Origin of the sequence: Pseudomonas khavaziana, assembly GCF_036704165.1 — a bacterium.
Lineage (GTDB): Bacteria > Pseudomonadota > Gammaproteobacteria > Pseudomonadales > Pseudomonadaceae > Aquipseudomonas > Aquipseudomonas khavaziana.
In genome coordinates this window covers 2024357-2139699 of record NZ_CP129946.1, presented here as the reverse complement: position 1 = coordinate 2139699, position 115343 = coordinate 2024357, and the positions used below count along the sequence as shown (strand labels likewise).

106 protein-coding genes and 1 pseudogene (1 of these 107 cut by a window edge) are annotated in these 115343 nt (G+C 57.8%); 36 read left to right on the top strand and 71 right to left on the bottom strand.

Going from position 1 to position 115343, the window contains the following annotated elements; all coding sequences use genetic code 11:
* The first annotated feature begins 82 nt into the window (after nt 1-82).
* The gene (locus tag QYQ93_RS09535; protein ID WP_338477246.1) at nt 83-2392 is read left to right on the top strand and encodes a hybrid sensor histidine kinase/response regulator; all 2310 of its coding nucleotides are present in this window, start codon (nt 83-85) and stop codon (nt 2390-2392) included.
* A 19-nt stretch (nt 2393-2411) separates the two neighbouring features.
* Here QYQ93_RS09535 and QYQ93_RS09530 read toward each other — a convergent pair whose 3' ends face one another.
* Both QYQ93_RS09530 and msrB read right to left on the bottom strand, forming a co-directional pair.
* The gene (locus QYQ93_RS09530; RefSeq protein WP_043050455.1) at nt 2412-2897 is read right to left on the bottom strand and encodes a glutathione peroxidase; all 486 of its coding nucleotides are present in this window, start codon (nt 2895-2897) and stop codon (nt 2412-2414) included.
* A gap of 155 nt (nt 2898-3052) precedes the next feature.
* A complete protein-coding gene (gene msrB / locus QYQ93_RS09525) occupies nt 3053-3451 on the bottom strand; it encodes a peptide-methionine (R)-S-oxide reductase MsrB (protein WP_043050456.1) in 399 nt (132 codons plus the stop codon).
* A gap of 202 nt (nt 3452-3653) precedes the next feature.
* On the opposite strand from msrB, the gene QYQ93_RS09520 reads away from it, so the two are divergent.
* Together QYQ93_RS09520 and htpX are read left to right on the top strand one after the other, a co-directional pair.
* Nucleotides 3654-4865, top strand: coding sequence for a pyridoxal phosphate-dependent aminotransferase (locus QYQ93_RS09520; RefSeq protein ID WP_043050457.1), 1212 nt, complete (start codon nt 3654-3656; stop codon nt 4863-4865).
* Between the two features lie 303 nt (nt 4866-5168).
* On the top strand, nt 5169-6056 hold the full coding sequence (htpX, locus tag QYQ93_RS09515; protein ID WP_043050458.1) for a protease HtpX: 888 nt from the start codon (nt 5169-5171) through the stop codon (nt 6054-6056).
* A gap of 54 nt (nt 6057-6110) precedes the next feature.
* Here the strand turns inward: htpX and QYQ93_RS09510 are convergent, their stop codons facing one another.
* On the bottom strand, nt 6111-6767 hold the full coding sequence (locus QYQ93_RS09510; RefSeq protein ID WP_043050459.1) for a thiopurine S-methyltransferase: 657 nt from the start codon (nt 6765-6767) through the stop codon (nt 6111-6113).
* Between the two features lie 103 nt (nt 6768-6870).
* On the opposite strand from QYQ93_RS09510, the gene QYQ93_RS09505 reads away from it, so the two are divergent.
* A complete protein-coding gene (locus QYQ93_RS09505) occupies nt 6871-7638 on the top strand; it encodes a class III extradiol ring-cleavage dioxygenase (RefSeq protein ID WP_338476794.1) in 768 nt (255 codons plus the stop codon).
* Between the two features lie 82 nt (nt 7639-7720).
* Here QYQ93_RS09505 and QYQ93_RS09500 read toward each other — a convergent pair whose 3' ends face one another.
* Nucleotides 7721-9394: a DEAD/DEAH box helicase gene (locus QYQ93_RS09500; RefSeq protein ID WP_043050461.1), complete on the bottom strand. Its 1674-nt coding sequence runs from the start codon at nt 9392-9394 to the stop codon at nt 7721-7723.
* Between the two features lie 410 nt (nt 9395-9804).
* Here QYQ93_RS09500 and QYQ93_RS09495 point away from each other — a divergent pair, with 410 nt between their 5' ends.
* A complete protein-coding gene (locus tag QYQ93_RS09495; RefSeq protein ID WP_043050462.1) occupies nt 9805-10596 on the top strand; it encodes a crotonase/enoyl-CoA hydratase family protein in 792 nt (263 codons plus the stop codon).
* A 333-nt stretch (nt 10597-10929) separates the two neighbouring features.
* On the opposite strand, the gene QYQ93_RS09490 is transcribed toward QYQ93_RS09495, so the two are convergent.
* Both QYQ93_RS09490 and QYQ93_RS09485 read right to left on the bottom strand, forming a co-directional pair.
* Entirely contained in the window at nt 10930-12105 is a 1176-nt protein-coding gene (locus QYQ93_RS09490; protein ID WP_338474990.1) for an IS481 family transposase, read from the bottom strand.
* Nucleotides 12106-12612: 507 nt separating this feature from the next.
* A complete protein-coding gene (locus QYQ93_RS09485; protein ID WP_043050813.1) occupies nt 12613-13368 on the bottom strand; it encodes a spermidine synthase in 756 nt (251 codons plus the stop codon).
* A 123-nt stretch (nt 13369-13491) separates the two neighbouring features.
* On the opposite strand from QYQ93_RS09485, the gene QYQ93_RS09480 reads away from it, so the two are divergent.
* The gene (locus QYQ93_RS09480; RefSeq protein ID WP_043050812.1) at nt 13492-14838 is read left to right on the top strand and encodes a class II 3-deoxy-7-phosphoheptulonate synthase; all 1347 of its coding nucleotides are present in this window, start codon (nt 13492-13494) and stop codon (nt 14836-14838) included.
* Nucleotides 14839-14856: 18 nt separating this feature from the next.
* Here the strand turns inward: QYQ93_RS09480 and QYQ93_RS09475 are convergent, their stop codons facing one another.
* Both QYQ93_RS09475 and QYQ93_RS09470 read right to left on the bottom strand, forming a co-directional pair.
* Nucleotides 14857-16068: a winged helix-turn-helix domain-containing protein gene (locus tag QYQ93_RS09475; protein ID WP_338476793.1), complete on the bottom strand. Its 1212-nt coding sequence runs from the start codon at nt 16066-16068 to the stop codon at nt 14857-14859.
* A 45-nt stretch (nt 16069-16113) separates the two neighbouring features.
* Nucleotides 16114-16320: a DUF1127 domain-containing protein gene (locus QYQ93_RS09470; protein ID WP_043050810.1), complete on the bottom strand. Its 207-nt coding sequence runs from the start codon at nt 16318-16320 to the stop codon at nt 16114-16116.
* A 70-nt stretch (nt 16321-16390) separates the two neighbouring features.
* Between QYQ93_RS09470 and QYQ93_RS09465 the strand changes: the two genes are divergently transcribed.
* Complete coding sequence (locus QYQ93_RS09465; RefSeq protein WP_217883248.1) at nt 16391-17272, top strand: LysR family transcriptional regulator; 882 nt, start codon at nt 16391-16393, stop codon at nt 17270-17272.
* Here QYQ93_RS09465 and QYQ93_RS09460 read toward each other — a convergent pair.
* The gene (locus tag QYQ93_RS09460; protein ID WP_338476792.1) at nt 17262-18011 is read right to left on the bottom strand and encodes a sulfite exporter TauE/SafE family protein; all 750 of its coding nucleotides are present in this window, start codon (nt 18009-18011) and stop codon (nt 17262-17264) included. The genes QYQ93_RS09465 and QYQ93_RS09460 overlap by 11 nt on opposite strands.
* A 108-nt stretch (nt 18012-18119) precedes the next feature.
* Here QYQ93_RS09460 and QYQ93_RS09455 point away from each other — a divergent pair, with 108 nt between their 5' ends.
* The 3 genes from QYQ93_RS09455 to QYQ93_RS09445 all read left to right on the top strand — a co-directional run bounded on the left by QYQ93_RS09455 (nt 18120) and on the right by QYQ93_RS09445 (nt 20344).
* Nucleotides 18120-19070, top strand: a complete 951-nt coding sequence (locus QYQ93_RS09455; protein WP_338476791.1) for a LysR family transcriptional regulator — start codon at nt 18120-18122, stop codon at nt 19068-19070.
* Nucleotides 19071-19150: 80 nt separating this feature from the next.
* Nucleotides 19151-19603 (top strand): MarR family transcriptional regulator, encoded by a 453-nt coding sequence (locus tag QYQ93_RS09450; protein ID WP_338476790.1) that lies wholly within the window; start codon nt 19151-19153, stop codon nt 19601-19603.
* 321 nt (nt 19604-19924) lie between these two features.
* Complete coding sequence (locus tag QYQ93_RS09445) at nt 19925-20344, top strand: organic hydroperoxide resistance protein (RefSeq protein WP_034126737.1); 420 nt, start codon at nt 19925-19927, stop codon at nt 20342-20344.
* A gap of 65 nt (nt 20345-20409) precedes the next feature.
* Here QYQ93_RS09445 and QYQ93_RS09440 read toward each other — a convergent pair whose 3' ends face one another.
* Complete coding sequence (locus QYQ93_RS09440; protein WP_003172723.1) at nt 20410-20982, bottom strand: elongation factor P; 573 nt, start codon at nt 20980-20982, stop codon at nt 20410-20412.
* A 49-nt stretch (nt 20983-21031) separates the two neighbouring features.
* A complete protein-coding gene (gene earP, locus QYQ93_RS09435) occupies nt 21032-22165 on the bottom strand; it encodes an elongation factor P maturation arginine rhamnosyltransferase EarP (RefSeq protein ID WP_043050805.1) in 1134 nt (377 codons plus the stop codon).
* Between the two features lie 131 nt (nt 22166-22296).
* On the opposite strand from earP, the gene QYQ93_RS09430 reads away from it, so the two are divergent.
* Nucleotides 22297-22665: a hypothetical protein gene (locus QYQ93_RS09430; RefSeq protein ID WP_043050804.1), complete on the top strand. Its 369-nt coding sequence runs from the start codon at nt 22297-22299 to the stop codon at nt 22663-22665.
* A gap of 5 nt (nt 22666-22670) precedes the next feature.
* Nucleotides 22671-23153: a GreA/GreB family elongation factor gene (locus QYQ93_RS09425; protein WP_043050803.1), complete on the top strand. Its 483-nt coding sequence runs from the start codon at nt 22671-22673 to the stop codon at nt 23151-23153.
* Nucleotides 23154-23270: 117 nt separating this feature from the next.
* Here QYQ93_RS09425 and cysB read toward each other — a convergent pair whose 3' ends face one another.
* The 5 genes from cysB to QYQ93_RS09400 form a co-directional block, all read right to left on the bottom strand.
* On the bottom strand, nt 23271-24245 hold the full coding sequence (gene cysB / locus QYQ93_RS09420; RefSeq protein WP_003189876.1) for an HTH-type transcriptional regulator CysB: 975 nt from the start codon (nt 24243-24245) through the stop codon (nt 23271-23273).
* Between the two features lie 104 nt (nt 24246-24349).
* On the bottom strand, nt 24350-24850 hold the full coding sequence (locus tag QYQ93_RS09415; RefSeq protein ID WP_043050802.1) for a universal stress protein: 501 nt from the start codon (nt 24848-24850) through the stop codon (nt 24350-24352).
* Nucleotides 24851-24898: 48 nt separating this feature from the next.
* Nucleotides 24899-25816, bottom strand: coding sequence for a 5'-nucleotidase (locus QYQ93_RS09410; RefSeq protein ID WP_043050801.1), 918 nt, complete (start codon nt 25814-25816; stop codon nt 24899-24901).
* A gap of 14 nt (nt 25817-25830) precedes the next feature.
* Nucleotides 25831-26793 carry a putative 2-dehydropantoate 2-reductase gene (locus tag QYQ93_RS09405; RefSeq protein ID WP_338476789.1) on the bottom strand — a complete coding sequence of 321 codons (963 nt, stop codon included), beginning with the start codon at nt 26791-26793 and terminating at the stop codon, nt 25831-25833.
* Nucleotides 26790-27176 (bottom strand): thioredoxin, encoded by a 387-nt coding sequence (locus QYQ93_RS09400; RefSeq protein WP_338476788.1) that lies wholly within the window; start codon nt 27174-27176, stop codon nt 26790-26792. The genes QYQ93_RS09405 and QYQ93_RS09400 overlap by 4 nt, the downstream gene beginning before the upstream one ends.
* Between QYQ93_RS09400 and QYQ93_RS09395 the strand changes: the two genes are divergently transcribed.
* On the top strand, nt 27175-27609 hold the full coding sequence (locus QYQ93_RS09395; RefSeq protein WP_043050798.1) for a PilZ domain-containing protein: 435 nt from the start codon (nt 27175-27177) through the stop codon (nt 27607-27609). The two genes, QYQ93_RS09400 and QYQ93_RS09395, sit on opposite strands and share 2 nt — an antisense overlap.
* Before the next feature lie 130 nt (nt 27610-27739).
* Nucleotides 27740-28816 (top strand): 3-deoxy-7-phosphoheptulonate synthase, encoded by a 1077-nt coding sequence (locus tag QYQ93_RS09390; protein ID WP_005786414.1) that lies wholly within the window; start codon nt 27740-27742, stop codon nt 28814-28816.
* A gap of 75 nt (nt 28817-28891) precedes the next feature.
* On the opposite strand, the gene QYQ93_RS09385 is transcribed toward QYQ93_RS09390, so the two are convergent.
* Nucleotides 28892-29173, bottom strand: a complete 282-nt coding sequence (locus tag QYQ93_RS09385; protein WP_003189869.1) for a GNAT family N-acetyltransferase — start codon at nt 29171-29173, stop codon at nt 28892-28894.
* 612 nt (nt 29174-29785) lie between these two features.
* Between QYQ93_RS09385 and oprI the strand changes: the two genes are divergently transcribed.
* A complete protein-coding gene (gene oprI / locus QYQ93_RS09380) occupies nt 29786-30037 on the top strand; it encodes an outer membrane lipoprotei OprI (protein WP_003172710.1) in 252 nt (83 codons plus the stop codon).
* A gap of 51 nt (nt 30038-30088) precedes the next feature.
* Nucleotides 30089-30214 (top strand): annotated as a pseudogene (locus QYQ93_RS09375) (outer membrane lipoprotein carrier protein LolA); the annotation flags it as partial.
* On the opposite strand, the gene QYQ93_RS09370 reads toward QYQ93_RS09375, so the two are convergent.
* The 3 genes from QYQ93_RS09370 to QYQ93_RS09360 all read right to left on the bottom strand — a co-directional run bounded on the left by QYQ93_RS09370 (nt 30210) and on the right by QYQ93_RS09360 (nt 32212).
* Entirely contained in the window at nt 30210-31175 is a 966-nt protein-coding gene (locus QYQ93_RS09370; RefSeq protein ID WP_338476787.1) for a L,D-transpeptidase family protein, read from the bottom strand. The pseudogene QYQ93_RS09375 and the gene QYQ93_RS09370 overlap by 5 nt on opposite strands.
* A gap of 79 nt (nt 31176-31254) precedes the next feature.
* The gene (locus tag QYQ93_RS09365) at nt 31255-31548 is read right to left on the bottom strand and encodes a hypothetical protein (protein WP_043050796.1); all 294 of its coding nucleotides are present in this window, start codon (nt 31546-31548) and stop codon (nt 31255-31257) included.
* 58 nt (nt 31549-31606) lie between these two features.
* Entirely contained in the window at nt 31607-32212 is a 606-nt protein-coding gene (locus QYQ93_RS09360; protein WP_043050795.1) for an arylesterase, read from the bottom strand.
* Nucleotides 32213-32222: 10 nt separating this feature from the next.
* Between QYQ93_RS09360 and QYQ93_RS09355 the strand changes: the two genes are divergently transcribed.
* Both QYQ93_RS09355 and QYQ93_RS09350 read left to right on the top strand, forming a co-directional pair.
* Nucleotides 32223-32906: an ABC transporter ATP-binding protein gene (locus QYQ93_RS09355; RefSeq protein ID WP_005786391.1), complete on the top strand. Its 684-nt coding sequence runs from the start codon at nt 32223-32225 to the stop codon at nt 32904-32906.
* On the top strand, nt 32906-35416 hold the full coding sequence (locus tag QYQ93_RS09350; protein WP_338476786.1) for an ABC transporter permease: 2511 nt from the start codon (nt 32906-32908) through the stop codon (nt 35414-35416). Before QYQ93_RS09355 ends, QYQ93_RS09350 begins: the two co-directional genes overlap by 1 nt.
* Before the next feature lie 37 nt (nt 35417-35453).
* Here QYQ93_RS09350 and greB read toward each other — a convergent pair whose 3' ends face one another.
* Both greB and QYQ93_RS09340 read right to left on the bottom strand, forming a co-directional pair.
* Nucleotides 35454-35933, bottom strand: a complete 480-nt coding sequence (gene greB / locus QYQ93_RS09345) for a transcription elongation factor GreB (RefSeq protein WP_043050793.1) — start codon at nt 35931-35933, stop codon at nt 35454-35456.
* A gap of 125 nt (nt 35934-36058) precedes the next feature.
* Entirely contained in the window at nt 36059-37123 is a 1065-nt protein-coding gene (locus tag QYQ93_RS09340) for a hypothetical protein (protein WP_043050815.1), read from the bottom strand.
* 242 nt (nt 37124-37365) lie between these two features.
* Between QYQ93_RS09340 and QYQ93_RS09335 the strand changes: the two genes are divergently transcribed.
* Genes QYQ93_RS09335 through QYQ93_RS09325 form a run of 3 tightly spaced genes read left to right on the top strand, consistent with a single transcriptional unit; the run spans nt 37366 to nt 40769 of the window.
* Nucleotides 37366-38292, top strand: a complete 927-nt coding sequence (locus QYQ93_RS09335) for an ABC transporter ATP-binding protein (RefSeq protein ID WP_043050792.1) — start codon at nt 37366-37368, stop codon at nt 38290-38292.
* Entirely contained in the window at nt 38289-39014 is a 726-nt protein-coding gene (locus QYQ93_RS09330) for an ABC transporter permease (RefSeq protein WP_043050791.1), read from the top strand. The genes QYQ93_RS09335 and QYQ93_RS09330 overlap by 4 nt, the downstream gene beginning before the upstream one ends.
* A 15-nt stretch (nt 39015-39029) precedes the next feature.
* The gene (locus tag QYQ93_RS09325) at nt 39030-40769 is read left to right on the top strand and encodes a Gldg family protein (RefSeq protein WP_338476785.1); all 1740 of its coding nucleotides are present in this window, start codon (nt 39030-39032) and stop codon (nt 40767-40769) included.
* A gap of 4 nt (nt 40770-40773) precedes the next feature.
* Here QYQ93_RS09325 and QYQ93_RS09320 read toward each other — a convergent pair whose 3' ends face one another.
* The 3 genes from QYQ93_RS09320 to QYQ93_RS09310 all read right to left on the bottom strand — a co-directional run bounded on the left by QYQ93_RS09320 (nt 40774) and on the right by QYQ93_RS09310 (nt 43302).
* Nucleotides 40774-41082: a hypothetical protein gene (locus QYQ93_RS09320; protein WP_043050789.1), complete on the bottom strand. Its 309-nt coding sequence runs from the start codon at nt 41080-41082 to the stop codon at nt 40774-40776.
* A gap of 259 nt (nt 41083-41341) precedes the next feature.
* Nucleotides 41342-41776, bottom strand: coding sequence for a DoxX family protein (locus QYQ93_RS09315; RefSeq protein WP_043050788.1), 435 nt, complete (start codon nt 41774-41776; stop codon nt 41342-41344).
* Nucleotides 41777-41880: 104 nt separating this feature from the next.
* Complete coding sequence (locus QYQ93_RS09310; protein WP_043050787.1) at nt 41881-43302, bottom strand: transglycosylase SLT domain-containing protein; 1422 nt, start codon at nt 43300-43302, stop codon at nt 41881-41883.
* Nucleotides 43303-43538: 236 nt separating this feature from the next.
* Here QYQ93_RS09310 and QYQ93_RS09305 point away from each other — a divergent pair, with 236 nt between their 5' ends.
* The 6 genes from QYQ93_RS09305 to QYQ93_RS09280 all read left to right on the top strand — a co-directional run bounded on the left by QYQ93_RS09305 (nt 43539) and on the right by QYQ93_RS09280 (nt 52228).
* Nucleotides 43539-44345, top strand: a complete 807-nt coding sequence (locus QYQ93_RS09305; protein WP_046071573.1) for a TatD family hydrolase — start codon at nt 43539-43541, stop codon at nt 44343-44345.
* Between the two features lie 95 nt (nt 44346-44440).
* The gene (locus tag QYQ93_RS09300) at nt 44441-45922 is read left to right on the top strand and encodes a methyl-accepting chemotaxis protein (RefSeq protein WP_338476784.1); all 1482 of its coding nucleotides are present in this window, start codon (nt 44441-44443) and stop codon (nt 45920-45922) included.
* Between the two features lie 234 nt (nt 45923-46156).
* Nucleotides 46157-50809: an RHS repeat-associated core domain-containing protein gene (locus tag QYQ93_RS09295; RefSeq protein ID WP_338476783.1), complete on the top strand. Its 4653-nt coding sequence runs from the start codon at nt 46157-46159 to the stop codon at nt 50807-50809.
* On the top strand, nt 50809-51198 hold the full coding sequence (locus QYQ93_RS09290) for a hypothetical protein (protein ID WP_043047417.1): 390 nt from the start codon (nt 50809-50811) through the stop codon (nt 51196-51198). Before QYQ93_RS09295 ends, QYQ93_RS09290 begins: the two co-directional genes overlap by 1 nt.
* Nucleotides 51199-51346: 148 nt before the next feature.
* A complete protein-coding gene (locus QYQ93_RS09285) occupies nt 51347-51751 on the top strand; it encodes an Imm50 family immunity protein (protein WP_338476782.1) in 405 nt (134 codons plus the stop codon).
* Nucleotides 51752-51865: 114 nt separating this feature from the next.
* Complete coding sequence (locus QYQ93_RS09280; protein ID WP_043047418.1) at nt 51866-52228, top strand: Mpo1-like protein; 363 nt, start codon at nt 51866-51868, stop codon at nt 52226-52228.
* Between the two features lie 3 nt (nt 52229-52231).
* Here QYQ93_RS09280 and QYQ93_RS09275 read toward each other — a convergent pair whose 3' ends face one another.
* From QYQ93_RS09275 to QYQ93_RS09265, 3 genes are all read right to left on the bottom strand, one after another.
* A complete protein-coding gene (locus tag QYQ93_RS09275; protein ID WP_338476781.1) occupies nt 52232-53029 on the bottom strand; it encodes a thioesterase family protein in 798 nt (265 codons plus the stop codon).
* Nucleotides 53030-53119: 90 nt separating this feature from the next.
* Complete coding sequence (locus QYQ93_RS09270; RefSeq protein ID WP_338476780.1) at nt 53120-53881, bottom strand: CHAD domain-containing protein; 762 nt, start codon at nt 53879-53881, stop codon at nt 53120-53122.
* Between the two features lie 41 nt (nt 53882-53922).
* Entirely contained in the window at nt 53923-54201 is a 279-nt protein-coding gene (locus QYQ93_RS09265; RefSeq protein WP_012722962.1) for a hypothetical protein, read from the bottom strand.
* Between the two features lie 216 nt (nt 54202-54417).
* Here QYQ93_RS09265 and QYQ93_RS09260 point away from each other — a divergent pair, with 216 nt between their 5' ends.
* Entirely contained in the window at nt 54418-55455 is a 1038-nt protein-coding gene (locus tag QYQ93_RS09260) for a patatin-like phospholipase family protein (protein ID WP_057013408.1), read from the top strand.
* A 129-nt stretch (nt 55456-55584) separates the two neighbouring features.
* Here QYQ93_RS09260 and QYQ93_RS09255 read toward each other — a convergent pair whose 3' ends face one another.
* The 6 genes from QYQ93_RS09255 to kdpF form a co-directional block, all read right to left on the bottom strand.
* A complete protein-coding gene (locus tag QYQ93_RS09255; protein ID WP_338476779.1) occupies nt 55585-56274 on the bottom strand; it encodes a response regulator in 690 nt (229 codons plus the stop codon).
* Nucleotides 56275-56414: 140 nt separating this feature from the next.
* Nucleotides 56415-59057, bottom strand: a complete 2643-nt coding sequence (locus QYQ93_RS09250) for a sensor histidine kinase KdpD (protein WP_338476778.1) — start codon at nt 59055-59057, stop codon at nt 56415-56417.
* 137 nt (nt 59058-59194) lie between these two features.
* On the bottom strand, nt 59195-59740 hold the full coding sequence (gene kdpC, locus QYQ93_RS09245; protein WP_338476777.1) for a potassium-transporting ATPase subunit KdpC: 546 nt from the start codon (nt 59738-59740) through the stop codon (nt 59195-59197).
* 186 nt (nt 59741-59926) lie between these two features.
* Nucleotides 59927-61984, bottom strand: coding sequence for a potassium-transporting ATPase subunit KdpB (gene kdpB / locus QYQ93_RS09240; protein ID WP_338476776.1), 2058 nt, complete (start codon nt 61982-61984; stop codon nt 59927-59929).
* Between the two features lie 15 nt (nt 61985-61999).
* Nucleotides 62000-63694 carry a potassium-transporting ATPase subunit KdpA gene (kdpA, locus tag QYQ93_RS09235; RefSeq protein ID WP_338476775.1) on the bottom strand — a complete coding sequence of 565 codons (1695 nt, stop codon included), beginning with the start codon at nt 63692-63694 and terminating at the stop codon, nt 62000-62002.
* A 10-nt stretch (nt 63695-63704) separates the two neighbouring features.
* The gene (gene kdpF / locus QYQ93_RS09230; protein WP_003218754.1) at nt 63705-63794 is read right to left on the bottom strand and encodes a K(+)-transporting ATPase subunit F; all 90 of its coding nucleotides are present in this window, start codon (nt 63792-63794) and stop codon (nt 63705-63707) included.
* A gap of 370 nt (nt 63795-64164) precedes the next feature.
* Between kdpF and eat the strand changes: the two genes are divergently transcribed.
* Both eat and QYQ93_RS09220 read left to right on the top strand, forming a co-directional pair.
* Complete coding sequence (eat, locus tag QYQ93_RS09225) at nt 64165-65529, top strand: ethanolamine permease (protein WP_338476774.1); 1365 nt, start codon at nt 64165-64167, stop codon at nt 65527-65529.
* Between the two features lie 112 nt (nt 65530-65641).
* Nucleotides 65642-65809 carry a DUF2897 family protein gene (locus QYQ93_RS09220; RefSeq protein ID WP_003172675.1) on the top strand — a complete coding sequence of 56 codons (168 nt, stop codon included), beginning with the start codon at nt 65642-65644 and terminating at the stop codon, nt 65807-65809.
* Between the two features lie 57 nt (nt 65810-65866).
* Here the strand turns inward: QYQ93_RS09220 and QYQ93_RS09215 are convergent, their stop codons facing one another.
* The 30 genes from QYQ93_RS09215 to mtnA form a co-directional block, all read right to left on the bottom strand.
* Nucleotides 65867-66715, bottom strand: a complete 849-nt coding sequence (locus QYQ93_RS09215) for an urea carboxylase-associated family protein (protein WP_338476773.1) — start codon at nt 66713-66715, stop codon at nt 65867-65869.
* A gap of 14 nt (nt 66716-66729) precedes the next feature.
* On the bottom strand, nt 66730-67374 hold the full coding sequence (locus QYQ93_RS09210) for a GntR family transcriptional regulator (protein ID WP_338476772.1): 645 nt from the start codon (nt 67372-67374) through the stop codon (nt 66730-66732).
* A gap of 139 nt (nt 67375-67513) precedes the next feature.
* Complete coding sequence (locus QYQ93_RS09205) at nt 67514-67846, bottom strand: ComEA family DNA-binding protein (protein ID WP_103451717.1); 333 nt, start codon at nt 67844-67846, stop codon at nt 67514-67516.
* A 147-nt stretch (nt 67847-67993) separates the two neighbouring features.
* Nucleotides 67994-69064: a hypothetical protein gene (locus QYQ93_RS09200; RefSeq protein WP_338476771.1), complete on the bottom strand. Its 1071-nt coding sequence runs from the start codon at nt 69062-69064 to the stop codon at nt 67994-67996.
* Nucleotides 69065-69066: 2 nt separating this feature from the next.
* Nucleotides 69067-69960 (bottom strand): glycosyltransferase family A protein, encoded by an 894-nt coding sequence (locus QYQ93_RS09195; RefSeq protein WP_338476770.1) that lies wholly within the window; start codon nt 69958-69960, stop codon nt 69067-69069.
* A complete protein-coding gene (locus tag QYQ93_RS09190) occupies nt 69950-71212 on the bottom strand; it encodes an O-antigen translocase (protein WP_338476769.1) in 1263 nt (420 codons plus the stop codon). Before QYQ93_RS09190 ends, QYQ93_RS09195 begins: the two co-directional genes overlap by 11 nt.
* Nucleotide 71213: 1 nt before the next feature.
* The gene (locus tag QYQ93_RS09185) at nt 71214-72341 is read right to left on the bottom strand and encodes a DegT/DnrJ/EryC1/StrS family aminotransferase (protein ID WP_338476768.1); all 1128 of its coding nucleotides are present in this window, start codon (nt 72339-72341) and stop codon (nt 71214-71216) included.
* Nucleotides 72342-73274, bottom strand: coding sequence for a GNAT family N-acetyltransferase (locus QYQ93_RS09180; protein ID WP_338476767.1), 933 nt, complete (start codon nt 73272-73274; stop codon nt 72342-72344). It lies immediately after the preceding gene.
* A complete protein-coding gene (locus QYQ93_RS09175; RefSeq protein ID WP_338476766.1) occupies nt 73267-73731 on the bottom strand; it encodes a GNAT family protein in 465 nt (154 codons plus the stop codon). The genes QYQ93_RS09180 and QYQ93_RS09175 overlap by 8 nt, the downstream gene beginning before the upstream one ends.
* A 4-nt stretch (nt 73732-73735) precedes the next feature.
* The gene (locus tag QYQ93_RS09170) at nt 73736-74137 is read right to left on the bottom strand and encodes a sugar 3,4-ketoisomerase (RefSeq protein WP_057013419.1); all 402 of its coding nucleotides are present in this window, start codon (nt 74135-74137) and stop codon (nt 73736-73738) included.
* A 577-nt stretch (nt 74138-74714) separates the two neighbouring features.
* Nucleotides 74715-76292 carry a hypothetical protein gene (locus QYQ93_RS09165; RefSeq protein ID WP_338476765.1) on the bottom strand — a complete coding sequence of 526 codons (1578 nt, stop codon included), beginning with the start codon at nt 76290-76292 and terminating at the stop codon, nt 74715-74717.
* Between the two features lie 343 nt (nt 76293-76635).
* On the bottom strand, nt 76636-78630 hold the full coding sequence (locus tag QYQ93_RS09160; RefSeq protein ID WP_338477245.1) for a nucleoside-diphosphate sugar epimerase/dehydratase: 1995 nt from the start codon (nt 78628-78630) through the stop codon (nt 76636-76638).
* A gap of 89 nt (nt 78631-78719) precedes the next feature.
* The gene (locus QYQ93_RS09155) at nt 78720-79742 is read right to left on the bottom strand and encodes a glycosyltransferase family 4 protein (RefSeq protein ID WP_338476764.1); all 1023 of its coding nucleotides are present in this window, start codon (nt 79740-79742) and stop codon (nt 78720-78722) included.
* 31 nt (nt 79743-79773) lie between these two features.
* A complete protein-coding gene (locus tag QYQ93_RS09150; protein ID WP_338476763.1) occupies nt 79774-80748 on the bottom strand; it encodes an SDR family oxidoreductase in 975 nt (324 codons plus the stop codon).
* Entirely contained in the window at nt 80745-81875 is a 1131-nt protein-coding gene (locus QYQ93_RS09145) for a glycosyltransferase family 4 protein (RefSeq protein ID WP_338476762.1), read from the bottom strand. The genes QYQ93_RS09150 and QYQ93_RS09145 overlap by 4 nt, the downstream gene beginning before the upstream one ends.
* Entirely contained in the window at nt 81872-83833 is a 1962-nt protein-coding gene (gene asnB / locus QYQ93_RS09140) for an asparagine synthase (glutamine-hydrolyzing) (RefSeq protein WP_338476761.1), read from the bottom strand. The genes QYQ93_RS09145 and asnB overlap by 4 nt, the downstream gene beginning before the upstream one ends.
* 173 nt (nt 83834-84006) lie before the next feature.
* Complete coding sequence (locus QYQ93_RS09135) at nt 84007-85032, bottom strand: NAD-dependent epimerase/dehydratase family protein (RefSeq protein ID WP_338476760.1); 1026 nt, start codon at nt 85030-85032, stop codon at nt 84007-84009.
* Between the two features lie 53 nt (nt 85033-85085).
* On the bottom strand, nt 85086-86363 hold the full coding sequence (gene tviB / locus QYQ93_RS09130; protein ID WP_274358183.1) for a Vi polysaccharide biosynthesis UDP-N-acetylglucosamine C-6 dehydrogenase TviB: 1278 nt from the start codon (nt 86361-86363) through the stop codon (nt 85086-85088).
* A 572-nt stretch (nt 86364-86935) separates the two neighbouring features.
* Nucleotides 86936-88282 carry a Wzz/FepE/Etk N-terminal domain-containing protein gene (locus QYQ93_RS09125; protein WP_338476759.1) on the bottom strand — a complete coding sequence of 449 codons (1347 nt, stop codon included), beginning with the start codon at nt 88280-88282 and terminating at the stop codon, nt 86936-86938.
* A gap of 421 nt (nt 88283-88703) precedes the next feature.
* Nucleotides 88704-88946 carry a LapA family protein gene (locus tag QYQ93_RS09120; protein ID WP_338476758.1) on the bottom strand — a complete coding sequence of 81 codons (243 nt, stop codon included), beginning with the start codon at nt 88944-88946 and terminating at the stop codon, nt 88704-88706.
* 24 nt (nt 88947-88970) lie between these two features.
* Nucleotides 88971-89267 (bottom strand): integration host factor subunit beta, encoded by a 297-nt coding sequence (gene ihfB, locus QYQ93_RS09115; protein ID WP_003189779.1) that lies wholly within the window; start codon nt 89265-89267, stop codon nt 88971-88973.
* Nucleotides 89268-89398: 131 nt separating this feature from the next.
* Nucleotides 89399-89683 (bottom strand): lipoprotein, encoded by a 285-nt coding sequence (locus tag QYQ93_RS09110; RefSeq protein WP_043047442.1) that lies wholly within the window; start codon nt 89681-89683, stop codon nt 89399-89401.
* Between the two features lie 158 nt (nt 89684-89841).
* Complete coding sequence (gene rpsA / locus QYQ93_RS09105) at nt 89842-91527, bottom strand: 30S ribosomal protein S1 (RefSeq protein ID WP_043047443.1); 1686 nt, start codon at nt 91525-91527, stop codon at nt 89842-89844.
* A 119-nt stretch (nt 91528-91646) separates the two neighbouring features.
* Nucleotides 91647-92336: a (d)CMP kinase gene (gene cmk, locus QYQ93_RS09100; protein ID WP_338476757.1), complete on the bottom strand. Its 690-nt coding sequence runs from the start codon at nt 92334-92336 to the stop codon at nt 91647-91649.
* Entirely contained in the window at nt 92333-94543 is a 2211-nt protein-coding gene (locus tag QYQ93_RS09095; protein WP_338477244.1) for a bifunctional prephenate dehydrogenase/3-phosphoshikimate 1-carboxyvinyltransferase, read from the bottom strand. The genes cmk and QYQ93_RS09095 overlap by 4 nt, the downstream gene beginning before the upstream one ends.
* A 28-nt stretch (nt 94544-94571) precedes the next feature.
* Nucleotides 94572-95684, bottom strand: a complete 1113-nt coding sequence (gene hisC / locus QYQ93_RS09090; protein WP_338476756.1) for a histidinol-phosphate transaminase — start codon at nt 95682-95684, stop codon at nt 94572-94574.
* A gap of 9 nt (nt 95685-95693) precedes the next feature.
* The gene (gene pheA, locus QYQ93_RS09085) at nt 95694-96788 is read right to left on the bottom strand and encodes a prephenate dehydratase (protein WP_043047445.1); all 1095 of its coding nucleotides are present in this window, start codon (nt 96786-96788) and stop codon (nt 95694-95696) included.
* Nucleotides 96788-97873 carry a 3-phosphoserine/phosphohydroxythreonine transaminase gene (serC, locus tag QYQ93_RS09080; RefSeq protein WP_043047446.1) on the bottom strand — a complete coding sequence of 362 codons (1086 nt, stop codon included), beginning with the start codon at nt 97871-97873 and terminating at the stop codon, nt 96788-96790. Before serC ends, pheA begins: the two co-directional genes overlap by 1 nt.
* Nucleotides 97874-98084: 211 nt before the next feature.
* The gene (gyrA, locus tag QYQ93_RS09075) at nt 98085-100739 is read right to left on the bottom strand and encodes a DNA gyrase subunit A (protein ID WP_046071543.1); all 2655 of its coding nucleotides are present in this window, start codon (nt 100737-100739) and stop codon (nt 98085-98087) included.
* 372 nt (nt 100740-101111) lie between these two features.
* The gene (gene mtnA, locus QYQ93_RS09070) at nt 101112-102182 is read right to left on the bottom strand and encodes an S-methyl-5-thioribose-1-phosphate isomerase (protein ID WP_338476755.1); all 1071 of its coding nucleotides are present in this window, start codon (nt 102180-102182) and stop codon (nt 101112-101114) included.
* A 109-nt stretch (nt 102183-102291) separates the two neighbouring features.
* On the opposite strand from mtnA, the gene QYQ93_RS09065 reads away from it, so the two are divergent.
* The 4 genes from QYQ93_RS09065 (at nt 102292) to QYQ93_RS09050 (ending at nt 105960) form a co-directional block, all read left to right on the top strand.
* Nucleotides 102292-103623: a TRZ/ATZ family hydrolase gene (locus QYQ93_RS09065; RefSeq protein ID WP_043047449.1), complete on the top strand. Its 1332-nt coding sequence runs from the start codon at nt 102292-102294 to the stop codon at nt 103621-103623.
* 64 nt (nt 103624-103687) lie between these two features.
* Complete coding sequence (gene ubiG / locus QYQ93_RS09060) at nt 103688-104386, top strand: bifunctional 2-polyprenyl-6-hydroxyphenol methylase/3-demethylubiquinol 3-O-methyltransferase UbiG (protein ID WP_003172645.1); 699 nt, start codon at nt 103688-103690, stop codon at nt 104384-104386.
* 4 nt (nt 104387-104390) lie between these two features.
* The gene (gene mupP / locus QYQ93_RS09055; protein WP_043047450.1) at nt 104391-105062 is read left to right on the top strand and encodes an N-acetylmuramic acid 6-phosphate phosphatase MupP; all 672 of its coding nucleotides are present in this window, start codon (nt 104391-104393) and stop codon (nt 105060-105062) included.
* Nucleotides 105063-105219: 157 nt separating this feature from the next.
* Nucleotides 105220-105960: a YciK family oxidoreductase gene (locus QYQ93_RS09050; protein WP_338476754.1), complete on the top strand. Its 741-nt coding sequence runs from the start codon at nt 105220-105222 to the stop codon at nt 105958-105960.
* Between the two features lie 136 nt (nt 105961-106096).
* Here QYQ93_RS09050 and QYQ93_RS09045 read toward each other — a convergent pair whose 3' ends face one another.
* From QYQ93_RS09045 to QYQ93_RS09020, 6 genes are read right to left on the bottom strand one after another with little or no spacing between them, the layout of a single operon-like run.
* On the bottom strand, nt 106097-107611 hold the full coding sequence (locus QYQ93_RS09045) for an ABC transporter substrate-binding protein (RefSeq protein ID WP_338476753.1): 1515 nt from the start codon (nt 107609-107611) through the stop codon (nt 106097-106099).
* Nucleotides 107612-107643: 32 nt separating this feature from the next.
* On the bottom strand, nt 107644-108615 hold the full coding sequence (locus QYQ93_RS09040) for an ABC transporter ATP-binding protein (protein ID WP_338476752.1): 972 nt from the start codon (nt 108613-108615) through the stop codon (nt 107644-107646).
* Nucleotides 108612-109568: an ABC transporter ATP-binding protein gene (locus tag QYQ93_RS09035; RefSeq protein WP_338476751.1), complete on the bottom strand. Its 957-nt coding sequence runs from the start codon at nt 109566-109568 to the stop codon at nt 108612-108614. Before QYQ93_RS09035 ends, QYQ93_RS09040 begins: the two co-directional genes overlap by 4 nt.
* Nucleotides 109565-110422, bottom strand: coding sequence for an ABC transporter permease (locus QYQ93_RS09030; RefSeq protein WP_338476750.1), 858 nt, complete (start codon nt 110420-110422; stop codon nt 109565-109567). Before QYQ93_RS09030 ends, QYQ93_RS09035 begins: the two co-directional genes overlap by 4 nt.
* Nucleotides 110419-111366: an ABC transporter permease gene (locus tag QYQ93_RS09025; RefSeq protein WP_043047456.1), complete on the bottom strand. Its 948-nt coding sequence runs from the start codon at nt 111364-111366 to the stop codon at nt 110419-110421. Before QYQ93_RS09025 ends, QYQ93_RS09030 begins: the two co-directional genes overlap by 4 nt.
* Before the next feature lie 3 nt (nt 111367-111369).
* A complete protein-coding gene (locus QYQ93_RS09020; RefSeq protein WP_043047457.1) occupies nt 111370-112257 on the bottom strand; it encodes a proline iminopeptidase-family hydrolase in 888 nt (295 codons plus the stop codon).
* Between the two features lie 183 nt (nt 112258-112440).
* Here QYQ93_RS09020 and QYQ93_RS09015 point away from each other — a divergent pair, with 183 nt between their 5' ends.
* Both QYQ93_RS09015 and QYQ93_RS09010 read left to right on the top strand, forming a co-directional pair.
* Nucleotides 112441-113205 (top strand): LuxR family transcriptional regulator, encoded by a 765-nt coding sequence (locus QYQ93_RS09015; RefSeq protein WP_043047458.1) that lies wholly within the window; start codon nt 112441-112443, stop codon nt 113203-113205.
* 91 nt (nt 113206-113296) lie between these two features.
* A complete protein-coding gene (locus QYQ93_RS09010; RefSeq protein ID WP_043047459.1) occupies nt 113297-114229 on the top strand; it encodes a proline iminopeptidase-family hydrolase in 933 nt (310 codons plus the stop codon).
* A 100-nt stretch (nt 114230-114329) separates the two neighbouring features.
* On the opposite strand, the gene QYQ93_RS09005 is transcribed toward QYQ93_RS09010, so the two are convergent.
* Nucleotides 114330-115343, bottom strand: partial view of a nucleobase:cation symporter-2 family protein gene (locus QYQ93_RS09005; RefSeq protein WP_124377003.1) — the 3' portion only. The gene runs 489 nt beyond the window's last position; the window shows 1014 of its 1503 coding nt (coding positions 490-1503); its start codon lies off the right edge, out of view; the stop codon is at nt 114330-114332.

Below are 115343 nucleotides of genomic sequence, written 5' to 3'. Positions count from 1 at the left end.
ATTCATGCCGGGCGAGCCAGAGCTTGTGGATGTTCAGCTATGCTTGCCGGGCGAAGGGAAACGTGAAGTGGTTCAACACTCGATGGATATCAAGTTCGCCCACCGCTTGTCTTATAAACAAGCCAGATTGACTGTGCTGGTCGGTTTCGTCTTGGGAACCTTGCTCAGCCTGATCCAAATCGGCATTGATTATGCCAGTGAAGACGCATCCATCAACCGTGAAATACGCTCACTGATCGAAATCAGCCATAACCCCGCCTCACGCATCGCCTACAACATCGATGCCGAACTCGCCCAGGAACTGGCCCTGGGGCTGCTGCACTCCCCTGCCATCACCCGGGCGCAGTTGATCGACAATAATGGCGTGGTCCTGGCCGACGTCGATCGCCCGCGCAAGGAAAGCAACTACCGGCCCCTCAGTGATTTTCTGTTCAGCGCCAACCGTCAATTCGAGGACCGGCTGTACCTTGGCCATATGCCGGACGAATCGCTTGGCGTGCTGCGCCTTGACGTCGATACCTACACCTTCGGCAGCCGTTTCCTGCATCGTGCCGAGATTACCTTGCTTAACGGATTCGTCCGCAGCCTGCTCCTGACCGGGATTCTGCTGGGCTTGTTCTACGTGATGCTGACCCAGCCGTTGGTGCGCATTATCCGAGAGCTGAGTACACGCAAACAGGCGCGCCTGGATTGCCCACCGGGGCACGAAGATGACGAGATCGGCGTGCTGGTCAACGTCGCCAACCAGCAATTCGAAAACATGGAGACCGAAATCCAGCAACGGCGCCACGCCGAGGACCGCCTGACGGAATACCTGGGCCAGCTGGAAAATATTGTTTCTGCACGCACCCTTGAACTCAAGGCCAGCAACCAGCGCTTGAGCCAGTCCAATGATGAACTGGAAGCAGCGAAGACCACTGCACTGGCCATGGCCCAGGCAAGGGCGGCCTTCCTGGCTAATATGAGCCATGAAATCCGCACACCGCTCAACGGACTGCTGGGGATGATTGCGTTGTCACTGGACAGCCCGCTGAATGCCGAACAACGACAGCAACTGTCCATCGCCCATGATTCAGGCAAAGTACTGGTCGAATTACTCAACGATATCCTCGACCTGTCCAAATTCGACGCCGGCCAGCTGGAACTGGAACATATCCCGTTCGACCTGGGCTCGCTGGTGGAAGACACCGCCAACCTGCTGTCCCAAAACGCGGCGCCAAGTGTGGAGCTGACCTGCCTGATCGATCCACAGTTTCCCGCCCAGGTCATCGGCGACCCGACTCGTGTGCGGCAAATCGTCAGTAACCTGCTGTCCAATGCCCTGAAGTTCACCCGCTTTGGACGCGTCGATGTACGCCTGCGTGCCGTGGAGGGCCGGGTCAACATTGAAGTGTGTGACACCGGCATCGGCATCGCCCAGGATGCCCAGGCGAAGATCTTCCAGCCGTTCACCCAGGCCGGTGCCGGCATCACTCGCCAATTTGGCGGCACAGGGTTGGGGCTGGCGTTGACCCGTAACCTGTGCGAAGCCATGCGAGGACGCTTGAGCATCAGCTCGGAGGTGGGCTTTGGCAGCCAGTTCTGCGCCGATCTGCCGTTGCCCACGCATTTGCCTGCTACCCGCTACACCCCACTCACAGGTGATGTGATTGCCATCACCCACGCCGGCGGCGGCTTGACGGAGTTGCTCACCACCCTGCTGCCTTCCTGGGGGCTGACACCACGCTGTTATTCCCAGGACGATGACTTGAGCGCACTGGCCCCGGACCTGCTGATCACCGATTGTCCGGAGTGCCTGTTTCGCTTGCGCCCTGGGATCCGCGCCCCGATTTTGCTGGTCACTGCCTACGGCAACTTCATGCCTGGCGAAGAGGTAGCGGCCCTGGCACCGCTGCAGCAACAAGCACGCCCATTGAGCCGCAACGCGCTTTACCAGATCCTGCAACGCAACCTGCGCAGCGACGTAGAACTGACCCTCGACCCGATTCAGATGGAATCCGCACCGCTTGCTCATCGGGCACGTATCCTGTTGGTGGAGGACAACCCAGTCAATCAACTGGTGGCCAAGGGTATGCTCAGCAAGTTGGGATGTGAGGTCATCGTGGCCGCCCATGGCGGCGAAGCCCTGACGATGCTTGAGGACCAGCGCTTCGACATGGTGTTGATGGACTGCAACATGCCGGTGATGGATGGCTACGAGGCCAGCCGGCAGATTCGCCGCAGCGGGCGCTGGCCAGACCTGCCCATCGTCGCCTTGACCGCCAACGCCCTGTCCGAAGAGCGAGAGCGCTGCCGGGCGGCGGGCATGAACGACTACTTGGCCAAGCCGTTTCGCCGCGAAGAACTCCATGCTCTGCTGGAGCTATGGGTACCGACGATCACAAGTCTCTGATCTGCCCACGCACTGCATTTCACTTGAGCAGGGCTTCGATCGCCTGGGTCAAGTCCTGAGGCTTGGTCGTCGGCGCAAAACGCTTGACCTGCTTGCCGTCACGGCCGATGAGGAACTTGGTGAAGTTCCACTTGATGTTCTTGGAACCCAGTAGCCCCGGGGCCTGTTTTTTCAACTGCACGAACAGAGGGTGGGCATCGCTGCCATTGACATCGATCTTCTTGAACAGCGGAAAACTGACGCCGAAGTTCAGCTCACAGAACTCGGATATCGCGTCTTCGTTGCCCGGTTCCTGCTTGCCAAATTGATTGCAGGGAAAGCCGAGCACCACCAGGCCTTGATCCTTATAGTGCTGCCAGAGTTGCTCCAGGCCCTTGTACTGTGGCGTGAAGCCGCACTTGCTGGCGGTGTTGACCACCAGAATGGCCTTGCCGGCGAAGTCGGCCAAGGTCTTTTGCTCGCCCTTGATGGTGGTGCAAGGGATGCTCAGCAGGGATTCGCTCATGGCAGAGCCTCAAGTCAGGGAAAGAAAGTGTAGGAGCGAGCCTGCTCGCGAAAAACTCACAGGCGCCGCGTTCATTCAGGAAGCACGCGTTATCTTTGACGTTTTTCGCGAGCAAGCTCGCTCCTACAGTGATCCGTGTAGGCCTGTTTACAGCTTCAAGCCTGGCGCGGCACCAGGTCCAGGCACACCGAGTTGATGCAATAGCGCAGCCCGGTCGGCGGCGGGCCGTCCGGGAACACATGCCCCAGGTGTGCGTCGCACTTGGCGCAGGTGACCTCGGTACGGATCATGCCGTGGCTGACGTCGCGGATCTCAATCATCGCGCTGTCGGCAATCGGCTCGTAGAAGCTGGGCCAGCCGCAGCCGGAGTCAAACTTGGCCCTGGAATCGAACAGTGGCTCGTTGCAACAGATGCAGTGGTAAACGCCATCGGTCTTGGTGGCGTTGTACTTGCCGCTGAACGGTCGCTCGGTGCCCTTGAGGCGGCACACGTTGTACTGTTCGGGATCAAGCATGGCTTTCCATTCATCAACGGTTTTCTGCAACTTTTCCATTGGTACACCTCGGCAACTGAAAAACCCTGATCTGTGTCTTTTCCAGGGATCAGGCGGCACGTATGATTGCGCCTCTTCAAAACGCCAGTCTGGCACCCGCGCCTCCGGCATTCAAACGTATTTATGGGCGCGAACCGCGCAGGATTCACCCCAGGGTAGTGCCTGCGCCGTCTGGATCGTTCATTTTCAGGATCACATCGCCATGCAGGTCAGCAAATCGAACAAGCTCGCCAACGTCTGCTACGACATTCGCGGCCCGGTGCTCAAGCACGCCAAGCGCCTGGAAGAGGAAGGTCATCGCATCCTCAAGCTGAACATTGGCAACCCGGCGCCGTTTGGTTTCGAAGCGCCGGACGAAATCCTCCAGGATGTGATTCGCAACCTGCCGACTGCCCAGGGCTACAGTGATTCCAAGGGCCTGTTCAGTGCGCGCAAGGCGGTGATGCAGTACTACCAGCAAAAGCAGGTTGAAGGTGTCGGTATCGAGGACATCTACCTGGGCAATGGCGTGTCCGAGCTGATCGTGATGTCGATGCAGGCGCTGCTCAACAATGGCGACGAAGTGCTGGTGCCGGCACCGGATTACCCGCTGTGGACCGCCGCCGTGACCCTGGCTGGCGGCCACCCGGTGCACTACCTGTGTGATGAAGGTGCCGACTGGTTTCCGGACCTGGCCGACATCAAGGCCAAGATCACCCCGAACACCAAAGCCCTGGTGATCATCAACCCGAACAACCCCACCGGCGCGGTGTACTCCAGGGAAGTGCTGCTGGGCATGCTCGAACTCGCACGCCAGCACAACCTGGTGGTGTTCTCCGACGAGATCTACGACAAGATCCTCTACGATGACGCGGTGCATATATGCACCGCGTCCCTGGCCCCGGACCTGTTGTGCCTGACCTTCAATGGCCTGTCCAAGTCTTACCGCGTGGCGGGTTTCCGCTCCGGCTGGATTGCCATCTCCGGCCCCAAGCACAACGCCCAGAGCTATATCGAAGGCATAGACATGCTGGCCAACATGCGCCTGTGCGCCAACGTACCGAGCCAACACGCCATCCAGACGGCCCTCGGTGGCTACCAGAGCATCAACGACCTGATCCTGCCCCAGGGGCGCCTGCTGGAGCAGCGCAATCGCACCTGGGAGCTGCTCAACGCAATCCCGGGCGTCAGCTGCGTGAAGCCCATGGGCGCGTTGTATGCGTTTCCGCGGATCGACCCGAAAGTGTGCCCGATCTTCAACGACGAAAAGTTCGTGCTCGACCTGCTGCTGTCGGAAAAGCTGCTGGTGGTCCAGGGCACCGCGTTCAACTGGCCGTGGCCGGATCACTTCCGCGTAGTGACGTTGCCGCGAGTGGATGACCTGGAGATGGCGATTGGTCGCATCGGCAACTTCCTGAAGTCCTATCGCCAGTAAGGGCATTGACGCTGTGCGGCCCGCTTCGGGTCGTACAGCGATTATCTGCAACACTTCTTTGTCGCTTACGTGTTGTGGTATTTCACTTGCCCCCCGCCCAAGGCGTACCCCCTATAATCACGGGGCGGCAAGGCAAACTCGTGTCGGCCATGGCTGACAATACAGGCCGGAAAATCCCTTCAAGCCTCTACATTCAAGCTGTAGGACACAGTTTGAAATAGTCGCTCGGTTGAATCACCCCATGCCGCACCTTATATACCCCGCAGTACGCGACATATTAAGCATGAGGAGAACCCTACAACCATGATGCGCATCCTGCTGTTCTTGGCCACTAACCTGGCGGTCGTGCTGATTGCCAGCATCACCCTGAGCCTTTTCGGCTTCAACGGGTTCATGGCGGCCAACGGGGTTGACCTGAACCTCAATCAGCTGCTGGTCTTCTGTGCGGTCTTTGGTTTCGCCGGCTCACTGTTTTCGCTGTTCATCTCCAAATGGATGGCGAAGATGAGTACCAGCACCCAGGTCATCACCCAGCCACGCACCCGGCATGAGCAATGGTTGCTGCAGACCGTCGAGCAGCTGTCCCGCGAAGCGGGTATCAAGATGCCCGAGGTCGGGATCTTCCCGGCCTATGAAGCCAACGCCTTTGCCACTGGCTGGAACAAGAACGACGCGCTCGTTGCCGTAAGCCAGGGCATGCTCGAACGCTTCTCGTATGACGAGGTGAAAGCCGTACTGGCCCACGAGATCGGCCACGTGGCCAACGGCGACATGGTGACACTGGCACTGGTTCAAGGCGTGGTGAACACCTTCGTGATGTTCTTCGCGCGCATCATCGGCAACTTTGTCGACAAGGTAATTTTCAAGAACGAAGAAGGCCGTGGCATCGCCTACTTCGTGGCGACTATCTTCGCTGAACTGGTACTGGGCTTCCTGGCCAGCGCAATCACCATGTGGTTCTCGCGCAAACGCGAGTTCCGCGCAGACGAAGCTGGTGCCCGCCTGGCCGGCACCGGGGCGATGATCGCAGCGCTGCAACACTTGCGCTCCGAACAGGGGCTACCGGTGCACATGCCGGACAGCCTGACCGCCTTTGGCATCAACGGTGGCATCAAGCAGGGCATGGCTCGCCTGTTCATGAGCCACCCGCCACTGGAAGAGCGGATCGACGCACTGCGTCGTCGGGGCTGATAACCCGGTAATACGAAAAGGGGCGATTGATCGCCCCTTTTTCGTGGCCGCGATTTACCTCTTGGTCAGCCGATAAACGCGCTCCTCAAGACGGGTGACGCCGTCCGCCATGAATTTGCGGCTCTCACTCAGTATGTCCCGCTCTTGCAACGTGGCCACGCTCCAGTACGAGCCCAGCAGCGAGCGCACTTCCTCATCCGGGACAGAAAACGGCGGCCCAGCCCTTTGTGCTTGGTCGTAGTCGACAGCGATCAGCAGGCCCTCACAGCCGCGGGCCAGCAGACTGTTGAGATGCTCGGTGTATTGCGGCCGCATCTGCTGCGGCAAGGCAATCAGTGCTGCACGATCATACAGCGCCTTGCAGTCGGCCACGGCCCCTGCGTCAAGGGCAAAGTAATCGCCACACCACACTTCGATCAGGCCCTTGTGATACACCTTGAACACGCCTCTTTGATCAATCTGCGGCGTGAGTGCCTGTTCGCTGAAAAACGCCTCAACCGCCTGCTCCGACACCTCCACACCCATCACACGATGCCCACGCCCCGCCAGCCACATCATGTCCAGGCTTTTGCCGCACAATGGCACGAAGACCTTCGAGCCCGCGGCCAAGGCCAACGTTGACCAATACTGCTGCAAGTAGGGATTAACCTCGACTTGATGAAAACCGATCTGATTGGTGGCCCAGCGTTCCTGCCAAAATTTTGCGTCCATGCACCCTCCTGATAAATCGATCAAAAGACACTAAAACTTATATTAGATCTAGATAAACATTCTGATTAAAGATAGCTCGATATTAACCTCCAGGACGCTTCCTATGCTCCCCAGCCTGTTCATCTCCCACGGCTCACCCATGCTGGCGCTACAACCCGGTGCCAGCGGCCCTGCATTGCAGCGCCTGGCGGCCGAGTTGCCACGACCGCAGGCGATCGTGGTGGTATCGGCGCACTGGGAAAGCCCAGCACTGCTGGTCAGCGGCGGCGCCGCGCCCGAAACCTGGCATGACTTTGGCGGCTTTCCTCGCGAACTGTTTGCCGTGCAATACCCCGCGCCGGGTGACCCACGATTGGCGAGCGACATTGTCGAGCTGCTGCAAGCAGACGGCCTGGACGCACGCCTCGATAACCAACGCCCCTTCGACCACGGCACCTGGGTGCCCCTGTCGCTGATGTATCCAGCAGCAGACATTCCGGTGGTGCAAGTCTCGTTGCCCAGCCACATGGGCCCTGCCCTGCAAACCCGGGTCGGGCATGCCCTTCGCAGCCTGCGCGAGCAAGGGGTGTTATTGATCGGTTCCGGCAGCATCACCCATAACCTCGGTGAGCTGGACTGGCGTGCCGGGCCGGAGACGATCACACCGTGGGCGCGTGAGTTTCGTGACTGGGTGGTGGACAAACTTGCGACCGATAACGAAGCCGCCCTGCATGACTATCGGCGCCAGGCGCCCCATGCCGTGCGCAGCCATCCCAGCGATGAGCATTTATTGCCGCTGTATTTTGCCCGGGCGGCAGGCGGGCAGTTTGGTTTGGCGCATCAGGGGTTCACGATGGGGGCATTAGGCATGGACATCTATCGCTTCGGCTGACGGAGACCGGTAATTCAAGGCAAAAAAAATCCCCGAACCAGTCGGGGATTTTTTATTTGCGATCAATCAGCCAAAGGGCGGATCAATCTTCGCGGTAGCGACGCAGCTTGAGCTGCTTACCGGCAACGCGAGTGTCTTTCAACTTGGCCAGCAGTTTTTCCAGGCCGTCTTCCGGCAGCTCCACCAGGGAGAAGCTGTCACGCACCTGGATGCGACCGATGGCTTCACGCGCCAGGCCACCCTCATTGAGGATAGCGCCCAGCAGGTTCTTGGCAGCGATACCATCACGCGCACCCAACGCGGTACGGCAACGTGCACGGCCTTCGGCCAATGGCACCGGAGCACGACGCTCACGATCACCACGGTCCGGACGGTCGCCGGAACGCTCTGGACGATCACCGCGTGGCGCGCTGTTCGGCACCAGTGGGCGCTCTTTCTCGATGGCGGCCAGGGTCAGGGCCTGACCGTTGGTGGCTTTGCGCAGCAGGGCTGCAGCCAAGGCACGTGGGGTGCAACCGATATCGGCGGTCAGGCGGTCCAGCAGGTCGCCGTGGGTCGATTCAGCGTCAGCCACCAGGGGGGCCAGGCTGTTGGTCAGTTTCTTGATGCGGGCATCGAGAACGGCCTGGGCATCCGGCAGGCGGACCTCGGCAACTTTCTGACCGGTTACACGTTCGATCACCTGCAGCATGCGGCGCTCACGTGGAGTCACCAGCAACAGAGCACGACCTTCGCGACCCGCACGGCCGGTACGGCCGATACGGTGAACGTAGGACTCTGGATCGTACGGCATGTCAACGTTGAACACGTGGGTGATACGTGGAACGTCAAGGCCACGGGCAGCAACGTCGGTCGCCACAACGATGTCCAGGCGGCCATCCTTGAGGGAGTCGATCACGCGCTCACGCTGGTTCTGGGCAATGTCACCGTTCAGCGCAGCGGCCTTGTAGCCTTTGGCTTCCAGGGCACTGGCCAGGTCCAGGGTCGCTTGCTTGGTGCGCACGAACATGATCAGGGCGTCGAAGTCTTCGACTTCCAGCAGGCTCAATACAGCCGAGGTCTTCTGGTCAGCGTGAACCAACAGGTGAGCCTGTTCGATCGCGGTAACGGTCTGGGTCTTGGTCTGGATCTTCACGTGTTGCGGATCGCGCAGATGGCGCTCGGCAATGGCACGGATCGACTGCGGCAGGGTGGCCGAGAACAGTACGGTCTGACGGGTTGGAGGCAGCGCCTTGAAGATGACTTCCAGGTCATCCATGAAGCCCAGCTTCAACATTTCGTCAGCTTCGTCCAGAACCAGGTGGTTCACGGTCGACAGCACTTTCTCGTCACGACGCAGGTGGTCGCACAGGCGACCAGGGGTGGCGACAACGATCTGTGCGCCATTGCGGATGGCTTTCAGTTGTGGGCCCATAGGCGCGCCGCCGTAAACGGCCACAACGGTCACGCCCGGCATTTGCTTGGCGTAGGTTTCGAAAGCGGTTGCTACTTGCAGCGCCAACTCACGGGTTGGCGCCAGGATCAGGGCTTGCGGCTCGCGCTTGGCAGGATCGATGCAATGCAGGATAGGCAGGGCGAACGCGGCGGTTTTACCGGTACCGGTTTGCGCCTGGCCAATCATGTCTTGGCCGGCCATGATGATCGGGATCGATTGCTGCTGAATAGCCGAAGGTTCTTCGTAGCCAGTCGCGATGACGGCAGCAAGAATGTTCGGGTTAAGATTAAAAGCGGCGAAGCCGCCGGTTTCCTGGGTCATGGGTCTGCCTCTAAGTGCATCCGCAAAGACCCATGCTCCAAAGCTGCGCATGCCGTGTTGAGACTCAAGAGTCGCCCTGGCTGCTTTGTCGGCGGGGATTTGCGAAAACGAATGAATGAAAAAGATTCGTCAAGGAAGAGTCCGCTGTGCGGACGTGCAGCCGAAGCTGACTTCGGGGAATTGCGCTACCTAAACGCGGCCCGGTTAAAGGCCGGCGCGCACTATACCGGAAATACTTGAAAAAGGGAGCTTTTTTTATCGCCAGGCACCGATAAACCGCACTGCGTCACGGTTTTTGCACATATCGGTGACAGGGTCTATTTTTCAAAAGCCCGGCCCTGTTGGTGATGACGCTTAATCGGTTCACCTTCCATTGGTCTGAAACCTTTCCCTGCCCGAGGGCAAACCCGATGAATCAAGCCAGCAGCAGCCGTGTCAGCCGTGAACTGCAGGGTCACGTCCTGCTTTTAGGCCTGGATCGAGTCGCCAAGCGCAATGCCTTTGATCTGGACTTGCTCAATGAACTGAGCCTGGCCTATGGCGAATTTGATCGACATAACGAAGCACGGGTCGCCGTAGTATTTGCCCACGGCGACCATTTCACCGCCGGCCTGGATCTGGCCAACGTCAGCGGAGTGATGGCAGGAGGCTGGCAACCGCCGCTGGGAGGTTGCGATCCGTGGGGCGTTTTCGCAGGCCCCAGGGTCAGTAAACCGGTGATCGTCGCTGTCCAGGGCTACTGCCTGACCATCGGTATCGAATTGATGCTCGCTGCGGATATCAATCTGTGCGCTAGTAACACCCGCTTTGCGCAGATGGAAGTGCAGCGTGGAATTTTTCCGTTCGGCGGCGCGACATTGCGCTTTCATCAGATCGCCGGCTGGGGCAATGCAATGCGCTGGCTGCTCACTGGCGACGAGTTCGACGCCCATGAAGCCTTGCGCCTGGGTTTGGTGCAGGAGGTGATGGCCAGCGAAGACCTGCTGCCCCGCGCCATCGAGCTGGCCAACCGAATCGCCCGCCAGGCGCCGCTCGGCGTGCAAGCGACGTTGATGTCGGCCCGCCAGGCACGCATGGAAGGCGAAGCCATCGCCGCCGCCGCGTTGCCGCCGATGGTGGATAAGCTGCTTAACAGCGAAGACGCCAGGGAAGGTATGCGAGCGATGGTGGAGAAGCGGCCGGGGGTGTTCAAGGGGATTTGAATATCAACAGCGATGGCCTCATCGGGGCATGGGTATCTACACAACTCTGACGTAGCAACTGTCAGTAACCACGATGCGAAGCGAGCCGCCGTTGATCTTGATCTGCTTTTGATCTTGATCTTAGGCGCCCCGTTAAACCACGCTGGCCGTAATTCGACAGGGATTTGGGGGGTAAACCGGCAGGGATGCCGGTTTAGCCGCCCCGCGCCATGGATGGCGCGTGGCGGCGCCCCCCCCCAAATCCATGGCGAATTACGGGCACACCGAGCCTGGGCGAGGTGCCGAGTGGTGGGGCATGTACGGGACAACCACATGGGTTACAAAAAAGTATCTCTACATAGGTGACACTTTTATCGAAACGTACCCGTTCTTTGCCTCTCTAGCATAGACCCGGCCTAGGATCACCGGACCGAAGATCACCTCCCATATATCCTCACCAATCATCTCCATTCCAATGGTCTGATGCTTAAGCACATTAGCGATGTAAATCCGCAGACCTGATCGATTGATAATTCCATTGCTGTCAGCCAGGTAACACTCTATGTGACTTGGATAACTCATTTCGGGTAGCTTTTCTGGGTAAGCCCGGGTCGAGGGCGAATAGCAGGAAGCAGGCGTTTTTTGATCAAGCGCCTCGTGCCCTCGCTCGTAATTGTAGTGCTGCATAAAACGGTTAAAGTGTTTCTGCTGAGCCTCCCAAGGAATCGCTGGCGGTTGTGGCAGGGTGCTTTTCAGCGTTCGGTGCATGCGTTCGTGACGCCCATTCTGATCTGGTCTGCCGGGTTCAATTCGCTCAGGAATAATCCCTAACCGCAGCCACCAGATCGACAGCTGCGATAAGCCGGCCTGGCCCGTACTAGCAAATGGCACGCCGTTGTCTGTCCTGATGCGTTCCGGTAAACCGTACTCGCGAAAAACCCGTTCAAAGGTCTGTTGAGTTTCCTTAAGGTTAGTGCTGGGCATGCTCTGACAGGCCAGTAGGAAACGGCTGGCGTGATCCATGATCGTCAGCGGATAGCACCACACCCCCGCGCCTGTCAGAAACTGGCCTTTATAGTCAGCGCTGAAAAGCTGATTGGGCGTTTCCGCCTTGCTCAAGGGTTTGGGGTAGACCGCTACACGCCGCCGAATGCGTTGGGGCGTAATCAGGTCAGCAGCTTTGAGGATGTTGTAGATGGTCGTTTTTGACGGTGGATCCTGATCCGGAAAACGCTTGAGCAAGTCATTCTGGATTTTCTTCGGTCCTGGAGTCGTTTCTCCGATAGAGCGAAGCTCAATGATTGCCTGCCTGACGGCGACGGGCACTACATAGCTCTGATTGTGTCGACAACGACTGCGCTCCTCAAGCCCGCCTGGCCCCTCAGATTCGTATCGTTCGACCCATTTGTAGCCAGTCTTTCGACTGATTTCATAGTCGCTGCACAGTTTACTAAAGGTGTGTTTGCCCTCCAGATAGGAGGCTATGAACATCACTTTAAGATCCATTGGTTTCAGCTCTTTCCAGGGCACGGTCAGATCCTCTCGAAGTCAACCGTGCTAGTTAATAACTGTTACCTATGTGCGTGAACTGATTTGTAACCCATGTGGGTGAGTCATACCGGGCAAGAGCGTTTTGGTTACTTTTGCGCTTTTCAAAAGTGACCCGCTGTAAAAGCGGAACCCTAAGTGGCCGTTGCCCAAATAACGGATATGTACTCAGTCTGATCCAACATCCTGGTCGGCTGTCAGGCCGCCATCGGGGGCAAGCCCTAATGCCAGTCAGTTAAGGCTTTTTTGTAGGAGCGAGCTTGCTCGCGAAAAACTTACAGGCGCCGCGTTCATTCAGCAAACACGCGTTATCGTTGACGTTTTTCGCGAGCAAGCTCGCTCCTACAGAAGGCGATGACCGCTTAACTGACTGGCATTAGGGCAAGCCCCCTCCCACATTTGACTGCATTCCAAATGGGTGTACGCGCGCACATGTGGGAGGGGCGGTGCGACGATTCGACTTGCCCCCGATGGCGCCAGAGCAGACAACTAGGTTGCCGGCCGAATAGCCTTGATCAATGGCTGCAACGAATAACCCAACCGTGGCGCCAAGGCTTCGGCACGAGCCGAAAGCGCCTCCAGGTCCAACACCTGGTCCAGCTCCGAAGGCACCAAAAGAATCACATTGCCCTCTTTCACCGGCAGCTCCCAATAGTGTCGGTGATACAACCCACGCAGCAACGCTGCGCCCAACGGCTTGCCATCATCGGTGGCCCACTGGTTGATCACCAGCCAGCCGCCAGGGTTGAGCTTCTTCTGGCAGTTTTCCAGAAAGGTCCAGGCCAAATGGCCCACGCCCGGGCCGACATCGGTATACAGGTCGACGAAAATCAGGTCGGCCGGCTCGGCGGTATCGAGCAATTGCAGCGCGTCACCGATGCGAATGTACAGGCGCGGGTCGTCGTCCAGCCCCAGATACTCAATCGCCAGGCGCGGTACATCAGGACGCAGCTCAATGGCCTCGACATCTTCCAGTGCCAGGAACTTAAGGCACGCCTGGGTCAGCGTGCCAGCTCCCAGGCCAAGGAACAACGCGCTCTCAGGTTGCTCATGGCATAACGCACCGATCAACATGGCGCGGGTGTAGTCGTACTCCAGCCAGCTCGGGTCGGCAGTGAACACGCAGCTTTGCTCGATGGCGTCGCCAAATTCGAGAAAGCGGTAATCGGCCACTTCAAGCACACGGATCATGCCGAAATCATCATGGACTTCAGCCAGCAGGCGCTCGACACGCTCCTCGGTCATCACTACTCCTAAAGGGTTTACCGCACGACAAAGGCGCGATTGTCGGCCAGCGGCCTCAGCAGGTCACGCACTAATTGCTGCTAACATTAGTGCCCGAACATCCACCCATCACACGAGTTCACGATGAGCCAACCCTGGAGCCCCGACAGCTGGCGTGCCTTGCCGATCCAGCAACAACCCCAGTACCCGGACGCTGCGCACTTGCTGCAAGTGGAGCAGAGCCTGGCCAGCTACCCGCCGTTGGTGTTCGCCGGGGAAGCCCGTGAGCTGCGGCGTCAGTTTGCCGAGGTGACCCAGGGGCGCGCATTCCTGCTGCAAGGCGGCGATTGCGCCGAGAGCTTTGCCGAGTTTTCCGCCGCAAAAATCCGCGACACCTTCAAGGTGCTGCTGCAGATGGCCATTGTCATGACCTTCGCCGCCGGCTGCCCGGTGGTGAAAGTCGGACGCATGGCTGGCCAGTTCGCCAAGCCGCGCTCGGCCAATGATGAAACCATCGACGGCATCACCCTGCCCGCCTACCGCGGCGACATCGTCAACGGCATCGGTTTCGACGAAAAAAGCCGTGTGCCGGACCCGGACCGCCTGTTGCAGTGCTATCACCAGTCCACCGCCACCCTCAACCTGCTGCGCGCCTTTGCCCAGGGCGGTTTCGCCGACCTGCACCAGGTGCACAAGTGGAACCTGGACTTTATCGCCAACTCCGCCCTGGCCGAGAAGTACAGCCAACTGGCCGACCGCATCGACGAGACCCTGGCCTTCATGCGCGCCTGTGGCATGGACAGCTCGCCGCAATTGCGCGAAACCAGCTTCTTCACTGCCCACGAAGCATTGCTGCTCAACTTTGAACAAGCCTTCGTGCGCCGCGATAGCCTGACCAACGACTACTACGATTGCTCGGCCCATATGCTCTGGATCGGCGACCGCACTCGCCAACTGGACGGCGCCCATGTCGAGTTCCTGCGTGGCGTGAACAACCCGATCGGCGTGAAGGTCGGGCCGAGCATGAACCCGGATGACCTGATCCGTCTGATCGACATCCTGAACCCGGACAACGACCCTGGCCGCCTCAACCTGATCGCCCGCATGGGCGCGGGCAAGGTCGGCGACCACTTGCCCCACCTGATCCGGGCCGTGCAGCGCGAGGGCAAGCAGGTGCTGTGGAGCTCCGACCCGATGCATGGCAACACCATCAAGGCCAGCAGCGGCTACAAGACTCGCGACTTTGCGCAGATTCTCGGCGAGGTGAAAGAATTCTTCCAGGTGCACCAGGCCGAAGGCAGCTATGCCGGCGGGATTCATATCGAGATGACCGGACAGAACGTCACCGAATGCATCGGCGGCGCACGGCCGATCACCGAAGACGGCCTGTCGGACCGTTATCACACCCATTGCGACCCACGGATGAACGCCGATCAGTCGCTGGAGCTGGCGTTCCTGATTGCCGAGACCTTGAAGCAGGTCAAAAGGTAGGAGCGAGCCAGCTCGCGCCTACACCAGTGCCGCCCTTAACCGGGCGGCACTGGGCCGCTGGCAATTGAGCTGGATCTGCTCCAGCCCCAGCCAGTCGGCCATCTGGCGCAGGTTCAAGGCCAGCGCCGACATGCCTTCGTCATCCAGGCCCAGCTCTTCCTCGTGCACCGCATGCACCGCCAGGCGCCCATGGGCACGCTCGGCCCGCAGGTCGACGCGGGCGGCGATCCGCTCATTGTGCAGAAACGGCAGTACGTAGTAACCGTACACCCGCTTGTCCTGTGGGGTGTAGATCTCCAGTCGATAGCGAAAATTGAACAAACGCTCCGTGCGGCTGCGCTCCCAGATCAACGAATCGAACGGTGACAGCAAGGCGCTGGCCGCGACTTTGCGTGGCAACTTCGGCACCGGCAGGCAGTACGCCGGTTGTTTCCAGCCCTGCACCTGGCACGCCAGCAGCCGCCTATCCTCGACCAACTCGGCCACGCGCTTGCGGCTGTCGGCGGGGTCGAGGCGGAAGTAATCGCGCAGGTCCTTCTCGGTGGCGACGCCCAACGCCGTTGCGCTATGCAACAGTAAGCCACGCTGAGCGTCGGCCTCGGTGATGACGGTTTGAAGAATCTCGCCGGGGATAACACGCTCCGGCAAATCATACAGTCGCTCAAACCCCCGCCGCCCTGCGACGGTGACCAAACCGGCGGCAAACAACCATTCCAGCGCGTGCTTTTCATCACTCCAATCCCACCAGGGCCCCGCGCGCTCCTCACGAGTCGACAAACTGCCCGCCCCCAGGGCGCCCTGCTGCTCGACAGTGTGCAGCACGCGCTGGATGGTCGCCTGCTGTTCACGGCCGAAACGCGCCATCTGCGCATAGATCCCCTGCCCCTGCCTGGCCCGCTCCATGCGCCAGCGCATCAGCGGGTAGAGCGACATGGGCAGCAGCGAGGCCTCATGCCCCCAATACTCGAACAGCGAACGCCGCCTGCCCAGGCTCCAGGCCGCTTGTTCAAGGATCAACGGGGAATAATGGCCCAGGCGGGAAAACAACGGCAGGTAATGGGAACGCACCAGCGCATTGACCGAGTCGATCTGCACGACACCCAAGCGGTCGATGAGCCGATTGAGGTGCGCGGCTTTTATCTGGGCAGGCGCCTGGCGCCCGGAAAAACCCTGGGCGACCAGCGCCACGCGTCGAGCTTGCTTGAGTGAAAAAGACAGGTCGGCGGGCATAGGGCTCTCCATGGAAACTCGCCCTCTACCCTACTGCATCCTGGCTTATTTGCGCAGCGGGTCTTCCCAGAAATGCCGATGGGTTTCCTGCGCTATGTCGGCACGGTTGAGCCCAATGTCCTTGAGCGCATCATCGCTCAAGGTCGCCAGCAACTGGCGCTCCTGATGCAGCATCTGCCAACGTGCAACCGTATGAAACAGGCCGGTAAACGGCCATTTTTGCAACAACACAGAACCTCTTTGACCTTTCATCTTCTCGCCCTCCAGTGGGGATGACGAAAGTGTGGGCCTGGCGCTATGATCAATCCAACGAATGTTTCTTATGCAATACATCTCTGAGATTGATCAATTGTCTGGCTACCCGAGCATCGACACCGAAGTGCTGCGCACCTTCGTCGCCATCGCCGACCAAGGTGGTTTTACCCGCGCCGGCGAGCTGGTCAACCGCACTCAATCGGCGGTGAGCATGCAGATGAAGCGCCTGGAGGAAGATGTACTGCAGCGCAAGCTGTTCGAGCGCGATGGAAGGCAGGTACGGCTTACGCCCGAAGGCCAGGTACTGCTGGGGTATGCGCGGCGCATCCTGAAGCTGCACAGCGAAGTGTTCAATACCCTGCGCGAGCCCCATATGGTGGGGCTCGTACGCATCGGTACGCCAGATGACTATGTGATGCGTTTCCTGCCGGGGATCCTGAAGCAGTTTTCCAAAGCCTACCCACTGATTCAGATTGAGATGCACTGTGAGGCGTCCTCCGTGCTGATGCAGCGGCGAGACCTGGCCCTGACCGTGATCAGCCGCGAGCCTGGCAATGATATTGGCGAGTTACTGCGCACTGAACGCATGGTCTGGGCAGCATCACCGTGCTTCTGCGTGGATGAGCATGACGCGCTACCCCTGGCGATTTCCGGCGATGACTGCCTGTACACCCATTGGGCGCGTGCCGCATTGGACGCAGCTGGACGCGATTACCGCCTGGCCTACCACAGCTCCAACGGAGCGGCGATCCAGGCGGTGGTCAGTGCTGGCCTCGCGGCGATGGTCAGCATGGAAAGCCTGGTCACCGAGGACCTGCGGGTGCTCGGCAGCGACGAAGGCTTTCCACCGTTGCCGTCAATGAACCTGCGCTTGCTGCGTAATCCACAGATGACGTCACCGATCACCGAATGCCTGGCCGAGTACATCGTCGAAGGCTTCAAACTTTAAACGTCAGCATCACCGCACACACCACTAGGAAGCCACAAAACAGCCCGCGCAACAGCCGCTCCGGCAATGCATGGGCCACTTTCACGCCCCAGCTGATACTGAGCAGCCCCCCCACCGCCAGCGGCAGGCCGATCATCCAGTCCACCTCGTGGTGCCAGGCGTAGGTGACCAGGGTCACGCCGGTGCTGGGCAGCGCCAAGGCCAGGGACAAACCCTGGGCCACCACTTGAGTGGTGCCGAACACGCTGGTGAGCACTGGCGTGGCGACTACCGCGCCCCCTACCCCAAATAATCCACCCATGGAGCCGGACGCTGCGCCCAACACGCCCAGCCAGGGCCAGGAGTAGCGCATCTGCGCCGTTGGCGGCGCGTTGCGGGTAAACATGCGCAGCAGGTTGTAGGCCGACAACGCCACCAGGAACGCAATAAAGCCGATACGCATTGCCCCGGCATCCAACCCCACTGCCCAGATCGATCCCAGCCAGGCAAAGCAAAAGCCCATCACGCCCAGCGGCAAGGCGTGGCGCAGCTCGATACGATTACGCTGGTGATAACGCCACAGGGCGAGCATCACATTGGGTACCACCATGACCAACGCGGTGCCCTGGGCTATTTGCTGGTCCAGGCCGAACAACACGCCGAGCACCGGAATGGCTATCAGCCCGCCACCGATGCCAAACAGCCCACCCACGGTGCCCAAAGCCGCACCCAATAACAGGTACATCACTAAATCCAACACCGCTCGCTACTCCGCAATCCCGAGGCTGACATGCTACGCAGTCGGCCCTGGCGCGGAAACGCATAGCAACGCACAATGGCTATGCCGATCCCGCACAAGCGCGCGTCTATGAACCCTAATACGCTGACCGATCAACTGAGCCTGTTTCTCGATGTGATGGAAACCGCTAGCTTTTCCGCTGCCGCACGGCGTCATCCACTGACGCCCTCCGCAGTCGCCCGTCGAATCGACAGCCTGGAACGTTCAGTGGGTAGCCGCCTGTTCCAGCGCAGCACCCACGCGGTGGTGCCTACACCTGCCGGCCTGGCTTTTGCCGAACGCGCGCGGCGGATTGTCAGTGAACTGCAATTGGCGCGGGCCGAAGCGGTGTCCCTGAGCCATGCGCCGGAAGGCTTGATCCGGGTAGATGCACCGGCAGCGTTTGGTCGCCGCCACCTGGCGCCGGTGATCGCGGACTTCCTGAACGTGTATCCAGGGCTGGATGTGCACCTGCACTTGATCGACAGCTTTGTCGACATGCAGGGCGCACACCTGGGCAAGGTCGACCTGGTGCTGCGCGCCGGGCATATCGTCGACACTCGCCGGATCGCTACACCCCTGGCGAGCATCGTGCGCATTGCCTGTGCCAGCCCGGCCTACCTGAAAAACCGCGGCACACCCACCCATCCTCGGGAACTGAACGAGCATGACGGCCTCGATTGGGATGGCCTGGCGCCGATGTTCGCCTGGCGCTTTGAACTGGACGAGCGCCGCACGACCTATCGCCCCCGGCGCATCCGCATGAGCGCCAATAACGCCGAGGCGCTGCTTTCGGGCGCACTGGCCGGGCTGGGCATCGCGCACCTGCCGACTTGGCTGGCCAGTGAATACCTGGTGCGTGGCGAGTTGTTGCCGCTGTTTTGTGAAAACGGCTTGCCCAGCCCGGAAACCGCCGGCATTTACGCGCTGCGCCTTGAACAACAGCCCAACGCACGTAGCCGGTTACTGCTCGAATACCTTAAATCCCGTTTCAGCCCGGTGCCGCCCTGGGATCTCGCATTGCAAAGCGGGTTAGTCTGACCATCCTTGCAGAATTACCTGGCGCATTAAAGATTGGCCCGCTAGATTCAGGTGAAGACATGCTTTTTCGAGGCGCAACCATGAGCAAAAACCCAGCCCCCTGTGAATCGCTGCTGCTGGATAACCAGCTGTGCTTCGCCCTGCACTCCACTTCGCTGTTGATGACCAAGGTCTACAAGCCCCTGCTCCAAGCCCTCGGGCTGACCTACCCGCAATACCTGGCCATGATGGTGCTGTGGGAAGAGGACGGATTGACTGTCGGCGAAATCAGCAGCCGCCTGCTGACGGATCCTGGCTCACTGACGCCGCTGCTCAAGCGCCTGGAAGCCGAAGGCCTGCTCAGCCGCACCCGCAGCCGCGAGGATGAGCGGGTGGTGGTTGTGGAACTGACCGACGCCGGCCGCGCATTGCAGAGCAAGGCCAAGGATGTTCCCCACTGCATCCTGGGCGCCAGCGGGATGCAGCTTGCGCAATTGCGCAAGCTGCAGGCCGACTTGATCGCGCTGCGCGGCAACCTGCAAAGCGCTATCTAAAGTGGGAGGGGCTTGCCTTAATGCCAGTCAGCCAAGGCTTTTTGTAGGAGCGAGCTTGCTCGCGAAAAACTCATAGGCGCCGCATTCATTCAGGAAGCACGCGTTATCGTTAACGTTTTTCGCGAGCAAGCTCGCTCCTACAGAGGGCGATGTACGCTTAACTGACTGGCATTAGGGCCCGCCTCCTCCCACATTGTTTCTCGCCATCCTCGAAAAATATTTATACATTTATATTGCGCGCTAAACATTAGCGCTACACATTGGCCTCACCAACTACTTAGCGCGCAAACATTTAGCGCTACAAACCAAGAGGAACGCCCCATGCAAACGCTCTATACCGCAGTAGCCACCGCCACTGGCGGCCGTGATGGTCGCGCTGTTTCCAGCGATAACATCCTCGACGTCAAACTCTCTACCCCCAAGGAATTGGGCGGCGCCGGTGGCCAGGCCACCAACCCGGAGCAACTGTTCGCGGCCGGCTATTCCGCCTGCTTTATCGGCGCACTGAAATTTGTTGCCAGCCAGACAAAACGCAAAATCCCGGACGATGCCTCGATCACCGCTCATGTCGGCATCGGCCAGATCCCCGGCGGTTTTGGCCTGGATATCGACCTGCACGTCAGCCTGCCGGGCCTGGCCCAGGATGACGCACAGAGCCTGGTCGATGCCGCCCACCAAGTCTGCCCGTATTCCAACGCCACCCGTGGCAATGTGGATGTGCGCCTGCATGTAACGGTCTGAAAAACAGCCGCGCACAAAAAAGCCCGACTCAAGGTCGGGCTTTTTTCGTATCGGTGGGGCCAGAATTACTTCTTGGCGCGACCTTTGTACGAACCACCTTCGCGGGTGTCGATCTCGATCAGGTCGTCGATTTCGATGAAATCGGCTACTTGCAGCTCGGTACCGTTGCTCAGCTTGGCAGGCTTCATCACTTTGCCCGAAGTGTCGCCGCGAGCGGAACCTTCGGTGTAGGCGACCTTACGCACGATAGTGGTCGGCAGCTCCACGGAAACCAGGCGCTCTTCGAAGAAAATAGCTTCGCAGACGTCTTCCATGCCTTCTTCGATGAACGGCAGAACGGCTTCGATATCTTCAGCGTTCAGCTCGTACATGGTGTAGTCAGTGGTGTCCATGAACGTGTAGGTGTCACCGCTGATGAAGGACAGGGTCGCTTCCTTGCGGTCGAGGATCACGTCGTCCAGTTTGTCATCGGCGCTGTAGACGATCTCGGTCTTGTAACCGGTCAGCAGGTTCTTCAGCTTGGTCTTCATGATTGCGCTGTTACGACCAGACTTGGTGAACTCAGCTTTCTGAACCAGCCAAGGGTCGTTTTCGAGACGGATCACTGTACCGGGTTTCAGTTCTTTACCAGTTTTCATTGCATATATCCGAAATTTGGATGGGATTTACAAAAATCAAGGTGGCGTATCATATCCAACTTTCATAAAACTGTACCAGCGCCGTCGCAAGATCGGCCTGCAAGCCTTGTTCCAGACACCAGTTCTCGGCGTGCTCATTCACCTCGGGCCAATGTTCCAAGAGCATTTTCCAGGCCTGCGCCATATCGCCCTCGGTGTTCCAGGCTTGCCAAAGTGCGATGACAGCCGCTTTGGCGGCCGGCGACAGTGCGACGGTGTACAGCGCCAGGAAGGCATCGAGCTTGTCGAGGTGGATGTCTTCGTCCTGGCGATAGATGTGCCATAGCAACGGCCTCCCCGCCCACTGAGCGCGCACGAAGGAGTCCTCGCCGCGCACCGCGTTGAACGCGCAACACCAGAGCAACCGGTCGTATTGCTCCTGGCGTACGAAGGCAATGACCTGCACCGTCAGCGCGCCGCGCACCTGGATGTCGCCCGCCGACAAGCTGCTCACGCCCAACCAACGTTGCACATCCCCCAGGATGCGCCCTTCCGGCACCAGCAAGTGAGTCGCGCACCTGTCTGCTGCAAGCACGTCCAACCAGCTGGCCAACCCGGGGTTCTCGTAAGCGAACAGCGACATCAGTCGTGCATCGGCCGCCGGCGCTACCCCCAGGGTTTGCAGGAATTGTCGCTGCGCGACGTCATCTAGCTGAAAAGCCTGGCGCCGCTCCAATAACCCGGCTTCACGCAACAAGCCGCCGGTGCCCGGGCGAAAGCCGGGAAAGAAAAAGTACTTCTGCACGCCCTTGAACTTCACCGAAGGCAAACGGTGACAGCCCACCACCCAATCTTCGGCGCTGAGATAGTCCAGGTTCATCCACAACGGCGGTTGCTCACGCTCGGCCATGCGCTCCATGTACTCCGGCGGCAGCTGGCAGGCGAACGCGGCAATCACCACATCGGCTGATTGCGCGCCTGACCATTGCGCAGGCCAGTGGCGCACTTCGACACCTTCCTGCCACTGCTGGCTCACCTGCACATCAATCTGCGGACACATGCGCTCGAAAGCCCGCAGGTCATCGACCCACAAGCGCACTTCACAGCCATGTTCCACTACCAACTGCCGGGCCAGGCGCCAGGTCACGCCGATGTCGCCGTAGTTGTCGACGACGCTGCAAAAAATATCCCAGCGGGCTTTCATTCCGGGCTCCATCGATCAAAGACTCGATTGTCCGCATAAATGCACCGATGCAGAAGGCTTGTTCGCGATTTTCTGCGTGGCGGCTGTGCGACAATCGCCATCACGCCGTTAAACCAAGCCAGGAGGCCATCATGTCGGACCGTCCGTTGTCGCTGCTCAAGCTCTGCCTCGCCATTGCAGCAGGCCTGTGGCTGGGGTTTATCGCCATTGCGCTGACCACATGGTTGGCGTCTCGCTACCTGTTCCCCCAGAGCCTGGCACCCGTGGCCCAGGCGGTTGAGCAACTGGGCAAGCCAGCCGCTGCTGTGCCGGAGCCGCCGAACCGCATGTTCGAGCAATACCAGCAGAACCTGCAAAAGCAGGAACAGCAGCAGGCCCTGGACCAGGCCCGGAATAATGCGCGCAACCTGTCCAACCCCAAATGCCAGTTCTGGCTGCAACAGGACCAGAACGCCCCCAATGAAAAGTCTCGGGCCAATGTCCTGCAATTCTGCGATTGAAGACCATGAATAAACACGCCGTCCTCCAGTTGATCCTGGAAAAACTCGCCGTCGACCTCGATATCGCCCAACGTGCCGCGCAGACTGCCTACGAAACCGCGACTCACGAAGAAAACATCGCCGAAAACAAATACGACACCCTGGGGCTGGAGGCGTCTTACCTGGCGGCCGGGCAGGCCAAGCGGGTCGAGGAAATCAAGCAGTCGCTGGCGCTGTGCCAGAACCTGCAGCTACGTGCTTTCGATGATCAGCGAGGTATAGAGATTGGCACACTGCTGGGCCTGGAAGACGAGGATGGTCGCCAGCAATGGCTGTTCCTGGCGCCGGACGCCGCAGGTTTGAAAGTCGCTGTGGTCGGGCAACCGGTGACCGTCATCACCCCGCGCTCGCCCCTGGGCAAAAGCCTGCTGGGCAAGTTTGAAGGGGATGAGGTGGAGATTCTGGTGGCAGGCGCCCGGCAACTTTTTACGGTTACCGAGGCCAAATAACGCCTGTAGGAGCGAGCTTGCTCGCGAAGAACGCATGGACACCACGTCAACCCTGGTGCCCCGCATTATCGTTGACGATTTTCGCGAGCAAGCTCGCTCCTACAGGGGCAAGCGTGATCAGTGAACCGGCAGCTCGACGCCGTCGAAGAGCTCTTCCAGCTCTTGCTTGTTGTGGCACTGGATCGCCTTGGCCATGACTTCGCGGGTCAGGTGGGGGGCGAATTTCTCGATGAAATCGCACATGAATCCGCGCAGGAAGGTGCCACGGCGGAAACCGATCTTGGTCACGCTGGACTCGAACAGTTCGCTGGCATCCAGCACCACCAGGTCTTTGTCGAGGTTGGTGTCGACCGCCATCTTGGCGACGATGCCCACACCCAGGCCCAGGCGTACATAGGTCTTGATCACGTCGGCATCAGCGGCAGTGAACACCACCTTTGGCGTAAGGCCACGGTGACTGAAGGCTTCATCGAGCTTGGAACGGCCGGTAAAGCCGAACACGTAGGTCACGATCGGGTATTCAGCCAGGGCTTCCAGGGTCAGCTTCGGCAGCTTCGCCAAAGGGTGACCTTGAGGCACGACCACGCAGCGGTTCCAGCGATAGCACGGCATCATTACCAAGTCGCCGAACAGTTCCAGGGCTTCGGTGGCGATGGCGAAATCGACAGTGCCATCGGCGGCCATCTCGGCGATCTGCATCGGCGACCCCTGGTGCATGTGCAGGGCCACGTCGGGGTATTGCTTGATGAAATCGCGGATTACCGGCGGCAATGCATAGCGCGCCTGGGTGTGGGTGGTGGCGATCGACAGGGTGCCTTTCTTCTCGTTGGAGAATTCCTGGGCAATCTGCTTGATGCTCTCGACTTTACGCAGGATTTCGCCGGCGGTAGTGATGATGCGCTCGCCAGCCGGGGTGACACGGGTCAGGTGCTTGCCGCTGCGGGCGAACACTTCGACGCCCAGCTCGTCTTCGAGCAGGCGGATCTGCTTGCTGATACCGGGTTGCGAGGTGTAGAGGCTTTGAGCGGTAGCGGAAACGTTGAGGTCGTGGTGCGCCACTTCCCAGATGTAGCGCAGTTGTTGAAGCTTCATATCAATCCCTCAAAGCAGATAGACGCCACGGGTATCAGCGACGGTATATAACTATATTAAAGGTAAGACGGATAAATCTAGAACTTTTTATCCTTTTCTACCGGTCAACTATCCTCACTGCGCCGATGTTGCAGCGACGGCACCAGGTAGACCGGCACCGGGGACAGCTGCAATACCCGTGCAGCGGTGCGCCCAAGGGGCACGGTCACCTTGGTTGCCTGGCTGTGACTACCTACGATCAGCAAGTCGACGGACAGTTTTCGCATCTGGTCGAGAATCACCTCGCAGGGGTCCCCCTGGATCACCCTGACCGAGCGAATCAATTGCAAGTCCTGCTCGCCCTCCCCCAACTCCTCGCGAAAGCTGTCCAGCACACGTTGTTCAATCGTCGCCATGACCGTGCTCAACCCCTGGCTCTGCCATTCACTCAGGGCCTTCTCATCAAGGTAGCTCTGTAGCACCGATTCGGCGAACAGCCCGATGGGCTCGACCACGTGGATCACGTAGAGGTCGGCTTTGAACGTCCGCGCCAGCGCCAGTGCATGTTGCATTACATACGGTGCATACAGACCCAGGTCCGTGGCGTACAGCATCGAACGAATCATAGAACCTCCTGGACTGCCAGGATGGCGGCGATTGAATGAGCTTAGCAGCTAGCTCTCGGTCTGGATTTTCAACTCATTACTGATGCCATGGGGCACGTGCCCGGTGGCGACCACCTCCCTGGCTTTCTCACAATGTCCGGCTTGGTCATCGAAAAATACATCGGCGGCGAAGGCTTCCAGGAACGCGGATTTTTCCAGGCCACCGAGGAACAGCGACTCGTCCAGACGGATATCCCATTCGCGCAACGTACGAATCACCCGTTCATGGGACGGTGCCGAACGGGCGGTGACCAGCGCCGTGCGAATCGGACAGGCGTCATCGACAAACTCGCGCTGCAACAAGTTAAGCGCTGCCAGGAAGCCCTTGAACGGGCCTCCGTGCAAAGGCTGGCGCGCCGACTCGCGCTCACTGGCCTGAAAAGCGACCAACCCACCGGCCTGATAAACGCGTTCGGACTCGTCGGAAAACAACACCGCATCGCCGTCGAATGCGATGCGCAATTCTTCACTCGATGCCCGACGTGCACCGCCCGACAGAATCGTTGCCGCCGCAAAGCCGGCGTCGAGCGCGCTGCGCACATCTTCAGCATGGGTTGAAAGAAACAGATGACAACCAAAGGCGGCCAGGTATGGGTAGGGACTACGCCCTCCTACGAAAGCGGCGCGGGAAATATCCAGCCCGTAATGCTGGATCGAGTTGAACACCCGCAGGCCGGTATCGGCGCTGTTGCGCGACACCAGCACCACCTCGACCCGGGCCCGACCCAGGCTGACGTTGAGGCTCAGCAGCTTCTTGACCAGCGGGAAAGCGTCACCCGGCTCAAGGGTTTCTTCCTCGTGCTCGATCTGGTACTTGCGGTAAGCCTCCACCCCTTCGGCCAGGTACACCTTGTGGCTGTCGCTCAGGTCGAACAGTGCCCGCGAAGAAATCGCCAGCACCAGCTTGTCACCCAATCCCTTTGCCATGGTGTGTCCCCCAATCAGCGGTTGTGCCGATCCATAAAACTCAAGGCCTGGTACAACGCCTGCATACGCGGCAGTTCGCAACCGGCCGCCCTGGCAGCGGCCAAGGGGCGGGCATAGATAGCCGCCAACTCCAACGGGCGCTTGTGCACATAGTCGTGGTACATGCTGGGCAGATAGTCGTCCATGGTTTCGGTCATGGCGAACATCTGCCCCGCATAGCTGGAAGGAATCTCATGGCCGCAGGCGCGGGCGCCCTGCACCACCTCGGCCATCAGCGCCTGGATCAATTCACGGCTGGACTCGTCAGCCATCATGGCCGTGGTGCCCGTGCCCAGCAAGACCGAAAGGCCGTTATAAGGCACGTTCCAAACCAGTTTATGCCAGCGCGCCTGATGCACATTGGCCATGGCCTGCGACTCGATCCCGGCGTGGTGGAACAGTCCGGCACCGGCTTCGACAATTGCCTTTTGCTGCGCCTCATCATTGGCGGCCGTACCGCTGTGATAACCCAGGTTGACCCGGCCCAGCGCCTGATGCTCGACCACCCCGGGGGCGGAGCGGTGCACACCGATGTAGCACAGCCCGCCCAGCAGGTGCAGCGACGGCGGCAGGTGTTCACGCAGGCTGTCCTCCACATCGAGGCCGTTTTGCAACAGCACCACCTTGGCCCCCGGTGCCGCGACCTGGGCGATGGTCGGGGCCAGGTCGACGTTGCCGGTGGACTTGGTACCGACCAGCAACCAGTCGCACGGCGGCATGTCGGCGGCACTGGCATAGGCCTGTACCGGGTGCAGATGCAGGTGGCCATGCACCGTGCTGTTGAGGTGCAGGCCATGCTCACTGACCGCTGCGTATTCGCTGCGCAACAGGAAATGCACATCGAAACCGGCACGCGCCAGCATCAATCCGTAGAAGCCACCAATGGCGCCGGTGCCGATGATGCCAATACGTGGCGACGGGGACGCAACTACTGTCATGGCAAATCCTCTGGTAGGCGGGTAAGCGCCTGGTTTACGCATTCGGCGAGGTCGGATACTGTAAGACGTGTCTGTAATTGCCCGAGGAACTGACCCTCGCACACCAGGAACAACGTCGGCAAATGAAAGATCTGGTAGCGCTCGACCGCACCGCCGTTGTCCCCGGCATCGACCCAGCACACACGGTCCACCGGCAAGCGCCAGCCCGGTACTTGCTGGCGCACCCAGCGGCAACTGGAACAACCGACACTGGTGAACACTACCAGCGAAATACCTGGCAATCCCAGCAATTGCTGGTCAATATCCAGGTCGGTCAATTCCAGTTCCTTCACTATACTGCTGCCACTGCCGTCAATTGGACGGCGCTCGGAGTCCGTGTACATGGGTCGTTTTTTACCTCACCCTGATGATGTCGCTGTCGAGTTGATCCAACGTCCCTCTCCTGCCTTGCCCCGCCAACGCCTGCACACTATCGGCCGCGGCGGCGTCGCCTGCAATTGGCCGCGGGCCTGGCGCCCGGGCACGGCGGTTGACCTGCATATCCCCTCCCTGGGGCCCAGCGCCCGTTATCCAGGCTACGTGGCATGGTGCCGCAAAGTCGAAGACGGTTATCGCATCGGCATTTGCTTTGCCGATGAACACGCCTTGTTCGGTGCCCGAATGGGTGAGCAAGTGTGCCAGATCGAACGTCATTGCCGCCTGCACGAAAACGCCGAGCCCACGCCGCAGCAACTTGAAGCCATGGCCCGCGATTGGGTGTCGCGCCACGCCGGCGAGTTCTCCCATGAGGCGGTTGTGCAGCCAGCACTGGATTAAACCGGGCTTTGCCCATTGTCGCGGGCCCGTGTAACGCGCTAAGGTTCCTCCCCCCTGCATTCAAATCATGCTGTGCCCGCCGCACGGGGATGGCTGGCGGCCGGCACCCGTGACCCTGGCGAGTAACACGATGGCTGATTTACCGATCAATGACCTTAACGTCGAATCCAACGAGACCCTGATCACACCCGATCAGCTCAAGCGCGAAATTCCCCTGAGCGACGCTGCCCTGCAGACCGTCACCAAGGGCCGCGAAGTCATCCGTGACATTCTCGACGGCACCGACCACCGCCTCTTCGTCGTGATCGGGCCCTGCTCGATCCACGACCTCAAGGCCGCCCACGAATACGCCGAGCGCCTCAAGGTGCTGGCGGCGGAGGTGTCCGACACCCTGTACCTGGTGATGCGCGTTTACTTCGAGAAGCCGCGCACCACCGTCGGCTGGAAAGGCTTGATCAACGACCCGTACCTGGATGACTCGTTCAAGATCCAGGATGGCTTGCATATCGGTCGTAAATTGCTGCTGGACCTGGCCGAAATGGGCCTGCCCACTGCAACCGAAGCCCTGGACCCGATTTCTCCGCAGTACCTGCAGGACCTGATCAGTTGGTCGGCCATCGGCGCACGCACCACCGAATCCCAGACCCACCGCGAAATGGCGTCCGGCCTGTCCTCGGCCGTAGGCTTCAAGAACGGCACCGATGGCGGCCTGACCGTCGCGATCAACGCCCTGCAATCGGTCTCAAGCCCTCACCGCTTCCTGGGCATCAACCAGGAAGGTGGCGTCTCCATCGTCACCACCAAAGGTAATGCCTATGGTCATGTGGTGTTGCGTGGCGGCAATGGCAAGCCCAACTATGATTCGGTCAGCGTCGCCCTGTGCGAGCAAGCGTTGAACAAGGCCAAGATCAAGCCGAACATCATGGTCGATTGCAGCCACGCCAACTCCAACAAAGATCCGGCGTTGCAACCATTGGTGATGGAAAACGTTGCCAACCAGATCCTGGAAGGCAACCAGTCGATCATCGGCTTGATGGTCGAGAGCCATTTGAACTGGGGTTGCCAGGCGATTCCAAAGGATCTGGCCGACTTGCAGTACGGCGTGTCGATCACCGATGCCTGCATCGACTGGGCGGCCACCGAAACCACCCTGCGCAGCATGCACGCCAAGCTCAAAGACGTACTGCCCAAGCGCAAACGCAGCTGAACCACGCACTTTTCCTGAATCAGGCATACACAAAAACGCCGGGCTAAGCCCGGCGTTTTTTTGGCAACAGATCAGCTACAGCTTCGCGGCATGGCGCTGGTGACGCTCCATATAGCGTTCGACATAGGAGCACGACGGGATCACCGTGTAGCCGGCCTCTTCGGCAAACTTCAGGGCTTCCTCGGTCAACGCGGCCGCAATGCCTCGCCCTCGCAGCGCGTTGGGCACGAAGGTGCGATAGATATCCAGGGTCTGCTTCCCGAGGTCCATATAGGTCAGATAGGCACGATGACCGTCCACATTGGTCTCGAACTGATGACCAGCCTGGTCATGGTGGATGGACAACGCCTCGCTCATCACTACTCCTCGCGGGTCTAAGATTGCGACCCCTACCTTACCGATGTTTTTCCGGCGAAGGAACATCTACGCCACCCCGTGCCGGTTTCGACAACGAGAAAACCGTGAGCGCTCACAACCAGCACGTAGGGAATAGTAGGCACCAAACCCGCAATTGCTCAAGGCGCACTCATCATTCCCTGCTCTGGGTGGTTATAGAAAGGGCCTCGATCAACCGGTGATCGATAGCCTGAACATTGCCGGCAGTTGAACCTTGAGACGAACTGCCGCTCTTAAAGTCACCTCTAGATGGGTAAAAGATGCCAGCCGGAGTAAAGCCACACAGAACGGAAGTGCCCGCTTCGTTATATAAAATTTCATCTGTTTACAAGGCTTCACACATGCGGGCCGGCCCTTTCAGCATGGATCCAATGCCTGTCGAGATAGAAAAAATTGGACAGTTTTTATACAGGCGTCCAAAAGATTAGCCAAAATAGATTCGGCACAGGAATTTTTTTTGCTTCTTGCGCAACGTCAGTTTACTTACTACAAGTAATGGGTAGTATGTACGCCGGCTATTAGCTCACCCTGAGACAGTAGCCATCTAATTGAAAGTCCTTGAAGGGGAACACGATGAACAACGTTCTGAAATTCTCTGCTCTGGCTCTGGCCGCAGTTCTGGCTACCGGTTGCAGCAGCGTCTCCAAAGAAACCGAAGCTCGTCTGACTGCAACGGAAGACGCAGCAGCTCGCTCCCAGGCTCGTGCAGACGAAGCCTACCGTAAAGCTGATGAAGCTCTGGCTGCTGCTCAAAAAGCACAACAGACTGCTGACGAAGCTAACGAGCGCGCCCTGCGCATGCTTGAAAAAGCAAGCCGCAAGTAATAATCCTTCGGGGTTGTTATCAAGCCGATCCATGTTTGGATCGGCTTTTTATTGCCTTTGATTTGGCGCGCGCCACCTGTAGGAGCGAGCTTGCTCGCGAAGTTGGTCAACGATGACGCGGGCGTGCTGAATTACCGCGGCGCCCTCAGGTTTTTCGCGAGCAAGCTCGCTCCTACAGCAGGTCGGCCGGCGTGGTGGAGGCCACCGGCGCCGCGCCCGGCACACCAATCTCAGTAGGTAAACCATCCTCGGCGGCAACCACGTCACGCACCTGGTCCCAGTTCACCCGCAGGTTATTGGCCAGGTCTTCACGCTTGAGCAAAGCGTTGATCACCGCCGTGTGCTTATCGACCACGGAAGGGGTGCCGTCATCGTTCAACGGTGTATGGGCCTCAAGGTAGACCTTGCCGCCACTGCTGCCGAACTTGTAGGCATCGTTGATGATGCGCACCGACGTGCCCACCGGCACCATGCCGGCCATCTCCAATACATTGTTATTGAACATGCGGAAGCAACCGTGACTGGTGCGCGTGCCGATACCAAACTTCATGTTGGAGCCGTGGATCAGATAACCCGGCGTGCCAAGGGTGAACTTGAACGGCCCCAGCGGGTTATCCGGGCCGGCAGGCACCACGTTGGGCAACGGGTCACCATTGGCCGCGTGCTCGGCCTTGATCGAGGCCGGTGGCGTCCAGGTCGGGTTTGGCGTCTTGGCGATGATACTGGTATGGGCAATCGGCGAGCCCCAGCCTTCCCGGCCAATGCCCAGCGGGAAAGTGTAGACGACGTCCTGGCCCTTTGGATAGTAGTAGAGTCGGTATTCCGCCAGGTTGATCACGATGCCTTCCCGTGGACCGGGCGGCAGAATAAAGCGTGTCGGTAGCACAATCTCAGTCCCCGCCCCCGGCAACCAGGCATCGACGCCCGGGTTGGCCGCGACCATTTCCGAATAGCCCAGGTCATAGGTGGTGCCCAGGTCGGCGAAGGTGTCTTCGTACTTGGCCTTGATCACCTGGACCTGGCCGACAATGTCCTCGCCCGGAGGCGGCAAAGGCAACTGCAAGGCTGCCGCCGAACCGGCCGCACAGAGCGCAGCGAGAGACAGGCAGCAGGTGACGACGGAAAGGCGCGACAACATCCGGAAAATCCTTCGCAAGACGACGGGTAGGTAAAAAATGATTGTATACGGCTTCGCGGCAGCAAGCTTCAAGCTGTTTTTATAGCTCGAAACGCAGCTCCGGCCAGATCGGCGGCGTACCACGCTTTTGCGATTCGAGGATCGCCCGGCACAAGGGGCACAAGCGCTGGTCCTGGAAAATCGAGCGAGTCACCGAGGACCAGCGTGGTTGCGCCGGCAGTAAAGTGCCGCAAAGCGTGCGATCGATCGAACCGCCCAACTCCAATTGACGCGCCACCAGATGCACCCGCACTTCCTGGCAGGCGAACAGATCCAGCTGCTCGTCCGGCTCGATCAGTTGGTAGTTAAACAGGGACCAGGCAGGGCGCGACATCGAGGGCTCCAGATCAGGGGGGCGCCACCTTAGCCGAAAGCCTGCCGGTAGAAAAGCGTCATAGCAGCGGTTTTAGCGTCGGCCAGACATTTTCCAGCAGCTTGTCCTGGGCGGCGACTGCCGGGTGCAGTTGATCAGCCTGCATCAGCTCCGGGTGACCACCCACGCCTTCGAGGAAAAACGGTACCAGCGCAATGTTTTTTTCCTTGGCCAGCGCACCATAGACTTCGGCAAACGCAGTGGTGTATCGCGGCCCGTAATTGGGCGGCAATTGCATGCCCAGCAGCAGCACCTTGGCGCCGCCGGCCTTGGACTGGTCAATCATCGACGCAAGATTTTGTTTCAATTGCGCTGGCGGTTGCCCGCGCAAGCCGTCGTTCCCCCCAAGCTCGATAACCACCACCTCAGGCTTATGCTCTGCAAGCGCCGCCGGCAGCCGCGCCAGGCCGCCTGCGCTGGTGTCGCCGCTGATGGACGCATTGACGACCTTATCGTCGAAACCCTCCTGCTTGAGGCGTTGCTCCAGCAGTGCGACCCACCCTTTGCGGGTATCCAGGCCGAAACCGGCACTGATACTATCGCCAACGATCAGGACTGTACCCGCCGCTGCGTTCTGGGCCATGCACATCAAGGCCAGGCCAGCACTCAAAAACCACATTCGCATCGGATTCTCCATGGGCGCAAGCATTCTCACCGCGCGGAACCTTAGCAAAGTGGTTCCCAGCGCGGAAGGTGAACTGACTATCCTGCACGAACTGAGCCTGGAACTGAACAAGGGCGATAGCCTGGCTATCGTCGGCAGCTCCGGTTCCGGTAAATCCACCCTGCTGGGTCTGCTGGCCGGCCTCGACCTGCCCAGCAGCGGCGAAGTCACTTTGGCCGGGCAAGCCCTGAGCACGCTCGACGAAGACCAGCGTGCGCGCATCCGTGCCGAGCATGTGGGTTTCGTTTTTCAATCTTTCCAGCTGCTTGACAGCCTCAACGCGCTGGAAAACGTGATGCTGCCGCTGGAACTCGACGGGCGCAAGGACGCCCGCGAGCGTGCCAGGCACCTGCTGGAACGCGTGGGCCTGGGCCAGCGCCTGACCCACTCGCCACGCCAGCTGTCCGGTGGCGAGCAGCAACGGGTCGCCATTGCCCGCGCGTTTGCCGCCGAACCGGACGTGCTGTTTGCCGATGAACCCACCGGCAACCTCGACAGCCATACCGGCGAGCGCATCAGCGACCTGCTGTTTGAACTCAATAAAGAGAGCGGCACGACCCTGGTACTCGTCACCCATGACGAGCGCCTGGCCCACCGTTGCCGACGCCTGATCCGCCTTGAAGCCGGCCTGATGGTCGCGCCCCTGGAGCCTTGATGGCACGCTTGCCGCTGTTGCGCCTGTTCAGCCTTGCCATGCGCCAATTACTGCGCGATGCCCGCGCAGGCGAACTGCGCGTGTTGTTCTTTGCCCTGCTGGTAGCCGTGGCTGCCAGCACCGCCATCGGCTACTTTGGCGCTCGCCTCAACGGTGCCATGCTGCTGCGCGCCACCGAGTTCCTCGGCGCCGACCTGGTGCTCGAAGGCAGCTCGCCGGCCCGCCCCGAGCAAATCAGGTCCGGCACCGAACTGGGCCTGGATCACGCCCGCATCGTCGAGTTCTCCAGCGTTATCGCCACGGACAACGGCATCCAGCTCTCCAGCATCAAGGCGGTCGACGAGCAGTACCCCTTGCGCGGGGAACTGAAAAGCAGCGCCGAGCCCTTTGGTACTGAAAGCCCTGGCGGCGGCCCCAAGCCTGGCGAAGCCTGGGTGGAGGCAAGGCTGTTGACGGCGCTGGACCTCAAGGTCGGCGACAGCATCGATGTCGGCATGAAGACCCTGCGCCTGGCACGCATCCTGACCTATGAACCTGACCGTGCCGGCAACTTCTACAGCCTCACGCCCAGGGTGATGATCAACCTGGCGGACCTGGACGCCACCGGAGTGGTCCAACCGGGCAGCCGCGTGAGCTACCGCGAGCTGTGGCGCGCCCCACAAGACAGCACCGCACTGCAAACCTATCGCGACCTGGTCAAGCCGGGGCTCGCTGCCAACCAGCGCCTGCAGGACTCCCGTGATGGCAACCAGCAGATCGGCGGCGCCCTGGGCAAGGCCGAGCGCTACCTGAACATGGCCAGCCTGGTGGCGGTGCTGCTGGCCGGTGTGGCCGTGGCGCTGTCGGCCAACCGCTTCGCCAGCCGACGCTTTGATGCCAGTGCATTGCTGCGATGCCTGGGTTTATCTCGACGCGAGGCCATGCTGCTGTTCAGCCTGCAACTGAGCCTACTGGGCCTGCTGGCGAGCCTGGTCGGCGCCCTGCTTGGCTGGCTGGCGCAATTTGGGCTGTTCTATTTTCTGCACGACCTGCTGCCAGCCGACGTGCCACCGGGTGGGTTGCTGCCAGCCGTCGCGGGGATCGGCACCGGGCTGGTCGCTCTCGCCGGCTTCGCCCTGCCCCCCTTGGCCGCGCTGGGTCGCGTACCGCCGCTGCGGGTATTGCGTCGCGATCTGTTGCCGATTCCCTCGAGCACCTGGATGGTCTACGGCGCGGCACTGTTTGCGCTGGGCCTGATCATGTGGCGCCTGAGCCTGGATCTGGTATTGACCTTCGCCTTGCTGGGCGGCGGCGTGGTGGCGGCATTGATCCTGGGCGGCTTGCTGCTGTTGCTGCTCAAAAGCCTGCGACGGTTATTGGCCCGCGCCTCCTTGCCTTGGCGCCTGGGTCTGGGCCAATTGCTGCGCCACCCATTGGCAGCGGCAGGCCAGTCCCTGGCATTTGGCCTGATCCTGCTATCCATGGGCTTGATCGCGCTGTTGCGGGGCGAGTTGCTCGATACCTGGCAAAACCAGTTGCCGAAGGACGCACCCAATTACTTCGCATTGAACATCCTGCCGGCCGACAAGGAGGCCTTCGGCAAACGCCTGCTGGACGTACAGGCGCAAGCGGCGCCGTTGTATCCGGTAGTGCCGGGGCGGTTGATCAGCATCAATGGCGAACCCGTGCAGGAAATTGTCAGCGAGGACTCCAGCGGCGACCGTGCCGTTCAACGCGACCTGAGCCTGACCTGGGCTGCCGAATTGCCACCGGGCAATGCCCTGACCGCAGGCGCCTGGTGGTCAGCTCAACCAAGCGATGACATCCCTGGCGTGTCGGTGGAAGCCAAGGTCGCCGAGAGCCTGAAACTCAAGCTCAACGACCATCTGTTGTTCACCATCGGCGGGGAAAATCGCGAAGCGCGGGTCACCAGCCTGCGGACCATCAACTGGGATAACTTCCAGCCCAATTTCTTCATGATCTTCCAACCGGGCACCTTGAAGGATTTACCCGCGACCTACCTGACCAGCTTCTACCTGGCTCCCGGTCATGACCAACAGATCGTCGATCTGTCACGGGCTTTCCCAGCCGTGACCATCCTGCAGGTAGAGGCCCTGCTGGAACAGTTGCGCAGCATCCTGGCCCAAGTGACCCTGGCAGTGGAATACGTGCTGCTGTTCGTGCTGGCGGCAGGCATGGCGGTGTTGTTCTCCGGCCTGCAGGCCACTCTGGATGAACGCATCCGCCAAGGCGCACTGCTACGAGCACTGGGTGCCGAGCGTAAGTTGCTGGTCAAGGCCCGGCGTATTGAATTCGGCCTGCTGGGCGCCGTCAGCGGCCTGCTGGCAGCACTGGGGACGGAACTGGTGACCTGGGTGCTGTACCGCTACGCCTTTGATCTGGCGTGGCACCCCCACCCGTGGTTGTTACTGCTACCCGTGATCGGTGCAGTGCTGATTGGCGCTGCCGGGGTATTCGGGACACGTCGGGCCCTGAATGCCAGCCCGTTGACGGTGTTGCGCGAAGGTTGAAGCCTGAAGGCTCGTGCTCTGCCCGGAGTGCGAGCCTTCAGGCCGGCTTCACGTATTCGATCTTGGTGATCCACCAACACACCTCGCCGCCGGGCGTCTGTACGATTGCCTCGTCGTCGACTTCCTTGCGCAACAGGGCCCGTGCCATGGGTGAGTCAATGGAGATGTAATCCATCCTCTCGTAAATTTCGTCATAACCGACGATGCGAAAGCGCTTGGTCTCACCCTGATCGTTTTCGATTTCGACCCAGGCACCGAAAAATACCTTGCCCTCCTGCTCGGGCATGTACTCCACCACACGCATATCTTCCAGGCGTTTACGCAGGTAGCGCACCCGTCGGTCGATCTCACGCAGCAGTTTCTTGTTGTACTGGTAATCCGCGTTTTCGCTGCGATCTCCCAGGGAAGCCGCCCACGTCACTTTGCGAGTGGTGTCCGGACGCTTTTCACGCCATAGGTAATCCAACTCTTTTTTAAGCGCTTCATGACCTTCTTTGGTAATCAGCTTGGTACTCAAACGCTTGCATCCCCAAACAGTGTCCACTGGTGCCGACACGCCAGGACATCATGACCTGGCGCCGGCTGGCTGGGCGTGATGATAAATGAACCCTGGAAAGTATCCAGGCCGACCGGTTCATTGGCTCACCCCTGCCCCTCCAGAACCTGGTCCAGCTCAAGCAGCGTACCTTGCATCCGCTGACGCATGCCTGAAAGCTGCAACATCATCATCGCCAGTTTTTCGGCCTTCTTGCTGACCTCAAGCCCTTGGTCCTGCAACTGTGTATGGCGCAGCTCCAACTCACGACTCTTTTCGTCCAATTGGCTTTGATGCTGCTGAAGACGTGCCTGCCACTGTTCGAGCATCGCTTCCTTTTCCAGGACTGCACATTTTTTTTGCGTCAACTCCTGGGCGACCTTGGCCAGATTGCTCAAAGCGCTGTCCATCTCGAGCAAAGAGGTATGTTCCAGTTGGGCAGGCGGCTTGGATGGCTGGGGTTCGTATGCCTCGAACTGAGTGTCGTTTTGTTCCACTGGGACAGGCGATATGCTGATCTCCTCCTGTACCTCCGGCATGGTGATCAATGACTGGACCGGCTCTTCTAGAGCCGACTCCTCCTGGGCCAATTCCTCTTGGGCCGACGCTTCAATGGGATCTTCATCCATAGGCTGCGGTGCCGCCTTCGGCGAACGCGGGTTGCGCGGGGGGGCAACCATTTGCGATGAAAAGCGAATCGACGGCACGATCACTGTATTGCTTTCGATCGCAGGCAGCGCCGGGGCCGACATACCCAAGGTAATCACCTTCATGACCAAGGCCTTCTTGATAATCACCGAGTGATGATCTTCCGGCCTGGCAGGTGGTAATCGACAGCCTTTCAGATCGATAAAATGAAAGGGAACCTTGGGGTCGGCAATCGGGCTGGTCTTCGAGCCCGTTGCTGCTGCCAGTATCAGAATCTGCTTGAAGACCTGCATCGCTGCCTGCAGGTCTTCTTTGGAATCAACTCCCCCCAGAAAATAGCGTTCGAGCTTTTTACGCAACTCTGCAATATAGACCCTGGAGTGACCAGGCTCGGCCTCTTCATCCAGGCTATACACAAGAAAGTTTGATTCTGTTTGAGCGACAGCAAACGCACACAGCAGCGCACCGTTAACAGGCTTGTCTTCATCATTACGTTCAAGAACAAGGGTACGTAGAAGCATCATGGTCATCAGGCCTCATTACAAAAAAGAAAACTTTATATAAACATCAGATAAACATCCGAGCATTAATAAGTCTTCATCACGAAAACAATTGTTTCAGTGCATGAACGGGGCGAACGTAGGATTCTTCTTATTAATACTCTATCGCGTTCCCAAGCACCGCCATTGAACGTACCCTTTTTAAAGCTCACTTACACACCGCCGGCGCCCCCTCACACGCCCTGCCAAACTTATTCGGTAAACAGATGATCGAGATAAGCAACCTGACAAGACACCTGGGCAGAAAACAAATAATCACAAACTTCTCATTCAGCGCCCAGGTTCAGGAATGTGTGGGCGTATTTGGCGAGAGCGGCGCGGGCAAGACAACACTCTTGAGTTTGATCGCCGGTGTAATCAAACCGACCTCCGGGCAAATCAATATCCAAGGTTTCAATACCCAGACCCACTCACTTCAAGCAAGAAAAGTGATCGGCTACCAACCTCAGGGCGGCCTGAGCCACCCTCAGATGACCGTCAAGAACCTGCTCAATTTCATTGCTGCCATTCGAGGTTTCAGGGGGACCGAGAAATGCAGCCAGGTGGGCATGGCAGCCGCGCGACTGGAGCTGTTACCTGTGCTCAATTGTCCCGTCGACCTACTGTCCCTTGGCGCCAAGCGCAGAGTTGCGATCGCCCAGGCCATCCTGCACTCCCCCAGCGTGCTTCTGCTCGACGAGCCCACGGAGGGACTATGTCCAGCTCAACGACTCAAGTTCAGGGGACTGATCCAGTCGCTGACCGAAGACATGACGGTCATCATTGCCTCTCGCCATTATGGCGAGCTCGCAGACATCTGCACCCGAGCACTGGTCATTGCCAATGGCAGGCTGATGGCTGACGCATCGCTATCGGAATTGCAACGTAGCTCCCGGCATTTCCGGGCCGTAACCCTGGCCACAGATGCGCCGCTCGACCTGCTGGCCATGGCGGTAATACCTGGCGTTGCGGGAATAGAAGAGGACCGGGACGCACCGGGCACGGTGACCGTCCTGGCCATGCCTGGGCACTCTATTTTCCCCTCGATCAACGCGCTCATCGCTCACCGCGGCTGGAACATAACATCACTGAATCTGGAGCCAGGTCGGCTAGACGATGTCGTTCATCATCTGAGCCAGGAGGCTTCATCTTGAGACTGCTGCCCATCGTATTCAAACGCCAACTCGCCAGCTTTGCCTCCTCACCCAGTACCTACCTGAGCGTGGCGGTTTTCCTGGTGCTGTGTGCCGCATTGGGATTGCATGCCAACCATTGGATGGAGCGTAACAGTAGCGACTTGCAGGCGTTCTTCGAGTTGCACCCGTGGCTCTATCTACTGTTGATACCCATCTTGTCGACGCAACTATGGGCAGATGAACGCGACACCAGTTTTGCCGACACCATGAACACCCTACCCGTCACCACGGTGGAACGGGTGATCGGAAAGTTCATGGCCGCGTGGGTCGTGTGCGGCATCGCCTTACTATTGAATTTCCCATTGGTGATCGCCGTCAACTACCTGGGCATGGCCGACAACCTAGTGATCACCTCACAATTTGTGGCCAGTTGGTTATTGGCAGGCAGTTATCTTTCCGTCGGCTGCTTCGTGTGTGCACTGGCACACCAACGTCTTGTCATTCTCCTATTGACGCTAGGTTTGCTGTCGACCGTCAGTGGTCTTTCCTCAATATTGGACGCACTTGAACATCAGGCCCCGCTCTGGGTCGTCGACAGTTTGATATCCCTTGATCCTATTTTCCGCTTCAGCATGATGGACAACGGTAAACTGACACTGCATGACAGCCTGTATTTTATAAGCGTGATCCTCGCTTTTCTTTCTGCGACGACCATCACACTCAATTACAAACACAGCTGAGAAGGAAAGCCACTGATGCGTTCCGCTCTCCGTGCTGGCATGACATTAATCGTCACACTGTTACTTTTCCTGGCCTTCAATCTGGTCTGGCTACCCAAGTTACCCGATAGTCGCTGGGACTTTTCACAACAAAAAATCCATACGTTATCACCCGCAACAAGGCAACTACTCAGAACCCTTGAAAGCCCGGTGGATCTATATTATTTCAATTCGAAGATCCCTCAAAAAAGTCATGCATTGAAACGATACGGCCAGCGCGTGGAGGACTTGCTCAAGGAGTTCGAAAAAGCGGCCAAGGACAAGATCAACCTACATGTCATTAACCCCTTCCCGTTCTCCGAAGACGCCTATAAAGCCAGCTTGTTTGGCCTTGACGACACCCTCGGGTTCATGGGTCTGATCGGCACGCGTTCCGGCCAGGGCACACAACGCATTGAAGCGTTCCGCCCCGACAATGAGGCGTTGCTCGAGTATGAAATCAGCCATCTGATTTATAAGTTAATGTACCCCGAACGCCCCACAGTCGGCCTGCTGTCGGGGCTGCCTCTGGCTGCACCTGCCGGGAACCTATTGGAGCAAATGCGCAGGCACTTCAATCTTGTAGAGCTGGCCCCGACGCTCGCTCAAGTGCCGGCGTCTATAGCCACATTGATGGTGGTACAGCCGTATGCCTTACCGGAGAGTGCCCTATATGCGATCGAACAATCTGTATTGAGGGGCACCAAACTGATGGTCTTTATCGACCCCGTGAGCGAGATCGGGGGCAGCGCCGGGTCGACAAATGCCCGGTTAAATGCACTGTTCAACGCTTGGGGAATACAGATGCCCGCAGACAAGCTTCTGGTGGACAACCTGTATGCTTCGTCGGCCAAGCCTGGCCCTGGAATGCCCACGGTACTGCACCCGGCGAGGCTCCAACTTCCGCGTCAGGCAATGGCCGCGGACGATGTCAGCACCTGGAAATTGAACTCGGTAACTGTGTCGAGCAGCGGTGCACTCTCCCGTGCTGCAAAGAGCCATACCTTCTTCACCCCGCTACTACAAAGCTCACCACAGTCCTCATTATTGGACGCGGAGCGGTTTGCATCGTCGACGGCGTTCGACGCCTTCGTTGAGGAAGCCTCCACGTCGGGGCAGCGCCATGTGATCGCCGCTCGCCTTGAAGGGCCCGTCTATTCGGTATTTCCCGACGGCCTCAAGGGGCAGCCCCCCGGCCGTCAAAAGGCGGAACAGGTCCAGGTAGTGGTCGTAGCCGACACCGACTTGCTTTCGGACGCTGTCAGCAATGCCCACCCCAATAGCAACGCGCTGTTTGTATTGAACACACTGGATAACCTGGCGGCGCCCGAGGCGCTTCGGCGTATTCAACCCCGCGCGATGACGCAACCCCTGCACCGGCTGGAACCCATGCGCGAGGCAGCCGCCCAGGCTTACCGGCAAGGCGCAGCCGAGTTGGAGCGACGACTTGAGCACACTGAACAGGCTTGGCAACGGTTGAACCCACCCTCGACAAGTCTCGGCACCCACGCGGTGCACACCAATATCCAGTTGCAGGCCCTCAACAAAGAACGCCTACGTCTGCCCATGGAATTGCATGCACTGAAGCTCCAGGCCTATGCATCGCTAAATCGCTTCGAACAGAAATTGGAATGGTTGATGGTCGTCCCGATGCCACTCTTGCTGTGCCTGATTGCCTGGGGGCTTTTTCTCTACCAGCAACGACGTCGAAGAATCGCAATAACAGTCGCCTGTTGAGCCCTCAGCGACGAGCAATCAGCCCTTGCCGGGCAATGCGCGTCAATTGACAGATCACCTCAGCGGCTTCGCCGGCACTCGGCGCCTGGATAACCGCTAGGTCGAAGCTATTATTGGCAAATCGAGCCAGGGACTCGCCGTCCTCGACAAACTGAATCAGGAATGCCGAAGGCCGGCCGCTGCGACGTGGCCAGCCGTCCAGGTAACGCAGCAGCGTAGGTTGGTGTTTGCCACCCAGGAGTATTTTCGGGTTGCGCTGGGTCAAGTCCGCGGTGATCGGAGCCAGGCGTATGAGAGGGCGTAGTGCATTCATCGTGTCGTGTCTCTGCCTCAAAAGTCTGCGGGCAGGTGAGAGGCAACACCGAACCAGCGCTTTAGCGGTATTTCGAAGTGCTCCCTGTGTGAAGGGTCATACTTCTGTCGGGATGCATTGAATCCCAGTGGCGCCCCGCAATTAGCTGTTTAAATCGGCGCATGAGCAGCATCCTAGAGAAGCCGGTGGGGCAGTGTCAAGAATCCTGCGCAACGAAAAGGCCCGCACATGCGGGCCTTTTCCGTAGCTTGTGAAGCGATCAGTTTGCGATCGCACGGTCGACCGAGAGTTTACCGGCGCCTTCCAGCAACACCGCCAGCGAGCCGCCGAGCAGGGCCAGTGCGAACTCATAACCGTTGTTAGCCATGAACAGACCGTTATGGATGTGCACCGAAAAGATCGCCACCAAAGTCAGGAAGGTCAGGCCCAATGCCGCTGGTCGCGCAAGCAAGCCAATGATCAACGCCAGCCCGGCGAAAAACTCTGTACCGCCCGACAACACCGCCATCAGGGTGCCCGGCGCCAGACCGATGCTTTCCATCCACTGTGCAGTGCCGGCCAGGCCACCGCCGCCAAACCAGCCGAACAGCTTTTGCGAACCGTGGGCGGCAAAAATGATGCCGACGAAAATGCGCAGAATAGTCAGGCCGTAACCGGCGCGGGTGGACAGAACACGGGTAATCATAGGGCTCATATAATAAATCCTTTTCCAGGTAGGGGTTTGGTTGGCCGCTATATTAATCAGTTTAAGCAATGTTAAAAGCCGAAGAATTGCCTAATCAATATCAATAAATTCGATCATTTGCGCGATGCAATTTTCGGCGTCGGCGGTTCAAGAGACTCTCGTTCCCGATCAAATGCCAAGTAATATTTATTGACGCTATTAACATAGCTGACGCCGCCCATTCCTACCTGCTCCATGGCAATGCGTTCAACCTGGAAGAACCACTGATTGGGGTTGAGCCCGCGTCGCCTGGCCTCGGTGCGCATGCCCTGTACGCGCTCCGGCCCCATGTTGTACGCCGCCAGCACAAAGGCCATACGCTCGCGCTCGTTGAGTTTGGGGCTGGAGAAAAACTTGCGACGGATCATCGCCAGGTAACGCGCGCCGGCTTGCACGTTGCTGTCGAGACTCTCGATATTGTTCACCCCTACCCGCTGCGCCGCCGAAGGTGTGATCTGCATCAGGCCGGTCGGGCCACCACTGTTGCGAGCGCCCGGGTCCAGGGACGATTCCTTGTACGCCAGTGCCGCCAGGTTCAACCAGTCCATGCCTTGCTCACGCGCATGTTTTTGCAGGACCGGGCGCAGTTTTTCCAGGCGTTGACGGTCGGCGCGCGCCAGCGGATTGCGCACCTGATAGAGGCGTCGATAGATACGCTGGAACGCCACGTCCTGGTCGGCAGGCGTCCGATAGGTCTTAAGAAATCGATCGATGCTGGCGCGCAGCATCGACGCGTCCTGGCGCACGAACCAGAACTCGTCGCCGGGTTCGCTGATCACGACCTGCTTGTCAAAGCGCAACTTGGGCAGGATTTTCGACCAGCGCTCGGCAATCGGCTTTTCAACGATAGTCAGGTGAAAGATCCCGGCCTGGACCATCTCCAGGACGTCCTCCACTGCCAGGCTCGGGTCGACCCATTCGATTTTCACTGGCGGGCGTTTGTGCAGGGCCAGTTTCTGATTGACCTGGCTGACGGCGTCCGCCGCCGCGCTACCGGTAGTCAGCGTCAACGTCCGCCCAGACAATTGCTCCAACTTGGTAAAACGTCGTTCGCCCTTGACGCCAACCAGCCACAGCGGCACGCCACTGGCAATCGGCGCGCTGGTACTGATCTTGTGTACGGCCTTCGCATCCAGCAACTCACCGGGCGCCACCAAGTCGCCCTCGCCACGGGCCAACGCGCCGAGCAATTGGTCCTTGGCCTTGGGGATGATCTTGAGGTTGATTTCCTGCCCATCGCGGGCATGGCCGTTGAGGTATTGCTCGAAGGCGCGCAAACGATGGTATTCGACACCGATGGCCTGGCCCTGCACTTCACCGGAACTGTTGCGGCTCTGATTGACCAACACACGCAGGGTGCGACTGGAACGAATTTGCGCCAGGTCACGCACCTTGCCGGGTTTGGTCACTTCCAGCGGCCCGTCCAGACGCGCGACCGCTGCCATGGGCAGCAGCAACGTCATGCACAACACAAGCAATGCCGAGGGTCGGATCATCCGCTCTCCGGAAAGAATACTGGCCAGCGCCATCGCGAATAACGAAGGGCTGGAGGTCAGAAACAGAGCGCTTCAAGCGCTGGCAAAGCGCACAACGGCGGCACAGTGACGGGCAACAGCCCGACCACAATGTCGCTTGCGACGTTCAAAGACAGCGATAACGCGTTGTAGTTCTTGGTTTTTCTTATAAATCTACAGCTCTGATATGCTTTCCGGCCGCAGGCGGAGATAGCACCATGCAACTCATTGATATTGGCGTCAACCTGACCAACCCCAGTTTCGACGAGAGGCACCAGGCCGTTCTCGAGCGCGCCTACGCCGCCGACGTGCAGCAACTGGTGCTCACCGGCACCAGCATCGAGGGCAGCGAACAGGCGCTGGAGCTGTGTGTAAAGCTCGATGAAAGCGGCCAGCGCCTGTTCAGTACTGCCGGTATCCACCCTCACTCCGCCAGTGACTGGAATGGCGACAGCGCCCAACGCTTGCGTGGCTTGCTAGGGGAAAGCCGGGTGCGCGCCGTGGGTGAATGCGGGCTGGATTTCAACCGGGACTTCTCCCCTCGCCCACAGCAGGAAAAAGTCCTCGAAGAACACCTGGCCCTGGCCAGCGAGCTGAAACTGCCGGTATTTCTCCACGAACGCGACGCCAACCAACGCCTGCTGGAGATCCTCAAGGATTACCGCGACCACCTGCCCGCCGCAGTGGTGCATTGCTTCACCGGCGAACAAGCGGCGCTGTTCAGTTACCTGGACCTCGACCTGCATATTGGCATTACCGGCTGGATCTGCGATGAGCGCCGTGGGACGCACCTGCATCCACTGGTCAGGGAAATTCCCCGCGGCCGTCTGATGTTGGAAAGCGACGCCCCGTACCTGCTGCCACGCACTCTGCGCCCCAAACCAAAGAATGGCCGCAATGAACCGGCGTACTTGCCTGAGGTATTGCGCGAGGTTGCCCTGCACCGCAACGAAACCATGCAAGATCTGGCAGCCCATAGCACCGCTTGCGCCCGTGCCTTTTTCGACTTGCCTGCCGTGGAGTGATGCGGCCCATTGACCCACGTCAAAACTCATCTCCTGGGTAGCGGCACAATAATGGCACCTTGCCAATGCTGTTTCCGCTATCAGAGAAAACCTTCATGGGTGCCTGGATTAGCAATATCTCGCTAAAGTACAAGTTCTGGGCCGTCAATGCGGTCGCCTTCGTTACCACCCTGCTGTTGGTGCTGTACGCCGTGCAGCTTGAACAACAGGCGCGCAGCCATGCGTCCCAGGCATCGGCCCAGGCCCAGGGCAGATTGCTCAGCGCTTGGCCGGCCGACAAAGCCCTCCCCACCGGCGAGCATTGGCTGGCCTATGGACAAGGGCAAATCCCACAACTGGCCGATCAGGATCTCCCGGCCCTGACCACTGCCAACGGTTGGGTCGAGCTCAATCACATGCCGTTGTTCGGCAAAAACCCACTGATAGGCGCCGAGGTGATCAGCCGCGCCGACGGTCAACACGTCGCCGTGCTGGCTTACGCGCCAAGCCTGAGCCAAGTATTCAGTGAACGCTTCGCCAACTACGCCGTCGCCGTGGCCATCCTGATGCTGGCCATGCTCGGAGCCTCGCAGCTGTTGATCCGTTTCCTGCTCAGCCAACTCAACACCCTCAAGGACGTAATGCTGCACGTTGAAAAAACCGGTGACCTGTCGGCGCGCGTGCCGTTGGCCTGCAAGGATGAAGTCGGCCAGATGGCCAGTGCGTTCAACGCCATGCAAGCCGGCTACCAGCGCGTGGTCAATACCGTGGCACGCACCGCCCGGCAACTGGATGACGGCGCAGCCCGCCTGGCCAGCAGCATGAACGAGGTACAGCACGGCATGCTCGGCCAGCAGAGCGAAACCGACCAGGCCGCCACCGCCATCAATGAGATGACCGCCACTGTCCACCATATCGCCCAGCACGCTGGCGCCACCCGCGACTTGTCCCAGACCGCCGATACCCTCGCCGGCAGCGGCCAGGACGTGGTCACCCGGGTACAGCGTTCAATTGCCGGGCTGTCCACTGGCGTGCAACAGACCGCCGAGATGATCCAGAAACTCGCCGAAGACAGCCAGAAAATCAACGGCGTGGTCGGGGTGATCCACAGCATCGCCGAACAGACCAACCTGCTCGCCCTCAACGCCGCTATCGAAGCCGCCCGCGCCGGGGACATGGGCCGAGGGTTTGCAGTGGTCGCCGACGAAGTGCGTAACCTGGCCAAGCGCGTGCAAAACTCCACCGACGAAATCACCCGCATGGTCTCGGCGCTGCAGGCCGGCACCCGCGACGCGGTGGACTTCATGCAGGAAAGCTCATTCAAGGCCGACGACTGTGTGCAACAAGCCCTGGAAGCCGGCGCCGCACTGGCTGAAATCACCGGTGCAGTGGCACAGATGCGCGAGAGCAACACCCAGATCGCCGTGGCCGCCGAACAGCAAAGCCACGTCGCCGAAGAGATGAACCGCGCCGTGGTAAGCATTCGCGATGTGACCGAAAACACCGTACAGCAAACCGTGGCGTCGGCGACCACCAGCAATGAACTGGCGACGTTGGCTGGGGAGTTGAGCAAGGCGATTGGGCAACTGAAGCTATAAGGCTTTTTCACCTGTAATCTAATTCCTACCACCAAGTCTCGGTTTACCTGAAGTTAAGGCGAAACTTCCTCGCCATTCTCGCGAATAACGCCGACTTCTTTTACCTAGGAACCCCTGCAAAGTCCCTCGCCTGATCAAACAGTGCGAGGGATTGCAGATGGTTTTTTTCGTTACAGCCCTGGTTGATAGGGCTGGCTCTTGATCCCGGCGTTTGCCAGCTTTGTGCTGGCGCCCATGGATCCCAAGGCCCCGGACGTCAGTCGGGTTTTAGCCGATTTTCGCACCTGCCTGAACACCTTCGATGAGTGGGCCGACAGCCTGTTGAGTGGCTCGGCACTGACTGTGGAGCAGGTGTTCAAGGTTGGGGAAGACGTCGCACTGGTCGCGCCGATCTCTTCCGACAAGCCCAGCCGCACGGTCGCTCAATGCAAAGCCCAGGGTGGGTTGACCCTGGTGCATCTGTTCGAAAGTACCCAGTTCGTTCCCATCGGCAACACCCGGGTGATGCTGCAAGCCCTGGCCACAGATGGCAGCCTGGTGGGCACGCCGATCCACCACACCATTGGCCCCACCGGCATTCTTGAAGTCAACGACTGCAGCCGCGACCAGCGCTACCAGATCACCTTTTACCCCAATGTTTCCAAGGATCACGTCAAGGCGCTGTATGCCTCCTACGGGTCAGTGATTGCCGGGCTGGAAGCTGAACTGTGCAAACAATGGGACGAGCGTTTCAAGCTGCAATGGGCAGACTTTGCCCAGGCGCCAGCCTACAAGCGCAGCGGCCTACAGGGCATTGCTTTTGCAACCGGGATTGGCAAGGCCTTCTACAACCTGTGGGACAACATCACCGAGCTGTATGACCTGCTCGCGAACCTCAAATTCAACAGCGAGAAACTGCTCAAGTACATCTCCCAGGCCGAACTGGACGAGTTGCTCAAGCTGGGCAAAGACACGCTGGCCAAGGGCTTGCTGGTGCTCAGTGATGAGCCGCTGTTGTTTATCTACCTGGCGGCAATGGTGGCGTGGATACGCATGCTGCCGCCGCCGCAGATGTATGAGCTGCTGGGTGAAATCACCGGCGAAGTCTTGATCAACCTGCTGCTGATCTGGGCCACCCGGGGCATTGGGGTAAAACTGCGCCTGGGTGCGCAGATGCTCAGTCGCGTCAAGTCCGGACAAGCGCGAGCGTTGCTGGAGTTGCTGGCCAAGCAGGCAACGGGGCCGCGGTTGGAGGCTCATGTAGAGGCGGCCAAGCCTGTGTTGCTGAGCAGTGCGGCGACGCCGGTCAAGGTGGTGCCGGCTGTACCGTTGAAGGCTGGGGATCAATTGGTTTCGAACCCGGTGCCCGCAGTGCGCAGCAAGGCCCGGCAGACGGTACTGGTGCGGCAGGAGCATGTCGATGATGCGCCGGCCATGGCGTCGAATCCCAAGGGGGATGCGACGGCGCCTGCGGACAAGACCGTCACTCATGGCTGCCCGGTGTCGATGGTCACCGGGGAGGAATTGCTGACCCTCACCGATGGTGCCCTGGACGGGGTTTTACCGTTTGAGTGGACGCGCTTGTATCGCACCAGTGCGGTGGAACTGGATTGTGGGTTGGGGTTTGGCTGGAGTCACGCGCTGGCGCACAGGCTTGCTGTGTCGGGCGATTCGGTGGTGTGGACGGACCATGAGAATCGCCGTACGCAGTTTCCGTTGCCCACATCTGCTCGACCCGCGATCACCAATAGCCTGGCCGAAGCGGCGATCTACCTGGGCTCGGCACCTGATGAACTGGTGTTGGCCCAGGCGTCACGGTTTTATCACTTTCGCGACGGGGTGCTGGTTTCGATCAGCGATGCGTATGACAACCGCCTGCGCATTGTCCGTGATCGTTCCGGGCGGATTGAGCGGTTGGATAACGGTGCCGGCCGTTCGCTGCTGCTGCGTTATGAAATGGATCGCATCGTGGCGGTGGACTACCAGGTTCATCGCGCCAAAGGTCGTGAACCCTACGTCTGGGAGACCGAGCAGAACGTTGTTTCCTACGCCTATGACGAAGATGGACGACTGGTTTGCGCGACCAATGCTGTCGGGGAAAGCGAGCGTTATCGCTACGACGATCAGCACGTCATTGTCGAGCGGCAGTTGGCCGGTGGGGCGAGTTTCTTTTGGGCGTGGGAAGGCTCCGGCAAAGCGGCACGCTGTGTCCGGCATTGGGCGAGTTTTTCGCAGATGGACACGCGTTATGCCTGGGGGGATGACGGCCGTGTCACGGTGCATAACGCCGATGGTAGCCAGGAAGTGTATGTCCACGATCAGTGTGCACGCCTGGTGCAGCGCATCGATCCGGACGGCGCCCAGCATTTCAAATCCTACGATGACAAGGGCCGGCTGACCGTCGAGCAAGACCCGCTGGGCGCGGTGACGGCCTATCAGTACGACGAAGCCGGACGCTTGGTGGCGTTGTTTCCGGGGGATGACGAGCCGACTTCCTACGAGCATGACAACGGTTTCGTACGGGTTGTCAGGCGCGGCGAGGCGGTCTGGAAATATGAGCGTAATAGCCAGGGCGATGTTACGCGTAGGACCGATCCTGACGGGCAGGTCACAGACTACAGCTACAACAAACGTGGGCAACTGACGGGCGTTTGGTACCCCGATCACAGTTGTCATCGGCTGGTGTGGAATGAGCGTGGGCAGTTGCTCGAAGAACAACTGCCCAATGGCGGGATCAAGCGTTATCGCTATGACGATTTAGGGCGGCAGATTGTCCGTGAGGATGAACACGGCGCACTAACCCAGTATCAGTGGGACAGCGTCGGTCGCTTGATTCGTCTCGTCTTGCCAGGCGGCGCCACTCGCGAATTCAGCTACAACCCCTATGGAAAAATCATCGCCGAGCGCGATGAACTCGGCCACATCACCCGCTACGAATACGCCGACGGCCTGCACCTGATCAGCCACCGCATCAATGCCGACGGCACCCAGGTCAAGTATCGCTACGACAACGCCCGGCTGTTGCTCACCGAGATCGAAAACGAAGTCGGCGAAACCTACCAGCTCGACTACCACCCCAACGGCCTGCTCCAACAGGAAACCGGCTTCGACGGCCAGCGCACCGCGTATGCCTACGACCTCAACGGCAATCTGCTGGAGAAGACTGAATACGGTGACGATGGCAGTCAGCTAATCACCCGTTACGAGCGCGACCACGCCGGACGCCTCGTACGAAAAACCCTGCCCGATGACAGCGTGGTCGACTATGCCTACGACCGCCAAGGCAACCTCCTCAGCGTCGAGGACGGTCACTGGGCTTTGGCCTACGAGTATGACCGCCAAAACCGCCTCACCGCCGAACACCAAGGCTGGGGCACCTTGCGCTACGGCTACGACGCCTGCGGCCAGCTACAAAAACTGCGCCTGCCGGACAATAACCGCCTCACCTTCAACCACGACAAAGGCGGCCACCTCGCCACCGTCGAGCTCAACGGCGAAGTGCTCACCTCTCACCTATTCCGCGCCGGTCGCGAACACCAGCGCCAACAAGGCCAGCTGCTCAGCCACTACCACTACGACGACCAAAACCGCCTGCACGCTCACGCCGTCACACAGCAGGAAAATTACCTTTACCAGCGCCAATACGACTACGACAAAAGCGGCAATCTCACCCGCCTGCTCGACACGCGCAAAGGCGAACACCGCTACCACTACGACCCCCTCGCCCGCCTGACCCGCGCCGACCATTCGCAGGACGTGCAGGAACGCTTCGCCCACAACCCGGCCGGCAACCTGCTCATGCAAGACCGCCCCGGCCCGGACATCGTCGCGGCGAACCGCCTGGTGATCCAGGGCGACCGCCACTACGACTACGACGCCTTCGGCAACCTGATCCGCGAACGACGCGGCAAAGGCCAGCAACTCGTCACTGAATACCGCTACGACTGCCAGCACCGGCTGATCAGCGTCACAAAACCGAACGGCGAAACCGCCAGTTATCGTTATGATCCGTTTGGGCGGCGCATCAGCAAGACCGTGGACGGCAAGACCACCGAGTTTTTCTGGCAAGGCGACAAGCTGATTGCCGAGCATCATGCGGACCGCCACCGCAGCTACATCTACGAGCCCGGCAGCTTCCGCCCACTGGCACTGCTGGAAGGCTTCGGCCCAAAAGCCACAACGCCCTACCACTACCAGCTCGACCACCTCGGCACACCACAGGAACTCACCGACACCGCAGGCGAAATCGTCTGGTCCGCCCACTACCGCGCCTACGGCCAGATCGCCCGACTCGACGTAGGTAAAATCGATAACCCGCTGCGTTTCCAGGGACAGTATTTCGATCAGGAAAGCGGGCTGCACTACAACCGCCATCGCTACTACAATCCGGATATTGGTCGTTATCTGACGCCGGATCCGGTGAAGTTGGCGGGTGGGGTCAATGCGTACCAGTACGTGCCCAACCCTACCGGGTGGATTGATCCGTTAGGGTTAGCTTGTTCGCCTTCAGACTGCCCTCATCCAAGCACAGGAAACAGTTGGAAACTTAACCCCGATGTCGATCTGGACTGGCGAAAACAAGCCGGGGATAGCTACAAGCAAATGCATAATGGTTTGGATGAAGCCTTTCGCAGAACAGGCATACCGAAGACTGAATACAGCGTATCGAAATGGGGAAAAGACCAATATGGCAAATCATTTCCAACGGAATGGCGTGTACAAAGCGGGCCCAATAGGGGAGCGGAAGTGAATATTGACGACCCTATGCTTGTGCCAAGTAAAGAAGGCCCGAAATCACCTCATATCGGCTATCAAACTCCTGGAAAGAGGGCCGGTGGAGGAGCAAAGAGAGGCCACATACTGCTCAAACTGGTTCCTGTTAGCCGCTCCAAAATAGGTATTCCTTGATGAGCTACTTGGAAGAGGAAATAGACGAAGCATGTAACACCTTAAAAATCAGCTCAAGGAAGCTAGATGCGAATGAACTCAATGCATTGATAAATTCTCTGACGAGAAAATTTTTCAAATCACAAAGCAACGCGCTTGACCCCACCGAACTGAACGAAAAATGCACGGAGCATAATCCTAACTTTTGGAAAGAGATACCTTATCGCATTAGCAAGAACGGTTTAGTTTTGCTGGTATTCGACTCAAAATATAGGGCATGGGAAATTGATAACGCACCAGTTTTATCATCTGTTTTAGGCGAAACCACCGGTTATCCATTTTGGATCACCGATAACAAACTGACGTTTTTAGTCCATATGGATGACCATGACTGTGTGATTTGGGCATGAAGAACACTCCACCTAAATTGTTACCTATCCCCCGGCCCAGACGGCATAGGAGACCAAAAAGCGCATTTCAATTTGCGACCGATGAAAAAACCTCGAAACGGACCCGTAGACGGCGGCAAAAAGAACATTACAACTTTAGGAAAAGTCGATGAAATACTGGAACGAACTTGATCAGAATATTTTTTTTGAAAAGATTTTTAGCATGCCTGTAGAAATCGGAAAAATTGCTCTTTTTTCTTTGCAGATAGAAAATGATCAACCTTCTGTAGGATTAGGGTTCGACATACCCGAGTTTCCAGACATTTTGCCAAAAAAATGGGAAGGGAAAGGCTACAACACCTGCAGAATGGGGATCGATTGCCATGGCATTCGCGAATTAAAAATACACAACATTCCCCTTAGGAAGGTGTTTTTTGTTTATATCACTAAAAAGAATGACCTGTTCCATTTCCAAGCAAGCAATGAAATTTCACTAATTGAATTCGAGGCTAAATTCATTTCACTTTGCGATCCGAATGTATACATAAATGGTTCAGATGATTATTTCTTCTAGATCGAATAAATCGCGTAGTCACTATGACCCCCATAGCCAGCCCCAATTCGCCACTCTGCCCACCTCGACCTAAACTCTGTTCAAGTCATTTCAACGGACAGAGGATTCACCATCATGGGCAAACGTCACCCCAATCTCCCCGCCTGGCAATGGCGTCACTACCCTCAAAACCATCAACACCCGACCAACCTGGCACTGCACCTGATTGCCGTGCCGCTATTTATCGTCGGCTTTCTGCTGATCGTTTCGGGGGTGTTCAGCCTGAGCCTGGCCAGCTTCGCCGTCGGTGTGGTGGGGATCGTGGCAGGCCTGGCGTTGCAGCGTCATGGTCATAGCCTGGAGGCCCAGGCCAGCGAGCCGTTCAGTGACCGTAAAGACGCGGTGCAACGGCTGGTGGTCGAGCAGTTCGTGACCTTCCCGCGCTTCGTGTTGAGCGGTGGCTGGTGGCGCGCCTGGCGGCAGCGTCACCGGCACTGAGGCTCAGGCGAACACCACCACGGTCTGGCGACTGAGGGCGATCAACTCGCCGGTCGGGCTCCACAGCGCAGCGGCCGCATGGCCGTAGCCGTCGCGGGCATGTTCGATGTTGACGTGGTATTGGCACCAATCGAGGGTGGTCAGGTCTTGCAGCGGCTGGATGAACTCGATGGTCCAGGTCAGGGTGCTGCCTGGCGCAGGCTTTTTCAGGTGCGGTAACAGGGCCGGCGGCCAGGCGTCGACCAGGGCGAGGATGTGCGCCTCGGTCAGTGGCTCTTCTTTCACATCCCCGCGCAACCGCACCCAACCGCCCATGTCGCGGGATTTGTTACCGGTGAACGGCAGGCCGCCGACGCTCCAGCGCATCGCCAGATGGCGCATGAATTCGGGGGTGACGCCCTTGATGTAGGGCAACTCCTGACACTCATCCCAATGTTTGAATACCGGCGGCGCTTCGCTTGCCACGTCAATTTCCGACGCTCGAGATGCGCCAAAGCTGGCCTGCACCAGAGTCGCCACTTCGCCGTTCTGCACCACGCGGCCGAGCAACTGGCTGACGGCCTTGCCTTCGCGCAACACTTCAACTTGATAACTGGCGGGCACATCCGGCGCGACCGGGCCGACAAAGGTGATGGCCAAGGAGCGCAGGGGGCGATCCGCCGGCACCTGGGCGCGCAGCGCCTCATATTGCAGGGCGGCGACCAGGCCGCCAAAGGTGGCACGGCCCTGGGCCCATTCGGCCGGGATGGTGATATCCAGCGGGTTGCTACGGGCAGCATCGAGCAAATCACTAAAGCGCATGGCGACCTCACATCAAGAAAATCGATGGAGGGATCTTAACCATCGAATCCGGCAGGCACAGCGCCTATTCCGGCCAAAAACCGGACCACTTCAAAAGCAATCGGCGCTGAGTTTGTCCAGCACGCGATCAGCGCGACCTTGCGCCTTGAGCATGGTGCGCTGCCACACCGCTACACAGGGTTGCAGGTCCGGCTGGTGCCCGGCCTGGGCCAGCCATTGCCAACAGTCATGCCAGTCACCCAGTGCGCCCTGGGCCTTCTTCAACCGCGACATGGCGTTGACGGGCAACTTTTCCAGCTCGGGATAAGCCTCGGCGGCGTAACGCACGCGCTTGATCAGCAACCGCAGGCGGTGGCGATCATGCTCGGGATCCTTCAGTGCTTCACCGAGTTTCTGCCATTGCTTGGCCAGGCGCTTCTCGATGCGCGGGCGCAGGCCCTTGAGCAGTTTCTGGTGCTGGGCCGCGCGGATAAATCGGGGGAAGGCATCCAGAATCAGCAACAGATGCGCCAACTCCGCGCTCTGCGCCACTTGGCGATAGGTCTCTGGTTGCAGGCGCAGACGCCGATCAGCCGCGTCGTGATATCCGTGCTGATGCAAATACGCCGCCAGGACCTCTCGGTCGCGTAGCGGCGTGGTCAGTTGACCCACCGCCTTGGCGGCCAACTCGAGTTGCTCGACACCTGGCAGGCCGCGCAAAGGGCGCAACAGGCTGCGCAGACGGCGCACGGTGGTGCGCAAATCATGCAGGGCTTCATCGTCGGTGACGGCGGCGAGGCGAGCCTGGCAGCTCAGTAACCCTACTTCCAGGCCAATGACCTGAGCGACTAACTGATTGACCAAGGCTGACATCCTGCCCTCACTTTGCGATGAATAATCCTACCCGCTACAGGTCAACGCCCGGCACGAGACTCTCGAATATAGAAACGCGCCTTTTCGGCTTTGTTGGAGCAGCCTTCAAACGCTTCGAATTGCTGCTGGGTCTTGGCACCGGTCAACAACGACAGGGCCTTGGAATAACTGACGGTGCCGGCGAAACCTTCAGCCTTGGCCAGGTCGAGTTCTTTCCAGGCGGCGTCCAGTTGCGAGCCGCAGCTGTCGCGGTAGGCAGTTTTGCCAGCACAACCGGCCAAGGCCAGCACGATCACAGGCACACACATCCAGGCTTTCATTGATGACACCTCAAAATAAGCAAAATCATTCGTAGCCTGTAGACGTTGCCCACAGGAAAAAGTGCCTTGTCCTTAGCCTGAAATCGGTAGTACCTATTGCCAGAGCATACCCGAGCACAAGGGTTATCCTCGAAAAATATCGCAGGCCCAGCCCAGGATTGAAGCCGCCCCCCTGATAGGTGCATTGTGGGCACCTGTTTTTCGAAGGATCTGGTCATGAAAAAACGTGTTGCCTTAGTGCTGGGTTCCGGGGGAGCCAGGGGCTACGCCCATATCGGGGTGATCGAAGAAATCGAACGACGCGGCTATGACATCGCTTGTATCGCCGGTTGCTCCATGGGCGCCGTGGTGGGTGGGATCTACGCCGCTGGCAAGCTCGACGAGTATCGCAACTGGATTGAAAGCCTGGACTACCTCGACGTGCTGCGCCTGGTGGATGTGAGCTTTCGCCTGGGCGCGATTCGCGGTGAAAAAGTCTTCGGGCAGATCCGCAAGATCGTCGGCGAGATCAATATCGAAGAACTGCGCATCCCCTACACCGCCGTTGCCACCGACCTTACCAACCAGCAGGAAATCTGGTTCCAGGAGGGCTGCCTGCACCAGGCCATGCGCGCATCGGCAGCGATCCCCAGCCTGTTCACCCCGGTGATGCAAGGCAACCGCATGCTGGTGGACGGCGGCCTGCTCAACCCGTTGCCCATCGTGCCGGTGGTGTCGAGCCACTGCGACTTGATCATCGCGGTCAACCTCAATGCCACCAACCAGAAGCATTACCAGCTACCGGTGATTCCACGTCCGCCAGCGTTCAAGAGCCGCTTCAACAGCCTGGCGAAGTCGCTGGGCTCGCACCTGCCGTTTCGCCGCAAGCAGGCCGAGCAATTGATGAAGCTCGAGCAGGAGGCCTTGCAGGCCCAGGCAGCGGAGATCAACCCATGGTTGGAGTCAGCCGAACCCGAATCCCAGCAACCCGCCGCCGCGCCGGAGAAAGCCGGCGCACCGAAGTCGGCGACGGGTTCGTTCATCATCGATAACGTCGGGCCTGCGTCGCTGCTGGACCTGATCAACCAGAGTTTCGAGGTGATGCAGACGTCATTGGCGCAATACAAGATCGCCGGGTATCCGCCCGATATCCTGATCAACGTGCCGAAGCGGGTGTGCCGGTTTTTCGAATTCTACAAGGCGCCGGAGCTGATCGCCCTGGGGCGGGAGATTGCCAGGGATACGCTGGATCGGTATGAGAGTGAGCAGCCCTGAAATTGTAGGTGTTGCGGATATAGGAAAATCAAAATGTGGGAGGGGGCTTGCTCCCGATAGCGGTGGGTCAGTAACAGATCTACTCACTGACCCACCGCTATAGGGAGCAAGCCCTCTCCGACAAAAAACTCAAGCATTCAGCAGTCGATACCCCACCCCCGCCTCGGTCACGATAAACCGTGGCTGGGTAGGGTCATCCGCAAGTTTCTGGCGCAGATGCCCCACCACGATACGCAGGTAGTGGCTGTCCTCGGTATGGGTAGGCCCCCAGATGTCCTTGAGCAACTGCTGTTGGGTAATCACTCGCCCAGGATGACGTGCCAGTTGCGCGAGCACTGCGTATTCCTTGCGGGTCAGCGCCACTTCGGTACCGTCCAGCAGTACGCGGCGATAGGCCAGGTCCACCGTCAGCGGGCCAAAATTCAAGGCGGCTTCCTGGGCATCTCCCGCCGGCGCCTGGCGCAACAACGCACGCACACGGGCGAGAAATTCCTGGATGCCGAAGGGCTTGGTCACATAGTCATTGGCGCCACCGTCAAGGGCCTCGACCTTCTGACCTTCGCTGGCGCGTACCGACAGCACCAGCACCGGCACGGTCGACCACTCGCGAAACTCGCGCAGCACTTGCTGGCCGTCCATGTCAGGCAAGCCCAAGTCGAGTACCAGCAAGTCCGGTTTGCCCAGCGCCGCCTGGGCCAGGCCCTCGCTGCCGCTGCCGGCCTCGATCACCTTGTAGCCCTGGGAGGCCAGGCTGATACGCAGGAATTTGCGGATCTGCGGTTCGTCATCAATGACTAGAATCGTCGCGGTCTGGCTCATGGTGTCTCATTAAAACCCATTAAAAAATCACCCCTCTGTAGGAGCGAGCTTGCTCGCGAAAAACCCATAGGCACCGCGTAAACTCAGGACGTCATCATTATCGTTAACGACCTTCGCGAGCAAGCTCGCTCCTACAAGGTTTATTCCAAGGCAGGCTGTGTCGGCAATGGCAGAAACAAAGTGATGCAGGTACCCCGCCCTTCAATGCCATCGGCCACGCTGATATGCCCGCCATGCGCGCCGACCATGCCCTGGCAGATCGCCAGGCCGAGGCCGGTGCCCTGCCCGCCCCGGTCGCCGCGGGCAGCGGTGTAGAACATGTCGAAGATCTTCGCACGCTCATCCTCGGGAATCCCCGGGCCCTCATCGGCCACGGCAAAAAACAGCTGGTTGTCGGCCACGCCCGCGCTCAACTGCAAGCGGCCCTGGGCTGGCGAAAAACGTGCGGCGTTTTCCAGCACATTGACCAATGCCTGTTCGATCAACGCTGCATGCACATACAACAACGGCAGTTCCGGCGGCACATCGGTATGCACCTGCAAGGGTGCCAGCACCGCGCGCAAGCGTGCGAGGGCACTGCCGACGATATCGCCGGGCGATACCCAGTCGCGCGCCAGCTTCAGCGCACCGTGGCCCAGGCGCGTCATGTCCAGCAGGTTCTGGATATAACGGTCCAGACGCTCGGCTTCGTCACGGGTGCCCTCGAGCAATTCGCGGCGATCCTCCAGGGGAATGGCCTCACCGAGGGCCAACAGGCTGTCGATGCTGCCGCGCATGGAGGTTAATGGCGTACGTAAATCATGGGACACCGAAGCAAGCAAAGCGCTGCGCAGTTGTTCGGTTTCCCCGTGCAGGCGCGCCGACTCCAATTCCTGCCCCAGCTGTGCCCGCGCCAGCGCCTGGGCCAGCGGTTGGCTCAATGCGGTAAGCAAGCGCCGACGCTGACCGCTCAACTCCAGGCCCGGTTTGGCACTGACACCGAGCAAGCCCAACGGCCCCTCTTCACCCGACAGCGGCCACCACCACCAACGCCCAAACGGCAAGGTGCCGGTGCCCATGCCGGCGGGCTGGTCATGCTGCCAGGCCCAATCGGCGGCAGCGCGCTCGGCTTCGTTGAGGGTCAATGGGCCACCGGTCTCGACCTTCCAGCCGCCCTGACCATCGCGATCGACCAGGCACAGATCGAGGTCGCTCCAACCTTGCAGATGATGGGCCGCGGCACTGATAACCGCTTGGCGATCGGTGGCGGCGGTGAGCTTACGCGACAGGTCGAGCAGCTCGCTGGTTTCTTCCTGGGTATCACGCAGCGCCTGCAACTGACGACGCTGACGTGCAGCGAGGTTACCGGTCAAGGCTGCCATCAGCAGGAAGAACAGCAGTGTCAGCACATCTTCTTCGCGCTGGATGGCGAAGGAAAAGTTCGGCGGGATAAACAGAAAGTCGTAGGTCATGAACGACAGCGCCGCGCACACCAGGGACGGCCCCAGGCTGCTGCGCACCGCCACCAGCAGCACGGCAGCAAGAAACACCAGCGAGATATTCGGCAGTGGCAGTAGGCTGGATACGGCCCAGGCCACGGCAGTAGCGACCACCGTGGCAACCACGGCCAAGGCGTAATCGAACCACACCAACCCGCGCACATTCGGCAGGCGCGGCGGTGCAGGCATGTCATCGCTGTCGAGGACGTTGATCTCCAAGCCTCGGGCATTGCGCAACAGGCGCGCGGCCAAACCGCCACCGAACAAGCGCCGCCGCCAGCGCATACGCGACTGTCCCACCAGCAACAAGCTGGCGCGGCGTTCAGCGGCATGCTGGATCAGCGTCTTGGCCACTTCCCCGGCGCGCAGCAGCACCACTTCTCCACCCAGCCGCTCCGCCAGTTGCTGGGCGTTCTGCAGGCGCAGGCGCGATTGCTCGTCCCGCGCCCGGCCGTTATCGACATGCACCAGGCTCCAGGGCAAATGTCGGCGCTGGGCCACCCGGCTGGCATGACGCACCAGGCGTTCGGCTTGTGCATCGCCATCTACGCCGACCAGCAAACGCCCGCGGACTGCCGGTGCGGCCTGGCCCAGTTGTCGGTAGCCCTGGGCCAGGTCGTCATCGACGTGGGCGGCGGCGGTTTGCATGGCCAGCTCGCGCAGCGCCATGAGGTTGGTCTGGGTAAAAAACGCATCGATGGCTGCACGCGCCTGTTCCGGTACGTACACCTTGCCGTCACGCAGGCGCTCCAGCAGCTCGCGGGAAGGCAGGTCGATCAGCAGCAGTTCGTCGGCTTCCTGCAGCACCCAGTCCGGCAGGGTTTCACGTACTTGCACACCGGTAATGCCACGCACCTGATCATTGAGGCTTTCCAGATGCTGGACGTTGACCGTGGTAAACACGTTGATACCGGCGGCGAGCAGCTCCTGAATATCTTGCCAGCGCTTTTCATGGCGGCTGCCGGGAGCGTTGCTGTGGGCCAGCTCATCCACCAGCACCAGCTTGGGCTTGGCGGCGAGCAGGCCGTCGAGGTCCATTTCTTCAAGCATTACGCCACGGTACTCGCTGCGTAACAGCGGTTGCTGCGGCAGGCCGCTGAGCAAGGCTTCGGTCTCGGCGCGGCCGTGGGTTTCGACCACGCCGGCAATCAGGCTTACGCCTTGGCGCAGCTGGGTGTGGGCCGCCTGGAGCATGGCGTAGGTCTTGCCCACGCCGGGCGCGGCGCCGAGGAAGACTTTGAGCCGGCCACGGCCGTTACGGGGCAGATCGGCTAACAGGGCGTCGGCGCGGCCGGAGTCGCTCATGCGGGTTCCTTCAGGCAGGTATTTTCAGGTCAATGAAGATCAACTGTGGGAGGGGGCTTGCTCCCGATAGCGGTGTATCAGCCACAGATATTTCGACTGAACCACCGCTATCGGGAGCAAGCCCCCTCCCACAGTGTTCAGAGTTGTTCCAGGGCCATGTTCAGGGCCAGGACGTTTACCACCGGCGGCCCCACCAACGGGCTTTCGATGTGCTCATCCAACAACCGCTGCAAGGTCGACACCGGTACATTCCGCGCTGCCGCTACCCGCGCCAGTTGATAGGCAATCGCCTGTGGTGGCAAGTGTGGATCAAGACCGCTGCCCGAGGTAGTCAGCGAGGCCAATGGCACCGGCCCCTGGCCAGGCACCGATTGCTTGCTGGCATCGTCGATTATGCGGGTCGCCAGGGCAGGATTGCTGGGGCCCAGGTTACTGGCACTGCTGGACACCGTCGCATAGGCTCCTGCTGATGGACGTGAGTGAAACCAACTGTCGCCGGTGAAATCCTGGGCGATCAGGCTGGAGCCGCGCACCTTGCCGCTGGCGTCACGCACCAGGCTGCCATTGGCCTGGTCGGGAAAAGCAACTTGCGCAACGCCGGTAACCACCAGGGGGTAGGCCACGCCGGTGATCAAGGTCATGAGCACCAGCAAGCTCAGGGCCGGGCGAATCATGTTAGACATTTTAAACTCCTCAAATTGACTCAATTAGATCGCTCCCATGCTCTGCGTGGGAATGCATCGTGTGACGCTGCGCGTCACCTGCGCATGGCTCTGGATACGCGCCGGTAATAGGACGCAAAGCGTCCCGGGCGGCATTCCCACGCGGAGCATGGGAACGATCAAATTCGGCAAACCAACGGGGCCAGTTCAAACCAGGTGCAGCGCCGTCAGCAGCATGTCGATGGCTTTGATACCCACGAACGGCACCAACAGCCCACCCAGGCCGTAGATCAGCAAGTTGCGTCGCAACAAGGCCGCCGCACTCGCGGCCTGCACCCGCACGCCGCGCAGGGCCAGGGGAATCAGCACGACGATAATCAGCGCGTTGAACACAATGGCCGACAGGATTGCGCTCTGCGGGCTCTGCAAGTGCATGATGTTGAGCACGCCCAATTGCGGGTAGATCGAGGCGAACAACGCCGGCAGGATCGCGAAGTATTTGGCTACGTCGTTGGCGATGGAAAATGTTGTCAGCGCGCCACGGGTCACCAGCAATTCTTTGCCGATCTGTACCACGTCCAGCAGCTTGGTCGGGTCGCTGTCGAGGTCGACCATGTTGGCGGCTTCGCGCGCGGCCTGAGTGCCATCGTTCATCGCCATGCCGACGTCGGCTTGGGCCAGCGCCGGGGCGTCGTTGGCGCCATCGCCACACATGGCAACCAGGCGGCCGTCGTTCTGCTCATGGCGAATACGTGCGAGTTTCTTCTCCGGCGTGGCTTCGGCCAGCACGTCGTCCACACCGGCTTCAGCGGCAATTGCGGCTGCGGTCAGCGGGTTGTCGCCGGTGACCATCACGGTACGGATCCCCAGCTTGCGCAGCTCGGCAAAACGCTCGCGGATGCCGGGCTTGACCACGTCCTTAAGATGAATTGCACCGAGCAACTTGCCATCGGCACACACCAGCAAAGGTGTACCGCCGCTTTGAGCGATCTTGTCGATTTCCCGCGACAGTGGCGGTAAAAGCTCGCTGCGTTGCTGGCCGATAAACGCCAGCAGCGAATCCACCGCGCCTTTGCGGAATACGCGGCCCTGGTAGTCGACACCCGACAAGCGGGTCTCGGCGCTGAAGGGTACAGCGGTCAACTCATCCAGGCTCGGCTCGGCCTGAGGGTGCAAGGCACGCAGGTATTCGACGATGGATTTGCCCTCCGCCGTATCATCGGCCAGCGACGCCAGCAGCGCGCCTTCGGCCAATTCCCGGCCACTGACGCCAGGCGCTGCGACCACTGCCGAGCAGCGACGATTACCAAAGGTGATGGTGCCGGTCTTGTCCAGCAGCAACACATGCACGTCCCCCGCCGCTTCCACGGCGCGACCGGACTTGGCGATCACGTTGAGGCGCACCAGGCGGTCCATGCCGGCAATCCCGATGGCCGACAGCAAGCCACCAATGGTGGTGGGAATCAGCGTCACCAGCAGTGCGACCAGGAACACCAGTGGCAAGCTGCCATTGGCGAAGTGGGCGAACGGTTGCAGGGTCACCACCACCAGCAGGAAGATCAGGGTCAGGCCGATCAGCAGGATATCCAGCGCGACTTCGTTGGGGGTTTTCTGGCGTTTGGCGCCTTCTACCAACGCAATCATGCGATCCAGGGTGGACTCACCCGGGTTGGCGGTGATACGGATCAGCAGCCAGTCAGAGACCAGCCGTGTGTTGCCAGTAACGGCCGAACGGTCGCCGCCAGACTCGCGAATGACCGGGGCGGATTCGCCGGTGATTGCCGCTTCGTTGACCGCCGCAATCCCTTCGACGACCTCGCCATCACCGGGGATCATTTCTCCGGCGGCCACGCGTACCACATCGCCATTGCGCAGGCTGGTGGCCGGCACCACCTTGAAGCTGCCATCGGCCTCCTGGCGCCGAGCGCTCAAGCCTTCGCTGCCGGCCTTGAGGCTGTCGGCGCGGGCCCTGCCACGGCCTTCGGCCAGGGCTTCGGCGAAGTTGGCGAACAGCACGGTGAACCACAGCCACACCGCTATTTGCACCGCAACAAAGGTCGGCACGGTGGTATCGGGCACAAAGCACAACAGGGTGGTGAGGATAGCGGTCAGTTCGACCACCAGCATCACCGGCGAGCGTTGCAGTTGGCGTGGGTCGAGCTTGACGAAGGCCTGGACCAGCGCCGGGCGCCATAGAGCCGAGATGGCGGTTTTGGCGGGCTCCTGGATTTTGACCGGAGCCGCGTTTTTTGCAGGCATATTCATTTTCATATCCCTTAACTAGAAGCCCATGCTCAGGTGTTCAGCGATGGGGCCCAACGCCAGCGTCGGCAGGAAAGTCAGGCCGCCCACCAGCAAAATGGTCACGGTCAACAGGGTCACAAACAGCGCACCGTGGGTGGGGAAGCTGTTCTGGCCAATCGGTGCGGCCTTCTTCATCGCCAGGCTGCCGGCCAGGGCCAGTACCGGGAGGATGTAGCCGAAGCGGCCGATCAACATGCCCAGGCCCAGCATCAGGTTATGGAACGCGGTATTGGCGCCGAGGCCGGCAAACGCCGAACCGTTGTTGGCACTGGCCGAGGTGTAGGCGTAGAGCAACTGGCTGAACCCGTGGGGCCCGGGGTTACTGATGGCACCTGCCGGGCCTGGCAGGCTGGCGGCGATGGCACTCAGCACCAGCACACCGACCGGCATCACCAGCAGGGTCACCACCAGCAATTGCACTTCCTTGGCCTGGAGCTTCTTGCCCAGGTATTCCGGGGTGCGGCCAATCATCAGGCCGGCGAGGAACACGGCGATCAACACGTTGAGCAACATGCCGTACATGCCGGCACCGACGCCGCCGAAGATCACTTCGCCGACCATCATGTTGACCAATGCCACCATCCCACTCAGGGGGCTGAGACTGTCCTGCATGCCGTTGACCGAACCGTTGGACGCCGCGGTGGTGGTCACCGACCACAGCACGGTGCCGGTGGTGCCAAAGCGGGTTTCCTTGCCTTCCAGTGGCGCGGTTTGCTCCACGGCCGGGTGGTTCAGGGTTGGATTGGGCTGGTACTCGGACCACAGCGACGTCGCGCCGCCGATCAGGAACAGCGCCAGCATGCAGGCGAGGATCGCCCGGCTCTGGCGCAGGTCCTTGACGTAATGGCCGAAGGTAAACACCAGCGCCACAGGGATCAGGATGATCGACGCTACTTCGAACAAGTTTGACCAGGCCGTCGGATCTTCAAACGGGTGCGCCGAGTTCACACCAAAGAAACCGCCACCATTGGTGCCCAGTTGCTTGATCGCAATCTGGCTGGCCGCCGGGCCCAGGGGGATGACCTGGTCCACGCCCTGCATCGTCACGGCATCAATGTAATGGGCGAAGGTTTGCGGCACGCCCTGCCATACCAGAAACAGCGCCAGCACCAGGCATAACGGCAACAGGCCGTAGAGGGTGGCGCGGGTCATGTCGACCCAGAAATTGCCCAGGGTCTGGGCAGATTTGCGACCAATCCCACGGCATAAGGCGACCAGGACTGCGAGGCCAGTCGCCGCACTGACGAAGTTCTGCACAGTCAGGCCGACCATCTGGCTGAGGTAGCTCAGGGACGCCTCACCGCTGTAGTTCTGCCAGTTGGTGTTGGTCATGAAACTGACGGCGGTGTTGAACGCCAGGGTCCATTCCTGGCCCGGCAGTTTTTGCGGGTTCAGCGGGAGGGAGCCTTGGAACAACAGGATCGAGAACAGCAGCAAAAAACCCGCGAGATTGAATGCGAGCAAGGCCAGCATGTACTTCTGCCAGCTTTGTTCCTGCTGTGCATCCACACCCGACAAGCGATAACAGGCGTTTTCCACCGGCCCCAGTACTGGGCTGAGCCAGGTGCGCTGGCCTTCCATCACCTTGTAGTAGAACCGCCCCAGGAACGGTGCCGGCACCAGTACCACGGCAAAGAAGGCGATGATCAGCCAATAGTCATAACTGTGCATAGCCCTGCTCCTAGTTCCGATCCGCGCGTAACAGCGCAACCAGCAGATAAATGAACAGCGCCACGGCCAATAGCAGTGACACCCCGTCCAGAACGCTCATGGAAGTTTCTCCGTTTAACGGCGAGTGCCGCGTGTGGGGCAATTGTCCGCAGGAGTGGTGTAAAGGAACGAGAGCGAGGGTGGGACCGGGGCGTAAAGATGGCGTAAAGAGTGGCTTTATGCGGGCTTTATACAGGGGTCAGACGTCCCGCAGGCGCGCGTTGGCAACGCGATCAAAATGTGGGAGGGGGCTTGCTCCCGATAACGCCAGCCCAGCCACCACCGCCCTCACCTGGTGCATCGCCATACAGTTTCAAACGCCAAACCATCCTGCCAGCGACACTCGCGCCGCTTTACGACAGCACTTTGGGAAATGGCATGTCCACTGCAACCCCCTGAATCATTCCAACCCCTTCAGGGAGCACCCCACCATGACTACACACCTCAAACCCACCTTGGGCACCCTGCATCTATGGGGTATCGCCGTCGGGCTGGTGATCTCCGGCGAGTACTTCGGCTGGAGCTATGGCTGGGGCGTGGCCGGCACCTTGGGTTTCCTCGTGACCTCATTGATGGTCGCCGCGATGTACACCTGCTTTATCTTCAGTTTCACCGAGCTGACTACCGCCATTCCCCATGCAGGTGGGCCGTTTGCCTACAGTCGTCGTGCCTTTGGTGAGAAAGGCGGCCTGATCGCCGGGTTGGCGACCCTGATCGAATTCGTGTTCGCTCCGCCGGCCATTGCCTTAGCCATTGGCGCCTATCTGAACGTGCAATTCCCGGCTCTGGACCCGAAACACGCCGCCGTTGGCGCCTATATTGTGTTCATGGGCCTGAATATCCTTGGTGTAAAACTTGCCGCTACCTTTGAGCTGGTGGTGTGCGTACTCGCCGTCGCCGAACTGCTGGTATTCATGGGCGTGGTCGCCCCGGCGTTCAGCTTCAGCAATTTCGCCCTCAATGGCTGGGCCGGTTCCGACACCTTCGGCGCGCCGGCAATTGCCGGGATGTTTGCTGCGATCCCCTTCGCCATCTGGTTCTTCCTCGCCATCGAAGGCGCGGCCATGGCGGCCGAAGAAGCCAAGGACCCCAAGCGCACAATTCCAAAGGCCTACATCAGCGGCATCCTGACCCTGGTGATCCTGGCCATGGGCGTGATGTTCTTCGCCGGTGGCGTGGGTGACTGGCGCACCCTTTCGAACATCAACGACCCACTGCCCCAGGCGATGAAAACCGTAGTCGGCGAAAGCTCCGGCTGGCTGCACATGCTGGTATGGATTGGTCTGTTCGGTTTGGTAGCAAGCTTCCACGGCATCATCCTCGGTTACTCGCGCCAGTTCTTCGCCCTCGCCCGCGCCGGCTACCTGCCATCTTTCCTGGCCAAACTGTCGCGTTTTCAGACGCCGCACCGGGCCATCATCGCCGGCGGCGTGGTCGGCATCGCCGCCATCTACAGCGACGGCCTGATCAACCTGGGCGGCATGACCTTGACCGCCGCCATGATCACCATGGCCGTGTTCGGCGCCATCGTCATGTACATCATGAGCATGCTCAGCCTGTTCAAACTGCGTAAGACCGAGCCGCTGCTGGAACGCACCTTCCGCGCACCGGGCTACCCCATCGTGCCGGGTATCGCATTGGTACTGGCGGTGGTGTGCCTGGTGGCAATGGCTTGGTTCAATGCGCTGATCGGGTTGATCTTCCTGGGCTTTATGCTGGCAGGCTTCATCTACTTCCAACTGACCGCACAAGACCGCGCCGATGCCCCGGCAGATGCGATGTTGACAGGACTATAGAGCCTGCGAGGCATAACGGGCCTACAATGAACTACTCAGAAAGCCCGTTACTCAAAGCAGTTATCACCGTAGGAGAATTCTTCGACGGTCATCTGCCTCAAGGAGAGCCCTTATGCCGTGGTATGCGTGGTTGATTATGGTGGTAGCGATCGGGTCGATCGTCGGTGGGCTGATGATGCTGCGTGACAGCGCCAACAAAGTGGAACTCACCGACGAACAACGCAAACGCGTGGCCGAGCGCAATGCCCAGGCAGATGCCAAGGATGCGCAAGATCGATAAACGCTTATTCCCCCGTGGCGAGGGAGCTTGCTCCCGCTGGGCTGCGAAGCAGCCCCCCTACTCCCACTCCGCCTTGGCAATATGCAACCCATGTTGCCCCTTATAGGCCGCACGCTCCGGCTGGCTCCAGCCACGGAGCAACTCATCCTCCAACCTGTAAATCTCAACCCCCAACGGACGACACACCTTCAACGGGTCCTGCGCCTCCGGCCCCCACATCGGCAACGACAAATCCCCACCCGGGCACGTCGACAATGCACACAGCAGATCAATCTCGGCAAAAAATTCCAGGTAATCGCCCTTCTGCGCCGGACAGGCTTTCATAAAGTACATGTCATCGTGATTGAGGCCCGTGCACTGGAAAATATTCAGCACGTCATGCACGTCGAACTCAGTCAGGCCATGGGGCAATACTGCACGGGTCAGGTTCGAGTGGCAGTGGTGATGGAAGTCCTCACCGGTCAGCATACGGTTCACATAAGGGTCGCAACGCGTGCCAAGCAAATCATGCAGGCGACCGCCGTGCTCATCAATGCCGTAGCTGGCCAGGCTGTCATCGGTAATAGTGACCAAGGGCCTTAGAAAAGGCAGGTTCGACCACAACCGGTCATGGGTGCTGACATGGGCGCCTTGCAGCTGTCGGGTGCGCGCAGCCCACAAGCGTTCGCGTGGGTCGTTGGCATTCCAGACGTTGAAGTCGCCCACCTGCGGTCCAACTGGTGTGGTCACACGGAACACGTGCCCGGCTGGTACTTTCCATGCCCTGCCCGTACGGATCGGTACCTCGAACTGTTCGATCAATGTGCGCTGATCCTGGCGATCGCGGATACGCTCATAGAACGCCTTGTTCACCTGCAATGCTGAGCCTTTGCTGACTTGATAAGCGGCGGGATAGTCTTTGTACATGGGGCAATCCTCCATCAAGGATGATCAAACAGAGCGAGGGAAAGGTGTTCGGAATCGTCCAGGTAAAGGCTCATCGCCTCGCTGGCGGCTGGTTTGTTGTGATCGGCTAATAAGCCGTATATTTCTCGATCGCGCTCCAGCCAGGGCGACTGGAAACGTTGCTCGTCAGGTGCAGCGCAGAACACCAGGCGTAACTGGGCAATCACCTGGGCGAAAAACTCATCGAACAGTGGGCTATGCATCAACGCGACGATCTGTTGATGGAACACCAGACTGTGGGTGGCCACTGCTCGCCAATCTTCACGCTCACGAGCCAGGGTGGTGGCCTCAATAGCGCTTTGCATACGCCCTGATTGAGCGTCCGTCAGCGGGCCGCTTTGGGCTATGGCCTGCAATTCCAGGGTGCGGCGGACTACGAAGAGGTCACGTACTTCTGCCCGCTCCAGGCGCCGAACCATTACGCCCTTATTGCGGACGTAGCGAGTAAGGCCCTCCTGGCCCAGACGATGCAGTGCCTCGCGGATAGTGTTGCGCGAGGCGTTGTAGGAGTTGACCAACTCCGCCTCGATCAGCGGCATACCAGGCAACAACCGGCCGCCGATTATGTCGGCGCGTAGTTCCAGGGCGATTTGATCAGCTAAAGACAAACCCAGTGTCATCACTGCCTCAGGATTGTTGAACAATCATTGAGGTGGATGTAATCACGTTTCATGCCAGTAGCGCTTAAGAATCTAAAGACGCAGCCTCCGACAAAGAAAAGGCCGGTCATTGACCGGCCTTCTGAGCTACTTCACATCCTCAATTGATAACCAACCTGTCGCGATTCTTCTCCAGCAGTGCCTTGCCGATGCCCTTCACTTCCAGTAACTCATCCACCGCCGTAAACGGACCGTTGCTTTCACGATAAGCCACGATTGCCTTCGCCTTGGAAGCCCCGATACCGAACAGATCACGACGCAGGGTTTCGGAGTCGGCGGCGTTGAGGTTGACCTTGGTGGATTGCTCGGTTTGTGTCATTTGCACAGAAATAGGGGATGGTGCTTCTGGTTTAGCGGAGGGAGCAGCAGTGGCAGCAACCGAAATGCTGGTGAGGAAAGCGAAGAACAGGGAAGAAACATACGTGTTGTACATTGATGAAGCTCCTTAACATCGTTGATGTGAAAGCAGCTATTCCAAAGCTGCTTTATCAATCTAGGCGATGTTGGAAAACTTTCAAAAATGAGAACGTTACAATGTGTGATCGGCGTAGTGTCGGGGCAACGTTTTGAACGTTTGACATCAAGCGCCTCCCCAATACATATAGGCCGATCGTAGGCCCATTACTATACCCGGGGCCAGAAGCAAGACAAGCAACGCACGTGAGGTCCCCTTGGCGGCGTTTAGAAACATCAAATAAATAAAAGGTATAATTATAAACGCAGGCTGCATGATCCTCATAAGATCTTGGTGAGAGTTAACAGATGTAACCGATAGCCCCAAGAAAAACAGGGCAATGCAAAGCATCCTATTCAGCATGGCATTCTCAACAGTTGAAAAATATAGATTAAAAAATTTTCGCCAGGCCGATAAAACTATCAAAGCCAATACAAACAAGAACACATACGCATAAACAAACAATCCAGCATTGGTCTCGCTTTCCCAATTGCCGTCACCTGAAACAACTACTTGCTTTAAATACCCGACAACCAAAGACCCCATCAATCCGACAAGCAACGAAATTGCATACTTTGTAGGAATTGAAAGCCTAGGGAAGCGATCAACAAAAATAAATATGGAAAAAACTACCACCGCCAAAATGCCACTGGAGTAATGAAATAAAATTGACAGGACTACGAATAATACCGCAACAATAAATCGAGAACTCAACATCCCCAGAAATAGCAATGTAAATGCCATGTGAGACCTCCATACCCATAGCACAGAAGCGTAGGAGGGGTACCACAACGAATATATTAAGACTGACAGAAGGACGAAAAACGCAGCTTGAAGGGCGTTTTTTTCAATCTTGCGTGCGGCGCAAAAAACAAATAACATCAAGAATGCAAATACTAAAGACATGGAAGCAAATGCAAAAGACTGCAGATCAACAATAATCGAGTTGAAAACAGTATAGACCGAAAGGTATATACCCAACTCGAACTTACCTGTTTCCTCCGTCAAGGTGGTGGCGAAACCCAGCACATCTTCTGAAAGCAACTCATTGTAGAAAAAATAATAAGCCCTGGCATCAGTAATGGTTTCATTATCATTTACGATAACTGAAAACAAATAAGCACAGCCCATCATGAGCATGAATGAGAGCAGCAACATGACAAACGCGGCGAGCGTGGTTTTCCGCACACTTAACATAACTACCACTTAAGAAAAAGATGGATTACACCTTGGTAAAAACGTATTTCTTTATAGGCACCAAGCGTACACGACAACTTCAAAAAATTACCCAGCGCTTCTTTCTTTCTAACGCTAGCAATATTTCTAAAACGTGTACATTCAAGTGCTGTGATCGCTGACGTATATTCCGGGCACTCACAGTAGTCCTGCAGAATTTTCATTTGGTGCTCATACATCAAATCTAGCTGCTTGAGGGTGTTCTCGGCGTGCTGCCGATATTCCGCAACCAACTCAGGAAGCGCTTGCAGATACCCGTTCGTGGCACTCGTCAACTTCAACCACATATCCCAATCCTCAACACGCGTATTGGTATTGAAACCGCCTACGCTGCGTAAGGTATCAAGCCTGAGCATGCCTGCGGCCGCCGGCACCTGCGCTTTAAGCATGATAACGTCACGAAAACTATACCTTCCAGACCCGATACGCGTGCTAGTACGGCGACTCTCATCGTCTATTAGGTAAATCGAACCAAACGCAGCTACGCAGTCTGGCTGACTTTCTAGATATTGAATCAGAAACTCAGTTTTTTCAGGCAGGATGCAGTCATCCGACGCCAATGCTGAAAAATACTTACCCTGGGACCATTCAAGAGCCGTATTTAGAGTCGTTGATAACCCTTGATTTTCTTGAGCTATATAGGTGAATCGTACAAATCGTTGCTCACAAAGCGGCAAAAGATCTTGAATGAAGCTTCTTGATAGGTCAGAAGACCCATCATCGATGATGATCAGCTCAATATTTGCATAGCTCTGATTTATGACACTTCTAATGCTTCTTTCTACAAATTTCTGATGATTATAAACAGGAATACACATACTAACTAACGGTCCAGCGCTTTCCTTTTCAAGCAACATGCGAAACTCCCAAATACCGTTCAAATACGAAGCAATACATCACAATCAAATAAATTAAATAATTCACTGCGTGCGCGATGGCAACGCCTTCAAAACCAAATACATTGAGAAAAATAATAGTGAGCAGATAGAAACTCAGCGAAAAGACAATCTCTGTAATTACGTAAAGCTTCACCAGAGGTTTGCTTAACATGATATAAGCCAGCAACCAACCGCAAGTTTTAAACAAGTCCCCTACCAACTGCCAAAAAAACAAATCACGCATTGGAGTAAATTTTTCGGTAAACAGCAGAGCGATGATAAGATCACGCAATACAAAAACGACTAGGCCACCTAATATTACTAGAGGAACGAGTAACTTAAGGCCAGAAAGCACTTCTCGCTTTAGTATAGCCTTGTTATTTTCAGCTGAAAGCCGCGGCAGGAAATAAACACTCAAGGTCGTGGTAATCAGTAAAAGATAAGCAGCGCTCAATCGCCACATCGCCTCCCAATACCCCGCTTCCACCCAACTCAAATTTTCTCCCAAATAGTTACGCACCAGAATATGACTGATCGGTACGCATAAGGCAGACGTCAACGCCATTAGCGTGTATTTAGCTAAATTCGCAGAGGTAGCATAATCAACTTTGCCGAACAGAAATTTGAATTTGAACCATGTCAAGCGGAAGCAAAATATTAAAGTAGCCAAGAAGCTCAGCGATTGATAAATGGCCAACCCAACCAGCGCACCATACAAACCAAGCTTCATCGCAAGCAGCGCTGTTACAATGAGCGAGAATAGGCTACCTGATATATTCGCTAAAACGTATCTGACAATTTCCCGTTTGCCGTTCAATATAGCTAGCAATAAGGAGTTTAACGAAAAAAACACTAAGGCTAATGAAAACCACACAAATACACCGGCAAAGCTGGCATCTTTGAGAAACCAAAGTGCCAGCTCTTCCGAGAAGATCAGAATCAAAATACTCAGAAAAATCGAAGCGCTGACGGAGATCGTGCCTGCGGTACGCCAAACAACTCTCTGTTTTTCTGAATCCGATTCATATTCAGCAGTGTATTTAGTAACTCCTGTGTTAATAGCGCCACTTGCGAATGTCGTTATCATTTGGACAGCATTTTGAAACTGCCCAACCGCTGCATACCCAGCAGGACCGACGTAAACTGCTAGTACTTTATTAATACCCAGCAGCGCTATCATCTTGATAAGTACCGCAACGCCATTCAGCAAACTGGTTCGTATAAGGTTCATTTCATCGATCGCTGAAGGAAAAGCTATTACACGCTTTGATAACAGCGTTGACGTCAGCCATTGTCATCGTCGGGCCGATAGGCAGGCTCAGGACCTGCTGATGAATCAACTCAGAGACTGGAAAACTTTTCTCATTCAACTGAGGGTAAGCGCTCTGTTTGTGTGGCGGAATAGGATAGTGAATTAAGGTCTGCACACCATACGCGGTCAAATGCTGCTGCAGCTCATCACGCTTATTGCTCCGAATGACGAATAAATGCCATACATGCGAATCGAAAACCTCGGCATCGACAGACGCCGATAACGGCAATTCAATATGAGGGTTCTTTATATTCTTCAGATAAGTATTTGCAATGGCCTTACGTTGTTGCGTGTGCTGATCAAGATAGCGGAGTTTCACGCCTAGCATCGCCGCCTGTATTTCATCCAACCGACTGTTAACGCCTTGGTACAAATTCTTATAACGTTCATGAGAACCATAATTGCGTAAAGCTCGTAACGTGTCTACCAGTTCAGCATCATTGCTGGTAATCGCACCACCATCACCAAGCGCTCCCAGGTTCTTCCCAGGATAGAAGCTAAAACCCGATGCATTACCCCAATTTCCAGCCTTGCGCCCTTGAATACTCGCACCATGAGCTTGTGCAGAGTCTTCAAGGAGCAATAAATTATGCTCTTGGGCAATGGTAAGAATCGCCGGCATATCAGCCAGCTGTCCATATAAATGAACGGCAATAATCGCTTTGGTTTTTGGAGTAATAGACTTCAAAATATGCTCGGGGCATAGGTTGAATGTCTGAGGGTTCGGTTCAACCAATACCGGAACTAGACGATTTTCTGTAATAGCCAAAATACTAGCAATATAGGTATTAGCCGGGACAAGGACTTCATCACCCTCTTTCAGCTTACCCAGCTCTTTCCACGCGCGCAGGGTCAGGATCAGTGCATCGAGACCGTTTGCTACCCCAACACAATATTTAGTACCACAGTATTCCGCAAAGGCCGACTCGAAGTCTTGCAACTCGTTACCGGCAATGTACCAGCCGGAGTCGATAACTCGCTTACAAGCCGCGAGTAGCTCCCCACTCATTTCGGAATTCACAGACTTCAAATCGAGAAAACTGATCATTTATAACTCCATTCGGTAGAAATCATGCACAACGGCTCGCGCACCAAAACCTTCTTTTTGCGAAACAAGCCCTTCATTGAGCACCTGGCCGCCATCTTCCGTAGAAATACCGAAGCTAAAATATTGTCGGTTAACGTACACATCGCTGATTAAATTATTCAAAACAAAATCCAAAGCACCTACTTGCCTGCCCACATCACTGGCTGCCAAATATTGAGTATGCACGATGTGTCCAAAATCAAAAACCATCGCAGCAGCCAACAGTTGACCTTCCAGCACAGCACCGAAGACCTTTATACTCTCTGGGAAGCGTGACATTAAAAGTTCAATTTCGGACAGCGAATGAACAGGCTTAGAGTCGAAGCGTTCCAATACTTTAGACAGAAGCGCATGAAAATCGGCAGTGCTCACCGAAGAACTGAACGTGACAGCATTTTTCTCGGCTTTCTTTATGACACACTTTCTAGAGTCAGAGAGCTTAGGCGCCCGAGCAATCTCTATCACTGACGAAACATCACGACGAAACAACTTCGCATTATTCCTGAACAACGCGTAAAGATCCTCTTCTGCGGGATAGCGCGTAAATACAGAGGGGATGCACTTGTATACCAGATCCACGGCACCGAGATCTTTATAGTGTGCCTTTAGTGCATCAAATATATCCAGCATTGCTTTGCAACCAACATCTTTCAGAAAAATAATACCGGCGTAGGTCAGGCCAGAGTGACTGAAAATCGTCGCTTCAATAATATTTGCTGGAAAAATCGCGACCACACGATTTTTCTTATAGATCAACACCGACACATCATTGAAACGAGCTTCATGATAGCGAAAGTACTGAGTCAAGTGGATAAAGTTACCATTCTTTGAATGCTCGACTACGTAATCCCAATCTTTACTCAGAGAGGCATCGTATCTCTTCAGTTCATACATCTGGCTTATTGCCTATATTGATTTCCATTACACATAGCCCATCCAAATGACCGGCCATTTCAAACCCTACTTTCTGATAAAGCTTTATCGCGCGAATATTATTAGGGCTAACCTTGAGAAATACGGATGACACACCGATGGAAAGCGCAAAGGCAAAGATCTCCGTTATTATCGATTGACCGAGACCTTTCCCCCACAATTCTTTTTCGCCAAGATAACCCCAGTACTCCGCACGCTGATCGATAATGTTCTTGAGACCTGCGGCGCCCACTTTTCGACCGAAATACTCTAAACCGAAGATCCTATAGTCCTCCCTATCTTCCAGTGAATTGAAAAAACCAATTTGCTGTTCATCCGTGAAGCTGGGCGTTTGCGTTAACTCTTTGATTTCAGGATCACGAAGCCACTTCCCGCTTAAAGCGAGATACTCTTCATTATAAGCGACCAGTTTGATCATGGCCTTATTCACTTATCAACTTACAAAATTCTGTATAATCTCTAATATAATCACTTTCTTCATAAGGTTCACTAGCGAGAACCAGAAGTACGCAATTTTCGCTAAAATCGTGCATTTCTCGCCAAGTAAGACCCTCAATTAAAATCCCCTTGGTGGGGCAATCGAGGACAACTTCTTCCCTGCTACGGCCATCGTCCAGCACCATCCTGCACTGACCAGCCATGCAAATTGCTACTTGCTTAAGATTATGGTGCGCGTGAAAGCCACGACTGACACCTTCGCCGGTATGGTAAATATAGTAGACCCGCTTAATTTCGAAAGGGATCAACTTCCCCTGTTCAATAGAGACCAAGCTACCTCGGTGGTCACCAAGTTTTTGAAATTCAATCCACTTAACTAGACTCACGCTGCCCCTCCATGCCATATCAGTGATAACGTAGTACACGTACTTCAGGTCCAACGCCGCGCTAAGCTTTACGTTACTTCTACTGATTGACCTATTGCTTGCCGGTCAAGCTCTGCAGTCGAAGATGCTTATTGCCAGACAAGTCTTCATCAGCGCCCTGTCGGTCGTAGATCTATTCGATCATGACCGTCCTGCCTCGGCAAGAACCATAGGCTACCGGGAGGCTCAGACATCATCCACTGGCCAACGTGCAGAAAACCTGAAAGCACTAATGCAGCCCCCTCGCCGCTCCCTGCTTGAAGCCCTCGCTCTAGCCTGGAAACACCAAACTTCCTTGCTGAACATACAGATAGCGGGTAAAAAACTGAGATTACTTTTTTGGACAGCGATTCTATCACTTGGATGGCACCAAGACATCCCTGGCTGGAGCACTTTCTTATGCCCCAATCCTGAACGCCGACGATTCGCTTTACTGTGGGGGCTGCTCAAGGCAATGCTCCTCTTGCAGGTGTCCGCCCTACGACTGCGAAGAAGCATTGAACAGACACAAAAAAACCCGCCGTAGCGGGTTCTATTTCTATTTCAATGTCATTCCTGACGGTGCTTGAGAGCCGTAAAACTTCAGCTCACCGTCCTGCCACCACGCTGCAAAATTTTCACCAATACCTCCTGGTTCAACCGCCTGGGTGGTATCTACAGCAAAAGGTTGACCTTGACTCGATACGGAAGGCAACGACAGAAAGCCCATAATGACGCAGCCTTTTGGAGAAACACCCGGCGCAGCATTGCGTCGTTCGAGTACCACAGACCCCAGCGACCAATCACCCGTCTGTTCAACGAATACGTTTTTAACGCGAACGTAGTCAACATCCGTGATCAGTACCGCCGAGTCTCCACAATCACCGTAAACGCCGTCAATTTCGACGTCATAGCTGCCGACGCCAAAAATATCCACTAGTTGACCCGTTACATTATCGCCAACGTTGTCAATGAATTTGTTGTTACCGTAGGACGTGACAAGCTCATAGCAGTCTTCTGGAGCGCCATCCACCCAACACTCTTTGATTGTCAGACCAGACGTCTCCCAAAATTCGCAGACTTCATTTCCTGCACTTTCCGAACCCTCGGTTTTCTGAAAGAAGCACTGCAACACCGTCACATCCGTCGTCCGGCGCCATTCAAAAAGGCGACGGTCCGCGACGTTGCCTTCGAAAGCGCAATGTTCAAATATGCATTTATCCGCGCCGTTACCGTACACAGCAGTTTGCGTTACTCCCGGAGTATAGGTAAAGCGCACATTTTTGAAGTGACTGTTTTTGATCATATTAGGCAGCTGGCTGTAAATGTTACCGCCGGGCTTCATATAGTTGAGATCACCAATGCCAACTGCACAGCCGGAAATCAAGGTATCCCGCACGACGCCGTACTCGATCGTCCAGCCGTTACCGACATGCCAGTGAAAATGGCTGGATGTAAATGCACAACGATCAACTTCAACCTTAAATTCGCCCGCCCCGTAAGCATAGAAAACACCATTGGTTGAGGAACTCTTCGCAATACCCGACACGATGCAGTCCGTCAGCTTGACATTCTTACCTGCAGTACCGGCCCCAAAGAAACAATAATTCGATACACCTGCGATCTCGCAGCCATACATCTCCAGCGATCCGGAAGTGAGGTAGGCAAGCAGCTCATCAGCAGCGCCGTCAGCGCCCTGGAACTTGCAACGCTCAAATACAACCGGCGTACCGAAACCAACCAGATTAATTATTGACGAGCCATTGGAAGATCCCGATGCAAGTACATTATAAAAACGCACATGGTAGGTCGCCGATGGATCATTGAGAACAAAGCCTGGCTTACCACTAGCGAAGGTAATATCTTTATCTCTTATAATGTAGGGGTCTGACTGAGTGCCCGTCCCGCTGTACGCGAGTGCGGAAGCCGCCGCTTCAGAGTTAATCGTTACCTCAGCAGCTGTGGTGCGAATATCAGACGTCACACCAACTTCAGATAGGTTAGCTGGCCCTGGCTTGATCCAACCTTGGATACCGGCATTGCGGCGTACTGCCTCTGCCTTGAACATTGCTTGCACCCGTACCCCCTCGACAGAGATATCATCCAGCGAAGCGCTATTTTCGTTATTGGAAGTCATAGTTACCCTCTAAATTACCCAATCAAGTGGGCTATCAATTTCCAAGCCAGGTTGACGCGGTTACCGCGTAATCTGGCCTTTTAATACCACGTGGCATAATTTTGCCTTAACCGCTTCGCAACGCTCTTCACCATTCCAGCGATCCCAATGGCTTGCATACATGATATGCACAAACGCATTAAAAATCAATGCATTTATGCATACCCAAAAATGGGCTAGTCCAGGTACCCGAGCTCTCGCCCTCCAGGCCCCCTGAGCAACACGCTTTGAGCCGCCCTCGCGCGCAAAAAAAAGACCAATCAGAGACTGGTCTTTTCGTTCAAGCTTGATGCCGTATTTCAGCTCAAGGCTCTAGTCGACGCTGTTGGTAAATCCAGTCGACAATTTCACCGTCTGGCGCGTAGCCACTGACTGTATCGCGGAGTAATTTACGCACTTGACTGTAATCATCTTGATCTACCGCTGCCAGCAACTCGGCCAGCTTAGCCTTGAGTACATCCCAAGGCAGGTGATCTTCATTGGCGCTCATAATCATCGGATGCGGGGTGGCAACAACGTTATCCCCTATCAGCAACTCTTCATACAGCTTTTCGCCAGGACGCAAACCGGAAAACTCAATAGATATATCTCCATGAGGGTTCTTGTCCGAACGAACACTGAGCCCGGAGAGGTGGATCATTTTCTCAGCTAGCTCAACAATTCTCACCGGCTCACCCATGTCCAACACAAACACATCGCCCCCAAGCCCCATAGAGCCCGCTTGGATCACTAACTGTGCGGCCTCCGGAATGGTCATGAAATAACGTGTAATCTTTGGATGGGTCACGGTCAATGGCCCCCCGGATTTGATCTGCTTGTGGAACAACGGGATAACCGATCCTGAAGAGCCCAGTACATTTCCGAAGCGCACCATTGTGAAGCGTGTTTTGTTGACGTGGGATACGTTTGATTTATCCCCAAACAGCACCGGCGCTGGTTCACGGCTGAGCGCCTGCAACGTGAGTTCTGCTAGGCGTTTAGTGCTACCCATGACATTGGTGGGGCGAACAGCCTTGTCAGTCGAGATAAGCACAAAGTTTGCTACGCCAGATTGAAGCGCCGCTTGCGCAGTATTCAAAGTACCGATCACATTATTTAGTACGCCTTCGGCGATATTGTGTTCGACCATCGGTACATGTTTATACGCTGCTGCATGGTAAACCGTGTTGACTCGCCATGTTCTCATAACATCCAGTAATTTTGACTGGCTGCGCACCGAACCAAGTATGGGCAGTAATTTTACGGGCAAAGACTCTCGCGTTATCCGCTGCTCCAGCTCAGAAAGAATGCTGTAGAGGTTGTACTCGCTATGCTCGAATAACAGCAACGTTGTAGGACATAGTGAAAGTATTTGCCGGCACAACTCAGAGCCGATCGATCCGCCGGCACCCGTCACGAGAACGCATTGCCCCTTTATGCAATGCTCGAGCAATTCACCCTGTGCGGGTACTGCATCGCGACCCAGCAGGTCGGCAATATCGACTTCCTGAATATCATCGACTTTGACTCGTCCGCTGGCCAGATCCATGAAGCCCGGAACACTGCGTACATGGAGCGGAAAACCCTCTAAAAACCCCAGTATTTCACGCCGACGCCCACGATTAGACGACGGTATCGCTAGCAGTATTTCTTGAGCGCCCGTAGCATCGATCATGCGCTGGATATTCTTAGGCTTATAAACCTGCAGGCCGGAAATGACTCGATCGGAGATACTTGAATCATCATCAATGAACGCGACAGGACGCATCAATCGCCCCATGCGCAAAGCCGCAACCAATTGATTGCCGGCGGCACCAGCGCCATATATTGCTACGCGCGGCAAGCCATCTTCACGACTGGTGAAAGGCACATGCTGAGCAGCGGCAAACCAGTCGCCAAGGAAATACTGGCGCATCGCTAAACGCAATCCACCCACCATGATGAGGCTGAGCCACCAATAATTGAAGACAATGGAGCGCGGGACCACATTCTGATGGTTACTGTACCAATAGACGACCACCCCCAAGATCAGGGACGAGAGGCTTACAGCCTTGATTATCGCTATCAAGGCATCATTACCAAAATAGCGCATAACAGCGCGGTACATCCCGAAGCGGATAAATAACGGAATAGCTACGACAGGTGCACTGAGAAACAGCCATCGATGCTCGCTGAAGGGATTGATCATTTCGTCTACACCCAAGCGAACGACGAAAGCCATCCATAGCGCCAGCCACACAAGGACGACGTCGGTCATCACCTGCAGAATCCGTTTCTTACGGCGAGGAAGACCCAGCAAATATGTCCGTATCGTATCCATAAACCCTTTAAACACCTCTTGGAGCGCCTGACGCAACATTCACTCTGTAATAATCATTTAAACATTTTGCGCGAATGCCGACCTTAAAACTAAGCGTTTTTTTCCAACGCGCCTGCGCGGTACTTTAGCGCCAACAGTATCAGTGGTGCATAGGCGATTAACAAACCTAACGGACCATTGAGCCCCAGCAGTGCTACGCAAAGCGCTAGAGGCACCAACCAGAGTAAGTTAATCATCAATACCGACAGGGTGACCGGCAAGTGTGCTCCGACTTGGCGCGAGGCAAATTGATAAGCGTGGCTACGATGGGCCTCGTATACCTTGTCTCCACGAGCAAGCCGTCGGGCCAACGTAAATGTCGCGTCGACAATAAAGACGCCCAGCAAAATCAGCCATACCCAAAGTAAAACCGCAGAGTGCCAAGCCGCATGCAGCGATAACAGGCCAATGATAATACCCAGAAAGCCACTCCCAGCATCCCCCATGAATATCTTTGCCGGAGGAAAATTCCAGTACAAGAATCCGATAACTGCCATGCTCAGGATCAGCGGCAACCAGATAAGGTCTTGATAGCCTGCCAACCAGTAGACCAGGCAGGCTCCTAGGCATGCACAAACGGCCTCCACGCTTGCGAGTCCGTCAATTCCGTCCATGAAGTTGTAGAGATTGAGCATCCACACTAGATAAAAAACCGCGAGGACATGTCCTATTGGCCCGAGGTCGATACTGCCTCCCACGAAGCTGACCGGCGCAAGGCCATTGAGCCAAAAAAGCGCCCAGGCGGCGGCGCTGAAATGTCCCAGCAAACGCCATCTAGCAGCAATATGCCCGTGGTCGTCGAGAAACCCAAGCAGTGCAGTTACCGCCCCCGCGCCCAGTAGCGCCCACATCACCGATAACGTGATTTGGTTACCTGCCCATAACAACGGCAAAGCAATCAGGAATCCAACAACGATGGCCACCCCCCCCCCTCTCGGGGTAGGCACAGAATGAGAACTACGCGCATTCGGAATGTCGATTAAACTGCGGGTCAAAGCGTAGTAGCGCAAACACCATGTAAGAACGAGTGCCAGGATTGCAACGCACGGTGCAAGCCATAGTAAATCTTTCATCAACAGCTCCAAATACCGTCCCATCTAAGGACTACTTCGATTTCAGGCTTTCCTGGAAACTTCTGGCCGTTTTGCTCAGGGCCTGCGCAACGGTCAAGGGAGGCGTCCACCCCAACAAACTCCGGGTTTTGCTTATGTCGACCTGTAAGGATCCGCACAAGCGGCGCGCAACATCTTTACGTCCTAGTAGAGCGGCTCCACTGAGCAACAACCAAGCAGGTACTGGAATCAATCGCACCGGGGTTTCCAACGCCTCGCCCATGCGTTTGAGCAACTCAGTGGTGGACATGTCGTCATCGTCGCTGACCAGAAACGTTTGATTGGCGGCGGCAGCGTGGTCCAGGCAAGTCACAACCAGATCAACCAGGTTATCCAGGGCGACCAAACTGCGCTGGTTGGGAATCGCACCCAAGGGTAGTGGCACGCCTTTGTTCAACCAACTCATCATGCTGCGGAAATTGGCTTTGACCCCAGGTCCGTAAACCAGAACAGGGCGGATAATGACGATTTCCATCCCGGTCGCGCTGCCCAGCAACATGAGCCGCTGCTCTGCTTCCATTTTAGATATACCATAGGCATCCACGGGCGCGGGCATGTCATCCGCAGTGTAGGGTTTGCCGGGGACTGTCACCTCCCCATTCACCTTGATGGAGCTGATAAATATAAAGCGCTTGACGCCGGACCGGGCGGCTGATTCAGCAAGCTTCAACGTGCCGGCGACGTTTACGCTTCGATACTCGGACAACGGATCACTGGAAGCATCGGACATTATGTGTACCCGCGCAGCGCAGTGGACCAGGACGTCGACCCCCTCCAGAGGCAGGTCGCCCTCAAGCAGAAAGTCTTCTCCCACCTGCACTGCCACTGCGTTGCCCGGAAGCTTCACCCCCACGCGCCGTACAAGCGCCCTGATCTCCACGCCTGCCTGAGCTGCGAGACGTTCCAATACTGCACTGCCGACGAAACCAGTTGCGCCAGTAATCGCGTATGTCTTTTGCTGAGTCAAACCTTCTTCTCCAGTTGCCTGTAGACATCCAAGTGCTGGCCGACGATCTCTTCGATTGCGAATGCCCGCATCGCCAATTCGCGCCCCGCCTGACCAAACTTACGACGTAGCACGGGGTCTTCGATCAGCACCTGCAACTGACTCGCCAACGCCTGTGCGTCCCGAACTGGAACTAATAAGCCGGTCACGCCAGGTTCGATGGCGTCACGGCAGCCTGGCACATCCGTGGTGACCACCGCTCTTGCGCAGGCGGCGGCCTCAACTAAAACTTTCGGCAGGCCTTCCCGGTACGATGGCAACACCACAATATTCGCCGCGCCGAAGAGGGCAGCAATGTCTTTGCGGTAACCTAGCAATTCGACCAAACCCTCCTTGCGCCAGTCTTCAAGCTGCGCTGCCGAAACCGTTGCCGGGTTACCTGGGTCAATATCACCGATCAACTGAAAACGCGCCTCTATGCCATGCGCCCTGAGTATCCTCGCCGCCTCTACAAACTCAACTACACCTTTATCAAGCAAGAGACGCGCGGCGAGACATACCACGGGAACACCCTCTGGCTCCGGCATACTGGAGTACAGAGACAAATCGACGCCCGACCCTCTAATCATGACGACCTTAGACGCATCAAGTCCGCCTATGCCCAACAGCAAATCACGATCATCAGGGTTCTGGAAAATGGCCCGCAGGTTGCGTTTACCTAACGCCGCTTTATAAAAAGTGCTGACTACCTGACGGGTCAATGCCGCCTTCAAGCCTTTTGACAAAAACACGAAACCTAGCCCCGAAATAGCCGCTACGACGCCTTTAACCGGCGCAAGTCGAGCGGCGATCCCTCCGTACAGAACGGGCTTGATTGTGACCAAGTGCAATACGTCCGGTTTCAGCCGCCACAGCAACTTCCAAATGGCAAATATCAAACGCAGCTCCGCCATTGGATTTCGTCCGCTGCGAGATAACGGCAGCTCGTGATGCTCAAATCCTGCCTTAGTTATAATTTCAACGGCATGACCTGGCATACTCGCTACGTGGACACGGTAACCGGCGGCCTGCGCACCTTTTGCAACAGGCAGGCGGTGGGAAAGAAAAAAGCCCGGATCATTAACGATAAATAACAGCACAGGGCTCATGCTTGTTCTTCCAACCATGCTTGAAACATTAATATCGTCCATAAGTGCGGCTGCCAATTGCCGCGCCCTTCCAAATGCTCTTGCCACATTTTACGGATCGAAGCAGGGTGAAAATATCCTTCCTGATGAAGGCGCGCTTCATTAAGCAGCGATTCGGCCCATTCGCGTAATGGCCCACGCAGCCATGCACCCAACGGAATACCAAAGCCTTGTTTTGGTCGCTCAATCAATGCCTTGGGAACATGGCGATAAAGCACCTCGCGCAACAACCATTTGCCTTGGCCGTTGCGAATTTTCAGTTCTAGGGGCATGCGCCAAGCCAGTTCAACAACCCGATGGTCCAGCATCGGCACCCTCCCTTCAATACTCGCAGCCATCGCTGCGCGGTCCAGCTTGACCATAATGTCATCGGACATGTAGGTCTGTGCATCCATAGCCATCATCCAGTGCTCAAAACTGTCCGTTTCGGGCCACCGGCCGCTATCGGTGAATATGGTTTTTGGCTCTTCACCGCCAATCACCACGCTGGCGGGATCGCTCCAGTGACTATTAAGCTGCAGATAAAATTGATGCCCATCGGCGAGTGTCAGAACATTCGCCAGTTTGTGTGCCTTTTCACCTGGCGTACTTAGGTGCAAACGCTTGGGCAACAAAGGCTTGGAAACTTGGAAAAATCTATCCCAAGTAGATGGAGACACGGAGCGCAAAAGCCCGGCAGCTGCCTTGCGGGCAACAGGTGGAAGTGATTGCATTTTAGACCAAACATTTTTGGCGCTCAGATAGCGGTTGTAGCCACCGAAGAGCTCATCACCACCGTCCCCGCTCAGCACGACTTTGAGTTGCTGCCTGGCCAACTGACTGACGAGGAAAGTCGGGATCTGGGAACTGTCACTGAAAGGCTCGCAATACATTGAGGGCAATTGCGGGATTACCGCGAGGGCATCCTGAGGGCTCACATAGAGTTCCGTATGCTGCGTCCCTAAGTGCTTCGCTACGGCCTTGGCATGTACCGCTTCATCGTATCCGCCTTCATCAAAACCAATAGTAAAGGTTCGCACGGGTTGCATGCTTTGGGCTTGCATCAGCGCTACGATCGTACTGCTGTCGACGCCACCACTGAGAAAAGCACCCAACGGAACATCTGCCAACATTTGTTGACCGACGCTGGCGAGCAACTGTGCCTCCAGCAAATCTATAGCTTCGGTTGGAGTACCCGAAAACGGGTTCGCAAGCCCCTTTTTCACTGCGTCATTGAGCCGCCAGTACGCTTGAGGGGGCGTTACTTTTGCGAGCGGGATATCCGATAACGGAAGCGTGACATAGTGGCCCGGTTCAAGCTTCCCAATCCCTTTATAGATACTGTAAGGGGCAGGAATACAGTTATGTCGTAACAACAACGTCAATGCATTGCGATCAACTTCTCCCCGGAAACCTGCAAAGCCTTTAATCGCTTTGAGTTCAGAGCCAAGAAGCAGAGTGTCATCTTGCCAGCCATAGTAAAGCGGCTTCTCACCCATGCGGTCACGAGCTAACGTCAACTTCCGCTCATGCTTATCCCATAGTGCGAAGGCGAACATACCCACGCAGGCCTGTAGAGTTTTTTCTATGCCCCAACCTGCTAAGCCAGCGAGCAGTACCTCCGTGTCAGAATGACCACGCCATCCCTGTTGGGGAGCCAGTCCTTCGGTCTCAAGTTGCTGGCGAAGCTCAGCGTGATTGTAGATTTCACCGTTGAATACGATGATAAAACGTCCGACGCTGGACTGCATTGGTTGATGGCCAGCAGCCGATAGGTCGACGATCGAAAGGCGGCGGTGGCCAAGGGCCAGTCCAACTTCTTGATCCTCCCAAATGCCTCCATCGTCAGGGCCACGATGGAGTATCGCCGCATTCATGCGCGCTACAATATCCGACACGCTGCCTGTATTAACATTGAAAATACCGCTAAATCCGCACATTTAATGAGTGTCCTTACAAGAGGCCAACTGCTCAAGAATAATCTTAACCCGCGCTCGGACGCGGACAATAGTAAAGCCCCTCGCAATCTTCCTCACCAACGCCCATCCTGAAATTTCAGTAAAAAAGTACATACACTGAGGAAATATTATGCCTGTTCCTCTACTCCATTGGATCACTTCAAAAAGTTCGCATACCAAGGCATAGCAATTTCGATACCTTGTTTGATATCAAACTTCGGTTCGTAGCCCAGCAAGGTCTGTATTTTCCCGATATCGGCCTGCGAATGGCGAACATCGCCCGCACGAAATTCCCGATAGACGGGCTCTTTCTCGTAAATAATACCGCTGTTCAATAACGCCTTACGCAGGGTTGAAAAAAGTAGATTTAAATCCGTGCGACCGCTGACGGCAACGTTATAAACCTGATTACGCGCTGCAGGGTCAACCACGGTTGCGGCCAACAAATTGGCTTGGACGGTATTTTCTATAAAGCAAAAGTCCCGACTCGTCTCACCATCACCGTTGATGAAGACGTCTTCATTGTTTACCATCGAAGCTGTCCATTTTGGGATAACGGCTGCATACGCGCCTTCCGGGTCCTGTCGTTTGCCAAATACGTTGAAGTAGCGCAGACCGATTGTTTCAAACCCATAGCAGCGCGCGAAGACCTCCGCATAAAGCTCATTTACGTACTTCGTTACAGCATAAGGGGAGAGGGGTTTTCCAATAGTATCTTCTACTTTTGGCAAGCCAGGATGATCGCCGTAAGTTGAGCTACTTGCGGCATATGTAAAGCTCTTTACAGTCGCATCCCGAGAAGCCACCAACATATTCAGAAAACCGTCTATATTGGTAGCGTTGGTGGTGATAGGGTCATTCAGCGAGCGTGGTACAGAGCCCAGTGCAGCTTGGTGCAGTACATAATCAACGCCTCGGCAGGCTCGGTGACAGTCTTCCAAGTTGCGAATATCGCCTTTGATAAAGCTGAAACGTGCCCAACGCGCAGCCGAAACAGTGGTCCGCACCTCATCAAGATTACGCTGATGCCCGGTTGCAAAACTATCCAGCCCGACAACGAATTGGTCAAGGTTTAGCAAGGTCTCCAACAAATTTGAACCAATAAAGCCTGCCACTCCCGTGATCAGCCAGGTTTTTGGTGCAGCTGGAAGCGTTTGCAATAGTGTTTCGTAGCGGGTCATCAGTATTAGCTCTTTCGAAGTCGATTTAAGGGGCGATACTCAGGGCCCAAACTTTAAAGTCGGATATCTGATTCTTCACGACTCAATAAATATTTTAGGTCATAAAGGATATGCTCGGCCTTGCCAAACTTTCGAATATTGCCGGCACCAAGCTCACGAAACTCATTATGCGCCACCGCCAATACAACACCATCATAAACGCCTTGCGCTGGCGCTTTAATCGGCGTAATACCATATTCGTGTTCAGCCTCAGCAACACTAACCCAAGGGTCGTAAACATCAACCGCAATGTTGTATTCGGCAAGTTCGCGTACAATATCGACAATACGAGTGTTACGAAGATCAGGGCAGTTCTCCTTGAACGTCAGCCCCATGATCAGTACACGGGCGCCATCCACGTGTATGCGTTGCTTGAGCATAGCCTTGACCAACTGGGAAACCACATAGGCGCCCATGCCGTCATTCAGCCGACGGCCGGCCAGGATGATTTCAGGGTGGTAGCCAATAGACTGCGCTTTATGGGTCAAATAATACGGGTCAACCCCTATACAGTGCCCCCCTACAAGGCCCGGACGAAATGGCAGAAAGTTCCATTTGGTGCCGGCGGCCTGAAGTACTGCTTCAGTATCAATGCCCATCTTGTTAAAAATAATGGCCAATTCATTGATAAGTGCAATATTTAAATCACGTTGAGTATTTTCAATCACCTTGGCAGCTTCGGCCACTTTGATGCTGCTTGCTTTGTGGGTGCCGGCGGTAATTATCTGATTGTAAAGGGCATCAACCAAGTCAGCAGTTTCTGGCGTGGAGCCCGAAGTGACTTTTTTTATCGTCGTAACGCGATGCTCTTTATCCCCGGGGTTAATACGTTCCGGACTATATCCTGCATAAAAATCGACATTGAACTTCAGGCCCGAGACCCGTTCGAGAACCGGAACACAATCCTCCTCGGTTGCGCCTGGGTAAACGGTGGACTCGTAGATGACCAAATCACCTTTTTTTAGCACCTTACCGATGCTCTCAGAAGCCTTAATCAGGGGAGTCAAATCCGGCTGATTGTATTCATCAATTGGAGTCGGCACCGTTACTACGAAGGTATTGCAATTTTCCAGCTCACTCAATTCACAGCTGAAGCTCAGTAGGCTCGCTTGTTTCAATTCTTCGTCAGAAACCTCCAACGTCGCGTCGTGCCCTTCTTTCAACGCTTGGATACGAGGCTGGCTGATGTCAAACCCAACCACCGTCCGGTGCTTGCCAAACTCCACGGCAAGGGGCAAGCCAACGTAACCCAGGCCGATGATAGCGAGTTTAATATCTTCCATTTTTTGCATAATCAAAGCCTAAATAATCCAAAGAATTCAGAGTTTTCTGGGACAGCAGCCGCTACATTACATTGGCAGACTGCCACTCAGGTGTTGGTTTTCGGTCACCGACCTATCCCAGAGGCGAGCCTTACCTTCCATCCAATTGTTCGCTCTGTACGTGCTTCGTCGCGCACAATATCCGGCTGGCAACAATACCAAAATTGCGAACTGCTCTCGCGACGCCGTGCCGGCCGGTCGTTCTATACAGCCTGCGCACATTGCTACCGTTGTTCCCCAAACGCCCTCTCCGGCACTTAGACACCGCATGCTATTGAGAGCGCCTCAAGCGGAAAAGTCTTCCCCAGAACAGTATCAATCGATATGCATACATCGATAAAAAAATAGCCTGCATTTTAAGCGAGCGAATTGAAAACACTAGCGGAAAAACGAAGCTGCTGACGCTCAGTGTCAGGGGTACGATCATACTACGTGCGCGAAGGAGAATCCGAATTGCGTTACGTTGCAGCAGCTGCCTACAAGGGCGCCAGATGACGACGCCCAACCAATAGCTGAAACGCACTTGGACCGATTCAGTAGCATCAAGCAACCTTGGCCGTACGCGACTCCTCTTCCACCGCCGCTGGCGCTACGGGAGAGGGTTTACGAGCAGCAAAAACACCGCGTCGATTTATGAGCGACTCCCGAAACAATACCAATATGACACCCAGCACCAGGCCGATGATCAATCCAGCGCCTATTACCAGGGGTTTCTTCGGAAAGATAGGACTCAAAGGCTCCAATGCCTGCTTGTCGATAGCGACCAATTTCAAACGGCTCATATCGATATTCAGATTACGCAGACGAGCCTCTTCAGTTCGTATGGGCTCTACGCCGCTAAGGAATATATCTTCGTTCTCACGACTGTTAAGTACTTCGATCTGTCGATTGGACTCAAGCAATTGCAGCTCTTTGGCAATCTGTGCGATACGCCCTTCAGTGAAATCATCCGATTTGCGCTGCAGCAAAGCCGATCGCTCGGCCTCAAGGGCCTCGAAGCCCATGAAATATTGGGGAATAGCTTGGTTGTTGATTTCAGTACGGATGGTACTGGAAGCGCCGCTACGATCAGAGTCGCCGAGAGACGATGGCGTAGAGGGCTTTCTGATACCTAGCGATTTGGCTATACCTATGGATTCATTCAACTGCGCCATTCGGTCCATCCGCTGGGTCTTGAGTTGAGCCCTCAGCGCCTTAAGCTCATCGCGCAATTGTGCTCGGCGCATCACATCGGACTCCGTCAACGAGGCGATTTTGGCCTCCTTGTCGGTATCATAACTCGCACGAGCGGCGAGCATCTTGGCATTGAGTTCGTTCAACCGATTCTTAACTATCACGCTCAGATCCGCAGCGATCTGCTGGCGCTCAATCCCGATCGCGTAGTCGATAAAACCGTTCAGGATCGATACGCCATCCACACCTTTCGGATAATTCATCTGAAGTTTGATGTACGCGCTGAGCGAGTCGGCTTTTTTAGGGTCTGGCAGTACCAGATCAATGGATTTTCGATTGAATTCTTCGAAGCTCTGCTCCAGGGTACGCCCAGGCCGCACGAATGCCTCAAACAGCTTTTGATTGGCGCGGAAAAAACCCAGGCGCGTGTCATATGACTCTAAAGATGCGCCTACTCTCAACAATGCCTCTCCCGGCGGGAGGTTATACACATCAGACCGGTTGAGCGCGTCCAACTCATTAATTGCCGCAGGACGCAGCACACTGCTGACCTGATATTCAGGCGTTGCCAGAAAGGCGTATGCGGCGGCGATCAGGCCAGCCAATGCAATGACAAGCACAATAAGCTTTTTTTGCCGCCACAACGTGTGACACAGGGCAATAAGATCAATTTCATCTGACGATGGATTCAGGGGGGCGCGGAAGCTACTACTCACAACAAAAACCTGCCTTCAAGGAGAAACTGCGGGCTCGTTATGCAGACTAGATTGTGTGTTTTTATTCTATTTGGATTACCGCAAAAATCCGGCGTCTCTGCCAGATTTTTAGCGCACAAAATGCCCGTTATCGAGAACAGATTGCATTTTGCCATCTCCCCCATACATTACAAGTATTGACATGACTGTAGGATGATTCTTAAAAGGGCAGAAATAGGTGTAAAAGAAACTCGCTTGCCGGGAGGAGAAGATCGCTAACAAGGAAACATAAGGTAATGCTCAACGATACTGAGCAGTCCTAGGCCTTCACAAGCGCCGTAGCAGAAAAATGGCGCAGAAACATAAAGCCATTCAGAGGAAAAAAATCTGACAGACGGTCGTATGAATCTTTAGGCTTTTTGTAAAGAGGCCAGCACCTTTTCTATAGACGTGTTGCAGGTCGGGGTTTAGAACGCCGGCTACGAACCAGCATCCCCAACACCGGCCCAATCACCATCCCCACAATCAAAGCCACCACCACAAACACCGCAACCGGCATCTGCGCAGTACTCCAACCCAGGAACGACAGCGCAACACCCTGCTGGTTCTCCAACACAAACGCCAAAACCACCAGCGCCGCAAGCACTGCAATCATTACCGCAACAAAGCGCTTAACCCCACGCATAATCTTCTCCTACCCCAAAAACACTCAGACGCCTTCTTCCTCTTCTTCGTTCACCCGATCACGCAATTCCTTGCCCGGTTTGAAGTGGGGTACGAATTTGCCGTCGAGGCTGACGGATTGGCCGGTTTTTGGGTTACGGCCTACGCGCGGTGCACGGTAGTGCAGTGAGAAGCTGCCGAAGCCGCGGATCTCGATACGATCTCCGGTGGCCAGGCATTGGGACATTTGCTCAAGCATGGTCTTGATAGCCAGCTCCACATCCTTGGATGAGAGCAGCCCTTGATGGGTGACAATTCGTTCGATCAACTCCGACTTCGTCATATTTTTCCCTTCTTTTTCAAGCAGCTAGGAAAAGCGCTTCGAAGGTTTTAGCATGACTTGATGAATTTGAACAGCCCATGCATCAACTAATCTGCGGGCAGAATAAACACCTGCTACGAGCCCGTGCACCCTCATTTGCAGATCACCAACATCTTCCGAGTCACGGCGCCTGCAGGGTTCCAACCGAACAAGTAGTCACCCTCTTCGTCCTTGGCATCACTGGAGCGTGTGACAACCTTGTAGCCCTGCATCTTGCATTCTCGCGCAGCACGCTTCTCGCACTTTTCCCACTTGTTGCCCAGACCAGAGCAGTCAATCTCGACACCGCTGGCGCCGCGCTTGGCGTAGGTCTTGGCACTGGTGGAGGAACAACCTGCAAGCACCATCAACGCAAGTATTACAATAATCCTGTTCATTCAAGCCCTTATAGGTCAGCAAAACGAATAGCCTTCGTGAAGACTATAGTCAGTTCTGACATTGAGCTGAACGCCTTGGTTCTATGTTGTTGATTCATCAAATTTCAGGCGCAAAAAAGGGCGACCGAAGTCGCCCTTTTTCTACAGCTTTACAGAACTTAGTTCTGCTTAGCCATTGCTTCGCGCAGCAGGGAGGCCATGGTGGTCTCGCCTTTTTCAGCTTCCGGAGCGGCTTTCAGGCTCTGGATGGCTTCTTTCTCTTCAACTTCGTCTTTCGACTTGATGGAGAGTTGGATTACGCGGCTCTTGCGATCAACGCTGATGATCTTGGCTTCTACTTCCTGGCCTTCTTTCAGAACGTTGCGCGCGTCTTCAACGCGGTCACGGCTGATTTCGGAGGCTTTCAGAGTCGCTTCGATATCGTCGGCCAGAGTGATGATGGCGCCTTTAGCGTCAACTTCTTTCACAGTGCCCTTAACGATTGCGCCTTTGTCGTTCTCTTGAACGTACTCGGAGAACGGGTCGCTTTCCAGTTGCTTGATACCCAGGGAGATACGCTCACGCTCTGGGTCAACCGACAGGATAACGGTGTCCAGCTCGTCGCCCTTCTTGAAACGACGAACAGCTTCTTCGCCAACTTCGTTCCAGGAGATGTCGGACAGGTGAACCAGGCCGTCGATGCCGCCGTCCAGACCAATGAAGATACCGAAATCGGTGATCGACTTGATGGTGCCGGAGATTTTATCGCCCTTGTTGAACTGGCCAGAGAAATCTTCCCATGGGTTAGATTTGCACTGCTTGATGCCCAGGGAGATACGACGACGCTCTTCGTCGATGTCCAGAACCATAACTTCCACTTCGTCGCCGACTTGTACGACTTTCGAAGGGTGGATGTTCTTGTTGGTCCAGTCCATTTCGGAAACGTGTACCAGGCCTTCCACGCCTTCTTCCAGCTCTGCGAAGCAGCCGTAGTCGGTCAGGTTGGTAACACGCGCGGTTACGCGAGTGCTTTCTGGGTAACGAGCCTTGATAGCAACCCATGGATCTTCGCCCAGCTGCTTCAAGCCCAGGGAAACGCGGTTACGCTCACGATCGTACTTCAGAACCTTGACATCGATCTCGTCGCCAACGTTGACGATTTCGGAAGGATGCTTGATACGCTTCCAAGCCATGTCGGTAATGTGCAGCAGGCCATCGACGCCACCCAGATCGACGAATGCGCCGTAATCGGTGAGGTTCTTGACGATACCTTTGACTTGTTGGCCTTCCTGCAGGGATTCCAGCAGAGCTTCACGCTCGGCGGAGTTCTCTGCTTCCAGGACGCTGCGACGGGAAACGACAACGTTGTTGCGCTTCTGGTCGAGCTTGATGACCTTGAATTCGAGTTCCTTGCCTTCCAGGTGCGTGGTGTCGCGCACTGGACGAACGTCGACCAAAGAACCTGGCAGGAACGCACGGATGCCGTTAACGTCGACAGTGAAGCCGCCCTTAACCTTACCGTTGATAACGCCCTTGACCACTTCTTCAGCTGCGAAGGCTGCTTCGAGAACAATCCAGCATTCAGCGCGCTTGGCTTTTTCACGGGACAGCTTGGTTTCACCGAAACCGTCTTCAACCGAGTCCAGAGCAACGTGAACTTCGTCACCGACATTGATTGTCAGATCACCAGCATCGTTGTAGAACTGTTCCAGCGGGATCAGAGCTTCAGACTTCAGACCAGCGTGAACGGTTACCCAGCGAGCTTGGTAATCGATATCAACGATAACACCGGTGATGATGGAGCCTGCCTGAAGGTTCAGGGTTTTTAGGCTTTCTTCAAAGAGTTCCGCAAAGCTTTCGCTCATTTTAATTCCTGTTGATAAGGGCGAAGAATACGCCCATCTCCACACCCCAGACGGTATGGGTCAGTTTCAATTAGAAGAAGCACCGCAGGACTATGACTGGTCCCCTGCAGCCTTCTTGGTCACCCGGCGATATCGCGAATGGCGATCTCGCTCATGATGCGTTCCAGCACCTGCTCGATGGACAACTCCGTGGAATCCAGCTGTATGGCATCAGCCGCCGGCTTTAGCGGGGCTACTGCGCGCTGGGTATCACGCTCATCGCGTGCACGGATCTCATCTAGCAGACTCGACAGACTAACACCATCGACTTTGCCCTTCAACTGCAAGTAGCGGCGGCGCGCCCGCTCCTCGGCGCTGGCGGTCAGGAAAATCTTCAGCGGCGCGTCCGGAAACACCACGGTGCCCATGTCGCGGCCATCGGCCACCAGGCCCGGCGGCTCCTGGAACGCCCGCTGACGCTGCAGCAAGGCATCGCGCACGGTCGGCAGTGCGGCAACCTGGGACGCCCAGGAGCCGACTTGCTCGTTACGCAGGTCATCGGTCACATCATCGCCTTCGAGGATGATGCGCTGGGGATGACCTTCCGTCGCACCGACGAACTGCACATCCAGATGCGCAGCCAGCAGCTTGAGGGATTCTTCGTTGGTCAGGTCGACGCCATGGTTGCGCGCCGCGAACGCCAGCAGGCGGTACAGCGCGCCGGAATCGAGCAAGCACCAGCCCAGGCGCTTGGCCAGGATGCCGGCGATGGTGCCTTTGCCCGAGCCGCTTGGCCCGTCGATGGTAATCACCGGTGCTTTGATATTCACAATTGAGCCTCTTGGGCAACACGGATGCCGACTTGGGCACACAGTGTAAGAAAGTTCGGAAAAGATGTAGCAACGTTGGCGCAGTCACGGATACGAATCGGCGCCGCGGCCCGCAGGGAAGCCACGCTGAACGCCATGGCCACCCGGTGATCACCATGGGCCTGCACTTCACCCCCACCCATCGGGCCACCGTCAATGATAATCCCATCGGCCGTGGCTTCACACGTCACACCCAGGACCACCAGACCATCGGCCATGACCTGGATACGGTCGGACTCCTTGAGGCGCAATTCCTCGGCGCCGCGTAGTACGGTTCGACCTTCGGCGCAGGCAGCGGCGACAAAGAGCACAGGAAACTCATCGATTGCCAACGGCACCAGCGCCGCTGGAATCTCGATACCTTTGAGCTTGGCGGCACGTACACGCAAGTCAGCAACCGGCTCGCCACCCACCTCACGCGGATTTTCCAAGGTGATATCTGCGCCCATCAGCCGCAGGATATCGATCACCCCGGTGCGGGTCGGATTGACACCGACATGCTCCAGCAACAACTCGGAGCCCTCGGCAATCGACGCCGCCACCAGGAAAAACGCCGCAGACGAAATATCCCCAGGCACTTCAATATGGGTCGCGGCCAACTTTTGGCCCGGCTCCACGGACGCCGTCGCGCCCTCCACCGCCACCGAGCAGCCAAAACCACGCAACATGCGCTCGGTATGGTCGCGGGTCGGCGCAGGCTCGGTGACCGCGGTTTTACCCTGTGCATACAGGCCAGCCAGCAACAGGCAGGATTTAACCTGCGCACTGGCCATCGGCAATGCGTAGGTCAGACCTTTGAGCACTTGACCGCCACGTATGGTCAGCGGCGGGCGGCCTTCCGGTCCGGTCTCGATCACTGCACCCATTTCCCGCAGCGGCTTGGCCACGCGATCCATCGGGCGTTTGGACAGCGACGCATCGCCGGTCAGCACGCTATCGAAGCTCTGCGCCGCCAGCAAACCAGCCAGCAGACGCATGGACGTACCGGAATTACCCAGGTAGATCGGCCCCGGCGCAGCTTTCAACCCATGCAGGCCGACGCCATGGATAGTCACGCGCCCATGGTGCGGCCCTTCAATCACCACGCCCATGTCGCGAAATGCCTGCAAAGTCGCCAGGGCATCTTCGCCCTCAAGGAAACCTTCGACTTCTGTCACGCCCTCGGCCAACGAACCGAGCATGATCGAGCGATGAGAGATCGACTTATCACCCGGCACCCGAATACGCCCGCTCAAGCGGCCTCCCGGGCTGGCGATGAAAGTCAGCTCATCGGCGCTCACTGCGGTTTCCATATAAGCCCGGCGTGCCAGGATTTTGCTGAAATGCTCACGCGCCACCCGCGCCCGGGTGAACACGCCCAACAGTTGATGGCCGTCACCCGCGTCAACCGCGTCACGCAGGGCGTCGAGGTCGCTGCGGAAGGTGTCCAGGGTACGCAACACCGCTTCGCGATTGGCGAGGAAGATGTCGTGCCACATCACCGGGTCGCTGCCGGCAATCCGCGTAAAATCGCGGAAGCCACCGGCGGCATAGCGGAAAATCTCCAGGTTTTCATTGCGCTTGGCCAGGGAATCCACCAGGCCAAAAGCCAACAGATGGGGCAAATGACTGGTCGCCGCCAGCACTTCATCGTGGCGCTCGACCTGCATGTGCTCCACATCTGCCCCCAGCTCGCGCCAGAGACGATCCACGACGGCCAGCGCCGCCGGATCGGTTTGCGCAAGCGGCGTAAGGATCACCTTATGCCGACGAAACAACTGTGCATTGGAGGCTTCCACCCCGCTCTGCTCGGAACCGGCAATCGGATGGCCCGGCACAAAGCGCGGTGGCATTTCGCCAAATGCCAGCTGCGCAGCACGCACCACATTACCTTTGGCACTGCCGACGTCCGTAAGGATTGCCTGCCCCAGATCCAGGCCAGCCAACACTGCCAGCAACTTCTCCATGGCCAGGATCGGCACCGCGAGCTGGATCACATCCGCGCCTTGGCAAGCGATCGCCAGGTCCGCCTCACAGCGGTCCACCACGCCCAGCTCCACCGCCAACTTGCGCGACTGCGGGTCCAGATCCACCCCCACCACTTCGCCGCATAATCCGCTTTCGCGCAGGCCCTTGGCGAAGGAGCCACCGATCAATCCCAGGCCGACCACCACCAGGCGACCGATCATAGGCACAGCAGGTTGCAATGCAGTGACATCAACCACGGGCCAGAACCTTGGCCAGTGCCTCAAGGAAGCGGCTGTTCTCAGCCGGCAAACCGATGGTGATACGCAGGTGGTTCGGCATGCCGTAGTTGGCCACCGGGCGCACGATCACGCCTTCGCGCAGCAGGCCTTGGAACACCGGTGCGGCCACTTGGCCAAGATCGACGCAAATAAAGTTGCCCTTGGACGGAATCCAACCCAGGCCCAACTCGCGAAAGCCCTGCTGCAATTGCAGCATGCCGCTTTCGTTGATGCGACGTCCTTCTTCCAGGTACTCGGCATCCTTTACCGCCGCACACGCAGCCGCCAGGGCCAGACTGTTGACGTTGAACGGCTGGCGCACGCGGTTCAGCACATCGGCAACCACCGCCGTGGATAAGCCGTAGCCGACCCGCAGCGACGCCAGGCCATACGCCTTGGAGAACGTGCGCGATACCAGCAGATTCGGATAGGCCGCCAGGAAGTCGAGGCCGTCCGGCAGGTCGCTGCCCTCGGCGTACTCGATATAGGCTTCGTCCAGCACCACCAGCACGTGCTCCGGCACATCCTGCAGGAATTCGTTCAGTGCCTGCTCGCCAAACCAAGTGCCGGTCGGGTTGTTCGGGTTGGCGATAAACACCACGCGGGTTTGCGCGTCGATGGCCGCCAGCATCGCCGGCAGGTCGTGCCCCCAGTCTTTGGCAGGGATAACACGGGCATCCGCCCCCACCGCCTGGGTCACAATCGGGTAGACCGCAAACGCGTGTTCGCTGAACACCGCATTCAAGCCTGGCGCCAGGTAGGCTCGGCCGACCAGCTCAAGGATGTCGTTGGAGCCATTGCCCAGGGTCACTTGGTTCAGCTCGACCCGGCACTTGTCCGCCAGCAAAGACTTGAGCGCAAAACCGTTGCCATCGGGGTAACGGGTCAGCTCGACCAGCTCTTCCCGAATCGCCGCTAACACTTTGGGGCTCGGGCCCAGCGGGTTTTCGTTACTCGCCAGCTTGACGATTTTGGACGGATCCAGATTCAACTCGCGGGCCAGCTCGTCCACAGGCTTGCCTGGAACGTAAGGCGAGAGTTGTTGCACGCCCGGCTGCGCCAGGGCGAGGAAGTTGCCACTCATGTCAAAGCCTCACAAAACCGCTTTCGGGTACGAGCCCAGCACCTTGAGTGCTACGGCTTCCTGACTGATTTTCTCCAGCACGCCCTTGACCAGTGGGTCGCGGTGATGGCCGATGAAGTCGATAAAGAACACATAAGTCCATTTACCGCTGCGCGAAGGACGCGTTTCGATGCGCGTCAGGTCAATCCCGTTATCGTGGAATGGCACCAACAGCTCATGCAGCGCGCCGGGTTTGTTGCTCATGGAGACGATGATCGAGGTCTTGTCGTCGCCGGTCGGCGGTACTTCCTGACTGCCGATCATCAAGAAGCGCGTGGAGTTGTCCGGGCGATCTTCGATCTTCTCGGCCAGGCGCGTCAGGCCGTACAGGCCCGCAGCCATATCGCCGGCGATCGCCGCCGAATTCCACTCACCCTTGACCCGCTTGGCCGCTTCGGCGTTGCTGGACACCGCCACGCGCTCCACATTCGGGTAATGGGCGTCCAGCCACTTGCGGCACTGGGCCAGGGACTGGGCGTGGGAGTAGATGCGGCTGATGCTGTCGGTCTTGGTGTTCTCACCCACCAGCAGGTGATGGTGGATACGCAGCTCGACTTCGCCGCAGATCACCATGTCGTGCTCGAGAAAGCTGTCCAGGGTGTGGTTGACCGCGCCTTCGGTGGAGTTTTCCACCGGCACCACGCCAAAATTCACCGCCCCGGCCGCCACTTCGCGGAACACTTCGTCGATGGCCGCCATCGGCTTGCTGATCACCGCGTGGCCGAAGTGCTTCATGGCTGCGGCCTGGGTGAAGGTGCCTTCCGGGCCGAGGTAAGCCACTTTCAGCGGCTGCTCCAGCGCCAGGCACGAGGACATGATTTCACGGAACAACCGCGCCATCTCTTCGTTACCCAACGGGCCCCTGTTGCGCTCCATCACGCGCTTGAGCACCTGGGCTTCGCGCTCAGGCCGGTAGAACACCGGCACTTCACCTTCCGCCAGGGACGCCATTTTCACCCGTGCCACTTCCTGGGCACAGCGCGCGCGCTCACTGATCAGCTCCAGGACTTTCTCGTCCAGGCTATCAATGCGTACACGCAGGGCCTTGAGTTCTTGCTCAGACATTAGCCGTGTTCCTTTTCGAACTCTGCCATGTAGGCCACCAACGCGTTGATCGCGTGGATGTCGACAGCGTTGTAGATGGAGGCGCGCATGCCGCCGACCGAACGGTGGCCCTTGAGGTTCAGCAGGCCGCGCGCGTCGGCACCGGCCAGGAACGGCTTGTCCAGGCGATCATCGGCCAGGCGGAACGGCACGTTCATCCACGAGCGGTCAGTGAGGTTGATCGGGTTGCTGTACAGGCCGCTGGCGTCGATGAAGTCGTACAGGGTGCGCTTCTTCTCTTCGTTGCGCTTGCCCATGGCAGCCACACCGCCCTGCTCTTTCAGCCATTCGAACACCAGGCCCGACAGGTACCAGGCGAACGCTGGTGGGGTGTTGTACATCGAGCCGTTATCGGCCGCGACCTTGTAGTTGAGCATGGTCGGGCACAGCGAGCGCGCGCGACCGAGCAGGTCTTCGCGGATGATATTGACCAGGATGCCGCTCGGGCCGATGTTCTTCTGTGCGCCGGCATAGATCATGCCGTATTTGGAGACGTCGATCGGGCGCGAAAGGATGTCCGAAGACATGTCGCACACCAGCGGCACGTCACCCACTTCCGGCACCCAGTCGAATTCCAGGCCGCCAATGGTTTCGTTCGCTACGTAGTGGACGTAGGCCGCATCCTTCGAAAGCTTCCACTCGTTCTGACCTGGAATGGCGAAGTAGTCGTAGGGCTTGGCGGTGCCTGCCACATTGACGTGACCGTAGCGCGATGCCTCTTCAATGGCTTTCTGCCCCCAGATCCCGGTGTCGATATAGTCGGCAGTGCCATCTTCCGGCAACAGGTTCAGCGGCAGTTGAGCGAACTGCTGGCTCGCACCACCTTGCAGAAACAGCACTTTGTAGTCGGATGGGATGTCCAGCAAGTCGCGCAGGTCCTGCTCGGCCTTGGTGGCGATGGATACGAACTCATCGCTGCGATGGCTCATTTCCATCACGGAGAGGCCTTTTCCATGCCAGTCGAGGAGTTCACCCTGCGCACGCTGCAGGACTGCTTCAGGAAGCGCCGCGGGACCGGCACAGAAGTTATAGGCTCTCTTGCTCACATCCAATCTCTCTGATTTGGTGGGACTGAAATCAAACACTGTAGGAGCGAGCTTGCTCGCGAAAAACCCGAGGGCACAAGAGGGTATCAGGCAGCCCGCGTCATCGTTGGCGATTTTCGCGAGCAAGCTCGCTCCTACAGGGGGCGGCGTTGTTATTCCAAGGGGACAAACAACAAGGGGGCGAATCTTCATCCGCCCCCTGTGTGTCCGCTTATTCCTGCGGTTCTTCTTCGTCTGCGGCAGCATCGAGGGTTGGCTCGTCGACGTTGTCATCGCCGGCTGCGATTACCTCGCCGTCGAATTCCTCGCCTTCCAGCTCTTCATCTTCAACTTCCGAAGGCTCCTGCACACGCTCAAGACCGACGAGTTTTTCGTCCTTGGCCAGCTTGATCAGCGTCACGCCCTGGGTGTTACGGCCCAGGCTCGAGACTTCAGCCACGCGGGTACGCACCAGGGTGCCCTGGTCGGAAATCAGCATGATCTCTTCGCCATCGAGCACCTGCACCGCGCCGACCAGACGGCCGTTGCGGTCGTTGCTGACCATGGCGATCACGCCCTGGCCGCCACGCTTGTACTCCGGGAACTCGCTGATGGCGGTGCGCTTGCCATAACCACGCTCGGAAGCGGTGAGGATCTGGCTGCCTTCTTCCGGGATCAGCATCGAAATCAGCTTCTGCCCTTCTGGCAGGCGCATGCCACGCACACCGCGGGCGGTACGGCCCATGGCACGCACGTCGGATTCCTTGAAGCGCGTAACCTTGCCGCCGTCGGAGAACAGCATGACTTCGCGTTCGCCATCGGTAATGGCGGCGGAAATCAGTACGTCGCCTTCGTCCAGCTCCAGGGCGATCAGGCCCACGCTGCGTTGACGGCTGAAGGATTCCAGCGGGGTCTTCTTCACGGTGCCCTTGGCGGTCGCCATGAAGATGAAGTGACCTTCGGTGTATTCCTCGACCGGCAGCATGGTGGTGATGTATTCATCACTGTCCAGCGGCAGCAGGTTGACCAGTGGGCGACCACGGGCGGCGCGGGAGGCTTCCGGGATTTCGTAGGTTTTCAGCCAGTACACCTTGCCCTTGCTGGAGAACAGCAGGAGCGTGGTGTGGCTGTTGGCGACCAGCAGGTGAGCGATGTAGTCCTCATCCTTGACGCCGGTAGCCGATTTGCCTTTACCGCCACGGCGCTGGGCCTGGTACGCAGCCAGCGGCTGGGTCTTGGCATAGCCGCCGTGGGAGATGGTCACCACACGCTCTTCTTCCGGGATCATGTCACCCAGGGTCAGGTCGAGGCGTGCATCGAGGATTTCGGTGCGGCGCACGTCGCCGTATTCGGCGCGGATCACTTCCAGTTCTTCGCGGATCACTTCCATCAGGCGCACGGCGCTGCTGAGGATGCGGATCAGCTCGCCGATCTGGTTGAGGATCTCCTGGTACTCGGCCAGCAGCTTCTCGTGCTCAAGGCCCGTGAGGCGGTGCAGGCGCAGTTCCAGGATAGCCTGGGCCTGTTCCGGCGACAGGAAGTACTTGCCTTCGCGCAGGCCATACTGTGGGTCCAGGGTCTCTGGACGGCACGAGTCGGCGCCGGCACGCTCAACCATGGCCACCACGGCGCTGGATTCCCAAGGCGTGCTGATCAGCGCTTCCTTGGCTTCCGAGGGGGTAGGCGAGGCCTTGATCAAGGCGATGACCGGGTCGATGTTCGACAGCGCAACGGCCTGGCCTTCCAGGATGTGCCCGCGTTCGCGAGCCTTGCGCAGTTCGAACACGGTACGGCGGGTCACCACTTCGCGGCGGTGACGCACGAAGGCTTCCAGCAGGTCCTTGAGGTTCAGGATGCGTGGGCGGCCGTCGATCAGAGCAACTACGTTGATACCAAACACGCTTTGCAGCTGGGTCTGGGCGTAGAGGTTGTTGAGGATCACCTCAGGCACTTCGCCACGACGCAGCTCGATCACTACGCGCATGCCGTCCTTGTCGGACTCGTCGCGCAGCTCGGTGATGCCTTCGAGCTTCTTCTCTTTAACCAGCTCGGCGATCTTCTCGATCAGGCGCGCCTTGTTCAACTGGTACGGGAGTTCGGTGATGACGATCTGCTGGCGACCACCGACCTTGTCGATGTCTTCGATCATCGAGCGGGCGCGCATGTAAATGCGCCCGCGACCGGTGCGGTAGGCTTCGATGATGCCGGCGCGACCGTTGATGATCGCGGCGGTCGGGAAGTCCGGGCCCGGGATGTATTGCATCAGCTCATCGACGGTCAGCTCCGGGTTGTCGATAAGGGCCAGGCAACCGTCGATGACTTCACCGAGGTTGTGCGGCGGGATGTTGGTGGCCATGCCCACGGCAATACCGCTGGAACCGTTGACCAGCAGGTTGGGGATGCGGGTGGGCATGACAGCCGGGATCATTTCGGTGCCGTCGTAGTTCGGCACCCAGTCCACGGTTTCTTTATGCAGGTCGGCCAGCAGCTCGTGCGCCAGCTTGGTCATGCGCACTTCGGTGTATCGCATGGCCGCGGCGTTGTCGCCGTCGACCGAACCGAAGTTGCCCTGGCCGTCTACCAGCAGGTAGCGCAGGGAAAACGGCTGGGCCATCCGAACGATGGTGTCGTACACCGCAGTGTCGCCGTGAGGGTGATACTTACCGATCACGTCACCGACAACACGGGCAGATTTCTTGTACGGCTTGTTCCAGTCGTTACCCAGCTCGCTCATCGCGAACAGCACACGCCGGTGCACGGGCTTCAAGCCATCGCGCGCATCAGGCAGTGCCCGACCGACAATTACGCTCATCGCGTAGTCGAGGTAGGACTGTTTCAGCTCGTCTTCGATATTGACCGGGAGGATTTCTTTGGCCAGTTCGCCCATGAGAAGCCTGATTCCTTTTTCGGGTGAAACTTCGTCGCATCCATATGGGACGAACGAAGCTCGCCGCTGCCGGCACAGCGCCTGACAACGACTTACGACAAATCAACGAGTTATGACACGGATCTGCACGTTATGGGCAACCCCTCGAGGTGGCCCTGGAAACCGCCGGATGTTATCACAATCGCCGCCACGCACCTATCCCCCTGATGCGCATGGAGACTAGTAATTTGACGGATGACAGGCTTGAGGGCGACGAGAGGGGCTCAGAGGTGGGGTGGCGCTTTTTTTTGAGGCTGGATCTGGATGCTTTGTTGACTTCAAGGGCCAATCGGGGGCTTGCTCCCGATTGCTATTTCACAGACACCACAGGCCTCAATGCAGCCGCTTACGGCACATCAACCTGGCCAATTTGGCCGTATCCGGCCGCTCGACCACGCCCTTCTCAGTCACGATCACGTCAATCAGGTCAGCCGGGGTGACATCAAACACCGGATTAATAGCCTCTACCGTCAAGCGCTGCCCCATTACCTCCAGCAACTCGCCGGGATCACGCGCCTCCAGCGCAACGTCATCGCCAGTAGCCATCATCAGGTCGAGGGTCGAGCTTGGCGCCACCACCATGAAGCGCACGCCGTGGTGCATGGCGCAGACGGCCAGCTGATAAGTGCCGATCTTGCTGACCACATCGCCATTGGCGGCAATGCAGTCGGCGCCGACAATTACCCAGGTCACGCCCTTGGTCTTGAGGATATGCGCCCCCGACGAATCGGCATTCACCGTCACCGGGATGCCGTCGCCCGCCAGTTCCCAGGCAGTCAGCCGCGAGCCTTGCAGCCAGGGCCGGGTCTCGTTGACATAGACTTGCTCGACCAACCCTTCAAGGAACGCTGCGCGAATGACCCCGAGGGCCGTGCCGACGCCGCCCGTGGCCAAAGCGCCAGTGTTGCCATGGGTCAGGATCGCCTGGGCGTTGCCCTGGTGCTTGCGAATCCGCTCTACGCCTAGCTGGGCCATAACGAAATTGGCCTCGCGGTCGCTTTCATGAATCGCAATGGCTTCGGCTTCCAGCACCGCCAGCGGATCGGCGTGCTTCTTGAGGCGGTCCAGGCGGTCGCGCATGCGCTGCAAGGCCCAGAACAGGTTCGAGGCAGTAGGTCGGGTATTGGCTAACAGTGCGTAGTCTTCTTCCCAGGCAGCCTGCCAGTCGCCGCCTTCGGCAATGCGTGCACGGGCGGCCAGGACCAGGCCATAGGCGGCGCAGATGCCAATGGCCGGCGCGCCCCGTACCAGCATCGAGCGGATGGCATCGGCCACTGCCCCTACGGTATGGCAGGCTACCCAGCTTTCCTGGGACGGCAAAACACGCTGATCGAGCAGATACAGCGCGCCATCACGCCAGTCGATGGCCTTCACGTTCTCTGCAGCCAACAGTCGGTCGCGCATCCCTTACCCCGCACTCATGAACAAAAGCCGCGGATTATAGCGATCCGCCAGCCAGGACGCTCGGGTATACTTCGCCCTTCTTTTATAGCTGCCTGGGAAGAAGCCTGCGATGACCACCTCTGCCGCCCCGCTCGACTTGCTGCTGCTGCCGACCTGGCTGGTACCCGTCGAACCTGCCGGCGTAGTGCTCAAGGAGCATGGCCTGGGCATCCGCGACGGGTGCATTGCCTTTATCGGCCCGCGGGCTGCGGCGTTGAAGCTTGCGGCCAAGGAAGTGCGCGAGCTGCCCGGCATGCTGCTCAGCCCCGGCCTGATCAACGCCCACGGCCATGCAGCCATGAGCCTGTTCCGTGGCCTGGCCGACGACCTGCCGCTGATGACCTGGCTGGAAAAACACATCTGGCCCGCTGAAGCCAAGTGGGTCGATGAAGCCTTTGTGCGCGACGGCACCAACCTGGCCATCGCCGAACAGATCAAGGGCGGCATTACCTGCTTTTGCGACATGTACTTCTTCCCCAAGGTTGCCAGCGACTGCGTGCACAACAGCGGCATGCGCGCACAGATCGCGATGCCGATCCTCGATTTCCCGATTCCCGGCGCCAGCAGTGCCGACGAGGCGCTTCGCCAGGCTATCGAGCTGTTCGGCGACCTCAAGCATCACCCGCGCATCAAGATCGCCTTTGGCCCTCACGCGCCCTACACCGTGAGCGATGCCAATTTGGAGAAAATCCGTGTGGTCGCCGAGGAGCTGGACGCCACGATCCATATGCATGTGCATGAAACCGCCTTCGAAGTGCAGCAAGCCGTGGAGCAGACCGGCGAGCGGCCATTGGCGCGCCTGGGTCGCCTCGGCTTGCTGGGGCCGCGCTTCCAGGCCGTTCATATGACCCAAATCAGCGAGGATGACCTGGCTTTACTGGTAGAAAGCAACACCAGCGTTATCCATTGCCCGGAATCGAACCTGAAACTCGCCAGCGGCTTTTGTCCAGTGGAGCGCTTGTGGCAGGCAGGGGTCAATGTGGCCGTCGGCACCGACGGCGCCGCCAGCAACAATGACCTGGACCTGCTGGGCGAAACCCGCACCGCCGCGATGCTGGCCAAGGCCGTCGCCGGGTCGGCCACCGCCCTGGATGCGCACCGCGCCCTGCGTATGGCGACGCTCAACGGCGCGCGCGCCATGGGCCTGGAAAGCCAGATTGGCTCGCTGGAAGTGGGCAAAGCAGCAGATATGGTCGCCTTTGATTTGTCGGGGCTGGCGCAACAACCGATCTACGATCCGGTCTCACAGCTTATATATGCCACCGGGCGCGATTGCGTGAAACACCTTTGGGTCGCCGGCAAGCCATTGCTCGACGATCGGCAATTGACCCGCATGGATGAACAACAGTTGACCGCCACGGCCATCGCCTGGGGCCAACGCATCAGCGGGCACAGCGAATAACGAAGGTGCTGGCCCCTGCGTTCAGCACCGACATACCGATTTATCAGATTCTAGAGGATTCACCATGAGCAACGTCGACCACGCCGAAATCGCCAAGTTCGAAGCCCTGGCCCACCGCTGGTGGGACCGCGAAAGCGAGTTCAAGCCCCTGCACGACATCAACCCATTGCGGGTCAACTGGATTGACGAACGCGTCAACCTGGCCGGCAAAAAAGTGCTGGACGTCGGTTGCGGCGGCGGCATCCTCAGCGAAGCCATGGCCCAGCGCGGCGCCACGGTGATGGGCATCGACATGGGCGAAGCGCCCCTGGCCGTGGCCCAGTTGCACCAGCTGGAATCCGGCGTGAGCGTGGAATACCGCCAGATCACCGCCGAAGCCCTGGCCGAGGAAATGCCCGAGCAGTTCGACGTGGTCACCTGCCTGGAGATGCTGGAGCACGTACCCGACCCATCCTCGGTGATCCGTGCGTGTTTCCGCATGGTCAAGCCCGGCGGCCAGGTGTTCTTCTCCACCATCAACCGCAACCCCAAGGCTTACCTGTTCGCGATCATCGGCGCCGAATACATCATGAAGCTGCTGCCGCGTGGCACCCATGACTTCAAGAAATTCATCCGCCCTTCCGAGCTGGGCGCGTGGAGCCGACAGGCCGGGCTGACGGTCAAGGACATCATCGGCCTGACCTACAACCCGCTGACCAAGCACTACAAACTGGCCAGCGACGTTGACGTCAACTACATGATCCAGACCCTGCGCGAGGAGTAAGCCTGTGAAGTTGCGAGCGGTTCTCTTCGACATGGACGGTACCCTGCTGGATACCGCGCCGGACTTTATCGCCATCTGCCAGGCCATGCGCGCCGACCGGGGCCTGGAACCGATCAACCCGCAGCATATCCGTGATGAGATATCCGGCGGTGCGCGGGCAATGGTCGCGGTGACTTTCTCGATGGACCCGGAATCACCCGGCTTTGAAGCACTGCGCCTGGAATTCCTCGAGCGCTACCTCAAGGACTGTGCAGTTCACAGCAAACTGTTCGACGGCATGGCTGAGCTGCTGGAAGACATCGAGAAAGCCAAGCTGATCTGGGGCGTAGTCACCAACAAGCCCGTGCGCTTTGCCGAACCGATCATGCAGCGACTGGGCCTGGCCGAGCGCTCGGCCGTGCTGATCTGCCCGGACCACGTGAAGAACAGCAAGCCGGACCCCGAGCCAATGATCCTGGCGTGCAAGATGCTCGACCTGGACCCAGCCAGCGTGCTGTTCGTGGGCGATGACCTGCGCGATATCGAGTCCGGCCGCGGCGCCGGTACCCGCACGGCGGCGGTGACCTACGGCTATATCCACCCGGATGACAACCCACGTCACTGGGGCGCGGATGTGGTGGTGGACCACCCGCTGGAGCTGCGCAAGGTGCTGGATAACGCGCTGTGCAGTTGCTGAAGCGCTATCACCCACCTGTAGGAGCGAGCTTGCTCGCGAAGAATCCGAGGACGACGCGTTTATCCTGATCCCCCGCGTTATCGTTAACGTTTTTCGCGAGCAAGCTCGCTCCTACAGAAGGCACGTGGATTTTCTGTGAATTTTGTCGAGGCTATTTATGTTTGATTACTCCGCACCTCCAGAACTGCTCAAAGGCCGCATCATCCTGGTAACCGGCGCCGGTCGCGGGATTGGCGCGGCAGCGGCGAAGACCTATGCCGCCCATGGCGCTACCGTGCTGTTGCTGGGCAAGACCGAAGCCAATCTGGCCCAGGTGTATGACGAGATCGAAGCCGCCGGCCACCCGCAACCGGTGGTGATCCCGTTCAACCTGGAGACCGCCCTGCCCCATCAGTACGATGAGTTGGCGGCGATGATCGAAAAGGAATTCGGCCACCTCGACGGCCTGCTGCACAATGCCTCGATCATTGGCCCGCGCACGCCCATCGAGCAGTTGTCCGGCGAGAATTTCATGCGGGTGATGCATGTGAACGTCAACGCGATGTTCATGCTGACCGCCACCTTGCTGCCGTTGCTCAAGCTGTCCCAGGATGCGTCGGTGGTGTTCACCTCCAGCAGCGTCGGGCGTAAGGGCCGTGCCTATTGGGGTGCCTATGGGGTGTCGAAATTCGCCACCGAGGGGCTGATGCAGACCCTGGCCGATGAGCTTGAGGATGTGGCGGCAGTACGCTCGAACAGCATCAACCCCGGCGGCACGCGCACCAGCATGCGGGCCCAGGCGTATCCAGGGGAAAATCCGATGGAGCGGCCGGCACCGGAAGAGATCATGCCGGTGTACCTGTACCTGATGGGGCCGGACAGTTCCGGCATCAATGGGCAGGCGTTTGACGCGCAATAATAGACATACATAAGTATTAAATGTGGCAGGGGGCTTGCTCCCGATAGCGGTGGGTCAGCCAATAAATGCATTGACTGACACTCAGCTATCGGGAGCAAGCCCCCTCCCACATTTGTATTGTGGTGTTCTCTGGAACTTAGTTTTTCACCACTTCCTCAAGGGTGAAACGGCCCAACGGGTTCTGCAGAAAGTTGCTCACATTCTTGCGTGAGATGTTGATGTACGGGCTGTAGTACAGGTCAATCCAGTTCACATCCTGTTTCGCCAGTTTCTGCAACTCCACATACATTTGCTCGCGCTTGGCCGGGTCTGCCTCGACCCGTGCAGCCGCGACCAACGCCTTGACCTTGTCGTTCTTGTAGCGAGTCATGTAGTTCTGGTTAGTGTCGTGGCCCAGGACGAAGGTGGTCTTCTGGTCCGGGTCGAGGATGTCGTTGGTCCAGTACATCACCGAAATATCGTACTCACCGTCCACCAGCATCTGCCAGCTTTGGGTCGGGTCGACCTTTTGCAGGTTGGCGGTGACGCCGACCTTGGCCAACTGGTCCTTGATGATCACCGCAATCTGCTCGTCGGCCTCATTGCCGGCATTGACCACGTAGTTGAGCTTCAAGTCCTTGGCGCCGGCCTCTTCCAGCAGCTTTTTCGCCGCAGCAGGGTCATACGGGCGTTGCAGGTTATTGGCATAGTGGTACAGCGAGCCTTTTGGAATGTAGGAATAGGCCACGGTGCCTTGACCGTAAGTGGCGGCCTTCACCAGTGATTGCTTGTCGATGGCCATGTCCAGGGCCTCGCGCACTTGCGGCTTGGCCAGCAGGCCGTGCTCGTGGTTGATCAACAGGTGATCTTCACGGGTGGACGGGTCGGAGTGGATCACCACATTTTTGTCTTTCTTCAGCTCTTCAACCCGCGAGAACGGCACGAAGATCGCCGTGTCGAGTTCGTTGTTCTGCACCATGCGCATGCGCGTGTTGTCATCGGTTACCGACACCCACTCCACGCCGTCGAGGCTGACGTTGCTGGCCTGCCAGAAGTTCGGGTTCTTCTTGAGGATGACCCGGTCGCCCTTGCGCCATTCTTCCACGGTAAACGCACCGGAAGTCACCGGGTTTTCCGAGTAGGCGTCTTCGCCCAGGGTGGTCATGGCTTTTTCCGACAGGATCGACACCGTCGGCGACGCCAATTGCGAGAGGAAAGCCACCGCCGGGGTTTTCAGGGTCACCACCAGGGTCTTCGGATCGCTGGCCTTGGCGGTGTTGATCAGGCTGAACGGGTCGCTCCACAACGACGCCTTGTTGTCGCGGATGCGCAGCAGGCTGAACGCCGCATCGGCGGCGGTGATCTTTGATCCGTCGGAGAACTTCGCTTCACGCAGTTTGAAGGTGTAGGTCAGGCCGTCCTTGGAAATCTCCCAGCTTTCGGCCAGGCCCGGTTCCATCTTGGTGCCCAGGTTATCCACGCGCACCAGGGTGTCGTAGACGTTGGCAAACACCCAGGTGTCGCGGTTTTGCGCGCTTTTGATCGGGTCAAAGGTGGTGCTGTCTTCACGGCAGCCGATGGTGAGGACGCCGGCGGCCTGGGCCAGCCCAGTGGTCAGCGACCAAGCGGTCAGCGTGGCGGCGGCGAGCAATTTCAAGTGGCGCGATTGCATATCACAACTCCTTGTTAATGAATGGCAGAGGGTCAAAGCAAAGGTTCTTCAAGCACGCAACTGTACCGATGCTCGTGCAGGAAATGGGTCGGCGGCAACACCACCGAACACATCGCTCGGGCATGCCGGCAACGTGGGTGAAAGGCGCAGCCTGAAGGCAAATCCAGCGGGCTCGGCGGCTCGCCGGGCAACGGCTGCGCGGGCAGCGGCCGATGCGGATCGATCTCGGGAATCGCCTCGATCAACGCCGCCGTGTAAGGATGACGCGGCGCGGTAAACACCGCTTCCACCGGCCCTTCCTCGACGATCTTGCCCAGGTACATCACCGCCACGCGGTCGCACAGGCGCCGCACGATGGCCAGGTCATGGGCGATAAACAGGATCGCGAGGTTCATGCGCTGTTGCAGTTCCAGCAACAGGTTGATGATCTGGCCCTGGATCGATACATCCAGCGCCGCCACACATTCGTCGGCAATGATCAGGCGTGGCTCCACCGCCAGCGCCCGGGCAATACCGACGCGCTGGCACTGGCCGCCACTGAGTGAGCCTGGTTTGCGCATGGCCAACTCGGGGCGCAGGCCAACCAGCGCCAGCAGCTCATTGACCCGCGCCGGGACCTGCGCCACCGCCACCTTGCGCTGCACGCGTAGCACCTCGGCAATGATCTCGCCGATGCTCTGGCGTGGGTTCAGCGCAGCGTAGGGGTCTTGGAAAATCATCGCGGTTTCGTGGCGCAGGCGAGCGATGTCGATGGCGCTGCCATGGGCCATGTCGACACCGTCAAACAGCACCTGCCCGGCGCTGATCGGGTTGAGGTGCAGAATCGCCCGGCCCAGGGTGCTTTTGCCGCTGCCGGATTCGCCCACCAAACCCAGGGTTTCACCGGCGGCCAGATTCAGCGACACGCCATTCACCGCCCTCACCCACTGCTTGTTGAGGCCGAACGGGCCAGTGCCGGACGCGGCAAAACGCACCTCCAGGTCCTTGATCTGCAACAGGCTCATGGGCGCTCTCCCAACGGATAGTGACAGGCCACGCGTGCACCTTGCGGCAGCAACTCGGTGCACAAGGCGCGGGCCTGCGGGCAACGCGGATTGAAGCGGCAACCGTCGGGCAATGCATCCAGCAACGGCGGCTGGCCGGGGATAGTGCGCAACAAGGCATGGCCGCTGCTGTGGGCCGGTTGGCAGTCGATCAGGCCTGCGGTATACGGATGTTGCGGGTGCGCCAGCAGCTCGTATTTGCTGCCATGCTCGCACAGGCGCCCGGCGTACATTACCGCGATGGCGTCGCACGTCTGCGCCACTACGCCAAGGTCATGGGTGATCATGATGATCGACAAGCCACGCTGGTCACGCAGGTCGAGCAACAGGCGCAGGATTTGCGCCTGCACCGTCACATCCAGGGCCGTGGTCGGCTCATCGGCGATCAGCACTTTGGGGTTGCAGCCCAGGGCCACAGCAATCATCGCGCGCTGGCGCATGCCGCCGGAAAACTCATGGGGGTAGTTGTCGACCCGCGCCTTGGGGTCAGGGATCCCAACCTGGCGCAGCACCTCAATGGCCTGCAAGCGTGCGTCTTTTTTCGATGCACCTTGATGCAGGCGGATGCCCTCGGCGATCTGCTCGCCGATGCGCATCAGCGGGTCCAGGTGGCTGCCGGGGTTCTGGAAGATCATACCCAGTTGCCCGCCTCGCACAGCGCGCATGCCAGCATCGTCGAGCTGCAACAGGTCCTGGCCGGCCAAGCTCACGGCGGTGCCTTGCACGCGTAGATTCGCAGAGGGCAGCAGGCGTATCAGGCCACGACAGGCCATGGTCTTGCCGGACCCGCTCTCACCCACCAAGCCGAGGATTTCACCTTCGGCCAGGTCGAAGGACACGCGATCCACCAGGGTGACATCGCGCCCGCCGTTATTGGCGATCACGCTGAGGTCACGCACTTGCAGCAGGCTCATGAGCGATCCCCCAACACTTGGGCGACGCCATCAGCCAACAGGCTGAAACCCATGGCCAGGGTCACGATGGCCAGGCCCGGGAACGTACAGATCCACCAGGCGGTGGTGATAAAGGCTTGCCCCTCGGCCACCATCGTCCCCCACTCGGCGGTAGGCGGTTGCACGCCCAGGCCCAGGTAACTCACGGCGGCGCCGTTGAGCAGCACCAATACTGCGTCGGACATGGAAAACACAATGGAGCCAAATAGCGCGTTGGGCAGCAAATGCCGGAACAGAATGCGCCCATGGCCAAAGCCCAGGCTCTTGGCGGCCAAGGCAAACTCGCTTTCCTTGAGCACCAGGATCTGCGAGCGGATCAGCCGCGCATACGACACCCAACCCACCAGCGCCATGGAGATATAGAAACTCTTCAAGCCCGGCCCGAGGATAGCCATGATCGCCAGCATCAGCACCAGGAACGGAAACGCCAGGACCACATCGATCACACGCATGCAGAAGCTGTCGAAACGCCTGCCGACATAACCGGACACCGCACCGATGAAGGTGCCGATGATGAACGGAAAGATCACCCCGACAACCGCCAGTTGCAGGTCGATGCGCGCACCCCAGATCACCCTCGAAAGGATATCTCTTCCGTAGTTATCAGTGCCAAACGGATGTGCCAGGCTGGGGGCCAGCAAACTCATGTCGGTGTTCTGCGCGATAGGATCGAAAGGTGCGATCCACGGCGCAAACAGCGCCAGGGCCAGCCATGCCAACAGGATCAACAGGCCCCACGCGGCGGTCAGTCGACCGTTGCGAAAGCCAAAGCGCAGGCGCAAGCGCCATGGGGCGACCAGTGGGCGGCTGCTCATTGCATCTTCACCCGTGGGTCGAGGGCCACCGTCACCACGTCGGCAATGAAATTGACCACCACCGTGGCACACGCCAGCACCATCGCCACGCCCTGCACCACCATGTAGTCACGGGTGAAGATGCCGCGCACCAGCAACTGGCCGATGCCCGGAATAGCGAACAGACTTTCGATGACCACCGTGCCGCTGATCAGCCAGCCAATGTTGACCGCCAGCAGGTTGACCGCCGGCACCAGGGAGTTGGGCAGCACATGTCGACGAAACACCGCGGCCTCCGACAGACCCCGCGCTCGGGCGGCGGTAACAGGATCGGCCTGCAACTCCATCAGCATGCTCGCGCGCAGGTTGCGCACCAGCACCGCCGCCAGCGCCAGGGCGATGGTCAGGCAGGGCAAAACCATATGGTGCGCCTTGTCCAGCCAGGTGCGACCGTAGCCGGACACCGGGAACAAACCCCATTGCACGCTGAGCAGCAGGATCAGCATCAACCCCAGCCAGAACGCCGGCATGCCCAGGCCGACCGTGGTAAAAACGCGGATCAGGTTATCCGCCCAACCGCCTTTGTTGCGTGCCGCCACTGTCGCCAACGGCACCGCGATCAGCAACGCCAGGACCACGCTGCCCAGCACCAGCACCAGCGTCGGCTCGATACGGGTCACGATCAGTTTCAGGGCATCGACCTTGTACAACAGCGATTGACCGAGATCGCCCTTGAGCAGGTTTTTCAGGAAGTAGAAATATTGCAGCCACAAGGGCTGGTCGAGGCCGAACTGGGCGCGGATTTTCAGCAGGGCATCCGGCGTGCTGCGTGAACCCAGCAGCGCCCGCGCCGGGTCGCCGGGGATCGAGCGCACCAGCACAAAGGTGATCAGGCTGATGCCAAACAGCACCGGCAGCAGTTGCAGCGGCCGGGACAGGACAAAACGGTAACGCGCCAAGTTCATGCGTCAACCTCGGTGGCGAGCGAGAAAGTCCAGCAGCACCGGGAAGTACGCCTGGGGCTCCTCGTAAAATGGCATATGGCTGCTGTTGGGGAATACATGCAGTTGGGCATGCCGGGCCGCCAGCTTCATGCGCATGGCACAGGCGGGGGTGAGTTCGTCGTGCTGGCCGGTGGTGATCAGGATCGGCATCGTGAACCCGGCCATTTCCTCGAGGCGGTTCCAGTCCTTGAGGTTGCCGATATAGAGGAACTCGTTGGGGCCTTGCATGGTTTCGTAGGGGCCCATGTTCCAGTCGTCCAGGGAGCGCTTGAGCGGCTCAGGCCATTGGTCGAGGCGGCACACGTGACGATAGTTGAGCAAGGTGATGGCAGCCTGGTATTGCGGGTGGTCGAGGGTGCCCATGGCTTCGTGGCGTTGCATCATGGCCACGGTTTCGCTGCCCAGCGCCCCGCGCAAGCGTTCGAGTTCCTGGGACAAATGCGGGATGTCGCCGACGGTGTTTTCCAGGATCAGGCTTTTCAGGGCATCGGGGTAATGGATGGCATATTCGATACCCAGCCAGCCGCCCCAGGAGTGCCCGAGCAAATGCACGCGGCCCAGATCCAGGGCTTGGCGCACGGTTTCGACTTCTTCGACATAACGGCGAATTTCCCACAGGGCGGTATCGGTCGGTCTGGCTGATGCGCCCGTGCCAAGCTGGTCGAATGCAACCACTCGCAGGTTATGCGCTTTGAGCCAGCCATGGGCGTCGCGCAGATAGTCACACGGCAGGCCCGGCCCGCCGTTGAGACACAGCAGCACCTCATCACCTTCGCCGAAGCTGTAGACCACGAGGTTGTGGCCGTCGACTTGCACGTTGTACTGCTGGTCGGGGGCAATTTCACGCCACATGCATACATTCCTTGTGTTGTATCGGCCTGGCGGGTAGCGGCCGTTTATCAGGTAAACACTACCGAGGATGCCGTGCGTCCATAACCTAGTATTTCTTATAGGTTTGGCCTGGCAGTCCTTCGCCGGGGCGTGGCATTCTACTTGCCGCAAGTCGAGATTCAAATGAATTCGGGAGCAGAACGGATGCTGGCCAAGCTGACCGCCTTCAATAATCGCCTCATGCCAGGCAGGAGCCTGGATGAACAGATGGACAATACGTTTATCCTGGCCCAACAACTGGGCTTCGATGCGTTGGTGTATGACTACACGCCGGTGCCCATCGACCTCAATGGCACGCTGATCACGCCCTCGGTGTTGCAGTTGCGCAACACCCCGCCGGACTGGCATGCCTTGTGGTGCAGCGAAGGGTTCTACCAGATCGACCCGGTGCAGCACCTGGCGTTGAGCACGGTATCGCCGTTTGTCTGGTCCTATGAAGCGAAGACAGAGACAGCCCTGCAGAAGATCATCGACCCGTGCCACGCGCCCGTGTCCTCTTACTTGCACGAACGTGAGCTGACCTGTGGCGTCAGCGTCCCTATTCACCTGCCCCGGGGCGGCTTCGCGTCGCTGACCGGGTTGCGCACCGGCAAGGCGCGCACGGTATTGAAGGACGCACAACATACGTTGGCCGATTTCAGCCTGATTACCCATGCCCTGCAGGAAGCAGCCTACCCGCTGTTCAGCAAGGAACTGCGGGCCTATCCGCATATCCACCTGACCAAACGCGAACGCGAATGCCTGAAATGGGCCGCCGACGGCCTGACCGCTGCCGAAATCGCCACGCAATTGAGTCGTTCGCTGGCGGTGGTCACCCTGCACCTGGCCTCGGCCATGCACAAACTGGGGGCCAAGAACCGCGTACAGGCAGTGGTGCGGGCTACCCATTACCGCTTGCTGGAAGGTTGACTACCGGAAAAACCTAGCTGTTTTGCTAGTTACCTAAACTTTTTGTTCAGACTATCGTAGCCCTGATCCTTTTTTCAGAGCGGGGCACGAAATGGAATTCATCGAAAAAATTCGCGAAGGCTATGCGCCCTTTGGCGCGTATCAGACCTGGTATCGCGTCACGGGCGACCTGAGCACAGGCCGTACGCCGTTGGTGATCATCCATGGCGGCCCGGGCTGCACCCACGATTACGTCGATGCCTTCAAGGACGTCGCCGCCAGCGGCCACGCGGTGATTCACTATGATCAGTTGGGCAATGGCCGCTCCACGCACTTGCCGGATAAAGACCCATCGTTCTGGACCATCAGCCTGTTCCTCGACGAGTTGAACAACCTGCTGGACCACCTGCAGATCAGCGATAACTACGCGATCCTCGGCCAATCCTGGGGCGGCATGCTGGGCAGCGAGCACGCGATCCTGCAGCCCAAGGGCCTGCGCGCGTTTATTCCTGCCAACTCACCGACCTGCATGCGCACCTGGGTCAGCGAAGCCAACCGCCTGCGCAAGTTGTTGCCTGAGGGCGTGCACGAAACCCTGCTCAGGCACGAGCAGGCCGGCACCTATCTAGATCCGGAATACTTGGCCGCCTCGCGGATTTTCTATGATCAGCATGTGTGCCGCGTCAAACCTTGGCCGGAAGAAGTGGCGCGCACCTTCGCCCAGGTCGATGCAGACCCCACGGTGTACCACGCCATGAGCGGCCCGACCGAATTCCACGTGATCGGTAGCTTGAAGGACTGGAACGTGATCGGTCGTCTGGCGGCAATCAAGGTGCCGACCCTGGTGATTTCCGGCCGGCATGACGAGGCCACGCCACTGGTGGTCAAGCCGTTCCTGGATGAAATCCCGGACGTGCGCTGGGCATTGTTTGAAGACTCCAGCCACATGCCCCATGTGGAAGAGCGCCAGGCGTGCATGGGGACAGTGGTGAAGTTTCTGGATGAGGTGTGTTCAATGCCGCACAAAGCCCGCAAGGCTGGCTAGATTCCAATGTGGGAGCGGGCTTGCTCCCGATGACGGTGTATCAGTCAATAGCTTCAGTGGCTGACACACTGCTATCGGGAGCAAGTCCCCTCCCACATTTTTAGACCTCTGTGGTTTCGGGTTTTGTAGCTTTCTTTGAGGTATCCGCTACCAACGGAATCTCCTTGCCCTCTGCATCAAACAACTTACCACCCCTGTAGTAATCCCCGTCACGCAATGCGGCCACATCGCGAAAGCACAAACTGCGTTCAGTCCCGGCCACAAACACTGACTGCTGGTCCGAGTTACCGGCGGTGAAGTGGTTAAAGGCCAGGTTCAGCAGGATCGCCATGATCGCCGACGAACTGATGCCCGAATGGAAGATGGTCGCGAACCAGCTTGGAAAGTGATCATAGAAGCTCGGCGCGGCGATTGGGATCATGCCGAAGCCAATGGACGTGGCCACGATGATCAGGTTCATGTTGTTGCGGTAATCCACCTTGGACAGCGTGCGGATCCCACTGGCCGCCACCGTGCCGAACAGCACAATGCCTGCACCGCCCAGCACCGAGGTCGGCACTGCGGCGATCACCCGGCCCATGAACGGCAACAGGCCAAGCACCACCAGGAATACCCCGCCGGTAGCCACCACAAATCGGCTTTTCACTCCAGTCACCGCCACCAGGCCAACGTTCTGAGCGAACGCGCTTTGGGTGAAGGAACCGAAGATCGGCGCAAACATACTCGACAACATATCGGCGCGCAGGCCATTGCCCAGGCGCTTGGAATCCACCTTGGTGTCGATGATCTCGCCCACCGCCAGGATATCCGCCGAGGTCTCCACCAGAGTCACCATCACCACGATGCACATGGAAATGATCGCCGCCACATGAAAGGTCGGCATGCCGAAATGGAAAGGTGTGGGGAAGCCGAACATCGGCCCCTGGGTCACCCCGGAGAAGTCAGCCATGCCGAGCAGCACCGCGATCACAGTGCCGATCACCATCGCCAGCAGGATCGACAAGCGCGAGATGGTGGCGCTGCCGATTTTGCTCAACAACAGCACCAACACCAGGGTCAATGCGGCCAGGCCGATATTCGACATGCTGCCGAAGTCCGCCGCACGGCTGTTGCC

Bases quoted from the DNA above. Each gene is read 5' to 3' on its own strand.
- QYQ93_RS09535 (WP_338477246.1), top strand. From the start codon at position 83: ATGGATATCAAGTTCGCCCACCGCTTGTCTTATAAACAAGCCAGATTG.
- QYQ93_RS09530 (WP_043050455.1), bottom strand. From the start codon at position 2,897: ATGAGCGAATCCCTGCTGAGCATCCCTTGCACCACCATCAAGGGCGAG.
- msrB (WP_043050456.1), bottom strand. From the start codon at position 3,451: ATGGAAAAGTTGCAGAAAACCGTTGATGAATGGAAAGCCATGCTTGAT.
- QYQ93_RS09520 (WP_043050457.1), top strand. From the start codon at position 3,654: ATGCAGGTCAGCAAATCGAACAAGCTCGCCAACGTCTGCTACGACATT.
- htpX (WP_043050458.1), top strand. From the start codon at position 5,169: ATGATGCGCATCCTGCTGTTCTTGGCCACTAACCTGGCGGTCGTGCTG.
- QYQ93_RS09510 (WP_043050459.1), bottom strand. From the start codon at position 6,767: ATGGACGCAAAATTTTGGCAGGAACGCTGGGCCACCAATCAGATCGGT.
- QYQ93_RS09505 (WP_338476794.1), top strand. From the start codon at position 6,871: ATGCTCCCCAGCCTGTTCATCTCCCACGGCTCACCCATGCTGGCGCTA.
- QYQ93_RS09500 (WP_043050461.1), bottom strand. From the start codon at position 9,394: ATGACCCAGGAAACCGGCGGCTTCGCCGCTTTTAATCTTAACCCGAAC.
- QYQ93_RS09495 (WP_043050462.1), top strand. From the start codon at position 9,805: ATGAATCAAGCCAGCAGCAGCCGTGTCAGCCGTGAACTGCAGGGTCAC.
- QYQ93_RS09485 (WP_043050813.1), bottom strand. From the start codon at position 13,368: ATGACCGAGGAGCGTGTCGAGCGCCTGCTGGCTGAAGTCCATGATGAT.
- QYQ93_RS09480 (WP_043050812.1), top strand. From the start codon at position 13,492: ATGAGCCAACCCTGGAGCCCCGACAGCTGGCGTGCCTTGCCGATCCAG.
- QYQ93_RS09475 (WP_338476793.1), bottom strand. From the start codon at position 16,068: ATGCCCGCCGACCTGTCTTTTTCACTCAAGCAAGCTCGACGCGTGGCG.
- QYQ93_RS09470 (WP_043050810.1), bottom strand. From the start codon at position 16,320: ATGAAAGGTCAAAGAGGTTCTGTGTTGTTGCAAAAATGGCCGTTTACC.
- QYQ93_RS09465 (WP_217883248.1), top strand. From the start codon at position 16,391: ATGCAATACATCTCTGAGATTGATCAATTGTCTGGCTACCCGAGCATC.
- QYQ93_RS09455 (WP_338476791.1), top strand. From the start codon at position 18,120: ATGAACCCTAATACGCTGACCGATCAACTGAGCCTGTTTCTCGATGTG.
- QYQ93_RS09450 (WP_338476790.1), top strand. From the start codon at position 19,151: ATGAGCAAAAACCCAGCCCCCTGTGAATCGCTGCTGCTGGATAACCAG.
- QYQ93_RS09445 (WP_034126737.1), top strand. From the start codon at position 19,925: ATGCAAACGCTCTATACCGCAGTAGCCACCGCCACTGGCGGCCGTGAT.
- QYQ93_RS09440 (WP_003172723.1), bottom strand. From the start codon at position 20,982: ATGAAAACTGGTAAAGAACTGAAACCCGGTACAGTGATCCGTCTCGAA.
- earP (WP_043050805.1), bottom strand. From the start codon at position 22,165: ATGAAAGCCCGCTGGGATATTTTTTGCAGCGTCGTCGACAACTACGGC.
- QYQ93_RS09430 (WP_043050804.1), top strand. From the start codon at position 22,297: ATGTCGGACCGTCCGTTGTCGCTGCTCAAGCTCTGCCTCGCCATTGCA.
- QYQ93_RS09425 (WP_043050803.1), top strand. From the start codon at position 22,671: ATGAATAAACACGCCGTCCTCCAGTTGATCCTGGAAAAACTCGCCGTC.
- cysB (WP_003189876.1), bottom strand. From the start codon at position 24,245: ATGAAGCTTCAACAACTGCGCTACATCTGGGAAGTGGCGCACCACGAC.
- QYQ93_RS09415 (WP_043050802.1), bottom strand. From the start codon at position 24,850: ATGATTCGTTCGATGCTGTACGCCACGGACCTGGGTCTGTATGCACCG.
- QYQ93_RS09410 (WP_043050801.1), bottom strand. From the start codon at position 25,816: ATGGCAAAGGGATTGGGTGACAAGCTGGTGCTGGCGATTTCTTCGCGG.
- QYQ93_RS09405 (WP_338476789.1), bottom strand. From the start codon at position 26,793: ATGACAGTAGTTGCGTCCCCGTCGCCACGTATTGGCATCATCGGCACC.
- QYQ93_RS09395 (WP_043050798.1), top strand. From the start codon at position 27,175: ATGGGTCGTTTTTTACCTCACCCTGATGATGTCGCTGTCGAGTTGATC.
- QYQ93_RS09400 (WP_338476788.1), bottom strand. From the start codon at position 27,176: ATGTACACGGACTCCGAGCGCCGTCCAATTGACGGCAGTGGCAGCAGT.
- QYQ93_RS09390 (WP_005786414.1), top strand. From the start codon at position 27,740: ATGGCTGATTTACCGATCAATGACCTTAACGTCGAATCCAACGAGACC.
- QYQ93_RS09385 (WP_003189869.1), bottom strand. From the start codon at position 29,173: ATGAGCGAGGCGTTGTCCATCCACCATGACCAGGCTGGTCATCAGTTC.
- oprI (WP_003172710.1), top strand. From the start codon at position 29,786: ATGAACAACGTTCTGAAATTCTCTGCTCTGGCTCTGGCCGCAGTTCTG.
- QYQ93_RS09370 (WP_338476787.1), bottom strand. From the start codon at position 31,175: ATGTTGTCGCGCCTTTCCGTCGTCACCTGCTGCCTGTCTCTCGCTGCG.
- QYQ93_RS09365 (WP_043050796.1), bottom strand. From the start codon at position 31,548: ATGTCGCGCCCTGCCTGGTCCCTGTTTAACTACCAACTGATCGAGCCG.
- QYQ93_RS09360 (WP_043050795.1), bottom strand. From the start codon at position 32,212: ATGCGAATGTGGTTTTTGAGTGCTGGCCTGGCCTTGATGTGCATGGCC.
- QYQ93_RS09355 (WP_005786391.1), top strand. From the start codon at position 32,223: ATGGGCGCAAGCATTCTCACCGCGCGGAACCTTAGCAAAGTGGTTCCC.
- QYQ93_RS09350 (WP_338476786.1), top strand. From the start codon at position 32,906: ATGGCACGCTTGCCGCTGTTGCGCCTGTTCAGCCTTGCCATGCGCCAA.
- QYQ93_RS09340 (WP_043050815.1), bottom strand. From the start codon at position 37,123: ATGATGCTTCTACGTACCCTTGTTCTTGAACGTAATGATGAAGACAAG.
- QYQ93_RS09335 (WP_043050792.1), top strand. From the start codon at position 37,366: ATGATCGAGATAAGCAACCTGACAAGACACCTGGGCAGAAAACAAATA.
- QYQ93_RS09325 (WP_338476785.1), top strand. From the start codon at position 39,030: ATGCGTTCCGCTCTCCGTGCTGGCATGACATTAATCGTCACACTGTTA.
- QYQ93_RS09320 (WP_043050789.1), bottom strand. From the start codon at position 41,082: ATGAATGCACTACGCCCTCTCATACGCCTGGCTCCGATCACCGCGGAC.
- QYQ93_RS09315 (WP_043050788.1), bottom strand. From the start codon at position 41,776: ATGAGCCCTATGATTACCCGTGTTCTGTCCACCCGCGCCGGTTACGGC.
- QYQ93_RS09310 (WP_043050787.1), bottom strand. From the start codon at position 43,302: ATGATCCGACCCTCGGCATTGCTTGTGTTGTGCATGACGTTGCTGCTG.
- QYQ93_RS09305 (WP_046071573.1), top strand. From the start codon at position 43,539: ATGCAACTCATTGATATTGGCGTCAACCTGACCAACCCCAGTTTCGAC.
- QYQ93_RS09300 (WP_338476784.1), top strand. From the start codon at position 44,441: ATGGGTGCCTGGATTAGCAATATCTCGCTAAAGTACAAGTTCTGGGCC.
- QYQ93_RS09295 (WP_338476783.1), top strand. From the start codon at position 46,157: ATGGATCCCAAGGCCCCGGACGTCAGTCGGGTTTTAGCCGATTTTCGC.
- QYQ93_RS09290 (WP_043047417.1), top strand. From the start codon at position 50,809: ATGAGCTACTTGGAAGAGGAAATAGACGAAGCATGTAACACCTTAAAA.
- QYQ93_RS09285 (WP_338476782.1), top strand. From the start codon at position 51,347: ATGAAATACTGGAACGAACTTGATCAGAATATTTTTTTTGAAAAGATT.
- QYQ93_RS09280 (WP_043047418.1), top strand. From the start codon at position 51,866: ATGGGCAAACGTCACCCCAATCTCCCCGCCTGGCAATGGCGTCACTAC.
- QYQ93_RS09275 (WP_338476781.1), bottom strand. From the start codon at position 53,029: ATGCGCTTTAGTGATTTGCTCGATGCTGCCCGTAGCAACCCGCTGGAT.
- QYQ93_RS09270 (WP_338476780.1), bottom strand. From the start codon at position 53,881: ATGTCAGCCTTGGTCAATCAGTTAGTCGCTCAGGTCATTGGCCTGGAA.
- QYQ93_RS09265 (WP_012722962.1), bottom strand. From the start codon at position 54,201: ATGAAAGCCTGGATGTGTGTGCCTGTGATCGTGCTGGCCTTGGCCGGT.
- QYQ93_RS09260 (WP_057013408.1), top strand. From the start codon at position 54,418: ATGAAAAAACGTGTTGCCTTAGTGCTGGGTTCCGGGGGAGCCAGGGGC.
- QYQ93_RS09255 (WP_338476779.1), bottom strand. From the start codon at position 56,274: ATGAGCCAGACCGCGACGATTCTAGTCATTGATGACGAACCGCAGATC.
- QYQ93_RS09250 (WP_338476778.1), bottom strand. From the start codon at position 59,057: ATGAGCGACTCCGGCCGCGCCGACGCCCTGTTAGCCGATCTGCCCCGT.
- kdpC (WP_338476777.1), bottom strand. From the start codon at position 59,740: ATGTCTAACATGATTCGCCCGGCCCTGAGCTTGCTGGTGCTCATGACC.
- kdpB (WP_338476776.1), bottom strand. From the start codon at position 61,984: ATGAATATGCCTGCAAAAAACGCGGCTCCGGTCAAAATCCAGGAGCCC.
- kdpA (WP_338476775.1), bottom strand. From the start codon at position 63,694: ATGCACAGTTATGACTATTGGCTGATCATCGCCTTCTTTGCCGTGGTA.
- kdpF (WP_003218754.1), bottom strand. From the start codon at position 63,794: ATGAGCGTTCTGGACGGGGTGTCACTGCTATTGGCCGTGGCGCTGTTC.
- eat (WP_338476774.1), top strand. From the start codon at position 64,165: ATGACTACACACCTCAAACCCACCTTGGGCACCCTGCATCTATGGGGT.
- QYQ93_RS09220 (WP_003172675.1), top strand. From the start codon at position 65,642: ATGCCGTGGTATGCGTGGTTGATTATGGTGGTAGCGATCGGGTCGATC.
- QYQ93_RS09215 (WP_338476773.1), bottom strand. From the start codon at position 66,715: ATGTACAAAGACTATCCCGCCGCTTATCAAGTCAGCAAAGGCTCAGCA.
- QYQ93_RS09210 (WP_338476772.1), bottom strand. From the start codon at position 67,374: ATGACACTGGGTTTGTCTTTAGCTGATCAAATCGCCCTGGAACTACGC.
- QYQ93_RS09205 (WP_103451717.1), bottom strand. From the start codon at position 67,846: ATGTACAACACGTATGTTTCTTCCCTGTTCTTCGCTTTCCTCACCAGC.
- QYQ93_RS09200 (WP_338476771.1), bottom strand. From the start codon at position 69,064: ATGTTAAGTGTGCGGAAAACCACGCTCGCCGCGTTTGTCATGTTGCTG.
- QYQ93_RS09195 (WP_338476770.1), bottom strand. From the start codon at position 69,960: ATGTTGCTTGAAAAGGAAAGCGCTGGACCGTTAGTTAGTATGTGTATT.
- QYQ93_RS09190 (WP_338476769.1), bottom strand. From the start codon at position 71,212: ATGAACCTTATACGAACCAGTTTGCTGAATGGCGTTGCGGTACTTATC.
- QYQ93_RS09185 (WP_338476768.1), bottom strand. From the start codon at position 72,341: ATGATCAGTTTTCTCGATTTGAAGTCTGTGAATTCCGAAATGAGTGGG.
- QYQ93_RS09180 (WP_338476767.1), bottom strand. From the start codon at position 73,274: ATGTATGAACTGAAGAGATACGATGCCTCTCTGAGTAAAGATTGGGAT.
- QYQ93_RS09175 (WP_338476766.1), bottom strand. From the start codon at position 73,731: ATGATCAAACTGGTCGCTTATAATGAAGAGTATCTCGCTTTAAGCGGG.
- QYQ93_RS09165 (WP_338476765.1), bottom strand. From the start codon at position 76,292: ATGACTTCCAATAACGAAAATAGCGCTTCGCTGGATGATATCTCTGTC.
- QYQ93_RS09160 (WP_338477245.1), bottom strand. From the start codon at position 78,630: ATGGATACGATACGGACATATTTGCTGGGTCTTCCTCGCCGTAAGAAA.
- QYQ93_RS09155 (WP_338476764.1), bottom strand. From the start codon at position 79,742: ATGAAAGATTTACTATGGCTTGCACCGTGCGTTGCAATCCTGGCACTC.
- QYQ93_RS09145 (WP_338476762.1), bottom strand. From the start codon at position 81,875: ATGAGCCCTGTGCTGTTATTTATCGTTAATGATCCGGGCTTTTTTCTT.
- asnB (WP_338476761.1), bottom strand. From the start codon at position 83,833: ATGTGCGGATTTAGCGGTATTTTCAATGTTAATACAGGCAGCGTGTCG.
- QYQ93_RS09135 (WP_338476760.1), bottom strand. From the start codon at position 85,032: ATGACCCGCTACGAAACACTATTGCAAACGCTTCCAGCTGCACCAAAA.
- tviB (WP_274358183.1), bottom strand. From the start codon at position 86,363: ATGCAAAAAATGGAAGATATTAAACTCGCTATCATCGGCCTGGGTTAC.
- QYQ93_RS09120 (WP_338476758.1), bottom strand. From the start codon at position 88,946: ATGCGTGGGGTTAAGCGCTTTGTTGCGGTAATGATTGCAGTGCTTGCG.
- ihfB (WP_003189779.1), bottom strand. From the start codon at position 89,267: ATGACGAAGTCGGAGTTGATCGAACGAATTGTCACCCATCAAGGGCTG.
- QYQ93_RS09110 (WP_043047442.1), bottom strand. From the start codon at position 89,683: ATGAACAGGATTATTGTAATACTTGCGTTGATGGTGCTTGCAGGTTGT.
- rpsA (WP_043047443.1), bottom strand. From the start codon at position 91,527: ATGAGCGAAAGCTTTGCGGAACTCTTTGAAGAAAGCCTAAAAACCCTG.
- QYQ93_RS09095 (WP_338477244.1), bottom strand. From the start codon at position 94,543: ATGATCGGTCGCCTGGTGGTGGTCGGCCTGGGATTGATCGGTGGCTCC.
- hisC (WP_338476756.1), bottom strand. From the start codon at position 95,684: ATGAGTGGCAACTTCCTCGCCCTGGCGCAGCCGGGCGTGCAACAACTC.
- pheA (WP_043047445.1), bottom strand. From the start codon at position 96,788: ATGTCTGAGCAAGAACTCAAGGCCCTGCGTGTACGCATTGATAGCCTG.
- gyrA (WP_046071543.1), bottom strand. From the start codon at position 100,739: ATGGGCGAACTGGCCAAAGAAATCCTCCCGGTCAATATCGAAGACGAG.
- mtnA (WP_338476755.1), bottom strand. From the start codon at position 102,182: ATGCGCGACCGACTGTTGGCTGCAGAGAACGTGAAGGCCATCGACTGG.
- QYQ93_RS09065 (WP_043047449.1), top strand. From the start codon at position 102,292: ATGACCACCTCTGCCGCCCCGCTCGACTTGCTGCTGCTGCCGACCTGG.
- ubiG (WP_003172645.1), top strand. From the start codon at position 103,688: ATGAGCAACGTCGACCACGCCGAAATCGCCAAGTTCGAAGCCCTGGCC.
- QYQ93_RS09050 (WP_338476754.1), top strand. From the start codon at position 105,220: ATGTTTGATTACTCCGCACCTCCAGAACTGCTCAAAGGCCGCATCATC.
- QYQ93_RS09045 (WP_338476753.1), bottom strand. From the start codon at position 107,611: ATGCAATCGCGCCACTTGAAATTGCTCGCCGCCGCCACGCTGACCGCT.
- QYQ93_RS09040 (WP_338476752.1), bottom strand. From the start codon at position 108,615: ATGAGCCTGTTGCAGATCAAGGACCTGGAGGTGCGTTTTGCCGCGTCC.
- QYQ93_RS09035 (WP_338476751.1), bottom strand. From the start codon at position 109,568: ATGAGCCTGCTGCAAGTGCGTGACCTCAGCGTGATCGCCAATAACGGC.
- QYQ93_RS09030 (WP_338476750.1), bottom strand. From the start codon at position 110,422: ATGAGCAGCCGCCCACTGGTCGCCCCATGGCGCTTGCGCCTGCGCTTT.
- QYQ93_RS09025 (WP_043047456.1), bottom strand. From the start codon at position 111,366: ATGAACTTGGCGCGTTACCGTTTTGTCCTGTCCCGGCCGCTGCAACTG.
- QYQ93_RS09020 (WP_043047457.1), bottom strand. From the start codon at position 112,257: ATGTGGCGTGAAATTGCCCCCGACCAGCAGTACAACGTGCAAGTCGAC.
- QYQ93_RS09015 (WP_043047458.1), top strand. From the start codon at position 112,441: ATGCTGGCCAAGCTGACCGCCTTCAATAATCGCCTCATGCCAGGCAGG.
- QYQ93_RS09010 (WP_043047459.1), top strand. From the start codon at position 113,297: ATGGAATTCATCGAAAAAATTCGCGAAGGCTATGCGCCCTTTGGCGCG.